Source organism: Gordonia sp. G4 (assembly GCF_057770005.1).
This window is the reverse complement of sequence record NZ_CM173442.1, coordinates 1,955,956-2,070,961: the sequence shown is the minus strand read 5'-3', so window position 1 is coordinate 2,070,961 and position 115,006 is coordinate 1,955,956. Positions and strand designations below refer to the sequence as shown.

General features: G+C 67.2%; 106 protein-coding genes, 2 tRNA genes, 1 other RNA gene and 1 pseudogene (1 of these 110 cut by a window edge). 65 read left to right on the top strand and 45 right to left on the bottom strand.

Features of this window, described 5'->3' with window-relative positions:
- Positions 1 to 71 precede the first annotated feature (71 nt).
- From AC3B5T_RS09135 to AC3B5T_RS09125, 3 genes are read left to right on the top strand one after another with little or no spacing between them, the layout of a single operon-like run.
- Positions 72 to 1,649, top strand: coding sequence for an MFS transporter (locus AC3B5T_RS09135; protein WP_055476727.1), 1,578 nt, complete (start codon positions 72 to 74; stop codon positions 1,647 to 1,649).
- 29 nt (positions 1,650 to 1,678) lie between these two features.
- A complete protein-coding gene (locus AC3B5T_RS09130) occupies positions 1,679 to 2,260 on the top strand; it encodes a nitroreductase family protein (RefSeq protein WP_488358542.1) in 582 nt (193 codons plus the stop codon).
- Between the two features lie 59 nt (positions 2,261 to 2,319).
- The gene (locus tag AC3B5T_RS09125; protein WP_014925111.1) at positions 2,320 to 3,210 is read left to right on the top strand and encodes a glycoside hydrolase family 16 protein; all 891 of its coding nucleotides are present in this window, start codon (positions 2,320 to 2,322) and stop codon (positions 3,208 to 3,210) included.
- Positions 3,211 to 3,385: 175 nt separating this feature from the next.
- Here AC3B5T_RS09125 and AC3B5T_RS09120 read toward each other — a convergent pair whose 3' ends face one another.
- The gene (locus AC3B5T_RS09120) at positions 3,386 to 4,789 is read right to left on the bottom strand and encodes an MFS transporter (protein ID WP_488358758.1); all 1,404 of its coding nucleotides are present in this window, start codon (positions 4,787 to 4,789) and stop codon (positions 3,386 to 3,388) included.
- 360 nt (positions 4,790 to 5,149) lie between these two features.
- On the opposite strand from AC3B5T_RS09120, the gene leuA reads away from it, so the two are divergent.
- From leuA to AC3B5T_RS09090, 6 genes are all read left to right on the top strand, one after another.
- Complete coding sequence (leuA, locus tag AC3B5T_RS09115) at positions 5,150 to 7,000, top strand: 2-isopropylmalate synthase (RefSeq protein WP_488358541.1); 1,851 nt, start codon at positions 5,150 to 5,152, stop codon at positions 6,998 to 7,000.
- Positions 7,001 to 7,103: 103 nt separating this feature from the next.
- Complete coding sequence (locus AC3B5T_RS09110; protein WP_010844095.1) at positions 7,104 to 8,123, top strand: LLM class flavin-dependent oxidoreductase; 1,020 nt, start codon at positions 7,104 to 7,106, stop codon at positions 8,121 to 8,123.
- Between the two features lie 146 nt (positions 8,124 to 8,269).
- On the top strand, positions 8,270 to 8,590 hold the full coding sequence (locus tag AC3B5T_RS09105; RefSeq protein ID WP_010844094.1) for a putative quinol monooxygenase: 321 nt from the start codon (positions 8,270 to 8,272) through the stop codon (positions 8,588 to 8,590).
- Positions 8,591 to 8,759: 169 nt separating this feature from the next.
- Positions 8,760 to 9,953 carry a thiolase family protein gene (locus AC3B5T_RS09100; RefSeq protein ID WP_488358540.1) on the top strand — a complete coding sequence of 398 codons (1,194 nt, stop codon included), beginning with the start codon at positions 8,760 to 8,762 and terminating at the stop codon, positions 9,951 to 9,953.
- Positions 9,946 to 10,614: a TetR/AcrR family transcriptional regulator gene (locus AC3B5T_RS09095; protein ID WP_055476272.1), complete on the top strand. Its 669-nt coding sequence runs from the start codon at positions 9,946 to 9,948 to the stop codon at positions 10,612 to 10,614. The genes AC3B5T_RS09100 and AC3B5T_RS09095 overlap by 8 nt, the downstream gene beginning before the upstream one ends.
- A gap of 47 nt (positions 10,615 to 10,661) precedes the next feature.
- Positions 10,662 to 11,813, top strand: a complete 1,152-nt coding sequence (locus AC3B5T_RS09090; RefSeq protein WP_010844091.1) for an acyl-CoA dehydrogenase family protein — start codon at positions 10,662 to 10,664, stop codon at positions 11,811 to 11,813.
- 82 nt (positions 11,814 to 11,895) lie between these two features.
- Here AC3B5T_RS09090 and AC3B5T_RS09085 read toward each other — a convergent pair whose 3' ends face one another.
- Positions 11,896 to 12,777, bottom strand: a complete 882-nt coding sequence (locus AC3B5T_RS09085) for a LysR family transcriptional regulator (protein ID WP_488358539.1) — start codon at positions 12,775 to 12,777, stop codon at positions 11,896 to 11,898.
- 71 nt (positions 12,778 to 12,848) lie between these two features.
- Between AC3B5T_RS09085 and trxA the strand changes: the two genes are divergently transcribed.
- The gene (gene trxA / locus AC3B5T_RS09080) at positions 12,849 to 13,211 is read left to right on the top strand and encodes a thioredoxin (protein WP_010844089.1); all 363 of its coding nucleotides are present in this window, start codon (positions 12,849 to 12,851) and stop codon (positions 13,209 to 13,211) included.
- Between the two features lie 83 nt (positions 13,212 to 13,294).
- Complete coding sequence (locus AC3B5T_RS09075; protein ID WP_488358538.1) at positions 13,295 to 14,290, top strand: EamA family transporter; 996 nt, start codon at positions 13,295 to 13,297, stop codon at positions 14,288 to 14,290.
- Here the strand turns inward: AC3B5T_RS09075 and AC3B5T_RS09070 are convergent.
- Positions 14,279 to 15,370 carry an alpha/beta hydrolase gene (locus AC3B5T_RS09070; protein WP_014925103.1) on the bottom strand — a complete coding sequence of 364 codons (1,092 nt, stop codon included), beginning with the start codon at positions 15,368 to 15,370 and terminating at the stop codon, positions 14,279 to 14,281. The genes AC3B5T_RS09075 and AC3B5T_RS09070 overlap by 12 nt on opposite strands.
- A gap of 75 nt (positions 15,371 to 15,445) precedes the next feature.
- Here AC3B5T_RS09070 and AC3B5T_RS09065 point away from each other — a divergent pair, with 75 nt between their 5' ends.
- Together AC3B5T_RS09065 and AC3B5T_RS09060 are read left to right on the top strand one after the other, a co-directional pair.
- A complete protein-coding gene (locus AC3B5T_RS09065) occupies positions 15,446 to 16,747 on the top strand; it encodes a MurT ligase domain-containing protein (RefSeq protein ID WP_488358537.1) in 1,302 nt (433 codons plus the stop codon).
- Positions 16,744 to 17,466: a type 1 glutamine amidotransferase gene (locus AC3B5T_RS09060; RefSeq protein ID WP_488358536.1), complete on the top strand. Its 723-nt coding sequence runs from the start codon at positions 16,744 to 16,746 to the stop codon at positions 17,464 to 17,466. The genes AC3B5T_RS09065 and AC3B5T_RS09060 overlap by 4 nt, the downstream gene beginning before the upstream one ends.
- A gap of 262 nt (positions 17,467 to 17,728) precedes the next feature.
- On the opposite strand, the gene AC3B5T_RS09055 is transcribed toward AC3B5T_RS09060, so the two are convergent.
- The 8 genes from AC3B5T_RS09055 to AC3B5T_RS09020 form a co-directional block, all read right to left on the bottom strand.
- Positions 17,729 to 18,451 carry a uracil-DNA glycosylase gene (locus AC3B5T_RS09055; protein WP_488358535.1) on the bottom strand — a complete coding sequence of 241 codons (723 nt, stop codon included), beginning with the start codon at positions 18,449 to 18,451 and terminating at the stop codon, positions 17,729 to 17,731.
- A 13-nt stretch (positions 18,452 to 18,464) separates the two neighbouring features.
- Complete coding sequence (locus tag AC3B5T_RS09050; RefSeq protein ID WP_010844083.1) at positions 18,465 to 19,007, bottom strand: uridine kinase family protein; 543 nt, start codon at positions 19,005 to 19,007, stop codon at positions 18,465 to 18,467.
- Positions 19,008 to 19,021: 14 nt separating this feature from the next.
- Positions 19,022 to 20,653: an alpha/beta fold hydrolase gene (locus tag AC3B5T_RS09045; protein ID WP_488358534.1), complete on the bottom strand. Its 1,632-nt coding sequence runs from the start codon at positions 20,651 to 20,653 to the stop codon at positions 19,022 to 19,024.
- Positions 20,654 to 20,695: 42 nt separating this feature from the next.
- On the bottom strand, positions 20,696 to 21,307 hold the full coding sequence (recR, locus tag AC3B5T_RS09040) for a recombination mediator RecR (protein WP_010844081.1): 612 nt from the start codon (positions 21,305 to 21,307) through the stop codon (positions 20,696 to 20,698).
- Positions 21,308 to 21,373: 66 nt separating this feature from the next.
- Positions 21,374 to 21,790 carry a YbaB/EbfC family nucleoid-associated protein gene (locus AC3B5T_RS09035; RefSeq protein ID WP_197282795.1) on the bottom strand — a complete coding sequence of 139 codons (417 nt, stop codon included), beginning with the start codon at positions 21,788 to 21,790 and terminating at the stop codon, positions 21,374 to 21,376.
- A complete protein-coding gene (locus AC3B5T_RS09030) occupies positions 21,768 to 22,097 on the bottom strand; it encodes a hypothetical protein (RefSeq protein ID WP_010844079.1) in 330 nt (109 codons plus the stop codon). The genes AC3B5T_RS09035 and AC3B5T_RS09030 overlap by 23 nt, the downstream gene beginning before the upstream one ends.
- Positions 22,098 to 22,123: 26 nt before the next feature.
- Positions 22,124 to 23,089 carry a pseudouridine synthase gene (locus tag AC3B5T_RS09025; protein ID WP_488358533.1) on the bottom strand — a complete coding sequence of 322 codons (966 nt, stop codon included), beginning with the start codon at positions 23,087 to 23,089 and terminating at the stop codon, positions 22,124 to 22,126.
- Positions 23,090 to 23,107: 18 nt separating this feature from the next.
- Positions 23,108 to 23,545, bottom strand: coding sequence for an SRPBCC family protein (locus tag AC3B5T_RS09020; protein WP_010844077.1), 438 nt, complete (start codon positions 23,543 to 23,545; stop codon positions 23,108 to 23,110).
- Positions 23,546 to 23,626: 81 nt separating this feature from the next.
- On the opposite strand from AC3B5T_RS09020, the gene AC3B5T_RS09015 reads away from it, so the two are divergent.
- Complete coding sequence (locus AC3B5T_RS09015; RefSeq protein ID WP_488358757.1) at positions 23,627 to 25,009, top strand: FAD-binding oxidoreductase; 1,383 nt, start codon at positions 23,627 to 23,629, stop codon at positions 25,007 to 25,009.
- Positions 25,006 to 26,328: a class I SAM-dependent methyltransferase gene (locus tag AC3B5T_RS09010; RefSeq protein ID WP_014925095.1), complete on the top strand. Its 1,323-nt coding sequence runs from the start codon at positions 25,006 to 25,008 to the stop codon at positions 26,326 to 26,328. The genes AC3B5T_RS09015 and AC3B5T_RS09010 overlap by 4 nt, the downstream gene beginning before the upstream one ends.
- 428 nt (positions 26,329 to 26,756) lie before the next feature.
- Here the strand turns inward: AC3B5T_RS09010 and AC3B5T_RS09005 are convergent, their stop codons facing one another.
- The 6 genes from AC3B5T_RS09005 to AC3B5T_RS08980 form a co-directional block, all read right to left on the bottom strand.
- Positions 26,757 to 27,548 carry a M15 family metallopeptidase gene (locus AC3B5T_RS09005; RefSeq protein WP_488358532.1) on the bottom strand — a complete coding sequence of 264 codons (792 nt, stop codon included), beginning with the start codon at positions 27,546 to 27,548 and terminating at the stop codon, positions 26,757 to 26,759.
- Positions 27,549 to 27,602: 54 nt separating this feature from the next.
- Entirely contained in the window at positions 27,603 to 30,116 is a 2,514-nt protein-coding gene (locus AC3B5T_RS09000; protein WP_488358531.1) for a DNA polymerase III subunit gamma and tau, read from the bottom strand.
- A gap of 43 nt (positions 30,117 to 30,159) precedes the next feature.
- Positions 30,160 to 31,653, bottom strand: coding sequence for a glycosyltransferase 87 family protein (locus tag AC3B5T_RS08995; protein WP_488358530.1), 1,494 nt, complete (start codon positions 31,651 to 31,653; stop codon positions 30,160 to 30,162).
- A gap of 153 nt (positions 31,654 to 31,806) precedes the next feature.
- Complete coding sequence (locus tag AC3B5T_RS08990; RefSeq protein ID WP_488358529.1) at positions 31,807 to 33,081, bottom strand: aspartate aminotransferase type Ic; 1,275 nt, start codon at positions 33,079 to 33,081, stop codon at positions 31,807 to 31,809.
- 70 nt (positions 33,082 to 33,151) lie between these two features.
- Positions 33,152 to 33,246: signal recognition particle sRNA small type (gene ffs, locus AC3B5T_RS08985), an RNA gene on the bottom strand.
- Between the two features lie 130 nt (positions 33,247 to 33,376).
- Positions 33,377 to 33,465: transfer RNA gene (locus tag AC3B5T_RS08980), tRNA-Ser, on the bottom strand.
- Positions 33,466 to 33,543: 78 nt separating this feature from the next.
- On the opposite strand from AC3B5T_RS08980, the gene AC3B5T_RS08975 reads away from it, so the two are divergent.
- Positions 33,544 to 34,389 carry an NmrA/HSCARG family protein gene (locus AC3B5T_RS08975; protein ID WP_488358528.1) on the top strand — a complete coding sequence of 282 codons (846 nt, stop codon included), beginning with the start codon at positions 33,544 to 33,546 and terminating at the stop codon, positions 34,387 to 34,389.
- 18 nt (positions 34,390 to 34,407) lie between these two features.
- Here the strand turns inward: AC3B5T_RS08975 and AC3B5T_RS08970 are convergent, their stop codons facing one another.
- Positions 34,408 to 35,493, bottom strand: coding sequence for a DNA polymerase domain-containing protein (locus AC3B5T_RS08970; protein ID WP_488358527.1), 1,086 nt, complete (start codon positions 35,491 to 35,493; stop codon positions 34,408 to 34,410).
- Between the two features lie 2 nt (positions 35,494 to 35,495).
- Positions 35,496 to 36,548, bottom strand: coding sequence for an ATP-dependent DNA ligase (locus AC3B5T_RS08965; RefSeq protein ID WP_010844762.1), 1,053 nt, complete (start codon positions 36,546 to 36,548; stop codon positions 35,496 to 35,498).
- Between the two features lie 135 nt (positions 36,549 to 36,683).
- Here AC3B5T_RS08965 and gluQRS point away from each other — a divergent pair, with 135 nt between their 5' ends.
- Positions 36,684 to 37,592, top strand: a complete 909-nt coding sequence (gluQRS, locus tag AC3B5T_RS08960) for a tRNA glutamyl-Q(34) synthetase GluQRS (RefSeq protein ID WP_055476286.1) — start codon at positions 36,684 to 36,686, stop codon at positions 37,590 to 37,592.
- Positions 37,593 to 37,738: 146 nt separating this feature from the next.
- On the opposite strand, the gene AC3B5T_RS08955 is transcribed toward gluQRS, so the two are convergent.
- Together AC3B5T_RS08955 and AC3B5T_RS08950 are read right to left on the bottom strand one after the other, a co-directional pair.
- Positions 37,739 to 38,752, bottom strand: a complete 1,014-nt coding sequence (locus AC3B5T_RS08955; RefSeq protein WP_055476287.1) for a hemolysin family protein — start codon at positions 38,750 to 38,752, stop codon at positions 37,739 to 37,741.
- Positions 38,745 to 40,193 carry a hemolysin family protein gene (locus tag AC3B5T_RS08950; RefSeq protein ID WP_010844765.1) on the bottom strand — a complete coding sequence of 483 codons (1,449 nt, stop codon included), beginning with the start codon at positions 40,191 to 40,193 and terminating at the stop codon, positions 38,745 to 38,747. Before AC3B5T_RS08950 ends, AC3B5T_RS08955 begins: the two co-directional genes overlap by 8 nt.
- A 259-nt stretch (positions 40,194 to 40,452) precedes the next feature.
- On the opposite strand from AC3B5T_RS08950, the gene AC3B5T_RS08945 reads away from it, so the two are divergent.
- The 3 genes from AC3B5T_RS08945 to AC3B5T_RS08935 are packed head-to-tail and all read left to right on the top strand — an operon-like array spanning position 40,453 to position 42,631.
- Complete coding sequence (locus AC3B5T_RS08945) at positions 40,453 to 41,118, top strand: class II aldolase/adducin family protein (protein WP_055476288.1); 666 nt, start codon at positions 40,453 to 40,455, stop codon at positions 41,116 to 41,118.
- Positions 41,115 to 42,071, top strand: a complete 957-nt coding sequence (locus tag AC3B5T_RS08940) for a carbohydrate kinase family protein (protein ID WP_055476289.1) — start codon at positions 41,115 to 41,117, stop codon at positions 42,069 to 42,071. The genes AC3B5T_RS08945 and AC3B5T_RS08940 overlap by 4 nt, the downstream gene beginning before the upstream one ends.
- Positions 42,072 to 42,121: 50 nt before the next feature.
- Entirely contained in the window at positions 42,122 to 42,631 is a 510-nt protein-coding gene (locus AC3B5T_RS08935) for an SDR family oxidoreductase (RefSeq protein ID WP_442902716.1), read from the top strand.
- 36 nt (positions 42,632 to 42,667) lie between these two features.
- On the opposite strand, the gene AC3B5T_RS08930 is transcribed toward AC3B5T_RS08935, so the two are convergent.
- Positions 42,668 to 43,603, bottom strand: a complete 936-nt coding sequence (locus tag AC3B5T_RS08930; RefSeq protein WP_488358526.1) for an EamA family transporter — start codon at positions 43,601 to 43,603, stop codon at positions 42,668 to 42,670.
- The gene (locus AC3B5T_RS08925) at positions 43,600 to 44,175 is read right to left on the bottom strand and encodes a CGNR zinc finger domain-containing protein (protein ID WP_055476291.1); all 576 of its coding nucleotides are present in this window, start codon (positions 44,173 to 44,175) and stop codon (positions 43,600 to 43,602) included. Before AC3B5T_RS08925 ends, AC3B5T_RS08930 begins: the two co-directional genes overlap by 4 nt.
- Before the next feature lie 177 nt (positions 44,176 to 44,352).
- On the opposite strand from AC3B5T_RS08925, the gene AC3B5T_RS08920 reads away from it, so the two are divergent.
- From AC3B5T_RS08920 to AC3B5T_RS08910, 3 genes are all read left to right on the top strand, one after another.
- Positions 44,353 to 44,643, top strand: a complete 291-nt coding sequence (locus AC3B5T_RS08920) for an MspA family porin (protein ID WP_488358525.1) — start codon at positions 44,353 to 44,355, stop codon at positions 44,641 to 44,643.
- Positions 44,644 to 44,741: 98 nt separating this feature from the next.
- Positions 44,742 to 44,945 (top strand): hypothetical protein, encoded by a 204-nt coding sequence (locus tag AC3B5T_RS08915; protein ID WP_084817292.1) that lies wholly within the window; start codon positions 44,742 to 44,744, stop codon positions 44,943 to 44,945.
- Positions 44,946 to 45,782: 837 nt separating this feature from the next.
- On the top strand, positions 45,783 to 47,453 hold the full coding sequence (locus tag AC3B5T_RS08910) for an HNH endonuclease signature motif containing protein (RefSeq protein ID WP_055476054.1): 1,671 nt from the start codon (positions 45,783 to 45,785) through the stop codon (positions 47,451 to 47,453).
- Positions 47,454 to 47,492: 39 nt separating this feature from the next.
- Here AC3B5T_RS08910 and tgt read toward each other — a convergent pair whose 3' ends face one another.
- The gene (tgt, locus tag AC3B5T_RS08905) at positions 47,493 to 48,767 is read right to left on the bottom strand and encodes a tRNA guanosine(34) transglycosylase Tgt (protein WP_010844702.1); all 1,275 of its coding nucleotides are present in this window, start codon (positions 48,765 to 48,767) and stop codon (positions 47,493 to 47,495) included.
- 91 nt (positions 48,768 to 48,858) lie between these two features.
- Between tgt and AC3B5T_RS08900 the strand changes: the two genes are divergently transcribed.
- From AC3B5T_RS08900 to gad, 3 genes are all read left to right on the top strand, one after another.
- Positions 48,859 to 49,365 carry a hypothetical protein gene (locus AC3B5T_RS08900; RefSeq protein ID WP_197282786.1) on the top strand — a complete coding sequence of 169 codons (507 nt, stop codon included), beginning with the start codon at positions 48,859 to 48,861 and terminating at the stop codon, positions 49,363 to 49,365.
- 79 nt (positions 49,366 to 49,444) lie between these two features.
- Complete coding sequence (locus AC3B5T_RS08895; protein WP_055476055.1) at positions 49,445 to 50,209, top strand: MerR family transcriptional regulator; 765 nt, start codon at positions 49,445 to 49,447, stop codon at positions 50,207 to 50,209.
- Between the two features lie 45 nt (positions 50,210 to 50,254).
- Positions 50,255 to 51,679: a glutamate decarboxylase gene (gad, locus tag AC3B5T_RS08890; protein WP_055476056.1), complete on the top strand. Its 1,425-nt coding sequence runs from the start codon at positions 50,255 to 50,257 to the stop codon at positions 51,677 to 51,679.
- 1 nt (position 51,680) lies between these two features.
- Here gad and AC3B5T_RS08885 read toward each other — a convergent pair whose 3' ends face one another.
- Positions 51,681 to 52,826, bottom strand: coding sequence for a UDP-N-acetylmuramoyl-tripeptide--D-alanyl-D-alanine ligase (locus tag AC3B5T_RS08885; protein WP_231632724.1), 1,146 nt, complete (start codon positions 52,824 to 52,826; stop codon positions 51,681 to 51,683).
- A 117-nt stretch (positions 52,827 to 52,943) separates the two neighbouring features.
- On the opposite strand from AC3B5T_RS08885, the gene AC3B5T_RS08880 reads away from it, so the two are divergent.
- From AC3B5T_RS08880 to AC3B5T_RS08785, 20 genes are all read left to right on the top strand, one after another.
- Positions 52,944 to 53,699: an alpha/beta fold hydrolase gene (locus tag AC3B5T_RS08880; RefSeq protein ID WP_055476057.1), complete on the top strand. Its 756-nt coding sequence runs from the start codon at positions 52,944 to 52,946 to the stop codon at positions 53,697 to 53,699.
- On the top strand, positions 53,699 to 55,207 hold the full coding sequence (locus AC3B5T_RS08875) for a Mur ligase family protein (protein WP_055476058.1): 1,509 nt from the start codon (positions 53,699 to 53,701) through the stop codon (positions 55,205 to 55,207). Before AC3B5T_RS08880 ends, AC3B5T_RS08875 begins: the two co-directional genes overlap by 1 nt.
- A 42-nt stretch (positions 55,208 to 55,249) precedes the next feature.
- The gene (locus AC3B5T_RS08870) at positions 55,250 to 56,374 is read left to right on the top strand and encodes a D-alanine--D-alanine ligase family protein (protein WP_055476059.1); all 1,125 of its coding nucleotides are present in this window, start codon (positions 55,250 to 55,252) and stop codon (positions 56,372 to 56,374) included.
- 28 nt (positions 56,375 to 56,402) lie between these two features.
- A complete protein-coding gene (locus AC3B5T_RS08865; RefSeq protein ID WP_156354259.1) occupies positions 56,403 to 57,587 on the top strand; it encodes a hypothetical protein in 1,185 nt (394 codons plus the stop codon).
- 5 nt (positions 57,588 to 57,592) lie between these two features.
- Positions 57,593 to 58,297 (top strand): M15 family metallopeptidase, encoded by a 705-nt coding sequence (locus AC3B5T_RS08860; protein ID WP_084817265.1) that lies wholly within the window; start codon positions 57,593 to 57,595, stop codon positions 58,295 to 58,297.
- An 80-nt stretch (positions 58,298 to 58,377) separates the two neighbouring features.
- On the top strand, positions 58,378 to 58,785 hold the full coding sequence (locus tag AC3B5T_RS08855) for a hypothetical protein (RefSeq protein ID WP_055476062.1): 408 nt from the start codon (positions 58,378 to 58,380) through the stop codon (positions 58,783 to 58,785).
- Positions 58,786 to 58,945: 160 nt separating this feature from the next.
- On the top strand, positions 58,946 to 59,350 hold the full coding sequence (locus tag AC3B5T_RS08850) for an NADH-quinone oxidoreductase subunit A (RefSeq protein ID WP_488358524.1): 405 nt from the start codon (positions 58,946 to 58,948) through the stop codon (positions 59,348 to 59,350).
- 40 nt (positions 59,351 to 59,390) lie between these two features.
- Complete coding sequence (locus AC3B5T_RS08845) at positions 59,391 to 59,945, top strand: NuoB/complex I 20 kDa subunit family protein (RefSeq protein ID WP_010844710.1); 555 nt, start codon at positions 59,391 to 59,393, stop codon at positions 59,943 to 59,945.
- Positions 59,942 to 60,649 carry an NADH-quinone oxidoreductase subunit C gene (locus AC3B5T_RS08840; protein ID WP_055476063.1) on the top strand — a complete coding sequence of 236 codons (708 nt, stop codon included), beginning with the start codon at positions 59,942 to 59,944 and terminating at the stop codon, positions 60,647 to 60,649. The genes AC3B5T_RS08845 and AC3B5T_RS08840 overlap by 4 nt, the downstream gene beginning before the upstream one ends.
- Entirely contained in the window at positions 60,649 to 61,962 is a 1,314-nt protein-coding gene (gene nuoD / locus AC3B5T_RS08835; protein WP_055476064.1) for an NADH dehydrogenase (quinone) subunit D, read from the top strand. Before AC3B5T_RS08840 ends, nuoD begins: the two co-directional genes overlap by 1 nt.
- Complete coding sequence (gene nuoF, locus AC3B5T_RS08830) at positions 61,959 to 64,025, top strand: NADH-quinone oxidoreductase subunit NuoF (RefSeq protein ID WP_084817266.1); 2,067 nt, start codon at positions 61,959 to 61,961, stop codon at positions 64,023 to 64,025. Before nuoD ends, nuoF begins: the two co-directional genes overlap by 4 nt.
- Positions 64,022 to 66,448 (top strand): NADH-quinone oxidoreductase subunit G, encoded by a 2,427-nt coding sequence (locus AC3B5T_RS08825; RefSeq protein WP_055476065.1) that lies wholly within the window; start codon positions 64,022 to 64,024, stop codon positions 66,446 to 66,448. The genes nuoF and AC3B5T_RS08825 overlap by 4 nt, the downstream gene beginning before the upstream one ends.
- On the top strand, positions 66,445 to 67,779 hold the full coding sequence (nuoH, locus tag AC3B5T_RS08820; protein ID WP_055476066.1) for an NADH-quinone oxidoreductase subunit NuoH: 1,335 nt from the start codon (positions 66,445 to 66,447) through the stop codon (positions 67,777 to 67,779). The genes AC3B5T_RS08825 and nuoH overlap by 4 nt, the downstream gene beginning before the upstream one ends.
- A complete protein-coding gene (nuoI, locus tag AC3B5T_RS08815; RefSeq protein ID WP_055476067.1) occupies positions 67,772 to 68,335 on the top strand; it encodes an NADH-quinone oxidoreductase subunit NuoI in 564 nt (187 codons plus the stop codon). Before nuoH ends, nuoI begins: the two co-directional genes overlap by 8 nt.
- Positions 68,332 to 69,120: an NADH-quinone oxidoreductase subunit J gene (locus AC3B5T_RS08810; protein WP_055476068.1), complete on the top strand. Its 789-nt coding sequence runs from the start codon at positions 68,332 to 68,334 to the stop codon at positions 69,118 to 69,120. The genes nuoI and AC3B5T_RS08810 overlap by 4 nt, the downstream gene beginning before the upstream one ends.
- A complete protein-coding gene (nuoK, locus tag AC3B5T_RS08805) occupies positions 69,117 to 69,416 on the top strand; it encodes an NADH-quinone oxidoreductase subunit NuoK (protein WP_010844718.1) in 300 nt (99 codons plus the stop codon). The genes AC3B5T_RS08810 and nuoK overlap by 4 nt, the downstream gene beginning before the upstream one ends.
- A 10-nt stretch (positions 69,417 to 69,426) precedes the next feature.
- Positions 69,427 to 71,340 carry an NADH-quinone oxidoreductase subunit L gene (nuoL, locus tag AC3B5T_RS08800; protein ID WP_055476069.1) on the top strand — a complete coding sequence of 638 codons (1,914 nt, stop codon included), beginning with the start codon at positions 69,427 to 69,429 and terminating at the stop codon, positions 71,338 to 71,340.
- On the top strand, positions 71,337 to 72,941 hold the full coding sequence (locus AC3B5T_RS08795; RefSeq protein WP_010844720.1) for an NADH-quinone oxidoreductase subunit M: 1,605 nt from the start codon (positions 71,337 to 71,339) through the stop codon (positions 72,939 to 72,941). Before nuoL ends, AC3B5T_RS08795 begins: the two co-directional genes overlap by 4 nt.
- Positions 72,941 to 74,725, top strand: coding sequence for an NADH-quinone oxidoreductase subunit NuoN (gene nuoN / locus AC3B5T_RS08790; RefSeq protein ID WP_055476070.1), 1,785 nt, complete (start codon positions 72,941 to 72,943; stop codon positions 74,723 to 74,725). Before AC3B5T_RS08795 ends, nuoN begins: the two co-directional genes overlap by 1 nt.
- Before the next feature lie 396 nt (positions 74,726 to 75,121).
- Complete coding sequence (locus AC3B5T_RS08785) at positions 75,122 to 75,457, top strand: hypothetical protein (protein WP_231632725.1); 336 nt, start codon at positions 75,122 to 75,124, stop codon at positions 75,455 to 75,457.
- A gap of 538 nt (positions 75,458 to 75,995) precedes the next feature.
- Here the strand turns inward: AC3B5T_RS08785 and AC3B5T_RS08780 are convergent.
- Positions 75,996 to 76,838, bottom strand: coding sequence for an alpha/beta fold hydrolase (locus AC3B5T_RS08780; RefSeq protein WP_055476073.1), 843 nt, complete (start codon positions 76,836 to 76,838; stop codon positions 75,996 to 75,998).
- Positions 76,839 to 76,893: 55 nt separating this feature from the next.
- Here AC3B5T_RS08780 and AC3B5T_RS08775 point away from each other — a divergent pair, with 55 nt between their 5' ends.
- The 3 genes from AC3B5T_RS08775 (at position 76,894) to AC3B5T_RS08765 (ending at position 80,567) form a co-directional block, all read left to right on the top strand.
- Positions 76,894 to 77,772 carry a LysR family transcriptional regulator gene (locus AC3B5T_RS08775; RefSeq protein WP_014925067.1) on the top strand — a complete coding sequence of 293 codons (879 nt, stop codon included), beginning with the start codon at positions 76,894 to 76,896 and terminating at the stop codon, positions 77,770 to 77,772.
- Entirely contained in the window at positions 77,769 to 78,695 is a 927-nt protein-coding gene (locus AC3B5T_RS08770; RefSeq protein ID WP_055476074.1) for a serine hydrolase, read from the top strand. The genes AC3B5T_RS08775 and AC3B5T_RS08770 overlap by 4 nt, the downstream gene beginning before the upstream one ends.
- Positions 78,696 to 78,794: 99 nt before the next feature.
- A complete protein-coding gene (locus AC3B5T_RS08765; RefSeq protein WP_055476075.1) occupies positions 78,795 to 80,567 on the top strand; it encodes a penicillin-binding transpeptidase domain-containing protein in 1,773 nt (590 codons plus the stop codon).
- A 70-nt stretch (positions 80,568 to 80,637) separates the two neighbouring features.
- Here AC3B5T_RS08765 and AC3B5T_RS08760 read toward each other — a convergent pair.
- Positions 80,638 to 82,236, bottom strand: a pseudogene (locus AC3B5T_RS08760) (alkaline phosphatase D family protein).
- 132 nt (positions 82,237 to 82,368) lie between these two features.
- Between AC3B5T_RS08760 and AC3B5T_RS08755 the strand changes: the two are divergent.
- The 5 genes from AC3B5T_RS08755 to AC3B5T_RS08735 all read left to right on the top strand — a co-directional run bounded on the left by AC3B5T_RS08755 (position 82,369) and on the right by AC3B5T_RS08735 (position 86,328).
- Positions 82,369 to 82,593: an amphi-Trp domain-containing protein gene (locus AC3B5T_RS08755; RefSeq protein WP_010843269.1), complete on the top strand. Its 225-nt coding sequence runs from the start codon at positions 82,369 to 82,371 to the stop codon at positions 82,591 to 82,593.
- Between the two features lie 395 nt (positions 82,594 to 82,988).
- Positions 82,989 to 83,210: a PASTA domain-containing protein gene (locus AC3B5T_RS08750; protein ID WP_055476103.1), complete on the top strand. Its 222-nt coding sequence runs from the start codon at positions 82,989 to 82,991 to the stop codon at positions 83,208 to 83,210.
- 744 nt (positions 83,211 to 83,954) lie between these two features.
- Complete coding sequence (locus tag AC3B5T_RS08745; protein ID WP_055476076.1) at positions 83,955 to 84,473, top strand: OsmC family protein; 519 nt, start codon at positions 83,955 to 83,957, stop codon at positions 84,471 to 84,473.
- 274 nt (positions 84,474 to 84,747) lie between these two features.
- On the top strand, positions 84,748 to 85,239 hold the full coding sequence (locus AC3B5T_RS08740) for a 5' nucleotidase, NT5C type (protein WP_055476077.1): 492 nt from the start codon (positions 84,748 to 84,750) through the stop codon (positions 85,237 to 85,239).
- Positions 85,240 to 85,248: 9 nt separating this feature from the next.
- The gene (locus AC3B5T_RS08735; protein WP_055476078.1) at positions 85,249 to 86,328 is read left to right on the top strand and encodes an HNH endonuclease; all 1,080 of its coding nucleotides are present in this window, start codon (positions 85,249 to 85,251) and stop codon (positions 86,326 to 86,328) included.
- A 49-nt stretch (positions 86,329 to 86,377) separates the two neighbouring features.
- On the opposite strand, the gene AC3B5T_RS08730 is transcribed toward AC3B5T_RS08735, so the two are convergent.
- Both AC3B5T_RS08730 and AC3B5T_RS08725 read right to left on the bottom strand, forming a co-directional pair.
- Positions 86,378 to 88,051 carry an alpha/beta hydrolase gene (locus tag AC3B5T_RS08730; protein ID WP_055476079.1) on the bottom strand — a complete coding sequence of 558 codons (1,674 nt, stop codon included), beginning with the start codon at positions 88,049 to 88,051 and terminating at the stop codon, positions 86,378 to 86,380.
- 5 nt (positions 88,052 to 88,056) lie between these two features.
- On the bottom strand, positions 88,057 to 88,656 hold the full coding sequence (locus AC3B5T_RS08725) for an LppA family lipoprotein (protein WP_084817267.1): 600 nt from the start codon (positions 88,654 to 88,656) through the stop codon (positions 88,057 to 88,059).
- A 588-nt stretch (positions 88,657 to 89,244) separates the two neighbouring features.
- Here AC3B5T_RS08725 and AC3B5T_RS08720 point away from each other — a divergent pair.
- The gene (locus tag AC3B5T_RS08720; protein ID WP_055476081.1) at positions 89,245 to 89,571 is read left to right on the top strand and encodes a WXG100 family type VII secretion target; all 327 of its coding nucleotides are present in this window, start codon (positions 89,245 to 89,247) and stop codon (positions 89,569 to 89,571) included.
- A 37-nt stretch (positions 89,572 to 89,608) separates the two neighbouring features.
- Here AC3B5T_RS08720 and AC3B5T_RS08715 read toward each other — a convergent pair whose 3' ends face one another.
- The gene (locus AC3B5T_RS08715) at positions 89,609 to 90,208 is read right to left on the bottom strand and encodes an LppA family lipoprotein (RefSeq protein WP_084817271.1); all 600 of its coding nucleotides are present in this window, start codon (positions 90,206 to 90,208) and stop codon (positions 89,609 to 89,611) included.
- A 71-nt stretch (positions 90,209 to 90,279) separates the two neighbouring features.
- Positions 90,280 to 90,882: a hypothetical protein gene (locus tag AC3B5T_RS08710; protein ID WP_055476082.1), complete on the bottom strand. Its 603-nt coding sequence runs from the start codon at positions 90,880 to 90,882 to the stop codon at positions 90,280 to 90,282.
- 269 nt (positions 90,883 to 91,151) lie between these two features.
- Here AC3B5T_RS08710 and AC3B5T_RS08705 point away from each other — a divergent pair, with 269 nt between their 5' ends.
- Positions 91,152 to 91,877 (top strand): GNAT family N-acetyltransferase, encoded by a 726-nt coding sequence (locus tag AC3B5T_RS08705; protein WP_055476083.1) that lies wholly within the window; start codon positions 91,152 to 91,154, stop codon positions 91,875 to 91,877.
- Positions 91,878 to 91,896: 19 nt separating this feature from the next.
- On the opposite strand, the gene AC3B5T_RS08700 is transcribed toward AC3B5T_RS08705, so the two are convergent.
- Positions 91,897 to 92,853: a hypothetical protein gene (locus AC3B5T_RS08700; protein WP_055476084.1), complete on the bottom strand. Its 957-nt coding sequence runs from the start codon at positions 92,851 to 92,853 to the stop codon at positions 91,897 to 91,899.
- A gap of 151 nt (positions 92,854 to 93,004) precedes the next feature.
- Between AC3B5T_RS08700 and AC3B5T_RS08695 the strand changes: the two genes are divergently transcribed.
- A complete protein-coding gene (locus AC3B5T_RS08695) occupies positions 93,005 to 94,756 on the top strand; it encodes a DUF3556 domain-containing protein (RefSeq protein ID WP_055476085.1) in 1,752 nt (583 codons plus the stop codon).
- Positions 94,757 to 94,791: 35 nt separating this feature from the next.
- On the opposite strand, the gene AC3B5T_RS08690 is transcribed toward AC3B5T_RS08695, so the two are convergent.
- The gene (locus AC3B5T_RS08690; RefSeq protein WP_055476086.1) at positions 94,792 to 95,751 is read right to left on the bottom strand and encodes a DMT family transporter; all 960 of its coding nucleotides are present in this window, start codon (positions 95,749 to 95,751) and stop codon (positions 94,792 to 94,794) included.
- Between the two features lie 36 nt (positions 95,752 to 95,787).
- On the opposite strand from AC3B5T_RS08690, the gene AC3B5T_RS08685 reads away from it, so the two are divergent.
- The 3 genes from AC3B5T_RS08685 to AC3B5T_RS08675 all read left to right on the top strand — a co-directional run bounded on the left by AC3B5T_RS08685 (position 95,788) and on the right by AC3B5T_RS08675 (position 98,772).
- Positions 95,788 to 96,384, top strand: coding sequence for a TetR/AcrR family transcriptional regulator (locus AC3B5T_RS08685; RefSeq protein ID WP_055476087.1), 597 nt, complete (start codon positions 95,788 to 95,790; stop codon positions 96,382 to 96,384).
- 101 nt (positions 96,385 to 96,485) lie between these two features.
- Positions 96,486 to 96,962, top strand: a complete 477-nt coding sequence (locus tag AC3B5T_RS08680) for a hypothetical protein (protein WP_044507520.1) — start codon at positions 96,486 to 96,488, stop codon at positions 96,960 to 96,962.
- 73 nt (positions 96,963 to 97,035) lie between these two features.
- Positions 97,036 to 98,772: a SulP family inorganic anion transporter gene (locus AC3B5T_RS08675; RefSeq protein ID WP_014925055.1), complete on the top strand. Its 1,737-nt coding sequence runs from the start codon at positions 97,036 to 97,038 to the stop codon at positions 98,770 to 98,772.
- A gap of 22 nt (positions 98,773 to 98,794) precedes the next feature.
- Here AC3B5T_RS08675 and AC3B5T_RS08670 read toward each other — a convergent pair whose 3' ends face one another.
- From AC3B5T_RS08670 to AC3B5T_RS08655, 4 genes are all read right to left on the bottom strand, one after another.
- Positions 98,795 to 100,120, bottom strand: a complete 1,326-nt coding sequence (locus AC3B5T_RS08670) for a PucR family transcriptional regulator (protein ID WP_055476088.1) — start codon at positions 100,118 to 100,120, stop codon at positions 98,795 to 98,797.
- Positions 100,117 to 101,538, bottom strand: coding sequence for a phytoene desaturase family protein (locus tag AC3B5T_RS08665; protein WP_055476089.1), 1,422 nt, complete (start codon positions 101,536 to 101,538; stop codon positions 100,117 to 100,119). The genes AC3B5T_RS08670 and AC3B5T_RS08665 overlap by 4 nt, the downstream gene beginning before the upstream one ends.
- On the bottom strand, positions 101,535 to 103,397 hold the full coding sequence (locus tag AC3B5T_RS08660) for a DUF3556 domain-containing protein (RefSeq protein WP_055476090.1): 1,863 nt from the start codon (positions 103,395 to 103,397) through the stop codon (positions 101,535 to 101,537). The genes AC3B5T_RS08665 and AC3B5T_RS08660 overlap by 4 nt, the downstream gene beginning before the upstream one ends.
- Positions 103,398 to 103,517: 120 nt before the next feature.
- Complete coding sequence (locus AC3B5T_RS08655; RefSeq protein WP_055476091.1) at positions 103,518 to 104,984, bottom strand: class I adenylate-forming enzyme family protein; 1,467 nt, start codon at positions 104,982 to 104,984, stop codon at positions 103,518 to 103,520.
- Positions 104,985 to 105,258: 274 nt separating this feature from the next.
- Between AC3B5T_RS08655 and AC3B5T_RS08650 the strand changes: the two genes are divergently transcribed.
- On the top strand, positions 105,259 to 106,761 hold the full coding sequence (locus tag AC3B5T_RS08650; RefSeq protein WP_055476092.1) for a sigma factor-like helix-turn-helix DNA-binding protein: 1,503 nt from the start codon (positions 105,259 to 105,261) through the stop codon (positions 106,759 to 106,761).
- 16 nt (positions 106,762 to 106,777) lie between these two features.
- Here AC3B5T_RS08650 and AC3B5T_RS08645 read toward each other — a convergent pair whose 3' ends face one another.
- Positions 106,778 to 107,476 carry an AMP-binding protein gene (locus AC3B5T_RS08645; RefSeq protein WP_084817269.1) on the bottom strand — a complete coding sequence of 233 codons (699 nt, stop codon included), beginning with the start codon at positions 107,474 to 107,476 and terminating at the stop codon, positions 106,778 to 106,780.
- A gap of 282 nt (positions 107,477 to 107,758) precedes the next feature.
- On the opposite strand from AC3B5T_RS08645, the gene AC3B5T_RS08640 reads away from it, so the two are divergent.
- Both AC3B5T_RS08640 and AC3B5T_RS08635 read left to right on the top strand, forming a co-directional pair.
- Positions 107,759 to 108,427, top strand: coding sequence for an MspA family porin (locus tag AC3B5T_RS08640; protein ID WP_055476106.1), 669 nt, complete (start codon positions 107,759 to 107,761; stop codon positions 108,425 to 108,427).
- 47 nt (positions 108,428 to 108,474) lie between these two features.
- Positions 108,475 to 109,155, top strand: a complete 681-nt coding sequence (locus AC3B5T_RS08635; RefSeq protein ID WP_231632726.1) for an MspA family porin — start codon at positions 108,475 to 108,477, stop codon at positions 109,153 to 109,155.
- A gap of 65 nt (positions 109,156 to 109,220) precedes the next feature.
- On the opposite strand, the gene AC3B5T_RS08630 is transcribed toward AC3B5T_RS08635, so the two are convergent.
- The 5 genes from AC3B5T_RS08630 to AC3B5T_RS08610 all read right to left on the bottom strand — a co-directional run bounded on the left by AC3B5T_RS08630 (position 109,221) and on the right by AC3B5T_RS08610 (position 111,186).
- Positions 109,221 to 109,308: transfer RNA gene (locus AC3B5T_RS08630), tRNA-Ser, on the bottom strand.
- A gap of 77 nt (positions 109,309 to 109,385) precedes the next feature.
- The gene (locus AC3B5T_RS08625; protein WP_055476094.1) at positions 109,386 to 109,595 is read right to left on the bottom strand and encodes a CsbD family protein; all 210 of its coding nucleotides are present in this window, start codon (positions 109,593 to 109,595) and stop codon (positions 109,386 to 109,388) included.
- 171 nt (positions 109,596 to 109,766) lie between these two features.
- Positions 109,767 to 110,036, bottom strand: a complete 270-nt coding sequence (locus AC3B5T_RS08620; RefSeq protein WP_488358523.1) for a hypothetical protein — start codon at positions 110,034 to 110,036, stop codon at positions 109,767 to 109,769.
- A gap of 123 nt (positions 110,037 to 110,159) precedes the next feature.
- A complete protein-coding gene (locus tag AC3B5T_RS08615) occupies positions 110,160 to 110,624 on the bottom strand; it encodes a nucleoside deaminase (RefSeq protein ID WP_193748601.1) in 465 nt (154 codons plus the stop codon).
- Between the two features lie 19 nt (positions 110,625 to 110,643).
- Positions 110,644 to 111,186 (bottom strand): tRNA adenosine deaminase-associated protein, encoded by a 543-nt coding sequence (locus AC3B5T_RS08610; RefSeq protein ID WP_014925043.1) that lies wholly within the window; start codon positions 111,184 to 111,186, stop codon positions 110,644 to 110,646.
- A 78-nt stretch (positions 111,187 to 111,264) separates the two neighbouring features.
- Here AC3B5T_RS08610 and AC3B5T_RS08605 point away from each other — a divergent pair, with 78 nt between their 5' ends.
- Positions 111,265 to 112,239 (top strand): prephenate dehydrogenase, encoded by a 975-nt coding sequence (locus AC3B5T_RS08605; protein ID WP_488358522.1) that lies wholly within the window; start codon positions 111,265 to 111,267, stop codon positions 112,237 to 112,239.
- A gap of 13 nt (positions 112,240 to 112,252) precedes the next feature.
- Here the strand turns inward: AC3B5T_RS08605 and AC3B5T_RS08600 are convergent, their stop codons facing one another.
- Positions 112,253 to 112,807: a putative glycolipid-binding domain-containing protein gene (locus tag AC3B5T_RS08600; protein WP_010843241.1), complete on the bottom strand. Its 555-nt coding sequence runs from the start codon at positions 112,805 to 112,807 to the stop codon at positions 112,253 to 112,255.
- Positions 112,808 to 112,968: 161 nt separating this feature from the next.
- Positions 112,969 to 113,751, bottom strand: a complete 783-nt coding sequence (locus AC3B5T_RS08595) for a hypothetical protein (protein ID WP_488358521.1) — start codon at positions 113,749 to 113,751, stop codon at positions 112,969 to 112,971.
- Between the two features lie 571 nt (positions 113,752 to 114,322).
- Here AC3B5T_RS08595 and helR point away from each other — a divergent pair.
- Positions 114,323 to 115,006 carry the 5' end (the start) of an RNA polymerase recycling motor ATPase HelR gene (helR, locus tag AC3B5T_RS08590; RefSeq protein WP_488358520.1) on the top strand. It continues 1,464 nt past the right edge of the window, so the window shows 684 of its 2,148 coding nt (coding positions 1–684); its start codon is at positions 114,323 to 114,325; its stop codon lies off the right edge, out of view.

Below are 115,006 nucleotides of genomic sequence, written 5' to 3'. Positions count from 1 at the left end.
CCCATCCCCGTACGCTGATCCGCGTACACCGTACGCGTAGGTAGCAGTCGTCTACCGCGAAGGAGGCAATGATGTCCGCCCAGCTCGACCCGTCGACCCGGCTCCACCCGACCACCCCGGGTGCCGCCGACCGACGAACGTGGCTGGGACTGGCCGTGCTGACCCTCCCGGTGTTCCTGGTCTCGATGGACGTCTCGGTGCTGTACCTCGCGATCCCGTCGATCACCGACGCGCTCGCGCCGTCCGCGGCCCAGCAGTTGTGGATTCTCGACATCTACGGGTTCCTCATCGCCGGACTGCTCATCACTATGGGCAATGTCGGTGACCGGATCGGTCGTCGTCGCATCCTGCTCGCCGGCGCCGGCCTGTTCGGCGTCGCCTCGGTCATCGCCGCCTTCGCACCCACGGCCGGGATCCTGATCGCGGCGCGTGCCCTGATGGGCATCGGCGGGGCGACCCTGCTGCCGTCGAGCCTGTCGCTCATCGCCAACATGTTCTCCGACGCCCGTCAGCGCGGTCGCGCGATCGGCGTGTGGACCTCGGCGTTCGCCGGCGGCAGCGCGGTCGGCCCGGTCATCGGAGGCGTTCTGCTGCACGACTTCTGGTGGGGCGTCGTCTTCCTCATCAACGTGCCGGTGCTCGTCCTGCTGTTCGTCTTCGGGCCGCGCCTGATCCCCGAGTACCGGGCCGCGACCAACGATCCCTTCGACGTCGTCGGCGTCGTGCTCTCGATGGCCGGAATCCTCCCGCTCGTCTACGCGATCAAGACGGTGGCGAGCGACGGTGCCACGACAGCCGTGATCCTCGCCGGGGTGGTGGGCGCCGCGCTGCTCATCACGTTCCTGCTCCACCAGCGGCGAATCGCGTCACCGCTGCTCGATCTCACCTTGTTCCGGAACGCGCAGTTCAGCAGCGCGGTCGCCGTCGCACTCATCGGGATGATGGCACTCGGCGGCATGTCGTACCTGACCGGCGTGTACCTCCAGTCGGTCATGGGCCACGACGTCCTGGCCGCGGCGATCGCCGGCCTCCCGATGGCCGTCGCGGTGGCGGTGTTCTCCATCGGCGCGACCAAGGTCGCCTCGTTCCTGGGCACCCGGCTGGCCTTCGTCGGTTCCGTCGGCCTCGCCGCCGCCGGCAACCTCGGCATGCTGACCCTCGGCACCTCGTCGCCGGTCTGGGTGTACGTGCTGTGCACGACGATCGCGGGCGTCGGCTACGGCATCCAGTTCAGCCTCGTGTCGGTCGTGGTCGTCGGCTCGGTGCCACCGGAACGGTCGGGTGCCGCGTCCGGCATCTCGGAGACGAGCTTCGAGCTCGGTACCGCGATGGGGCTGGCCCTGCTCGGATCGCTGGCCACCCTCGTCTTCCGGGACGGCGACCAGGGCTGGGCGTTCGGCGACACCCTCGGCGAGACGCTGCACCGCTCGACCGACATGGGCCCCGCCGGTGAGGCTCTTGCCGCCGCCGCGAAACAGTCGTTCGTCGACGGTATGCACGCCGCGTCGCTCGCGAGCGGTCTCGCACTCCTCGTCCTGGGCGTCATCCTGCTCATCGTCATGCGCGACGAGCCCGCCGATCCGCAGGCCGAGGTCGCCGACGTCCGGCTCCCCGACTCCGAGCTCTCGACGTCGGCACGCGCCGAGTAGGACCACGCGACACCGCTACCCTCGGGCGGATGCACGAACTGATCTCGGGGCGCTGGAGTGCCCGCGGCTACGACCCGTCCGCGACCGTCTCCGTCGAGGACATCACCACGATCGTCGACGCCGGACGCTGGGCGCCCACCTGGGGCCGGGTACAACCGGTGCGATTCATCGTGGGCCTGCGCGACGACCCGACCTTCGCAGCCCTCTGCGGCGTCCTGACCCGGGGGAACTCGGGGTGGGCGCCGCGCTCGGCGGCGCTCGTCCTGGTCTGCACCACCGATGATCCCGACGACGCGAAGGCCCACACCTACGGGGCGGTCGACTGCGGGCTCGCGGTGGCGCAGATGATCCTGCAGGCCGAGGCCCTCGGATTCAACGCGCACCCGATGGCCGGTTTCGACCCCGTGGCCGCCCGCGACAGCTTCGGCATCCCGGCGGACAAGCGGCCGCTGGTGTTGCTCGGCATCGGCGTACTCGCCGCCGACCCGACGTCGCTTCCCGAGGAGATCCGTGCCCGCGACGAGAAGCCCAGGTCACGGCTGCCGCTCGGCGAGGTGGCCTTCGCCGGCCACTGGGGACGTGCAGCGTTTTCCGAACCCCCGAAGGCTTGACCGGGGAATGTGACGAACGAGGCATATGAGGCAGAAGTTACTTGTGGTACTTCTTCTCCATGACTGTCTCACCTCCACGACGAGGATTCTTCCGTCGGCTGGGATCGCACGTCGCTCCCGTCGCCGCCGTCACGGCGCTGTCGGCCGCGGCAGCACTGTCCCTGCCGGCCACCGCCCACGCCGACGAGCCGTTCAGCCTCGAGTTCAACGGCGCGGCCGGCACGTTGCCGTCGGCACTGCAACACGAGACCGGCGCAGGCGGCTGGGGCAACAACGAGGTGCAGAACTACACCGCCGACCGTCTCAACTCGCGCCTGGACGGCAACGGCAACCTGCTCATCGAGGCTCGACGCGCCGCGACGGGCGGCTGGACATCGGCCCGGCTGACCACGAAGGACAGCTTCGAATTCACCTACGGGACGATCTCCGCGCGCATCTCGCTGCCGCAAGGCCGCGGGCTGCACCCGGCGTTCTGGTTGCTGGGGAGCGACATCGACTCCGTCGGTTATCCGGCGGCCGGTGAAGTCGACATCGCGGAGACGATCAACACCTCCGACTGGGTGCACGTGGGCGTACACGGGCCGACGGCCCTCGGAACCGCCACCGGGTCCCTCGACATCTCGCTGACCGATCTCCTCCCCGGGCTCCCGCTGCCGGGCCCCCTCGCCGGTCGCTGGGAGCGGGGCCACGATCTCACCGGCGTCGACCCCGGCGACTTCCACGAGTACGCGGTGACCAAGACGTCGTCGCAGATCCGCTTCACCATCGACGGCAACGCCGTCTACACGATCAACCGGTCCTCGCTCACCGGCGATGAACGATGGGTCTTCGACAAGCCGATGTACGCACTGCTCAACGTCGCCGTCGGTGGCCTCTGGCCCGGCCCGCCGTCGTCGACGACCCCGAGCCCGGCGACGATGACCGTCGACTGGTTGCGTTACACCCCGTGAGCCGTCGGCGCCGCTGATGTGACGCCGACTCCGGCCGCAGACCCACCGCTCCCTGAGGAGCGCCCGGAGCTTGCGGAGGGCGCGTCACGAAGGGTCCGGCCGCTGCCCCATCACCACTCCGCCCCGAGCCAACCGGCTCGGGGCGGAGTTTTGTGTGGGGTTGTGGGACAGTCGTTTACGACACCAACACCTGCTCGTCGTCGAGAACCGACGCCCGCATCGTCTTGTCCTTGGTCTCGACGATCATGATCGTGCACACCACGCTGAGTGCCGACAGACCGGCGAGCAGGACACCGACCCAGATCGCACCGGGACCGGCGATCAGCGGGGCGGCGATCAGCGGCGGGATCGCCCCGCCGAGGATGCCGGCCAGGTTGTAGCCCATCCCCGCACCGGTGTAGCGGTACCGCGCCTCGAACAGCTCGGGCAGGAGCGCACCGGCGGGTCCGTAGGCGATGCCGAAGATGAGCAGCGTGCCGAGGAGCCCGATGACGAACGCGAGACCGCCGCCGATCTCGAGGATCGGGAACAGCACCAGCGACCACGGGATCGCGACGGCGCACGAGGTGAGGATGACGCGTCGACGACCGACCCGGTCCGACCACACCGCCGACGCCGCGGTCGACAGTCCGAACACCACGGCCGCACCCATGCCCGCGGTCAGCACGAAGGTCCGGGACAGCTCCAGCGACTTCGTGCCGTAGTTCGTGAGGAACGCCGTGCCCATGTAGAACAGCGAGAACAGGCTCGCCAGCGCGCCGCCGGCGATGAGGATCTCGCGCCACTGGTGGCGGAAGGCATCGAGGAACGGCAGGGCGGGGCCGTCGGCCGCGGCGTCGCCGGTCGCCTTGCGCTGCTGAGCCTCCCGGAACACCGGGGTCTCCGCGACCGCGAGTCGGACCCACAGCCCGACCGCGACCAGCGCGAAGGACAGGATGAACGGGATGCGCCAGCCGTAGTCGAGGAAGGCCGAACTGGTCTCGCCGAGGGTCAGGCTCGCGATGAGGAACGTGAGGCTCGACAAGAAAAAGGCGAAGGCGGGGCCGAGTTGCGGGAACATCGCGTAGAGCCCGCGCTTGCCGGCCGGGGCGTACTCGGCGGTGAGGAGTGTCGCGCCCGCCCACTCGCCGCCGACGGCGAAGCCCTGTAGGAACCGCAGGAACACCAGCGCGATCGGCGCGGCGATGCCGATACCGGACTCGGCGAAGCCGAAGACGCCGGTCTCGTACCCGGGCAGGAGCCCGATCGCGACCGTCGCCAGCCCCATGATCAACAGGGTCCAGACCAGGGTGCGCTTGCGGCCGATCCGGTCGCCGAAATGCCCGAAGAGCATCGCGCCGACCGGCCGTGCGAAGAAGGCCACGGCGAAGGTCGCGAAGGAGGCGATCGTCCCGGTGACCTCGTCGGCGGATGGGAAGAACACCGTCGGGAAGACCAGGGCGGCGGCGGTGCCGTAGATGAAGAAGTCGTAGAACTCGATGGTCGTACCGATGGAACTCGCGGCGGCCACTCGTCGAAGGCTCGTACGCTTGCCCTCCGGCGGATCGGTCACCGGGGGCTCGGCGGGGATGGTCGTCACTGGCGTTCGTCCCTTTCTGCTGACGGCCGCGTCGGGGTGGGCGGCACGTATCCCGGACGGCGAGACCTCCGGGTCGCCCCTGTCGACCGCCTGGATGAATTGGGTCACTCCGGCTTCTGACTGAGAGGCATGTCATAGTCTGGGACGTGGCCGGACGAGGCGGCACCCTCCGAAGAGGGGGAGCCGTTTTCCGTCTTCACCTGCAGCTTTGGCCGCTTCGTCGCCGGGGAGTACAGTCAAGCGCATGCAGCGCGCACTCCTCCTCGGTTGCCGCGGCGGGGTCTGAACCGACCGGCCCTCCGTCGCGGGGCCCGATCACGCGCCGGTCACTTTCCTTCCACACACGGAGAATGACCACCGATGGCACCAGCAGACACCTTCACATCCGGCGCGAGCCGAATCGTCGAGCCCGCGGGCCCGATTCCCGCCGGACAGCCCGTATGGAACCCGCAGCGCAGTTCGGCGATGCCGGTTCACCGTTACCGCCAGTTCGCCGACGAGGTCGAGACGATCTCGGTTCCCGACCGCACCTGGCCCGACAAGGTGATCACCACCGCCCCGATGTGGTGCGCGGTCGACCTGCGAGACGGTAACCAGGCACTGATCGACCCGATGAGCCCGGCTCGCAAGCGCCGCATGTTCGACCTCCTGGTCCGGATGGGCTACAAGGAGATCGAGGTCGGCTTCCCGTCGGCCAGTCAGACCGACTACGACTTCGTCCGCGAGATCATCGAGGACGGCGCCATCCCCGACGACGTGACGATCCAGGTGCTGACCCAGTGCCGCGACGAGCTGATCGAGCGCACCTTCGACGCCTGCCGCGGCGCGGCCAACGTCATCGTGCACTTCTACAACTCGACATCGGTCCTGCAGCGTCGGGTCGTGTTCCGCGCGGACAAGGCGGCCATCACCAAGATCGCCACCGACGCCGCGCGCAAGGTCCTCGAGGTACAGCAGAACTACCCCGACACCAACTGGCGCTACGAGTACTCCCCGGAGTCCTACACGGGCACCGAGCTGAGCTTCGCCAAGGAGGTGTGCGACGCGGTCACCGAGATCATCGCTCCCACACCCGAACGGCCGATGATCCTCAACCTGCCGGCCACCGTCGAGATGGCCACCCCCAACGTCTACGCCGACTCGATCGAGTGGATGCACCGCAACCTGGCCCGCCGCGATTCGGTCATCCTGAGCCTGCATCCCCACAACGACCGCGGAACCGCCGTCGCGGCAGCCGAACTCGGCTATCAGGCGGGCGCCGACCGGATCGAGGGATGCCTGTTCGGCAACGGCGAGCGCACCGGCAACGTCTGTCTGGTGACCCTGGGCATGAACATGTTCAGCCGCGGCGTCGACCCCCAGATCAGCTTCTCCGACATCGACGAGATCCGGCGCACGGTCGAGTACTGCAACCAGCTCAACGTGCCCGAGCGTCACCCCTACGGCGGCGACCTGGTCTACACGGCATTCTCGGGCAGCCATCAGGACGCCATCAACAAGGGCCTCGACCAGATGAAGGTCGACGCGGACAACGCCGATGCCGACGTCGACGACATCACTTGGGCCGTACCGTATCTGCCGATCGATCCCAAGGACGTGGGCCGCAGCTACGAAGCGGTCATCCGGGTGAACAGCCAGTCCGGCAAGGGCGGCGTGGCCTACATCATGAAGGCCGACCACGGCATGAACCTGCCGCGTCGCCTGCAGATCGAGTTCAGTCGCGAGATCCAGAAGATCACCGACGGCGAGGGCGGCGAGGTCAATCCGAAGGAGATGTGGGATGTCTTCGCGGAGAACTACCTCCATCCGATCTGGCCGCTGGAGCGGATTCGCCAGAAGGTCGACGCCGCCGAGATCGACGGCGGCGACGACCACATCACCGCGGTGGTGAAGGTCGAGGGCACCGAGCGTGAGATCTCCGGTTCGGGCAACGGTCCGCTGGCGGCGTTCGTCGACGCGTTGAGCAACGTGGGTTACGAGGTCCGGGTCCTCGACTACAGCGAGCACGCACTGACCGCGGGCGGCGACGCCAGCGCCGCGGCGTACGTGGAGACCGAGGTCAACGGCGAGACCGTGTGGGGCGTCGGCGTCGCGTCGTCGATCACCACCGCCAGCCTGCGCGCGGTCGTGTCGGCGGTCAACCGCGCATACCGGGTCACCTCGACACCGGTTGCCGAGGACGAGACCGCCCCCGGCACCTGGGCTCCCTGAGCTCACACTCCCGCCACGCCGTTTCCTTCCCGCTGATCGGATCATCGGCGGGAAGGAAACAGCGCCGCCGGAACAAAACGGACCCGAGTATCATTTACCGATCATGAAGAACATCGGTTTCCTGTCGTTCGGCCACTGGTCGGACGCCCACGGGTCCCAGGTGCGGTCCGGCGCTGACACCCTGCTCCAGTCGATCGACCTGGCGGTCGCCGCCGAAGAGCTCGGCGCCGACGGCGCGTACTTCCGCGTCCACCACTTCGCACGGCAACTCGCCTCGCCGTTCCCGCTCCTGGCAGCAGTGGGAGCCAAGACCAGCCGGATCGAGATCGGCACCGGGGTCATCGACATGCGCTACGAGAACCCGCTGTACATGGCCGAGGACGCCGGGTCCGCCGATCTGATCTCGGAGGGCAGGCTCCAGCTCGGCATCAGCCGAGGATCGCCCGAGCAGGTCATCGACGGCTACAAATACTTCGGGTACGTCCCGCCGGAGGGTTCGACCGACGCCGACATGGCGCGCCAGCACACCGAGGTGTTCCTGCGGGTCATCGAGGGCGGCGGTTTCGCCACCCCGAATCCGCGACCGATGTTCCCCAATCCCCCGGGCCTGCTGCCCATCGAGCCGCAGTCACCCGGTCTCCGGGATCGCATCTGGTGGGGCGCCGGTAGTCGGGCGACCGCCGAGTGGACGGCACAGCAGGGCATGAACCTGATGAGCTCGACGCTCCTGACCGAAGACACCGGGGTGCCCTTCCATCAGTTGCAGGCCGAACAGATCCAGCGGTTCCGCAAGGCCTGGGCCGACGCCGGACATCCGCGGGAGCCGCGAGTGTCGGTGAGCCGCAGCATCTTCGCCATCGTCGACGACCGCGACCGCGCCTACTTCGGACGCGGTGGCTCCGAATCCGATCAGGTCGGCGTCATCGACAACACCGTCGCCCGATTCGGACGGAGCTACGCCGACGAGCCGGACAAGCTCATCGAGCAGCTGCGCGAGGACGAGGCGATCGCCGCGGCCGACACCCTCCTGCTGACCGTGCCGAATCAGCTCGGCGTGGACTACAACGCGCACGTCCTCGAGTCGATCCTGACTCACGTCGCGCCGGCACTCGGCTGGCGCTGAGTCGGCGGCTCTGTATTCGGCCTGACGAAACCGCCACATCGGGCGACTCGCTGACCTAGCGTCACCGGAGTGCCCGATTCCGCCGTCCGCCACCGACGTACGGTCGAAGTGCACACCCCGTTGCCACCCGAAATGGAGTCACCCGAATGTCCGAAGTCATCGTCGTCGCCACCATCTCCCCCAAGCCCGGCGAGGAGCAAGCCGTCCGCGATGCCGTCCTCAAGGCCATCCCCCAGGTGCACGACGAGCCCGGATGCGGGAAGTACGCGCTGCACGAGGCCACCGGCGACTCGACCGATCTGGTGATGATCGAGCGCTGGGAATCCACGGAGGCCCTGGCGACCCACGGCTCCGCACCAGCGCTCACCGAGCTCGGCAAGGCGATCGGCGGCCTGCTGGCCGGACCCCTCGACGTCCGTACGTTCACCGCCGTTCCCGCAGGTCAGGACGACAAAGGCGCGATCTGACACACGATGGCGACGCCCTCACCCGGACCCCGGGTGGGGGCTTCGTGCATTTTCGCCCGTCCGTCCTGTTGATTCCGCAGCCGATCGCGTGCTACACCGGGTATAACGATCGTTAGATAAGTGACGCGAGCCATGCACACGCCGCGTCGCGCACCCGAGAGGAAACCCCATGCCCGAAGCCGTCATCGTCGACGTCGTCCGTCTCGCGTCCGGAAAGGGCAAGCCCGGCGGCGCGCTGTCGGAGACCAAGCCCGTCGAGTTGCTCGCGCATGTGCTGCGCTCACTGGTCGAGCGTAACGACATCGACCCGGCCCTCGTCGACGACGTGATCGGCGGCTGCGTCGGCCAGGCCGGCGAGCAGGCGCTGAACATCTCGCGGACCGCCCTGCTGTCCGCAGGCTTCCCCGAATCGGTGCCCGCCACCACCGTCGACCGCCAGTGCGGATCGAGCCAGCAGGCCGCCCACTTCGCCGCGCAGGGCATCATCGCCGGCGCCTACGACGTGGTCATCGCCGCCGGCGTCGAATCGATGAGCCGCGTCCCGATGGGCTTCACCACCGCCGGACGCAGCCCCTACGGTCCGAGCATCGCCGAGCGTTACCCGGACGGTCTTGTCGGACAGGGCATCTCGGCCGAGCTCGTCGCCGCGAAGTGGAAGTTCGACCGCGAGGCGCTCGACGCCTTCGCCGCCCGGTCCCACCAGCGCGCTGCCGCAGCGGCCGCCGAGGGCTTCTTCGACCGCGAGATCCTGCCCATCGACGTCGCCGACGCCGACGGCAAGACGTTCACCCACAACACCGACGAGACCGTGCGTGCCACCACCACCCCGGAGGGCCTGTCCGGGTTGAAGTCCTCGTTCTACAGCGAGGACTTCGCGAACCGCTTCCCCGAGATCAACTGGCACATCACCCCCGGCAACTCGTCGCCGCTGACCGACGGCGCATCGGGCGCCCTCATCATGAGCGATGTCATGGCGTCGAAGCTCGGACTGACCCCGCGCGCACGGTTCCACTCGTTCTCGGTCGCCGGTGACGACCCGATCTTCATGCTGACCGCACCGATCCCGGCCACGCACAAGATCCTCGCGCGTTCGGGCCTGTCCATCGACGACATCGACGCCTACGAGGTCAACGAGGCCTTCGCCTCCGTGCCGATGGCCTGGGCCCACGAGTTCGGCGCCGATCCGGCCAAGTTGAACCCACGCGGCGGCGCGATCGCTCTCGGCCACGCGCTCGGGTCGTCGGGTACCCGCCTGCTGGGCACCCTCGTCAACCATCTCGAGGCGACCGGCGGTCGTTACGGCCTCCAGACCATGTGCGAGGGCGCGGGCATGGCCAACGCCACCATCATCGAACGTGTCTGAGCCGGCCCGGACGGCTCCCACCAGGAAGCTGACGATCGAGACCGAGGGCCTGGACTGGCGGCGGCGCGAACCGGTGCCGCTGCCGACCACCCTCGTCGCGGCGAAGCACGCCTTCTATGAGCGGGGCTATCACGGCACATCGATCCGTGACATCGCCTCACGGGCCGGGGTGTCGCTGCCGACGCTGTACTACCACCACGACAACAAGCTCGGCATCCTCGTCGAGTTGCTCGAGGCGGCGATGACCTCGGTGCTCGCCTGGGTCGGCGCGGCGATCGAGGAGGGCAGGACTCCGAGCGAGCAGTTGTCCAATGCCATCGAATCGATCGTCCTGCACATGACCAGCGACGTCGAGCTGGCCAGTGTGGCAAGCGAGTTCCGCCATCTCGATTCCGACGACCCCCGACGCGAGACCTACGTCGCGATGCGGACGGAGACCGAGGACCTGCTCGCCGACGTCATCGCACGCGGCGTCGAATCGGGCGAGTTCTCATTCGAGGAGGACGTGAAAGACGTCCTGCGCTACCTCTTCGGCGCGTGCCAGGCGGTCACCACCTGGTATCGACCCTCGGGTGCCCGGACACCTGCCGAGGTCGCGGCGTCGTATGCCCTGATCTCGCTGCGCGTCGTGGGCGCGCACGGGCACACCGACGACGACTGATCATCGACCGACATCGAGTACAGACTCACTCACGAAAGGGAGAAGCCATGAAACGCACCATCTTCGAAGACGAGCACGAGGCCCTGCGGGAGACCGCACGCCAGTTCCTGCAGCGCGAGTGCGCTCCGTACACCGAGGAGTGGACGCGGGCCGGTCAGGTCGATCGCATCGCGTTCAAGAAGGCCGGCGACGCAGGCCTTCTCGGCTTCAACATCCCCGAGGAGTACGGCGGCGGCGGCGCGATGGACGACTTCCGGTTCAACGCCGTGGTGGTCGAGGAGTTCGCGAAGTTCGATGGCGCGGCGCCCGGCCTAAGCCTCCAGAACGACGTCGTCGCACCGTACTTCGTGCACCTCGCCAACGACGAGCAGAAGAAGCGCTGGATGCCCGGGATCGCCACCGGGGAGACGATTCTCGCGGTCGCGATGACCGAGCCGGGTGCCGGCTCCGACCTCGCGGGGATCAAGGCCTCGGCGAAGCTGGAGGGCGATCATTACGTCCTCAACGGCAACAAGACGTTCATCTCGTCGGGCATCAACTCCGACCTCGTCGTCGTGGTGTGCCGGACCAATCCGGATCCCGAGGCCGGCCACAAGGCGTTCTCCCTGCTGGTCGTCGAGCGCGGCATGGAGGGCTTCGAGCGTGGTCGCAAGCTCGACAAGATGGGCCTCAAGGCGCAGGACACCGCCGAGTTGCACTTCAACGACGTGCGCGTACCCGTCGAGAACCTGCTCGGACAGGAGGGCATGGGCTTCTACCACCTCATGCAGAACCTGCCGTCGGAGCGGCTGTCGATCGGCATCGGCGCCATCGCCGGCGCACGCGCGATCTTCGACGAGACGCTGCAGTACACCAAGGACCGCAAGGCCTTCGGTCGTCCCATCGGCACCTTCCAGGCGAATCGCTTCACCCTCGCCGAGATGGCGACCGAACTCGACATCGCCGAGGTGTACATCGATCGCTGCCTGCAGGGCGTCCTCGACGGCGAACTGAACGCCGTCGACGCCTCCAAGAACAAGTGGTGGTGTACCGAGCTCGCCAAGCGGGTCATCGACAGCTGCCTGCAGCTGCACGGCGGCTACGGCTACATGAACGAGTACCGGGTTGCCCGGGCCTACACCGACTCTCGTATCCAGACGATCTTCGGCGGCACCACCGAGATCATGAAGGACATCGTCGGCAAGAGCCTGGGCGTCTGAGTTCTCCGACGACGTTCTCCGACAACCGTCGACAGCCCGGGGCCCACGCTTCGGGCTGTCGGCGTCTGCGGGCCGGCGGCCGTCAGCCCTGGTCCACTCCCACCGCGTGCAGGTGGTCGACGACCTGCTGCACGGCCCCACGCGAACGCGGCCGGGCGAGTGCCTCGTACACCCGGGCGGCGCGAACCCCTTTGAGCACCAACCGTTTCACGTCGGGGTGGCGTACCGCGAAGCGCGGCATCAGCGCGATGCCGTGCCCGTGGGCCACGAGCGCCTCGATCGTGGTGAAGTCCAGCATCCGCTGGGTCACCCGTGGCGCCACTCCGGTCGCCGCCGAGATCGACAGCAGCACATCGTCGACCGGGAACCCGCCTTCGACACTGATCCAGTCGTGGTCGGCGAGTTCGGTGACCGCGACCTGGTCTCGCAAGGCCAGCTCGTTGTCGGCGGCGACGATCACGTCGACCGGTTCGCGCATCAACTCGGTGACCCGGACCCGGGGCTCGTCGATCGCCGGGGTGCGTTCGTCACGGTGCGTGACCACGATGTCGTGATCCGCGAGAGCCGGTGCGGCATCGTGATATCCGACGTCGAGATGCACCGCGTGCACGTCGATGCCCGACGCCGCGGCCCGCTCCAGGACCGACGGCAGCAGCAGGGTCGCACCGGACGGGAACATCGCCAGCCGGACACGCGCCTTGCCGGACCGGTACGACGCCATCTCCTCCTGCGCCCGATCCACCGCCGCGATCACGTCGTCGGCGCGCAGCACGAGTGCACGCCCGGCCTCGGTCAGGCGGATTCGCCTGCCGTCGGGTTCGAACAGCGCGACCCCCGCCTCCTCGGCCAGCACCTTGAGTTGCTGCGACACTGCCGACGGGGTCATGTGCATCGCCTCGGCCACCGCGCCGATCGATTCGCGGTCGGCGAACTCGCGCAGCAGCCGTAGACGCCGGACCTCCATGGGACAACGGTACTCATCCCGACCTCGAGCCTGTCCGGAATGTCTGGGACCCCGCCACCGTTGTGGAGTGCATGGCATCGCAAGAAATCACCCTGGAAACCTTCGAGGACACCATCGCCTCGGACGGCATCGTCCTGCTCGACTTCTGGGCCGGCTGGTGCGGTCCGTGCCGGCAGTTCGCGCCCGTCTTCGAGAAGGCGTCCGAAGCGCATTCCGACATCGTGTTCGGCAAGATCGACACCGAGGCCGAGCAGCAGCTGTCCGGCAGTCTGGGCATCCGGTCCATCCCGACCCTCATGGCGTTCCGCGACGGCATCCTGGTCTTCAACCAGCCCGGCGCACTCCCCGCGGCCCAACTCGAGGAATTGATCGGCGCCGTCGAAGGTCTCGACATGGACGACGTACGCGCGAAGGTCGCCGCCGCGCAGGAGTGACGCGGCGAACATTCAGTAAAACTGAATAATCCGTCCGTCTAAATTCGATTGTTCTTCAATTCTCCACGACCGACGATGGGGCCATGTCCACTCGTGATCGCCTCCTCGCGTTGTTCGTCGTCGTCCTCTGGGGACTGAACTTCATCGCGATCCGTCTCGGACTGGACCACTTCCCGCCGTTCTTCCTCGCCGCGTTGCGTTTCGCGGTGCTCGCGATACCGGTGATGCTCTTCGTCAGGTTCCCGAAGGTGCGTCTCAGGTGGTTCCTGCTGTACGTGGCCGGCTTCGGCAGCATGCAGTTCATTCTGCTGTTCCTGGCGATGGATCTGGGTATGCCCACCGGCCTCGCGTCCCTGGTGCTGCAGACGTCGGCGCCCTTCACCGTCGTGCTCGGCGTGCTGTTCCTCCGGGAACGGATGACCCTCGGTCAGGTCCTCGGACTCGCGATCGCGGTTGCCGGCATGGCGGTGATCGCGCTGGACCGGGTCCGCGGGAGCGACCTCGGTGCGGCCGCGCTGCTCCCGATCGGTCTCACCGTCCTCGGCGGTCTGAGCTGGGCCGCCGGCAACATCGGCGGCAGACTCGCCCGTCCCGACGATTCTCTTCGGATGACGTTGTGGATGGCCGTCGTCGCCACACCGCCGCTGTACGTGGTCAGTCTCATCGTCGAGGGTCCGGCCGCCGGGTTCGCGGCGCTCTCCACACTCGGTACCGACAGCGGCCTCCGGGCCCTCGGTGGTCTGGTCTACCTCGCGATCTTCGGGACCGTCATCGGCGCGGGACTGTGGACCACGCTGCTCGGGCGCAACGACGCCAGCCGGGTGTCGCCGATGTCGCTGCTCGTGCCGGTGGTCGGGATCACCGCGGCCTATTTCGTCCTCGGCGAGGTCCCGACCGTCGGAGAGATCGTCGGCGCGATCATCGTCGTCGCCGGATGCGCCGCCGGGGTGATGGCGCGGCCGCGGGGTCCCCGACATTCGGCGGCCGACGCCCAATCGACGACGGTCTCACCCGATTCCGAGCCGGGCGACGTGTCTGAACTCAGCGGCGGGAAGACCCCGGTGCGTTCAGGCCGGTGACGTCGTCCCCGGCGGCGGCGTCGCGGCCAGCGCATCGCGCACCACCGCGCACAGGCGATCGACAGCGGCGCGGGCCCCTGGACTGATGAGGGTCATGTTGACGAACCCGTGGATCATCGCGCCCTCGCGCCGGACCGTGACCGGAACGCCGGCCTCCTCGAGCCTGCGCGCGTACGCGAGGCCCTCATCGCGCAGCGGGTCGAAGCCGGCGACCATGACATGAGCAGGCGGGAGACCGGAGAGATCGTCGGCGAGCAGCGGCGAGCACCGCGGATCGCTCCGCTGCGCCACGTCGGGCAGGTAGCGGTCGGTGAACCAGGCGATGCCGTCGGCGGTGAGGAAGTACCCGGACGCGAACTCTCGCCGGGAGGGGGTGTCGGCGGACTGGTCGGTCACCGGATAGATGAGCAGCTGGAAGACAGGGGTCACGGAGTCGTCTCGGACCTCCCGGGCGACGACGGTCGCGAGGTTCCCGCCCGCGCTGTCCCCGGCGACGACGATCCGGTGGGGATCGAGACCCCACCGCGGCGCGACCTCGACGGCGAAGCGCCAGGCCGCCAGCGCGTCCTCGACAGCCGCCGGAAACGGCGCCTCCGGGGCGAGGCGGTACTCGACGGACAGGACGTCGAGTCCGGTGCCGTGCGCGAGGCGACGGACGAACGCGTCGTGGCTGATCCGGCTGCCGGTGACGAAGCCGCCGCCGTGGTAGTAGACGAGCAGCCCCTCCGACTCGGTCGAGGAGCGGTACCGGGTGGCCGGGATCGGGCCGGCGGGCCCGTCGATCACGAGGTCCTCCTCCACCGCCATCGGCGGCAACACCTCCGCCATGGAGGCGCCGCTCTCGTCGGTCTGCGCCCGCGACTGCGCCACCTCGCCCTGGAAGGGATTCAGGCCCGGCACGTGGTCGTTCGCCCAGCCGATCGCCGCGAGTTCGGGGGCAACCCGCTCGCCGTCGGAGTTGACCGGTGCCCGACGCCCCAGAACGGCCAGCGCGCCCGCTGGGATTCGCGCGGCGGCGAGCAACACTCCGCGTTGCACTCGAGCGGGCAGGGACAGACGCAGTTGGGTGTCGCGGCTCACAGGCGCAGAGCCTACGCGGCACCGGCGGATGGCACGACCACTCCCGCCGGATCGGCCTGTGACACACTCGTGCGCATGCCCGACCGACTCTCTTCCGCCGGTTCCGCAACCCGCACGAACACCCGCGTTCCCGCCCGCACCGCCGTCGCCCTGGGCGCTGCCGCGGCCGCCCGGTGGGCGTCACGAACCGCGGGACGAGGCAAGGGGTCGATGATCGGCGGTCTGGTGGCCGCGAAGATCGACCCCCAGATCATGGGCCGGCTCGCGGCGGGCAAGCGCACCGCCATCGTCACCGGAACCAACGGCAAGTCCACGACCACCCGGATGACCGCGGCCGCGATGGCCGAACTCGGCGAGGTCGCGACGCAGGCCGACGGCGCCAACATGGACGCCGGGATCATCGCGACCCTCACCCTCAGCCGGACGGCGCCGTTCTGTGCGCTCGAGGTCGACGAACTCCATGTCCCGCACGTCAGCGACGCCGTCGACCCCGAGGTCCTCGTGCTGCTGAACCTCTCTCGGGATCAGCTCGACCGGGTCGGCGAGATCAACATGATCGAACGCCGGCTCCGCGAGGGCATCGCGCGGCACCCCGAGACCACGGTCGTCGCCAACTGCGACGACGTCCTGGTGACCTCCGCCGCCTTCGACGCCCCCGACGTGGTCTGGGTCGCGGCCGGCGCGAGTTGGGTCGGCGACTCCGTCAGCTGTCCGCGGACCGGCGAGCCCATCGTCCGTTCCGCGGACGGGTGGCGTTCGACCGGTGACGACAACTTCCGCCGTCCCGCGCCGGATTGGTGGTTCGACGACGAGAACATCTACGGCCCAGACGGATTCAGCGCTGCATTGGAGCTCGCGGTGCCGGGCAGGGCCAACCGCGGCAACGCGACCCAGGCGGTGGCCGCGGCCGTCGCGATGGGTGCCGACCCGCGCAACGCGGTGGCGGCCGTCGGCACGGTGGGCGAGGTCGCCGGCCGCTACGGCATCCACCAGGTCGGCAATCACTCGGTCCGAACGCTTCTCGCGAAAAACCCGGCCGGATGGCAAGAGGCGATGTCCATGATCGACCAGGACGCCGACGGGCTGGTCATCGCGGTCAACGGTCAGGTTCCCGACGGCGAGGACCTGTCCTGGTTGTGGGACGTGCGATTCGAGGCCTTCGAGACCATGCAGGTCGTCGCCGCCGGTGAGCGTGCCGCCGACCTGTCCGTGCGCCTGCTCTACGCGGGCGCCGAGCACACCACCGTCCCCGACCCCATGGCCGCCATCGCGTCCTGCCCGCCGGGACGCGTGGAGGTCCTGGCCAACTACACGGCGTTCCGCGACCTCGGCACCGCCCTGGAACGCGCAGCACGATCGCGGAAGGCTGAGCAGTGAGCGAATCGACCCTGCGGATCGGCCTCGTCCTGCCCGACGTGATGGGCACCTACGGGGACGGCGGGAACGCCCTCGTCCTGAAACGTCGTGCACTGATGCGCGGCATCGACGCCGAGGTCGTCCACATCACTCTCGACGACCCCGTCCCCGACTCGCTCGACGTCTACACCCTCGGCGGCGCCGAGGATTACGCACAGCGCCTCGCGACCCGGCACCTCACGCGCTATCCCGGCCTGCAGCAGGCGGCGGCCGCCGGACGTCCGGTGCTGGCCATCTGCGCCGCCATCCAGGTGCTCGGCCACTGGTACGAGACGTCGGCGGGTGAACGCGTCGACGGCATCTCCCTGTTCGACCTCACCACGGCGCCCCAGGCGACGCGGAGCATCGGCGAACTGCTCGTCGACCCGTCCCTCCCGGGATTGTCACAACCCCTCACCGGCTTCGAGAACCACCGTGGCGGAACGACTCTCGGCTCCGACGCGGCGCCACTGGGGCGGGTGCGGCACGGCGTGGGCAACGGAGTCGGCGACGGCACCGAGGGTGTCGTGCAGGGAAGCGTTCTCGGCACCTATATGCACGGTCCGGCCCTGGCCCGCAATCCCGAACTCGCCGACCACCTCCTGGCCACCGCGATGGGCGTGGAATCCCTTGCTCCGCTGGATCTTCCCGAGGTCGACCGGCTCCGTCGGGAGCGCCTCGCCGCCGGTCGCCGGCGGTAGTCCCTCCGCTCCCTAATCCGAAAGAACGACCTGCTTCCCGCTCCCTGAGGAGCGCCCGGAGCTTGCGGAGGGCGCGTCACGAAGGGTCTTCGCAACCCGACTCGCCAAGACCCTTCGTGACGCTCGCAAGCTCGCTCCTCAGGGACCGGGGGCTTTCGTAGTCCACGACGGCCGCCAGGCCGCAGATACTGAGGCGCGAGGAGCAACGGCCGCCTCCGCTCCCTGAGGTGCGAGGAGCGCTAGCGACGAGCCTCGAAGGGTCTCACCCACTCTCGATCCCCGCCGAGCCCGCCGCCGCCGTGAGCACGTCCACGACCATGTCCACCGTGAGCCGCCCGGTGAAGGTGTTCTGCTGGCTCACGTGGTAGCACCCGAACACCTCGAGTTCGGCACCGTCGCGGACGAGCGTCGTGGAGACGCCGTGCCCGAACTTCGGCAGTGGCCTGGGCACCGTCCAGCCGAGCTTCGCGAACGTGCGAAGCGTTGACTGCCAACCGAACCCACCGAGTGTGACCACCGCGCGGACCGTCGGTGCGAGGAGTTCCAGTTCGGCGTGCAGCCAGTACGAACAGGTGTCGCGTTCGGCGACCGTCGGTTTGTTCTGGGGCGGCGCACAGTGCACCGGCGCGGTGATCCGCGTGTCGAAGAGCTCCAGGCCGTCACCGATGGCCACCGAATGAGGTTGGCTCGCAAGGCCGGCGAGATACAGCGCGGAGAACAGGACGTCGCCGCTGCGGTCACCGGTGAACATGCGTCCGGTGCGGTTCCCGCCATGCGCCGCGGGCGCGAGCCCGACGATCAGCAGTCGCGCGTCGGGCGGGCCTATGCCGGCCACCGGCCGACCCCAGTACTCCTCGTCGGCGTACGCGCGACGCTTCTCGCGGGCGACGAGTTCGCGCCATTCGACGAGGCGCGGGCATGCGCGACACTCGATCAGCTGCGCGTCGAGCTCCGCCAGATCGCGGAAGCGTCGTCGGGTGGCCATACCTCGACACTAATCAGTCGAGGACCACACACCGTTCCCGCGTGCGATCCACGCCGAACCAGCCGCGCTCGAACTCCTGCCACGCCTCCAGATGTGCCCGCGCGTCCTCCCCGTCGCGGGCGACCGTCCGTTCGAGCCGTTCGCCGGGGGTTCCGCCGTCGAGCCAAAGCGCGTGGGAGAGGCGGTCGGCGATGCGTCGTCGTGCCGAGGACACCCCTTCGATGATGAGCAGCGGCTGCCACTCGATCCACACGCGGGGCCCGGGTGTCGGGATGCCGTCCTGCCAGACACGTGGCCGGTACCGGTAGTCGCGGCGTCGTGTGAAGGGATGCAGCACATCTGCTTCCAGCTCCGGCCACCACGCGACGGGGTCGTCCCACGTCGCGAAGTCGTCGGTGCGGACCAGGGTCACACCGACTCCCCGGGCCCGCAGGTCCGCGACCAGGAGGTCGGCGACCGTCGACTTCCCCGCGCCGGACGGTCCGTCGACGGCGACGATCCCCGTGTCGAGTCGATCGGCCAGTTCGGTGATTCGGGCGCGGGTCTGCGGGTTCACCCCATCAGGATGGGTCACCGACCGGCCACACCAGACGCCAACGCCGGCGGCAACTGTGTCAGCGGGGCCGTGATCGGTGCCTCGGCGACGCGCTGCACGCTGGTCCGGCCGGTGCGGAGGTACTCGACGATCGCGTCGTCGAGAGGTTTGTTGCCCCGGCCGAGCTGCGCGTGATCGCCGCCGCCGACCGTGATGAGGTGACTGCGCATGAGTGACCGCATCGTCAGAGCACCGCGGTAGGGGGTCTGCGGGTCGCCGACGCTCTGGATCTGCAACGGGGTCACCGCCAGTCCGCGATTGCGGATCTCGACCGGACGGGCCAGGGCCGGTGCACCTGCGCAGGCGAGTCCGGACTCGTAGGCGAGACCGGGCGCCTCGAACGGATCCCCGGTGACATAGTTCGCGATGAACGCCTGGAAACCGAGCGACGGCTGCGCGGGCACCCGATTCTCGTTGCACAGGATCGTGGCCTGCATGTCCTGTGAGACCTGCGCGGCTTCGAGTACGGCGGGCGCGGGCTTGGGCAGCGCCAGGCGGGGCTTCGCGGTCATCAACGCGACCGTGGGCCAGGAGTTCCGGTCGGGGGCGAAGGCGCGGGTCAGTGCCAGCAACGGCGAAGTCAGTTGCAGTGACCCGGGAGTGAGCAGGGTGGCGACGAAGTTCTCGAACCTCGCCCGTGCGTCGGCGGTGAGGTCCGTGCCGGCGATGTACAGATCGGCGAACGCCCGCAGCCCCGGGGGCACGTCCCCCACCTGGGCGGGCGGCGCCAGGAGCGAGGGCGGCACGCCCGCCTCGGCGCTGACCCGGTCGCTCCACTTCCGGTACACCGCGAGCGGTGTCTTCCCGAGATGGTAGATCCGGTCATGGCGCGCGATCCACGCCATCATCGCGTGAACTCGGGCCTTGTAGCCGGGTGTCTGAGCGGAGAGGAGGCTGTTCCACACCAGCCCGGGGTCGAAGCCGGAATCGAGGACCATGCGGTCGACCCGCTGCGGGAACAGCGTCGCGTAGGTCGACATCAACAGTGTGCCGTAGGAGATGCCGTAGAGACTGACCTTCGATTCGCCGAGAAGCCCGCGGACGACTTCCATGTCGCGGGCGGTGTTCTCGGTGGTGAGCGTCGCGCCCAGGCCCGGTGTGCGGGCCTCGCAGCGATCGCGGTTCACGTTGCCGAGCGCCGTCATCAGTTCGGGTTCGTCGCCGGTGATCGGTTCGCAGCGCAGCGGGGTGCCCGACACCAGACCGCGCGGCTGCACAGCCACCAGGTCCCATTCGTCGAGCATCGCCGCGGGCGGGGGCACCTGGCTGAACATCGCGATGCCGTCGCCACCCGGCCCTCCCGGGTTGCCCATCACGACACCGCGCCGGCGGGACTGGTCTCGCGCCTGGATACGGCTGACGCCGATCTCGATAGTCTCTCCATCCGGCTTGCGGTGGTCGAGCGGGACCTCGACCGTCGCGCACCGGACCGTCGCGGGGACGCCGTGGACCGCGGGACAGGCCCCCCACTCGAGTGCGGGCGCCGCAGACGCCGCCGGCGTCGACGCGACGTGACCCGCGGTCACCGTCCCGGCCACGACCACCGCCGTCAGGCCCGCTGCCACACCCCGAATCCGACGACGCCACCGACTACGCGAGTTCACCACCTGACAGTAGCCGTCCGGTTTGCCGGGTCCGACGGCCGGACCTCACGCCAGGATGCGACGACCCGACAATGCACGGCCGAGGGTGAGTTCGTCGGCGAACTCGAGGTCGCCGCCCATCGGCAGTCCCGACGCGAGCCGGGTGACCGACAGACCCGGGAAGTCCCTGAGCATGCGCTGGAGGTAGGTCGCGGTCGCTTCGCCCTCGGTGTTCGGATCGGTGGCGACGATCACCTCGGAGACGTCGACCCCGTCCTCCTGGTTGGCCAGCCGGCGCAGCAGTTCGCGGATGCGCAACTGGTCGGGTCCGATTCCCGACAACGGGTCGAGCGCACCCCCGAGCACGTGATACCGCCCGGTGAACTCCTTGGTCCGTTCGATCGCGTGCACGTCCTTCGGCTCCTCGACGACGCAGATCTTGCTGGCGTCGCGACGCGAATCCGAACAGATCCGGCAGAGGCGGTTCGCCGACACGTTCCCGCACTCGGCACAGAACACGACATCGTCGCGGACCCGGCCGAGCGCGGCGATGAGGCGATCGATGTCGGACTTCTCCCCGGCCAGCAGGTGGAAGGCGATCCGCTGCGCGCCCTTCGGACCGAGCCCCGGCTGTTTGGCCAGTTGGTCGATCAGGTCCTGGATCGGTCCCTCATACATGGTGATCTGCGTCCACGGTGTCCGGGGTTTCTACTAGTCGGTCGGCGTCGTGCGAGTGCGCTGTGCTCAGCCGCCGAGTCCGGGGAGGCCACCGCCGAGACCACCGGCGAGCGGGCCCATCTTCTCGCTGGCCAGCTGCTCCCGTTTCTCCGACAGGTCGGCGAGCGCCCCGAGCAGCAGGTCCTGCAGGGTTTCCACGTCGTCGGGATCGACGACCTTCGGATCGATCGTCACCGCGGTCACCTCGCCCGTGCCGTTTCCGGTCACGGTGACGAGTCCGTTGCCCGCGCTGCCGACCACCTCCGTCGCCGCGATCTCGTTCTGCGCGGACAGGAGCTTCTCCTGCATCTGCTGCGCCTGAGCAAGCAGTCCGGCCATCGGGTTCTCCCCGCCCTGACCGCCGCCGAACAACGCGCTGGGATCGAATGGTTGCGTCACCCGGCCCAGGGTAGTCGCCGCGTCAGCGCAGCAACCGATCGACATGCGCGGCGATGTCGTCGACGGTCGACTCGTCGGCGGCCGCGACCTCGAAGGACAGGACATCGTCGCCGAACAGCCGACCCGCTCGCGCCGTCAGCGCGAACTCGAACCGGTCGTCGACGCGGCGCCACTGCGTGATCGCACCGTAGACCGGCGCACTCGCCCCCGTCGTGACGCAGTACTCGTCGGCGCGCGGTCCCCCGACGAGGTCGCGCTGGATCTGGAAACACGCCAGCGACTCGTCGTCGATGAAGACCACGGCCTCGCAACCCAGGTCGGGGTGCCGCTCGTAGGACGCTCGGATGGTCATGCGGCCAGGGTAGATCGCGGGGCTTCCTACCCCGCCGACACCGTCCGCATGCTCTCGAACCTGCGGTGCTCACCGGTCAGCGGGTCGGTGAACTCCAGGACCCGTGCCAGAAGCCGCAACGGCCGCGAGAAATCCCCGTGATCGGGGCGCGCCGCGAGATCCGAACGCACGTCGGGGTACAGCGGGTCGTCGACGATGGGTACTCCGAGCGACGCCATGTGCAGCCGGAGCTGATGCGTGCGGCCGGTGTGCGGCACCAGACGGTAGACGCCGTGGCGGCCTGCAGCATCGACGAGCGTGATGTCACTGATGGCGTTGACGGGCCCGTCGACGACGAGAGCACGCAGGTCGCCCGCGGTCTTCTCGATCCGGTCCCGGACGGTCACGCTCGTGGCGAGCGCCTCGTCGGCCGGTGCGAGCGCGAGGTATTCCTTGCGAGCGGTCCGGGCTGCGAACAGGTGCTGATAGGCCGCCCGCACTTCGGGCCGGAGGGTGAACAGCAGCACTCCGGCCGTGAGCCGGTCCAGCCGGTGGGCCGGCGACACGGTGTCGGAGCCCAGCTCCCGGCGCAACCGGACGAGCGCGGTCTCGGTCACGTGCCGACCCCGGGGCATCGTGGCGAGAAAATGCGGTTTGTCGACGACGACGATGTTCTCGTCGCGGTAGAGCACCGGCAGGTCGAACGGAACCGGCACCTCGTCGTCGAGGTCACGGTAGAGGTACAGCGAGATGTTGGGCCGCGACGGCGAATCGAGATCCGCGGGGCGGCCGTCGGCGTCGACGATCTCACCGGCGGCGGACCGTCGACGCAGGTCCTCGGTGGTCAGTCCGGCCAGACTGGGCGCTGCCAGCAGCGCCTGGCCCACCGTCACCTCCGGCCCCGACCGCAGGACCACGCGCGTTGCGTCGACTCCGTCGCGGATGGGCAAGGGCGACGGCCGCGCCCGGCCACGGCGGCGTCGGGCCAGATCCGGGCGCCCCGCATCGTTCATCGGTCCGGCCGGGACGCGTCAGCTCTCGAGGCGCTTCTTCAGGTTGCCGAGCACCTCGGCCTGAATTCGATTGAGACCCTTCGGCGCAAACGTCTTTTCGAAGAAGCCGCCGATGCCCCCGGCACCCTGCCACGTGGTGGTGGTCGTGACGCGCGAACCGCTTCCCGACGCGGCGACGGTGTACGTGGTCACCATCGTCGAGTTGGCGTCGCGCTCGGTGACGGTGTCCGGGGTGACACTGACGGTTGCCTGCACGTCGCGTTGCCGCTTCGACGTGGCCTGCAGAATCCAGTGCACGACGGTGCCGTCACCGTTGCCGCCGCTGATCACCCGGTAGTCGCGGTACTGCTCCGGGAGAATGGCCGGGCGCACCTCGTTGTAGTCGGCGAGAGCTCCGACCACGGCGTCCGGGGCGGCGGCGATGTCGAGCGACTGCGATGCGGAAACCTGACCCACGATTGGACACTCCTCAGTACGAAACGATTGGCGGGCGAACTGATCAAGTCCTAGGCTAACCGGGTGAGCAACCGGCTGGAGATGGGGGGAGCGGCATTCGACCAGGGGGTGTCCGACCTTCTGGCCAGCTATCGTGCCATTCCACCGCAGGCAACCGTGCGCCTTGCGAAGAAGACGTCCAACCTCTTCCGCAAGCGCGCCGCCAATCCACATCCCGGACTGGACGTCTCCGGACTCGACCGGGTCATCTCGGTGAACCCGGATGCGCGGACCGCCGATGTCGCCGGGATGTGCACCTACGAGAACCTCGTCGCGGCCACCCTGCCGTACGGTCTCGCACCCCTGGTCGTCCCGCAGCTCAAGACGATCACCCTCGGCGGCGCGGTCACCGGGCTCGGCATCGAGAGCACGTCGTTCCGCTCGGGCCTGCCCCACGAGTCGGTACTCGAGATCGACATCCTCACCGGCGACGGCGAGATCCTGACCGCGACGCCGACCAACGAACACGCCGATCTCTTCTTCGGTTTCCCGAATTCCTATGGCACGCTCGGATATTCGGTCCGCCTCCGCATCAAGCTGGAGCCGGTGAAGCCCTACGTGGCGTTGCGTCACATCCGGTTCTCGTCGATCGCCGAGCTGCAATCGACGATGGACGCGATCGTCACCACGAGAAACCACGACGGCGAGCCGGTCGACTATCTCGACGGAGTCGTGTTCTCCGCCAACGAGTCCTACCTCACGCTCGGTCGCCAGACCGACGACGAGGGCCCGGTCAGCGACTACACCGGGATGGACGTCTTCTACCGATCCATCCAACAGAAGACGACCGACCGGCTCACGATCCACGACTATCTCTGGCGCTGGGACACCGACTGGTTCTGGTGCTCACGCGCATTCGGCGCGCAGAATCCCAAGATCCGGCGCTGGTGGCCGAAGCGGTACCTGCGCAGCAGTTTCTACTGGAAGCTGATCGGCCTCGACCAGCGGTTCGACATCGGCGACCGGCTCAACGCCCGCAAGGGTCTGCCTCCGGGCGAGCGGGTCGTACAGGACATCGAGGTGCCCATCGAACGCACCGCCGAGTACGTGGAGTGGTTCCTCACCGACATCCCCATCGAGCCGATCTGGCTGTGCCCACTGCGACTTCGGGAGCCGGCGCTTCCGGGTGCCGATCCGGTACGCCCCTGGCCGCTGTATCCGCTTGCCCCGCAACGCACCTACGTCAACGTCGGCTTCTGGTCGGCCGTGCCGGCCACCCCGGGCGATCCCGGGCACACCAACAAGATCATCGAACGCAAGGTCGCCGAACTCGACGGCCACAAGTCGCTGTACTCAGAGAGTTTCTACACGCCGGAGGAGTTCGACGAACTCTACGGCGGAGAGAGTTATCGGCTCCTCAAGAAGCGGTACGACCCGCGCGGCCGTCTGCTGGACCTCTATGCGAAAGCGGTGAAACGCCAATGACCACGTTCAAGGACAGCACGCCGTCGAGTGTGGACTCACACGCCGGCAGGATGACCCTGGCGGAGATCTTCGAGACACTCCTCGGCGGAAATCTCTCGATCCGGGTCACCGCTTATGACGGCAGCACCGCCGGACCTGCCGACGCACAGTACGGCCTCAACCTGAAGACCCCCCGCGGGACGACCTACCTCGTCACCGCGCCCGGCGACCTCGGGCTCGCGCGCGCCTACATCGCAGGCGATCTCGAACTCATCGGCGCGCACCCGGGCGACCCGTATCCCGCGCTGAAGGCCATCGCCAGCAATCTGCAGTTCCACCGCCCGTCCCCGCTGGCACTCGCGCATATCGCCCGCTCACTCGGCATCGACCACTTCAAGCCGATCGCGCCACCTCCGCAGGAGGCCGTGCCGCGCTGGCGTCGATTCGCGGAGGGACTGCGGCACAGCAAGTCTCGCGATGCCGAGGTCATCCACCACCACTACGACGTCTCGAACACGTTCTACGAGTGGGTCCTCGGGCCGTCGATGACCTACACGTGCGCGGTGTACCCGGAGCGCGAGGCATCGCTGGAGACCGCGCAGGAGAACAAGTACCGCCTCATCTTCGAGAAGCTCCGCCTCAAACCCGGCGACCGTCTCCTCGACATCGGTTGCGGTTGGGGTGGAATGGTCCGTTATGCCGCACGGCGTGGCGTCCACGCGATCGGGGCGACGCTGTCCGCCGAGCAGGCGCAATGGGCACAGAAGGCCATCGCCGACGAGGGGCTCGGTGAGTTCGCCGAGGTCCGCCACAGCGACTACCGCGACGTCACCGAGAGCGGATTCGACGCAGTGTCGTCCATCGGCCTCACCGAACACATCGGCGTCCACAACTACCCGGCGTATTTCGGTTTCATGCGCGACAAGCTCCGCCCCGGCGGCATGCTGCTGAACCACTGCATCACCCGGCCCGACAACGCGAGCCGCACCAAGGCGGGATCGTTCATCGACCGCTATGTATTCCCCGACGGCGAGCTCACCGGCTCGGGCAAGATCATCTCCAAGCTGCAGGACATCGGCGGCATGGAGGTCATCCACGAGGAGAACTTCCGCGAGCACTACGCGATGACGCTGCGCGACTGGAACGTCAACCTGGTCGAGCACTGGGACGAAGCAGTCGCCGAGGTCGGCGAGGGCACCGCACTGCTCTGGGGCCTCTACATGGCCGGTTGCCGAATCGGCTTCGACCGCAACATCATCCAGCTCCACCACGTCCTCGCCACCAAGCTCGACGAGGACGGCAGTCATCAGGTCCCGCTGCGCCCGTGGTGGGACGCCTGACGGCGAGCCCGACCCTGACAACCGCCCTCCCTCTGCTACCTGAAGGAGCGCAAGCGACAGCCCCCCTGCTCCCTGAGGAGCGCCCGGAGCTTGCGGAGGGCGCGTCACGAAGGGTTTGCCCCCGCGACTCCCAGACCTCAACTCGACCGATGGACTTCGATCGAAGTCTGGGAGTCGAGTTGAAGTCTGCCGGTCACGAAGCGGGCCGGTGGCACGCGTTTGCCCGCCCCAGTCCGCAGGAACCACAGACCCGTTGGCCCGCCCACGCTCCCTGAGGTGCGAGGAGCGCAAGCGACAGCCCCCGCTCCCCGAACTGCGACGACCGCAAGCGACGGCCCCACTCCCCGAACTGCGACGACCGCAAGCGACAGCCCCCGCTCCCTGAGGTGCGAGGAGCGCAAGCGACGAGCCTCGAAGGGGCCCGACGCTCAGGCGACCGGCACGTCGATGACCGGGCGGCGCACGTCGGCGCCGGGGCCGTCGAAGTGCCACCACTCCCCCGCGTAGACCGTCAGCCCACCGGCAGCCATCGCGTCGCGCAGGCGGGCTCGCGCGGCCCGCGCCGGCGCCGCCACCCCGTCCGTCGCATACGCGGTGGCCCGCGGGGTGAACGAGTCGAAGTCGGTCCCCATGTCGAGTCGACAATGATCGCCGACGACGCGCTGCGGCGGGCAATTCGGGCGGCGCGCGGCAAGGGTCACGTCGACCGAACGCCCTGCCTCGTGACTGGTCGAATACGGCCCCGGCCGGGCCACCCACGCCGGATCGGGCACCTTCTCGAACATCCTCTCCTGCACCGAGTGCGGTCGATAGCAGTCCCAGAACACCAAGACTTCGCCGCCGGCCCGCAGCATCCGCGCGGCGGTCCGTAGACCCGGGATCATCGATTCGTGGACGAGGCAGCGTGCGTTCGGCGGGTACAGCCGCTCACCGACGAAGTTGTCGGTCGTCGCATACCGCAGGTCGAGAACGGCATCGGGAACCGCGGTCCGCACATCGACGAAGCCGACCGCGCTGACCCGCCGGTCGACGGGCATCCGTACCGACGGGGCGGGCCCGGGCGCGGGTGCATCCACCATCGATCCCGATGTGCCGCCGCCGGGCGACGCACCATCCACCGGTGCCCCGGTCGGGGTCGCCGCAGCGCACGCCATCGACATCGTGAGTGCTGCCGTCACCGACATCAGTGACAATCCGATGCGTACCGCTACTCGTCGCATCTGTGCGTTCTACCACGATGAGCAGTGCACGAGCGTCGTGCGCGGAGCGTCCGCTCACTCGAGCGGCCGGGCCCCCAGCTCCGACTTGAGCAGTTCCAGCGCCACCTGGTCCGGGTCGAGCCGCTGCTCGGGGTTACCGGTACGCGCATCGGCCACCATCTCCGCGCGCTCGTCGGGCGGGATGTCCTCGTCGGCACGTGGCGGCTCGGGCTCCTCCGGTTCGGCAACCGGTTCCGGCGCGGGCGCCGGTGTCGCCGACTGGTCTCGTGCGCGACTCGGACGTGAGTACGACTGCCGCGCCTTGGCCGGCTGCTTCGACGGCGGTGCGGTGGCCGTACCCGTGGGAGCGGCGGCACCCGGCGCCTGATGCACCGTCCGTACGTCGAGTTCGGTACCGAAGACCTCGGTCAGCGCCTCTCGGATGATCGTGACCGCGTGCGGCGCGGACAACCGCCCGACCAGCACCTCCACCGGATGCGAGAGCACCACGGTCGTTCCGTCGACGTCGGCGATGACCGCCGCCGACAGCATCGGCTCCAGGCTCTTGGAACGTTCCCGCACCGCGGCCCGGAATTCCTGATACCGCTTGCGAACGGAGTCGGCGTCGAGTCCCGCGGGCGCCTCGGGTTCGGGTTCGGGCTCCGGTTCCGGCGTGGGTTCGGCCGGGCGGGCGCGGACCGGCGTCACGTCCGGCGGCGGGACCTCGTACTCGTCGACGGGCTCGTCGGGCAGCGGGATGTCGTCGTACGGGGACGTCGACGCGGGTTCGGCGGCCGGTTCCGGCGAGGGCGCCTCCCGAGGGCGCGACGGTGGCTCGGGGGCGGATGGAGTCCGCTCGGCCCGCGAACGGGGCTGCGCGGGCGTCTCCTGGGCCGGGACCTCGACCAGGGTCGGCGCCTCCTCGTCCGACGTCGTGCCGTCGGCCGCCGCCGGATCGACCTCGACCGCCTCGTCAGACGGCGGTTCCGCGATCAGCTCGTCGAACATCGATTCGTCGTCGGCAGGGCCTTCGGCCGATTCACCGACCGCCAGGTCCTCGGTGGGAACCGTGGAGTCGACGACCGCACCGTCGAGGGATGTTCCCTCGTCCGCCACCGGTTCGGATGGTTCAGGTTCCGATGCAACAGGCTCCGCTGTAACCGGCTCCGGGACAACCGCTTCTGCGGCAACCGGTTCCGGGACAACCGGTTCCGGGACCTCGGGCTCCTCGACGACAGGAGCGGCCACCGCAGCCGGCGCGTCCTCCTCCCGACGAGGCGCGGGTTGAGCGGTGTCGGCCTCCACTGCCTCGGCAGCCGCGCGGTCGGAGTCCTCTGCGGCCTTGGCGTCTTCGATCGCCTTGCGTTGCGACGGCCGCACGAACTTCGGCTCCGGTTCCGGCTCAGCCGGTTTCGCGGGTATAGGGATCGACGTCGTACCGATTCCCGACTCGAGCCGTTCGAGCCGCTGCAGCAGCGCCGCGTCGTCGGCGGAGACCGCGGGTAGCAACATCCGCGCGCACATCACCTCGAGCAGCAGTCGTGGCGACGTGGTGCCCCGCATCTCCCCGAGCGCGTTGTGCACGATCTCGGCGAATCTGGTCAACGACGCCGGGCCGAGGGTCTCGATCTGGGTGCGCATCCGGGCGAGCTGGTCACCTGGCGCTTCGACGAGCCCGCGGTCCGCGGCATCCGGAACCGCTTGCAGCAGAATCAGATCGCGGAGCCGCTCGAGCAGGTCGACGGCGAACCGCCGCGGGTCGTGTCCGGCGTCGACCACCTTCTCCACGGTGCCGAACAACGCCGACCCGTCGGCGTCGGCGAGTGCGTCGACGGCGGTGTCGATCAGCGCGACGTCGGTGACGCCGAGCAGGGCCAGAGCACGCTCGTAGGCGACCCCCTGATCGTCGGCCCCGGCCAGCAGTTGATCGAGGATCGACAGCGAGTCGCGCGGGGACCCGCCGCCCGCCCGGATGACGAGCGGGTACACCTCGGGGGCCACCGTCACGCCCTCGCGCTCGCAGATCTTCTCCAGCAGGCCACGCATGACCGGCGGCGCGAGCAGCCGGAACGGGTAGTGGTGGGTTCGCGACCGGATGGTCGGGAGCACCTTCTCGGGTTCGGTGGTCGCGAAGACGAAGATCAGATGCTCGGGCGGCTCCTCGACGATCTTGAGGAGCGCGTTGAAGCCCGCGTTCGTCACCATGTGCGCCTCGTCGACGATGAACACGCGGTAGCGCGACTCGGCGGGTGCATAGAACGCGCGGTCGCGGAGTTCGCGGGTGTCGTCGACACCGCCGTGACTCGCGGCGTCGAGTTCGATGACGTCGAGGTTGCCCGGGCCGCCCGGCGCGAGGGCCACGCACGAGATGCAGGTTCCGCACGGCGTGGAGGTGGGCCCCTCCACACAGTTCAGCGAACGAGCCAGGATTCGCGCCGACGACGTCTTGCCACACCCCCGGGGACCGGAGAAGAGATATGCGTGATTGATGCGTCCGGAATCCAGCGCGCGGCTCAACGGATCGGTGACATGCTCCTGCCCCACGACGTCGGCGAAGGTAGCCGGGCGATAGGTGCGATACAGAGCCACGCGTCGAGACTACCGGCGACCCGTGACACTCGATGAGTGTGCCTCACACTGGCGGAGGGGGCCCCTGATCCGGTGTCTCGTTGACGGGTTCGCCATCGGTTCCGACCAGGTCATCGGCCATGCCGTGGGCGTGGTCGGTTCGATCGGACGCACCCTCGGCCTCGCGTGGTCCGGACCCGTCCGCGTCTGTCTCTGCCTGTCGCCGGTCCTCGCCCCCGGAGCTGCCCGCGTCGCCGGTCGGCAGGCCGCCGTCGGCGATGACAGCGGCCGCCACGCCGGCCGGGATGATCGGGTCGGAGGACGTCGACGACGTCTCGCGGCTGCCGACCATCCGCAGGCCGACGATCGTGGCGACCAGCACCCCGAGATACGCCCAGAGATACGGGCTGACGGTGAACCAGTTGAGCCACGTGATGTGCGTCTTGACGTACAACCCCGTGTAGTAACCGTCGGGGATCAGGGCGGGCACATGCGTCGGCCACGGGAACGCGAGGAGCACCAGCGCCGCCACACCCGCGCCTGCCCACAGCCTCGGCGCGCGCGGGCGCCGGACGTCGAGGACCAGGTGGACCCCGATGACCAGGACCGGGATGAACCAGACCCAGTGATGGCCCCACGACATCGGCGACACCACGCACGCGGTCATGCCGACGATGCTGACGGCCAGGAGTTCGTGGCCATGTCGATGTGCGTACGTCGCCACCGCGAAGCCGACCGCGAGCACCGCCAGCACCACCACGAACCACAGCAGCGTCGGCGGATTGTCGGTGTCGAGATGGTTGGCGAGCATGCCCCGGAGGGACTGGTTGCCGCGCAACTGCGCCGACCCCACCCGGTCGGACTCGAACAGTTTGCCCGTCCAGTACGACCACGAGTCCCCCGGCAACACCACGAACCCGACGAGCACGGTGGTCGCGAAACCGCCGACGACACCGGCAAGAGCACGCCAGTTCCGCTGCACGAGGAAGTACCCGGCGAAGATCAGCGGGGTGAGCTTGATACCGGCCGCGACGCCGGTCCAGAACCCCTTGAGGCGTCCACCGTCCGGACGCGTCAGGTCGGCCAGGATCACGAGCATCAGGAAGACGTTGATCTGGCCGTACCAGATGGTCGTGCGCACCGGCTCGAAGAGCATCGCCACCGCCACCAGCGACGCCGCGATCACCCGCAGCGGCCAGGTCACCGGCCGGCCCAGGCTGCGAAAGCTCAGCATGATCACGAGGTAGAGCGCCACGACGACGCCCGCGGTCCACAGCGGCCGCGCGAGGTCGAAGGACATCCAGGCCAGCGGGGTGAAGAGCAACGCCGAGAACGGCGAGTAGGTGTAGTCCAGGTCGCCGACCATCTTGACGTCGTACAGGCTGACGCCGTTGGTCACCGACCGCGCACCCGCCTGGTACACGGCGAGGTCGATCTGATTGTTCAGCAAACCCCAGAATTGGGCGCCCAAGGGTACGACGACATCCTGGAGTGCCAGTGCGATGACCCCCACGACGGCGAAACCGGTTGCGAGAAGAACCGGCCTGGGCAGATTCACGATTTGAAAGCCTGTCACAAAGTGGCGTGCACGCCAGCGCACTCGCCGGAGAATGAGAGCAATCTAACGCCGCAGTCGGCGCGTTGCCGGTGTGTCGGCGTCGTCCGCGCCACCCGCGGCCGCGATGTCGGCGGCCGCGGCGCGGGCGAGAGGTCAGCTGGACCGGGCGAGCAGGGTCTCCGCGGCGGCCAGCAGGACGCAGGTGGACACCCCGTCCATGGCGGCACGCAGGTCGTCGGTGTTCGGGAACGTCGGCGCGAGGCGGATGTTCTGATCGCGCGGATCGGTCTTGTACGGGAATGCCGAGCCGGCACCGGTGAGCGCGATACCCGCCTCTTTCGCCAGCTCGATGGTGCGTCGTGCAGCGCCGTCGACGACGTCGAGGCTGATGAAGTAACCGCCCTCCGGCTCCGACCAGGACGCGACCTTCGACTCCGAGAGCCGATCTTCGAGGATGTCGAGGACGAGCTGGAACTTCGGGGCCAGGATCTCCCGGTGGCGGGCCATGTGCGCCCGCACGCCATCGGCGTCGCCGAAGAATTTGAGGTGACGCAGCTGATTGACCTTGTCGGGCCCGATGGTCTTCAGCGACAGGTACTTGCTGAACCAGGCCAGGTTCTCCGGCGACGATCCGAAGAAGGAGACGCCCGCGCCGGCGAAGGTGATCTTCGACGTCGAGCCGAGGACGTACACGCGGTTCGGGTGCCCGGCCTCCGCCGCCATGTCGAGGATCGGCAGGGCCGTCGGCGGGGTCTCCACCAGGGTGTGGACGACGTAGGCATTGTCCCAGTAGATCCGGAAGTCCGGCGCCGCGGACATCTCGAGCAATCCCCGTGTGACCTCCTCGGAGAAGGTGACACCGGTCGGGTTGGAGTAGGTCGGCACGGCCCACATGCCCTTGATGCTCGGATCGGCGGCCACGAGTTCGGCGCACACCCGGACGTCGGGACCGTCGGGCAGCATCGGCACCGGGATCATCTCGACGCCGAGGCTCTCGGTGATCGCGAAGTGGCGGTCGTAACCGGGCGAGGGACACAGGAACTTGATCGGCTGACGTCCCCACGGCTCGTCGGAGTCGGCGGTGCCGTGGAGCATCCCGAACACGGTGAGGTCGTGCATGATCTCGAGGCTCGAGTTGCCGAGCGCGATGAGGTTGTCAGGGTCGACGGCGAGGAGTTCGCCGAAGATCCCGCGCAGCTCGGGGAGTCCGTTGAGCCCGCCGTAGTTGCGGGTGTCGGTGCCCGCGCCGTCGCGGTACTCGTCGCCGGGCAGGGACAGCAGTCCGTTGGAGAGGTCGAGCTGCTCGGGGGCCGGCTTGCCGCGGGTGAGGTCGAGCTTGAGGCCCAGAGCACGCAGCGACTCGTACTGCTTGGTCAGATCCGCCTGGGTGTCGCGGAGCTGGTCGGCACTCATCGAGTGGAAGTTCAACGTTGGCCCTCTCGCGGCTCGACGCCGGTGCGGGTGGCCGACGCCGCAGACCTAGAAAAAGTGAATCGGATATAGGGGACCCCGCGCACCCGAGAGAGCCCGTTGACCCTTGCTGCCTTCCGGCCCTGGGGGAGTTCACAGGATGCACGCCGCGCGGGATCCGTCGTCCAGTGTAGCGAGGGGTTCCGGCGGCATGAGCAGGGGTCCTCGAAGCCGTTCCGGAGGCCGGTCGGGTCAGGGAAACGACGAAGGTCCGCGGTGCACCCGGCGTGCGGGCGTCACTGCGGACCTTCGGTGGCGGAGGATAGGGGATTCGAACCCCTGAGGGCTGTTAACCCAACCCGCGTTCCAGGCGAGCGCCATAGGCCACTAGGCGAATCCTCCAACGTCGAGATGATAGCCGCCGAGCGTGCGCACACCCAAACCGTCCGGCGGGCGTAGGCGACCGCTAGGGTCGACGACATGGCGGATTCCTCTCCTGTCGTTGTCGTCGGAGCCACCGGAGGGCAGGGCGGCGCCGTGCTCGACGCGCTGCTCGAGGCCGGTTTCCCGGTCCGGGCGGTGGTCCGCGATGCGGTCTCGTCGAAGGCCGCCCGCCTCGCCGACCGGGGCGTCGAACTCGCGGTCGGCGACATCGTGAGCGGCGCCGGTCTCGCCGAGGCCTTCGCCGGTTCGGCCGGAGTCTTCGCCCTGACCACGCCGTTCGAGTCCGGCGTGGAGGCAGAGATCGCTCAGGGCACGGCGCTGATCCAGGCGGCCACGTCCGCGTCGATCCCGTACCTGGTGTTCTCCTCGGTCGCCTCGGCCGATCGGCACAGTGGGGTTCCCCACTTCGATTCCAAGTTCGAGGTCGAGAAGATGCTCGCGGACACCGACATCCCGCACACCATCGTCGGTCCGGCGTACTTCTTCGACAACCTCCTCGGCGGTGCGGACGCACTGGCGGCGGGCGTCATGCCGATCGCGATGCCCGCGGACAAACCGCTGCAGCAGCTCTCCCGGCGCGACCTCGGCCGGTTGGTCGCCGAGCTGTTCGCTGCCCCCGACGTCTACGTCGGACAGCGCATCGACCTCGCCTCCGATCAGCCGACGCCGGCCGAGATGGCGCGCATCATCGGCGAGGTCCTCGGCACCGCGGTCACAGCGGAGTCCTACGACCCCGAGCGCATCGAGTCCGAGGACATGCGGGCGATGTTCACCTTCCTGGGCGGCCGCGGGTACGAGGTCGACATCCCCACGCTCCACCGCCGCTTCCCAGATGTGGGCTGGCAGAGCTTCGCCACCTGGGCCGCGGAGGCGCTCCGCTGAGCTGACCGCACTCGTCAGTCATCCGTCGCTGCGCCGGTTGCCTTTCTCGTCCCAGTGCTCGGCGACCTTCTTGCTCGGCTGCACGCGCGGCGGCTCTCCCGGCATCTTGGGGTAGCTGGGCGGATAGGGCATGTCGCCCAACCCGTTTGCGTCATCGGCCTGCACCATCTCGAGCAGCTTCTCGATGCCGCGCCGATGGTCGGCGATGTCGGCCCACGGGTCGCCGCGATCCGCCAGGAGCTTCGGGACGGTCGCGATGGTGCAGTCGTCCGGGTCGACGTCGGCGAGTTCGTCCCAGGTGACCGGCGTCGAGACCCGCGCACGGGCGCTGCGTCGCACCGAATACGGTGACGCCATCGTGCGGTCACGGGCATTCTGGTTGAAGTCGATGAAGATCCGTTCTCCCCGTTCCTCTTTCCACCACGACGGGGTGACGGCGTCCGGGTCGCGGCGTTCGAGTTCGCGGGCGATCGCGATGACGCAGCGTCGGGTGGCGATGAAATCCCACAGCGGTTCGATGGGCACGTACACATGCACTCCGCGCCCGCCGGAGGTCTTCACGAAACCGGCGAAGCCCAGTTCGTCGAGCAGGGGCTTCAATCCCTCGAGCGCCACCCGCCGGACGTCCTCGAAGGTCGTGCCGGGCTGCGGGTCGAGGTCGATGCGGAGCTGATCGGGATGGTCGTTGTCGGGGTGCAGGGTCGGCCAGGTGTGGAAGGTGACGGTGCCCAGGTTCGCGCCCCACACGAGATCCGCGGGCACCGTGGGCCGGATCGCATCGCCGGTTCGCTTCGAGGGGAACACGATCGGGGTGGACTGCACGTGCTCGGGCCGCTTCTTCGCGATGTGCTTCTGGTAGATCTCGTCCCCCTCGACGCCGTCGGGGAACCGCTGGAGGAAGGTCGGCCGGTCGCGGGTGGCGCGCATCAGCGGACCCTCGCTTCGGTCGTCGACGCCCAGGGCCACGGTGCGGTAGTACCCGACGAGATCGCGCTTGCGGCCACCGTTTTCCCCGAGTTCGGGGAAATAGATCTTGTCCGGGTTGCTCATCCGGACGGCGATGCCGTCGACGTCGAGTTCTTCGGCGGGAGAACGAGATGCCATGGTCATTCCCCTTCGAGGACGTCGTGGAGGTCGTAGGTCAGCGGGACGTCGAGCTGGTCGTAGCCGCAGCTGCGTGGCTCCCGATCGGGTCGCCATCGAAGGAACTTCACCGTATGCCGGAACCGGTGGTTCTCCATCTGGTCGTAGGCGAACTCCGCGACCAGTTCGGGTCGGATCGGGATCCACTCCCCCGACTTCTCCGACCGCCACCGCGTCGGTTCACCCGGTGATGCATTCTCCGGGTCCAGCCGCATCGGCTCGAACATCTGCTGCAGCTCGATCCGCTTGGCGTCGGAGAAGGCACCCGCCCCGCCGACCATCCGCAATTCGCCGTCGTCGCCGTACAATCCGAGCAGCATCGAGCCGATCCCGGTTCCCGACTTGTGGATTCGATACCCGAAGATCACACAGTCCGCGGTCCGCTTGTGTTTGATCTTCAGCATCTCGCGCTTGTTCTCGACGTACACGCCGTCGAGTCGTTTGGCGACGACACCGTCGAGTCCGGCCCCTTCGAAGGCGGAGAACCAGTCCTCGGCGACCGCCGGGTCCCTCGTCACCCGGCTGACATGCACCCGACGATCCCGCCCGCCCGGACCGACGGCCCGCAGCAGGGCCTCCCGGCGCACCTCGAAGGGCTCGGCCATCACGTTCGTCGACTCCAGCGCCAGCGCGTCGAATCCGATGAAGATCGCCGGGGTCTTCTCCGCGAGCATGGTGACGCGCGATTCCGCCGGATGAATCCGCTGCGCGAGCGAGTCCCAGTCGAGCCGATGGGTGTCGCCGATGAGCGCGGGAACCCCGATCTCGCCGTCGAGGACCACCTTCTCGGGCAGTTCCTCCTTCACCGCCGCGACGATCTCGGGGAAGTACCGTGCGAGGTCCTTCCCGCCACGCGATCCGATCGAGACCTCGTCGCCGTCGCGGAAGATCAACGCGCGAAATCCATCCCACTTCGGTTCATACGACCACGCCACCGAGCCGTCCGGCTGTGGCGGCACGCTGGTCACCGCCTTGGCCAGCATCGGCGCAACAGGCGGCATGACCGGGAGATCCATGAAACTCATCGTTCCTCACTCGTCGACGCGACCGCAACGCCAACGCGCCGCCGCGTACCCGGCGGTCGTCGTCCGGGCCGCACAGGCAGACCGGTCCCGGCGCCGATTCTCATCGCCGGCGGTAACCTCGACGCGATGTCGACGCAGCGAGCGGGCCGGTATGCGCCCTCCCCCTCCGGGGACCTCCACGTCGGCAACCTGCGGACCGCCCTGCTCGCCTGGCTCTTCGCGCGCACCACCGGCCGGCGGTTCCTGATCCGCATGGAGGATCTCGACCGGGCGGCTCCGGGCGCCGACTCCCGGCAGCTCGCCGACCTCGCGGCCCTGGGCATCGACTGGGATCCGCCTGTCGTCCACCAGACCGACCGGATCGGCACGTACCGCTCGGTCATCGACGGCCTGCGCGAGGACGGTCGCACCTTCGAGTGCTTCTGTACCCGCCGCGAGATCCTCGAGGCGCCGTCCGCGCCGCACGCACCACAGGGCGCCTACCCCGGCACGTGCCGCGATCTCACCGCGGCCGAGCGCGACGAACGCCGTGCCGTCCGGCCGCCGGCCATCCGGCTCCGCGCCGACGTCGAGGTGTTCGGCGTCGACGACCTTCTGCACGGCCCTTACTCAGGCACGGTCGACGACTTCGTACTGCAGCGCAACGACGGCACCCCGGCCTACAACCTCGCGGTCGTCGTCGACGACGCCGCGCAGGGAGTCGACCAGGTCGTCCGCGGTGACGACCTCTTGTCGTCGGCGCCCCGGCAGGCCTACCTGGCGACACTGCTCGGGGCGATCCCGCCGACGTACGCGCACGTCCCGATGGTGCTCAACGCCAACGGGATACGACTCAGCAAGCGGGACGGGGCGGTGACGCTGGCCGACCTCGCCGCCGACGGCGTCCCGACGTCGACGGTGCTGTCCCGCATCGCCCATTCGCTCGGCATCGCGGATCGCGACGAGCCCGTGACCCTCCCCCTGCTTACCGATCGTTTCGACCCGGCCGCCCTTCCGCGGGAACCGTGGTTCCTCACCTCCGACGAGTGGACTTAGCGGCCCACTTCCCCGCTCCCTAATCCGAAAGAACGCATGACCCCTGCTCCCTTATCCGAAAGGATCACACACCCATTGGTCCCTGAGGTGCGAGGAGCGCAAGCGACGAGCCACGAAGGGCCAGTGACGCACGCTCGTCAACCCTCCTACGCCGTGGTGGCCAGCAACCGCTGCAGCACGTCGTTGAGGGTGATGAGCCCGACCGCACGGCCGCCATCGGTGACCAGCGCGAGGTGGGCGCGCTGTTCCCGCATGGCGGTGAGCGTCTCGTACACCGGCTGGGCCGACTCGACGCTCAGGACCGGGCGCATGAGGTCAGCAGCGGTGGCGCCCGGCGAGGCACTCAGACTGTCGCGCACGTGCACGACGCCGCGGACGGGCGCACCGGCCGCATCGTCACGCACGAGCAGTCGTAGGTGCCCGGACGTCCGGCCGGCCGTCTGGATCCGATCGGCGTCAGCGGTCGGATCGACGACGGCCAGATGGTCGTTGGGTGTCACGACATCGCCGACGGTCAGCGACTCCAGTTCCAGCGCGCTCGTCAGGTGAGCGTGATACCGCTCGTCGAGCGTGCCCACGGTGGCCGAGTGCTCCACCAGGTGTCGCAGGGCGTCGCTGTCCTGTCCGGTCGCGACCTGATCCACCGGTTCGACACCGACGCGCTTGAGGCACCAGTTGGCGAGGTGGTTGAGCTGCACGATGAGCGGGCGCGTGACCCACATGAAGGCGCGCATCGGCAGGGCGAGCATGATCGCCGACTTCTCGGGGTGCGCGATGGCCCACGACTTCGGCGCCATCTCGCCGACGACGAGGTGCAGGAACGTGACGAGGATGAGGGCCAGGACGAAGCCGATCACGTCGGCCGACCAGTACGGCAGGCCCCAGCCGGCGAACAGCGGCGTGAGCCAGTGGTGCACGGCGGGTTTCGTGATCGAGCCCAGTGCGAGCGTGCACACCGTGATGCCGAGCTGCGACCCGGCGAGCAGTACGGACAGTTCCGACGCGCTGCGGAGCGCCGCACGGGCGCTGCCGCTGGTCGCGGCCGCATCCTCGAGCCGATGCCGACGAGCGGCGATCAGGGCGAATTCGACCGCGACGAAGAAGGCGCTGGACACGATCAGGGCCGCGGTGACGGCCGCGACGACCCACGGGTTATCCATTGTCGCCCTCCTGTCCGTTCTCGGCCGGGTGCTCGGCGCCGGTGGTCTTCCCGTCTGTGACCTTCTCTGTCGGCGCAACGCTCATCGACAACAGTGCGGGCACTCGCTTGTCCACCTCGAGCACCGTGGCCCGGACGGTGCGGGGTTCCGCCTCGTCGTCGTCGAGCAGGGTCGACGGGTCGGGGTCGATCGTGATGGTCACCGTGTCGCCGACCTCGGGGAGCCCGACGAACTCGGCGATCACGAGTCCGGCCATCGTCTCGTAGTCGCCTTCGGGGAGATCCCAGCCGACGGTCCGGGAGACCTCGTCGACGTGTGCGTCACCTCGCACGCGCCAGCCCTCGGGGCTCTCCTCGATCGCGACGGTCGCCTCGGAGTCGTGTTCGTCGTCGATCTCGCCGACGAGTTCTTCGGCGATGTCCTCGGCGGTCACGACGCCGGCGAAGCCGCCGTATTCGTCGATGACCACGGCCATCTCGTCGTGTGCGGCCGCGAGGTTCTCCAACACCTCGGGCAGCGGGAGCGTCGAGGGCACCACGACGGCGGGACGACTGAGGTCGACTGCGGTGGCCTTCGGATCAGCCTGCGGGGGTTGTTTTTTCAGCGCGTAGCTCCACTCGAGGAGGTCCTGCAGGTGGATCACGCCCCGCACCTCGCCGTCACCACCTGCGAGGACGGGGTAACGCGTGTGGCCGGTACTCATCAGCGTCAGCACGTCACCGGCAGGCAGATCCGCGTCGACGTGATCGGTGTTGGGGCGCGGGATCATTGCGTGTTCTGCTGTGCGCGTCGGGAACTCGAGCACACGGTCGAGCAGGACGGACAGATCGTCGGGCAGGTCGCCCGCGTCCCGGGACTCGGCGACGATGTGCTCGAGGTCGCGCACCGACGCCGAATGCTCGACGTCGTGGACGGGTTCGATGCGCAACGCGCGGAGCAACACGTTCGACGACTTGTCGAACAAGGCGATGAGCCAGCCGAACACGGCGAGGTAGATCGTGGTCGATCGCGCGAGCGACCGTGCGACCGGCTCGGGCCGTGCGATGGCGAGGTTCTTGGGGAACAGCTCGCCGAAGACCATCTGCACGACGGTGGAGAAGATGATCGCGATGATCGTGCCGATCGCGACACCCACGCCCACCGGGATGCCCACGCCGCCGAGCAACTCGCCGACGCCGGAACCGATCAGGGGTTCGGCGACGTAGCCGACGAGAAGGCCGGTGACGGTGATGCCCAGCTGCGCGCCGGAGAGCATGAAGGACGTGCGGCGGGTGACGGCGAGCGCGCGTTTCGCGGCGGCGTCGCCTGCTTCGGCACGGGCTTTGAGGCGGGACCGGTCGACCGCCATGTAGCCGAATTCCTGGGCCACGAAGTAACCGGTGAGGGCGGTGATCAGGAAGACCACCAGGATTCCGAGTCCGATTCCGAGGACGGTCAGCATGTGACCGTCCCGGTGTCGGTGCCGGGCGGAACTCCCGGATCATTCAGTTCACAACTGGGGGCCGACGGGTGTCGTCGACGTTTTCGGCGCTTTCCGCGTCTCATCGTCTCTCTCGCTGGTGCTCGGGTGTTCCATACCGGGTGCCGAGCGCTGAGGCATGTGGGTAAATGTCCGGTATGAGGTCCCAACGTACCCAACTCGCCGCTTGTTCCGCGAGACGGCCGGCGATCGTCGGGGTCGGCCGGGGGGTCGACACGCGATGCCGATGAGCGCCTCGTCGCTGCGTGAGCAGGTCGCCGAAGCCGCTCGACGTCTGGCCGCCGAAGGCCTGCTGATCGGCACCGCCGGAAACGTCTCGACCCGCGTAGACGACCACGTCGCGATCACCGGGACCGGGGTCGTCCTCGCGGATTGTTCAGCGGCCGACGTCACAGTCGTGTCCCTCTCCGGCGACGTCGTGGACGGGTCGGTCGCGCCGTCCACGGAGCTCGACCTGCACCTTCGCGTCTACGAGCGGACGAGTGCCCAGGCGATCGCGCACACTCACGCACCCTTCGGCACCGCGGTCGCCTGCGTCAGCGGGCTGACGTCGCTGCCGGTGCTGCACTATCAGCAGCTCGGCCTCGGCGGCGCGATCCCGATCGCGCCGTATGCGACATTCGGCAGCCCGGAACTGGCCGACATCGTCGCCGACGCACTGGTCGACACCCAGGTCGCGCTGATGGCGAATCATGGTTCGGTGGCACGGGGCTCGAGCCTGGCCGACGCCGTGGAGAATGCGCTGCTGCTGGAGTGGCTGGCCACTCTCTTCCACCGGACCTGCAGCATGGGCCGGCCCCGTGAGCTGACCGCCGACGAGCAACAGTCCACCGTCGCCCAGGCGATCCGACTGGACTACGGGACGCCCCAGGAGAAACGCACGTGACACCCACCTCGCCATCGACCGTCCCGCTCACGATCGCGACCGTGGGCGTCCACGTGCTCGACATCCACGTCGTCGGGATCGAGGCCATTCCCCAGGGCTCCGACGGCGCGCTCGTCGAGTCCATCGGCTTCTCCGCAGCCGGTACCGCGGGCGGCACCGCGCTCGTCTTCGCCCGGCTCGGCGCCACGGTCCGAACCCACGGTGCGATCGGCGCCGACTCGATCGGGCGTTCGCTGACCGCCTTGCTCGACGCCGAAGGCGTCGACACACGCGGGCTCGTTCCGAAGGCGGGGGTCCAGACGTCGTCGTCGGTCATTCCCGTGCGGCCCAACGGGGACCGTCCCGCCTGGCACTGCATCGGCGCCAACGCGCAGTTCGTACTCGCCGACCTCGATCCCGGCGCGTTCGACGGGCTCGATCACCTGCACCTCGGCGGCCCCGAGTTCCTCGGCGGTCCGGTGGCCGCCGAGCTCCTGAGCCGAGCCCGCGACCGCGGGATCACGACGTCGGCGGACCTGCTGTCGGGTGGCGACCCCGGGCTTCTCGAATGGATCGGCGACGCGCTTCCCCACATCGACTACCTGATGCCCAACGACGAACAGACCCGTGGGCTGACCGGTTCGAAGGACCTCACGGACGGTGCACGCGGGCTCGTGGACCGTGGCGTCGGATGCGTCGCGCTCACCCGCGGCGCCGACGGCGCACTGGTCGTGACCGGCGACGACACGATCGCACTACCGGCGTACTCGGTGGACGTGGTCGACACCACCGGCTGCGGCGACGCGTTCTCCGCCGGTTTCATCACCGGCCGGCTCCGCGGGCTCGGCCTCGCCGACTCCGCCGAACTCGGTTGCGCGGTCGCCGCGCACGTCACCCAGGGCATCGGGACCGCCGCCAACTCCTACGACCTCGACGCGATCGAGACATTTCGGCGGGCCCACGCCGCCGACTGAACACTCGCCCGACCGACCGCCGGTTTCGCCGACTCCCCCTCGGGTAGGCGATCACCACGGTTGCCGACAGGACGGGAGAGGTGCTCGACCGCTTCGGCTCCATCGACGTATGGGTGAACAACGTCGGTGTCGGAGCGGTCGGATACTTCTGGGACATCCCGATCGAGGACCACGCCCGCCTCGTCGACGTGAACCTCAAGGGGTTGATCTACGGCGCACACGCGGCGCTGCGCGTCTTCCGGTCACAGGGTGGTCGCGGCACGCTGGTGAACGTCGGTTCGGTCGACAGCGCGGTGCCCATCGCGCTCCAGAACACCTATGCGGCAACCAAAGCGGCGGTCCGCAGCCTCGGACACTCGTTGAGCGAAGAGCTACGTATGGCCGGCGACGACGACATCAAGGTGGGCACCATCATGCCGTGGGCGGTGGACACCCCGTGGTGGGTCCGACCCGGACAGCACGGGTGTCTCCGGCGGCATCCGCGAACGGATGGTCGCCGAGGACTCCCGCTGACGCGATTCGACGGTGTGGGCAATTGTCATCGCCTCGGACGTCGGTGACGGTTCTGTGTCAGCACATCGGTGACACTGTGCGTGTCAGGATTTCGGTGACGGCGGTCTTGGTCTTGGTCCAAGGCGTGATGGCGTGGGCCGGGTCAGCCCGACGCCCGCCGCGATGATCAGTCCTATACCGGCGAGGGTTATCGCTGTGAGGTGATCTCCCAGTAGTAGGCCGCCGAGCATCGCACCGATCGCTGGATCGAAGGCGAACAAGGTGGCGACGACGACCGGGCCGGCGAGCCGTAGGCCGATGTAGTCGAGGAGGAAGGCGACTCCGACACCGATGACTCCGATGACGGTCAGCGTCACCCATATGCCGCTCGAACTCGGTGGCGTGTGGGTTATTGCGACGGGGGTGAGCAGTAAGCCGGAAAACCCTACGGCCAGCGCCAGTTCTCCGTAGCCGGCGCGAGACCCGAGGCGGTGCGAGAGCAGTGTGTAGAGCGCCAGCGCGACTGCCGCAAGAGCGCCGGCGAGGACGCCCCAGAATGTTCCCGCGATCGCTTGGTCTGGTCGTGTGACCGCCAGTACCCCGGCCAGGGCGAGGATCGGCCAGACGAGCTGGCGGCGGTCTCGGATTGCCACCGTTGCCAGGACGAATGGCCCGAGGTAGAGCAGGGAGGCCGCCACGCCCAGTGGAAGGCGGTCCACGGCCAAGTAGTAGAGCACGTTCATGCTGGCCATTGCGGTTCCGAGGCCGGCGATGAGTAGCCAGGTTCTCGGGGGGCGGCGTGACAGGGTGGGCCGTAGCAGAACGAGCAGGGCCAGGCCGCCGATGACTTGACGCCACGCGGCGACGCCGGTCGGACCTATCTCGGCGAAGAGCGGCGAGGCCATTGCCGCCGAGCCTTGGATGGCGAAGCAGGAGCCGAATACTGCGATCGCACCGAAGACCCGGGCACGCGTTCGTTGTGCGGCAGGTGGTGGTTCGGAACCGCGAGTGCCGGCGGACGCCACTGACGGGTCACTCACTCGCGACTCGCCGCAACGCGTCGTGCGCGGAACTGCCGCGACTTGTGTTGACCGCCGCACAGACGCATGGAGCACCAGCGCCCCGTGCCGGGTCGCGAAGTGTCCCAGAAGACCCATTGGCAGGAAGGATTGGCGCATGGCTTGAGGCGACCAATCGACCCCGCGCGTTGAGCGACGTACAAGTCGAGTGTCATCTCCGCCAAGAGACTGTGCAGATCGTGCCCATCCAACGCAAAACCGTTCGCGCCGACAAGGAGTCGCGGGCTCGTGCTCCAATCCGGCGTCGCTTCCGGGGTCGAGTCGTGTTCAGGCAGGCTCCACAGCGTGGTGCACCCGACGAGTTGCCGCATTGCCGCGCGGGCCAGACGAACCTCGGGCAGCACGGACTTGTCGGCCCTGACCTCACCGCCGACGTCGGGTAGACCGTGAAGTAGTTGTTGCGCCTGTTCAACGTCGGACAACTGATCGCGGTCGCGGTACAGATCCAGAGAGTTCATGAAGCGGCGGACGCGCTCCAATCCGTCGGGCGCCTCGGCTGAAGGGTCCCAGTCGGCCGCACGCTGAGTAACCATTAAATGAGATTAGCAGGTTACGGCGACCGCCACCTCGGACATGTCGCCGGAGTCGTCGAAGATGACTCGACGATGTGACGAAACCCCCACTTGTTGCGGTTGCAAAGAGTTGCAGCCCTTGACACTTCGCAGTTGCGCAGACAAGCCGCCTGTGGTGAACTCAGCAAGTTCGCTATAGTGAATCACTACTACGAGTCGTTGGATGGGGCGTCTGATGGGGTGGCATCGGTGTGGGTCGCACCGGACACCGGTAGCGGGACTGGCAGCTACGACCGCCATCCCGTTCGGCAACAAAGACTCGCCGGCCCTTCTGCCGGACTGACCGTTGACGGTGTGCACGTCAAGGTCGACGGCTGCCTCGGACCAGTCGCCGTGCGCTCCTACGTCACCGTCGCGATCTCCACCCCACTCAACGACAACACCGTCAACGTCTACGGCAAACCCACTACGTCTAAGGGAGGCGTGTAGCCATGTCCCTCACCGCTTCCGAAACCCGCACCCGAACACCACGACATGCCACCACCCCTCCGCCGGACCAGCCCGCTGACAGGTCAACTCGGCGCTCTGTGGTGATCAGGGGCGTGTTGTTCGTCGCCAATTGCGTGCTGCTGATCACCGCCGCGGCCAACCTCCACCGCCTGGGCGAGTGGGCCGACCGATGGGGACAGATCCCGGTGTACCTCGGCTTCTTCTTCCTCATGTCGATCGCCGGCCGCTGGTTCTGGACCGGCGCCGACGCCATACTCGCGAGAGTCGTCGGCAACCAGTGACCCACACCCCCACCAGCCACACCTCAACATGCCGCGTCCGCACCGCGGCAGCACTTCTCGCCCTGGCAGGCACACTCATCGGCGCGACCATGCCCGCTGCAGCCGGACTCACCGGATCTTCTTCGACGGCACACGCCGACCCGCCATGTGATCAGATGCGCGCCCAATACGGTGCCGGCTGGCCGTGTATCAGCGTGCCCACCTACACAGGGGCCCATGACGGCGGAGACGACATCTAAATGAGAGCCGGAATCGAACTCTCCCAGCAATACGGCACCGACCTGACCCAAGCCGACGTCAACAATAAGATCACCCGAGTGATCGACCGCACATCGAACGAGCACAACTAAACGGCGACAGCACAGGCCAGGCCCGGCACCGATGACTCCCGGCATCCAGCGCACGCCGAGGACCCACTGGCTTCCCCTGTGGATGATGGCCTTCGCAATTGGAATCCCTCTCGGGATCATTAACTTTGAGATCAATGAGGCTGTCCGGGACAAGTGTGCAGACGGTAACTCCAGTGGTTTCGCGTACGGCGCCGACTTCATCCTCCATTCGAGCTTTCGATCGTGATCTCCTGCACCATTCCCGGGATTGCCGCAGTGGCTTATCTCTCGCGGCGCATCAACCTGTGGGTCGCCCTGCTGATCGCAACAAATTGCGGTGTAGGGATGCTGTGGTTCGGAGTAGACAGCATGGAGAGCACGCTATGGCCAACCGGGCTACCCTCAGGATGGCCAACCTGGTTGGCCTAAATCCACGCCCGATGGGCCCCGGGCGAGATTCGGGGTAGAAACCGCTTGACTCGAACGTATATTCGAGTAAAGTGGATTTATGTCATCGGGGGCGGGGGCGGAATCCACCACATCGGTGGATGCATCACGCGATTCCGTCGAACCGCGCCTGCGCGCCGACAATGAGCTTTCTGCCGCCGAACTCGTCGAGGTTCTGAATCACTGTGCGGGACTGGCTGCGTCGGCGGCGCATCGGATGATGACCGTGGCCAGCCTCATTCACGACGAACGTGCGATGGACTACGCCCAGCGGCGCGCCGAGGTGCACAGCGGTGAACTCGACTCCCTCGAAGCGTTCGACGCGTTGTCGGCGCAGGTGGCCGCCGGTGAGGACCCCTACGAACAGTTCGGGCCGGACGGGCTCGAGCAGGCCATCGCCGAAGTCGGCGCCACCCTCGCAGTGACCCCGGCCGAGGCGAAAGACCTCATCATGGCCGGTGACGCCCTGCGCTACCGACTGTCCTTCACCGGACATGCCTTGGCCTGCGGACGAATCGACAAGCGCCGCTTCCTCATCGCACTCAAACGCACCGACCTGATCACCGACGCCGACGAGATGCAAACAGTGGACGCCCACCTCGCCGAGGCGATCTTCGCCCGCGCACCCATGTCCACAGCACGCTTCACCGCCATGGTCGACGCCATCGTCGCCGCGTGGGCACCTGATGCGCTCCGGCGACGCAAAGAGCGGGTGAACGCCGACCGCAACGTGTCGATCACCCCGGATCGGTTCACCCCCGGCCAATCCCGGATCTCGGGTACCTTGCCCGACGCCGACGCCGCCGAATTCAACGCCCGCCTCTCAGCGATGGCCGCAGCGGTGCACCCCGGGGACCCGCGCACCCTGCCCATGCGACGCGCCGACGCCCTCAAAGCACTCGCCCGCGGCGAAGTCGCCCTGACATGCCGCTGCGCCGACTGCGACGCTGCCGCAGCCGAACCCGACACCACTGCGGGACAGGAGCTCGACGAAACCAGGGGCGACACCGACACTCTCGCCGACGCACCAGCCGTCGACGCGATCGTCGCCGAGCCGCACGAGCCGGCCGCTTCGTCGTCCCCGCCGCACGCTCCGCGCGCGACCTTCCACATCGTGGTGAACCTGTCGACGCTGATCGGCCTCGACGACGACCCCGCGTTCCTCGACCGGCACGGCATCATCGACGCCGACACCGCCCGCCGGCTGCTCGCCGAAGCCCGACGCACCTACATCCAGCCCACCCCCGCCGACCCCGACGCGCCACCGGGACCCGCCGCAAACAGTTCAGTGACCCGGTACACCCCGTCGAGAAAGCTCCAGGCTTTGGTGCGGGCGGGCGAGTTGTGCTGCACCTTCCCGGGCTGCAATGCGCCGGTGTGGCAGATCGACCTCGACCACACCGATCCGTTCGACCACACCGACCCACGTCGCGGTGGCCGCACCGAAGCGCGCAACCTCAAACCGCTGTGCCGGTTTCACCACCGGATCAAGACCTTCACCAGCTGGCAGGACCACCAGGACGAGTTCCTGACGGCCTGGTTCACCACACCCACCGGCCACATGTTCGTCGGCAACGCCTACAACGGACGCGACCTGTTCAACCGGCTCGCTCCCGGCCGGCCTCCCGACCACCCGGCACGCGACACACTGAACCAGTTGCGCACCAACGACTTCCGACGCCAACAGCGCGCCGAGAAGCGCTGGAACGACGCCAACCCGCCACCCTTCTAGACACCGCCGGTCACGACAACACCGACGCGGTGGGCGAGGTCATGAATTCCGGGAAGCTCCGTAGTAGCGGCGCAGGAACTCGTCGCGGTACTCGGTGTAGGTGCCGTTCTCGATGGCTTCGCGGGCACGGTCGACGAGGGTGACGATGAAGGACACGTTGTGCAATGTCGCCAGGGTTGCGCCCAACCCCTCCTTGGCCTTGAACAGATGGTGCAGGTAGGCCCGGCTGTATTGCGACGTGTAGTTCTCGATCTCGGGGTCGAGCGGCCGGAAGTCGCTGCGGTACTTGGCATTGGTGACGTTGTATCGACCGTCGAGTGAATAGATCGCACCGTTGCGGGCGACCCGGGTCGGCGACACGCAGTCGAAGGTGTCCACGCCGTTCTCGATGGCGGTGAAGATGTCGTCGGGTTCACTGATCCCGAGCAGGTGTTTCGGCGAGTCCTCGGGGAGCTCGTCGTTCACCCAGCCGACGATCGTACCGAGGTTGTCCTTCTCGAGCGCCCCGCCGATGCCGTAGCCACCGAAACCCTTTCCGCCGACCGCGCGGTCCGCCTCGCTCAACGCGACGAGATCGCGGGCCGCCTTGCGACGAAGGTCCTCGTACTGGGCGCCCTGGATGACACCCCACAGCGACTGCTGGGGACGATGAGCGCGCTCGACACTCAACCGGTTGTGTTCGTCGAGGCACCGGATCGCCCACAGGCGGGTCCGCTCCAGCGAATTGACCTGGTACTCGCGGGTGTTCATCAGCGTGGTCAGCTCGTCGAAGGCGAAGATGATGTCTGCCCCGAGCTGGTGCTGGATCTGCATCGACACCTCCGGCGTGAACCGGTGGGCCGACCCGTCGAGGTGCGACTTGAAGGTCACCCCGTCGTCGTCGACCCGCGAGAGCCGTTCCTTGCCGTTGGCGGTGAGGTCGTCGTCGGGGGTGCCGGTGGCCTCCATCGAGATGACCTTCTTGAACCCCGCACCCAGCGACATGACCTGGAAGCCGCCGCTGTCGGTGTAGGTGGGACCCCGCCAGTTCATGAACGCCCCGAGCCCGCCGGCAGCGTCGATGATCTCGGGACCCGGCTGCAGATACAGGTGGTAGGCATTGGCAAGCACCGCCTGGGCGCCGAGGGCGGAGACAGATTCCGGCAGGACCGTCTTGACCGTCGCCTTGGTACCGACGGGAACGAACGCGGGGGTGCGGATCGGTCCGTGCGGTGTGGTGATCGTCCCCGTGCGCCCGCGGGTGCCGGCCAGGGTGGTGCCGACGACGTAGGTCGGGTCGGCGATATCGGTTCCGGTACTGCTCACGTCCAGCATCTTCGCAGGTCGAGGGGGCCCACCCCAAACCGGCGCGAGACACCGGCGACCCGTTCGGCCGGTGACATCCCATTCGCTACGGTGGTGAACCATGTCGCGCAGAACTCGTCCCACCGGTGCCACCACGAGCCACTCTCGCCGATCGATCAGGGTTGCCGCGGCGACCGTCGGACTCGCCGCGGCGATGTCGACGCTCCTCGCATGCGGCGCGGAACAGGACATGACCACCGCGTCGTCGACAACTCAGGCCGGCGCCGCGGAGTCGGGACCACAGTCCGCAGAACAACCCGCCACCTCGCCTCCGGTGGTCCCCGGTCGCAAACCCGTGTCGTCGACGCCGACCTCCAGCGCGACGCAGTCCGACGACTCCGACACCACCTGCGGCACCATCCCCGGCCCCGACGGCGCGCTGCGCGTGCTGATCCTCGCCGGCGACGTCGCCTGCGACTCGGCGACGAGCATCGCCGCCCAGTACGGCCCGAAGATCGCGAGCGGCCAGCAGCAGTCGGTGGCCGGATGGACCTGCGCACCATCCCAGCTCGAAGGCGTCCTCGCCGCCTGCCAGAAGGGCACCGCGGTCATCGGTTTCGCACCCTGATCCTCGCAATGGGCTTGACCCTCACGTGACGTCAGGCAGCAGGGTTGTCGGTGTGAGCGAGGAAAAGCACACTTCGAAGATGGATGCCCGGGAGCTGACCGTGGGTGTCGTCGCCGGCATGGTCGGCGTCAGCATCCGCACGCTGCACCACTACGACCAGATCGGTCTGGTGGTGCCATCCGGCCGGACCCCGGCCGGATACCGGGTGTACGACGACACCGACGTCGAACGACTCCACCAGGTACTCACCTATCGAGAGCTGGGCTTTTCCCTCGAGCAGATCGCGACCCTGCTCGACGACCCCGATGCGGACCCGCTGAGTCATCTGCAGACCCAGCGTGCGCTCCTCACCGACCGGATCGACCGCTTGCTCCGGATGGTCGCAGCACTGGAGGAGATGATGAACGCCAAGAACGAGGGCATCTCGCTGTCGGCGAGCGAACAGGCCGAGATCTTCGGGGACGACTGGCTCGGGGACGAGTACGCCGCCGAAGCCGAGGAGCGCTGGGGGAACACCGAGGCGTGGACGCAGAGCCAGAAGCGGTCCGCCCAGTACTCCAAGGACGATTGGCAGCGGATCAAGGACGAGACCGACGATCTCGAGCGCCGTCTCGCCGAGGCGATGCGTCGTGGGGTGACACCCGGCACCGCCGAGGCGAATTCACTCGCCGAGGAGCACCGTGCACAGATCGGCCGCTTCTACGACTGCGACCACGACATGCAGGTCTGCCTGGCCGACATGTACGTCGCCGATCCGCGCTTCACCGAACACTACGACGCCCAGGCTCCGGGCCTGGCTGTGTATCTGCGGGAGGTGATCCGCGCAAACGCGGGCCAAGCGTGAAGATCGCCGCCCGCCGGGCGTCGTGGTCGATTAAGTTACCTGTTCATGACCACTGACGAGGGCGTCCACAACCAATCCGGCGGAGCACGCGCGACGACCAACATCGGCGATGCGATGTCGTTGCGGACCGTCTTCACCCGGACGGGCGAGGCCACCGAGCTCCCCAAGTTCTCCCTCAGTGACTCGATGTTGTTGCCGGAGACGGCATATCAGATCGTCCACGACGAGGCGATGCTCGACGGCAATGCGCGACTGAACCTCGCGACCTTCGTCTCGACGTGGATGGACGGCGAAGCGCAGAAGCTGTACGCCGAGACCGTCGACAAGAACATGATCGACAAGGACGAGTATCCGCAGACCGCCGCGATCGAGGACCGCTGCTGGCGCATCCTCGCCGACCTGTGGCACAACCCCGACGTCGAGAATGCCATCGGCACCTCGACGATCGGGTCGTCGGAGGCGTGCATGCTCGGCGGACTCGCCCTCAAGCGGCACTGGCAGACGCGGCGCCGCGCCGAGGGCAAGTCGACCGAGAAGCCCAACATCGTGCTGTCGACGGCGGTGCAGGTCTGCTGGGAGAAGTTCTGCAACTACTTCGAGGTCGAGCCGAAGTGGGTGCCGATCAGTCCCGACCACCTCGTCCTCGACGGTCACGAACTCGAGAAGTACGTGGACGAGAACACCATCGGGGTCGTCGCCATCATGGGGCAGACCTACACTGGCATGTACGAGCCGGTGACCGCGATCGCGGCCAAGCTCGACGAGATCCAGGCCGACACCGGCCTCGACGTCAAGATCCACATCGACGGTGCGTCAGGTGCGATGATCGCCCCCTTCTGCCAGCCCGACCTCGAATGGGACTTCCGCGTCGACCGTGTCGTCTCGATCAACACCTCCGGCCACAAGTATGGTCTCGTGTACCCGGGCGTCGGGTGGATCGTGTGGCGCGACACCGAAGCACTACCGGAGAGCATGGTGTTCCACTGCTCCTACCTCGGCGGTGACATGCCGACGCTGGCGCTCAACTTCTCCCGACCCGGCGCCCAGGTCCTGCTGCAGTACTACATGTTCCTGCGGCTGGGCCGGGACGGCTTCACCCAGGTCCAGCAGGGCTCCCTCGATGTGGCGCAATGGCTTTCCTCGCAGATCGCCCAGATCGACGGGCTCGAGTTGGTCAGCAAGGGCGACACCATCCCGGTCTTCGCATGGAAACTGAAGGCCGGGCACACCGAGAACTGGAATCTCTACGACCTGTCCGACCGGCTGCGCATGAAGGGCTGGCTGGTTCCCGCCTACCCGATGGCCGACGACCTCGCCGACCTGACCGTGCAACGAATCGTCGTGCGCGCCGGGCTCAGTCACGATCTCGCGCGTGCACTCATCGCCGACATCGAGACCGAGGTGAAGTTCCTCGACCGCCTCGAGAGCCCGATGCCGCGCGAGGGCGACGGGTCACACTTCCACCACTGAGCTAGTCCAGCAGTGCCTGCGCCACGCGCTCGAGCGCGGCGACCCGACTGCCCTTGACCAGCACCGCGGCGCCCTCCTCGAGGGTGCCGAGTTCGGCCGCCACGCCGTCGACGTCGGAGACGTGCCGGGCGGAGTCGCCGTAACCGGCCTCGGCGACCGCGATGACCTCGATCCCGAGGTCACGGGCCTCGAGCGCGATCGCGTGATGCTGGGCGGGTGAGTCGGCGCCGAGTTCGGCCATGGTGCCGAGGACTGCCACCCGTCGCGTCGCGGGCAGGGCGGCCAGCGATCGTAGTGCCGCCGACATCGACGTCGGGTTCGCGTTGTAGGCGTCGTTCAGCACCACCACGCCACGCGACGAGGTCGTCAGTTCCATTCGCAGGCCGGACAACTGCGCACCGAGCAGGCCGGTCGCGATGTCCTCGACAGCGACCCCCAGACCGCCGCCGGCAGCCGCGGCGGCCAGCGCGTTGGGGACCTGATGTTCGCCGCGTGCGCCCAACCGGACATCGGTCGATCCCCACGGGGTGTGCAACCGGAACGACGCGCGTAGTTCGTCGTCCATCACGATGTCGGAGGCGTACACATCGGCGTCCGGTGAGAGTCCGTAACGCAGGACGCGAGCCGAGGTGCGGTCCGCCATCGCCGCGACGTACCGGTGGTCGGCGTTGAGCACCGCGATCCCGTCGGCCGGTAGCGACTCGACCAGTTCACCTTTCGCGCGCGCAACGGACTCGATGTCGCCGAACAGCTCCAGGTGGACGCCCTCGACGCGGGTGATCACGCCGACCGTCGGATGCGCGATGGAACACAGCAGGTCGATGTGCCCGATTCCGCGTGCGCCCATCTCGAGGACCACCGCCTCCACATCGTCGGCGGCCGCGGCGAGGGTGATCGGGAGTCCGAGCTCGTTGTTGAACGACTTCTCGCTGGCTGCGGTCCGGTAGGTGGTGCCGAGAACTCCGGCGAGCAGATCCTTGGTCGAGGTCTTGCCGACCGAGCCGGTGATGCCCACCACGCGATCGGGGATCCGGGTGCGGACGGCCCGCCCGAGGTCGGCGAGCGCGAGTGCGGTGTCGGCGACGCGGATGGCGGTTCCGCCGACCGGATCGTGCCGAGCCCTGGCGACGAGCCTGCGCGAGGTCATCGTCGCGAGCAGCGACGCGCGGCGGGGCTGTCACCGGGTGATTGCAGACCGTCAGTGCCCATCACGACGGGCACACCTCGGGTCGTCTCACCAGCCCTCGGTGTTACCCTATGCATCGTGCTCACGACCCTCCTCGATGGCGAACTCCTGGCTGAACGCCACGGTGACCCATCATTCTCTGTGGTTGCATTACACGGTTGGGGCCGAACGAGAGCAGACTGGAACCCGGTACTCAACGGACTCGACGCGATTGCCATCGATCTGCCTGGGCACGGCGCGACACCGGCTCCAATCACCGCGTGGGGCAGCCCGGAGTACGCCGAACACATCCTGGCGGCGCTCGCTCGAGAGCTCGACGACGAGGACCGCAAGCTCGTCCTGCTCGCCCACTCATTCGGTGGTCGTGTCGGCATTCACATGGCCGCCCGCAGGCCCGACCTGTTTTCCCGGCTCGTCTTCACCGGGGTTCCCTTCATTCGACCAACCGGTTCGGGAAAGTCGCCAGCGCCGTTCCGCATCGCAAAACGACTCCATCGCCTCGGACTGCTGCCCGATTCGCTCATGAACGAATACCGCCAGCGATACGGCTCCGCCGACTACCGGGAGGCCCACGGAATCATGCGTGAGATCTTCGTCAAGGTCGTCAACGAGAACTACGATGCTGAGATCGCGGCCGTCGCAGACGCGCGGATCCCAATGGACCTTGTGTGGGGATCGGAAGATACCGCGGCACCTTTGTCGGTCAACGCCGTCGTAGCCGATCAGGTGCCGAGCGCGCAGCTTGAAGTGATCAACGGCTCCGGCCATCTGCTCGATAACCCCATGCGCGGCGCACTCATCACCGCGGTGAAGAAAGGCGTAGCGGACTCCTGATGGCGACGATCATCACCATGGGCCTGTGGGTTCTGGTTGCTGCCGCGCTCGCCACCTGCAGTTACCGGTGGCTTCGGGTGGCCCAGAGGGAGCACTACGCGACAGGTCGCATGTCGGCGATTATGCTGATCTGGTTTCGCGCCCGGCCGCTCAACGTTGCCCTCGGGATCGCTGCGCTGACCCTCCTGATCGCCGGCCTATTCGCGTGGCCCGCGACGATCGCCGGATTGGTCGTCGCTGTCGCATTCCCTTGGAATCTCGCGATACACCCCAAGGAAAACCGTCTTGTCGTCACCGGCCGAGTGAAACGACTTGTTGTGGTTGCGACCGTACTGCTCGTCGTCGCGTGTGCGTTGTGCTTCAAGCCGGTCGTCGCGGCCATCCTCGTGCCGTTCACCTTCCTGATCATCGACCTCGCCCTGCTCATCACCGGTCCGATCGAACGCGCGGCGGCCAACAAGTACGTGGTGCAGGCTAAGCGGAAACTCGACGACATTGGCGCCGAGGTTGTAGCCATCACCGGCTCGTACGGAAAGACATCCACCAAGAACTACGCCGCACAGATTATCTCCACCACGCGGCCTACCGTCGCGAGTCCCGCTAGCTTCAACAATCTTCTCGGGCTCTCATCGACGGTGAACAATCACCTTCATCGCGGTACCGAGGTGTTCGTCGCCGAGATGGGCACCTACGGACCGGGCGAGATTCGGCGTCTGTGCGAAATATTCCGCCCGCGAATCGCGGCGATCATCACTATCGGCGACGCGCACCTCGAGCGGATGAAGAACCGGGATACCATCGTGCGCGCCAAGAGCGAGATCGTCGAGAACGTCGAGACCGCGGTTCTCAACATCGACGTTCCAGAGCTGGCCGATCTCGCGCAGGTCAGCACAGCGCGGGTCATCGGGGTCAGCGTCGAATCTCCCGAAGCCGAAGTCTACGTCGACGAACGTAACGGCCGGTGGATCGTGCATCATCGGTCCGCCGAGATCGCATCGGTAGAGGCGCCCCCGGCGGGACATCCGATCAACCTCGCGGTCGCCGTCGGCCTTGCCCTTGCTGCCGGGGTGCCCGCCGAACGAATTGGCCCGACCCTGACCCACCTACCCAAGGCGCCGCATCGGGCCGAGGCTATCACCGACGCCACCGGGCGAGTCGTGATCGACGACACATATAACGCGAACCCGGTCGGGGCGGCTGCGGCGCTGCGATCAGCGTCCACCCTCGCGGCCGGCAATCAAGTGTGGACGATTTCACCCGGCATGATCGAGTTAGGCCCCGACCAGCGGGTTCGGAATGAAGAGTTCGCGCGAGCGGCCACGGCGACCGACAATGACCACCTTGTCGTGGTCGGATACACCAACCGTGCCGCGCTGCGGGCCGGCGCCGATCCCGGACGCGTCGAGTTCGTAGAGTCTCGGCGTGCCGCCACCTCGTTCGTGACCAAACGTGCACAGCCCGGCGATGTCATTCTCTACGAAAACGACTTGCCCAGTCACTACCCGTAGGGTGAGCAGCGTTCCAGATGACTGAGTAGAAGGACCTCCTTGGTGACCAATCACGTTTCCATTGTCTTCGGCGGGCCCTCGCCCGAACACGAGATCAGCATCCTCACAGGCCTGCAATGTGAGCGGGTTCTCCGCGGCGCAGGTGCTGAGCAGATCAACCCGATCTACGTCGACCAGGGCGGACGGTGGCACCTCGTGCCGGCAAACACTGAGGCTCGCGATTTCACCGCGGGCGCGCCGGCGGGGAGTCGTGAGCTGGCTGTACAACTCTCACCCGAGCCGGGCGTCTGGACCAAAAAGGGGCTACGCTCCCAGCGGGTCGACCTCGGTGTCGTGATGAATGCCACGCACGGCAGTCTCGGCGAAGGGGGCGGGTTCGCGTCGATCTTCGAACTGATGGGGGTGCCTGCGACCGGAGGTTCGGCGTGGGCGGGTGCGTTGTCGATGGACAAGTACGCGTTCGGGACCGCGCTGCGCGCGGCCGGGATTCCGACTTTGCCAAGGGAACTGCTCACCGAGACGTCGACCCACGCCATCGAGGGCCCGCTAATCGTGAAGCCGCGTTTCGGTGGATCGTCGATCGGTATCGAGGTCGCCGACGACATCGAAACAGCCAGGACGCTGCTTCGGAGCAGTATCCATTTGCGCAACGGTGCAGTGGTGGAGCCCTATCGCAGCGACCTGCGTGACTACAACGTCTCCTTCCGCACCTACCCGGCGTTCGAGTTGTCGGAGATCGAGCGGCCACTGCGGCCCGAGGTCGGTTCCACCATCTACTCCTACGAGGAGAAGTACCTAAACGAATCCGGTTTGCAGGGAGCACCCCGGGAAATGCCCGCGGTGATCTCCCAGAAGACCCGCGATGCGATTCACTCGTATGCACGCGAGGTCGCCGATGTCACCGGCATCACCGGGATCGTCCGCGTGGACTTTCTCTCCAACGACGACGAGGTCTTCGTCAACGAGGCAAACACCATCCCCGGCGCGATGGCGCTTTACCTGTGGACCAAAGTGCCAGTCGACCGGCTCTTGCTCGACGCGATTGAGGAGGTGCGCAAGAACCCGCCTCGGTCCTCTGCGACGACCACCCACAACCGGAGTTCGGCGCTGCAAGCCGCAGGCGGGATCGCGGGCAAGCTGGCCGGACTGAACGTTGAACGGCACTAGCGTGGGCAACCGCGGGACGCATCTGCCCATGGGCAGGATTCGCCGGTATTTCCTGCATCTGACAAGGCAGCGCGCCCGTATCGCGTTGCTGGTCGCCGGATCGGCGATTGCCCTCTACGCGGTGCTGACCGTCGCTCAGTGGCCCGCCAACGCCAACGTTCGCGACCCGATCCAGCAGATCCTACTGATCCTGGCCGGCACCGCGGCCAGCGCCGTGTTCCTGCCCGAGCTGAGCTCGGACCTGTGGAACCTCAAGGCCGTCGACATTCGTCGGCTTATTCCGACCGAGAAACGTGCTGCGCTGGCACGGTCACTGATCGAGGCGGAATCCGCTGGCGACCAATCCGAGTGGAATAAGCTGATCTATGAGCAGGCCCTGGTACCCCTGATCGCCGCCAGCCATGAACCCGCTCAGATGATCCGCAACATGAGCTACTCGGTCCAGGCTCATCTCAACGAAGAGTTTGACCAGTTCGCTGAATCGACGACCACGGTGCAGTATCACGCGGTCCAGACGCTCTCCCGCAGCGAGCGGGTCCTACCCCCGATCGGTGAGGACCAGGACTACTGGATCAGCGCGGCTCGCACGGTGTCCGCGCTGCACCAAGAGTTCCGGAACCCGAACTGTATTGCTCGGGAGGTGGTGACTCTCTTCGACAGTGACGGCCACGAGTTGAGTGCTCAGCTCTGGCGGGAGGCCGTGGTGCGGCTGTGCACCGTCGGGGTCAACGTCAACGGCGAAACCCAGCGAATCATGCGGGAGGTGCGCAGCCCCCGCCGTGACGAGCCATCCGGCACCGCAGATTCGACACCCGATTCGCGCGCGGGTTCGGCCACGCTGCCGGTCGTCGAGGCTGGCGAGGACTACAATGAGGACATCTTGCGATGGCGCTTCCGGCCCGCCGAGGAGGACCTGCGCGAACGCGTTCCAGTGCAGATCGCTTTCGACTTCCCCGTGGTACGCGAGGATCGGTTCCTCGTCTACTTCAACTACTACTGCGCCGGGGCCACGTCGGTGTCGATGAAAGTCTTCAACTTGAGTCCCACGGCCGAGCTACGTTGCGACGCCTTCTTCGGACGGGCCAAACGTGCCGAGGCACGCAACGAGGAAGAGTATGTGCAAGGACTGCTGGCCAGTCAGCGATCGATCTCCACCGGTCGAGATTCTCTCCTGTGGCCCGGAAGTGGCGCCCTGTTTAGCTGGCACGGGTAGCGCCGATGGTATCACCGTTCCTGGTGCCACCTGATCCTCGGGCATTGTCTAGCGCCGCGATCTCGGTTCCCCCGATCAATTTCCGTGGCTGGCCGTCGGATCCCGGTGGAATCGAAATCGGTTTCAGCACAGAAGAGCTCACCGAGCCTCCAGCGACCGTCGCGACCATGCCGTACTACCGAATGCTTGCCGTTGGTCACCCGCCGGCACTGACCTTGCTCCGCACCGGCGTCTGCGGACGCCTCTCCGTGGCATCGGCGGCGTTGCCGGGCGCATTCGGACTGGTCATCCTCGATGGCTGGCGGACACGAAAGTTCCAGCGTGAACTGGTCAATTACTATTCGACCGACCACGACCCAGTCGGTGCAGGATTCGTGTCGTCGGCCGACGACCCGGACTTCGCGCCACCGCACGTAACTGGCGGCGCAGTCGATCTCACCATCTCTTATAACGGCATTCCTCTCGCACTCGGCACCGACTTCGACGAGTTCACTCCTGCCGCTGCGACGGACTGGTATGAAACACACGCTGTGAAGGGAGCCGATGCCGTGCTCATCCGCGATCTGCGTCGAATGTTCGGAAACGCGATGCTTAAGGCCGGCTTCGCCCCTTATCAACAGGAGTGGTGGCACTGGTCTTACGGCGACCAGATCTGGGCGAGGTTCTACGGGCTGCAGCACTCGATCTATCCCGCGATCGACGGGCCATGATGGCTTGTAGATCACGGTCTGCCGCGAATCACTCCGCCGAGCTGCCGTAGCCGACCGGTGCATGTCGTAGCATCAACGGCGTGACCCACCCCCTGGCTCCGCGAACGCTGCGTGTGCTGGTCTATTCCGACGATTCCGATACCAGACGGCAGGTCATCGGCGCCCTCGGAACCCGCCCCGATCCCGACCTGCCTGATCTCACCTTCGTCGAGGTCGCCACGGCGCCGATGGTGTTCGCGCAGCTCGACGCCGGTGTCATCGACGCCGTGATCGCCGACGGCGAGGCCACCCCGGCCGGCGGCATGGGCCTGGCCAAGCAGATGAAGGACGAACTCGATCCCAGCCCGCCGGTGCTCGTCCTCCTCGGACGCGCCGACGACCGGTGGCTCGCTGACTGGTCGCGCGCCGACGCCGTGTCCGTGCTGCCGGTCGATCCGATCGCCCTGCCCCGTGCGTTCGTCGAGATGGTCGGAAACGCCGAACTCTAGAAAACAGTGACTCGCGCCACACACTCACCTAGGCTTGTGTTGCAGCTCACATTCGTACTGGCGGACCAGATCGGCAGCCGGCGCGGATAGGACGAACACCCGGGCCGGCCGCACCGAACAGGTGCACTCCGGTCGCCACAAGCGAGGAGGGGTCCGCGCTTTGAACGCCTACGTCCCGATCATGATCCTCGGGGCAATCGGCGCGGCGTTTGCCGTTTTCAGCGTCTTCATCGGCATCGCGATCGGTCCGAAACGGTACAACCGCGCCAAACTCGAGCCCTACGAATGCGGCATCGAGCCGGTCGAACAGAGCCTGCTCTACCCGACGCGACGCACCGCGGGCGGCGCCGTGGCGACCGGTTCGGTCCAGCGCGTGCCGGTCAAGTACTACCTCACCGCGATGCTCTTCATCATCTTCGACATCGAGATCGTGTTCCTCTACCCGTGGGCCGTTGCCTTCGACTCACTCGGGTGGTTCGGACTCATGGCCATGCTCTTGTTCATCGTCAACGTGTCCGTCGCGTACGCCTACGAATGGCGCCGCGGCGGACTGAGTTGGGACTGAGAGCATTTCGCACGATCCGACACCGGCAAGGAGGTCACCCATGGGACTCGAGGAGAAACTCCCCAGCGGATTCCTGCTGAGCACCGTCGAGGATCTGGCGGGCTTCATGCGCAAGGGCTCGCTGTGGCCGGCGACATTCGGGCTCGCCTGCTGCGCCATCGAGATGATGGCCACCACGTCGGGGCGCTATGACCTCGCACGCTTCGGCATGGAGGCGTTCCGGGCATCGCCACGTCAGGCCGACCTCATGATCGTCGCCGGCCGGGTCAGCCAGAAGATGGCACCCGTCCTGCGGCAGATCTACGACCAGATGCCGGAACCCAAATGGGTTCTCGCCATGGGGGTCTGCGCGTCGTCGGGCGGGATGTTCAACAACTACGCGATCGTCCAGGGCGTCGACCACGTGGTCCCCGTCGACATCTATCTGCCGGGCTGCCCGCCGCGTCCGGAGATGCTGCTGCACGCGATTCTGAAACTGCACGAGAAGATCCAGGAGATGCCGCTCGGGGTCAACCGCGAGGAGGCCATCTGGGCGGCCGAACGCGCAGCCCTCCAGGCCACCCCGACGATCGAGCTCAAGGGGTTGCTCCGATGACGACGCCCGCAGGCCACCAGGATCCCGAGAATCCGGCGCCTCCGCCCCCCGATTCCGAACAGATCGGCGTCCGGCACGGCCTGTTCGGCCCGCCCGGAACCGGCGACACGTCGGGATACGGCGGGCTGGTCCGGCCGGTCACGCTGCCGCCCAGCTCGTCCCGTCCGTACGGCGGCTACTTCGACGAGATCTCCGATCGCCTGCGAGACGAACTGGGCGATCGTCACGACGACGCGATCGAGAAGGTCGTGGTCTTTCGCGACGAGATGACCATCCACGTTGTGCGCCGGCATCTCCCGGCCGTTGCATTGGCTCTTCGCAATGCGCCCGCCCTGCGCTTCGAACTCTGCCTGGGGGTCAGCGGGGTCCACTACCCCGGCGATGCGGACCGGGAACTCCACGCCGTCTATCCCCTCGCATCGCTCACGCACGGTCGACGAGTGCGGCTCGAGGTCGCGGCTCCGGACGCCGATCCGCACATCCCGAGCATCTGTGACATCTACCCGACCAACGACTGGCACGAACGCGAGACCTACGACTTCTTCGGCATCGTCTTCGACGGCCATCGATCTCTGACCAGGATCGAGATGCCCGACGACTGGGAAGGGCATCCCCAGCGGAAGGACTACCCGCTCGGCGGAGTCCCCGTGGAATACAAGGGAACCCGCATCGACCCGCCCGACCGGAGGAGGTCGTACAACTGATGACCGACACCCACACACGCACCTACACCGTGTCCGGGCAGGACTGGGACTCGATCGTGTCCGACGTCCGCACCCGCGCCGAACAACAACCCGGTGACGAACGCATCGTCGTCAACATGGGTCCGCAACACCCGTCGACACACGGGGTCCTGCGTCTGATCCTCGAGATCGAGGGCGAGACCGTCACCGAGGCCCGCTGCGGAATCGGGTACCTGCACACCGGGATCGAGAAGAACCTGGAGTACCGCAACTGGACTCAGGGCGTCACGTTCGTCACGCGGATGGACTACCTGTCGCCGTTCTTCAACGAGACCGCCTACTGCCTCGGTGTCGAGAAACTCCTCGGCATCACCGACGACATCCCGGAGCGTGCCACCGTCATCCGGGTGATGCTGATGGAACTCAACCGCATCTCCAGCCACCTCGTCGCATTGGCCACCGGCGGAATGGAACTCGGTGCCGTCACGGCGATGTTCCTCGGATTCCGCGAACGGGAGATGATCCTCGACCTGTTCGAACTCATCACCGGCCTCCGGATGAACCACGCCTACATCCGGCCCGGGGGTGTCGCACAGGACCTCCCGGCGGATGGTGTCGAACGTGTCGCCGAGGTGATCCGCCAGCTCCCCGGCCGCCTGGACGAACTCGGAGATCTGCTGACCGACAACTACATCTGGAAGGCGAGGACCCAGGGCGTCGGTTACCTGGATCTCACCGGCTGCATGGCACTCGGGATCACCGGCCCGGTGTTGCGGTCGGCCGGTTATCCGCACGACCTGCGTCGGGCCGAACCATACTGCGGTTACGAGGACTACGAGTTCGACGTCATCACCGAGGACACGTGCGATTCGTACGGCCGCTACCTGATCCGCGTCCGGGAGATGCGCGAATCGATCCGCATCGTCGAACAGTGCCTGGAACGCCTGCGTCCGGGGCCGGTGATGGTCGCCGACCGCAAACTCGCCTGGCCTGCCGACCTCGCGCTCGGGCCGGATGGACTGGGCAATTCGCCCGAGCACATCGCGCGGATCATGGGGACCTCCATGGAGGCTCTCATCCACCACTTCAAACTGGTCACCGAGGGCATGCGCGTCCCGGCCGGCCAGTGTTACATCGCCGTCGAATCACCGCGGGGCGAACTCGGCGCCCACATGGTCAGCGACGGCGGCACCCGTCCGTACCGCGTCCACTTCCGCGACCCGTCGTTCACGAATCTGCAAGCGGTCGCCGCGATGTGCGAAGGCGGGATGGTCGCCGACGTCATCACGGCGGTGGCCAGCATCGACCCCGTGATGGGAGGCGTGGACCGATGACCGATCCCGTGTTCGTGGACCTGAGCACCGCACCGCCGCCGGAGGGATCGGCGCCGGCGCACGCCACCCCGGTCCCACCCATCGTCTTCGACGGACCGACGGACTACCCGGTCGAGGTCGCCGAGCACCTCGAAACACAGGCCCGGCCGATCGTGGCCCGCTACCCGCAGGCTCGATCGGCGCTGCTGCCGCTGCTGCACCTGGTCCAGTCCCAGGACGGCCGCCTCACGCGCGCCGGCATCGAGTTCTGCGCCGCGCTACTGGATCTGACGCCCGCACAGGTGGCCTCGGTCGCCACCTTCTACTCGATGTACCGGCGCACACCCACCGGCGAGTACCTGGTCGGCGTCTGCACCAACACCCTCTGCGCGACCCTCGGCGGCGACGAGATCCTGCGCTCGGTCTGCGACCACCTCGGCGTCGAACCCGGGGACACCACAGCCGACCACCGCATCACCGTCGAACACGTCGAGTGCAACGCGGCCTGCGATTTCGCGCCGGTGGTGATGGTCAACTGGGAGTTCTTCGACGACCAGACCCCGGAGTCGACCATCGAGCTGATCGAGGACCTCCGTGCCGGCGTCGAGGTGACGCCGGCTCGCGGAACCGGTCCGGTGCGATCGTTCCGAGGAACCGAACGGGACCTTGCCGGGGTGGTCGCGCCGGCCCCCTCCCCGCTGGTTGAGCCGGCCCCGAGCGAAGCGAGGAGCCGAGTCGAAACCACCTCCCAGCCGACGAGTGCAGCACCCGACCCCGAGCCCGAACCTCCGGAGGCCCCGGTCCTGTCCCGCCACTGGAGCGAGCCGGAATCCTGGACCCTCGACAATTACCGACGCCACAACGGCTATCGCGCGTTGTCGACCGCGTTGCGGACTCCGCCCGACGACATCATCGAGATGGTCAAGGCCGCCGGACTCCGGGGCCGCGGCGGCGCCGGCTTCCCGGTGGGCATGAAGTGGTCGTTCATCCCCCAGGGCGACGAGACCATCCCGCACTATCTCGTGGTCAACGCCGACGAGTCCGAGCCCGGCACCTGCAAGGACATGCCGCTGATGCTCGCCTCGCCGCACACCCTCGTCGAGGGCGTGATCATCGCGGCCCATGCCATCCGCGCTCACCACGCGTTCATCTACGTACGCGGCGAGGTCGCCTCGGTTCTCCGGCGATTGCGCACCGCCGTCGACGAGGCCTACGCCGCTGGTTATCTCGGCGCCGACATCCTGGGTTCGGGCTTCGACCTCGAACTGGTCGTCCACGCCGGCGCGGGTGCCTACATCTGCGGCGAGGAAACCGCACTGCTCGATTCGCTCGAGGGCCGACGGGGACAGCCCCGCCTGCGCCCGCCCTTCCCGGCGGTCGCCGGGCTGTATGCGAGTCCGACGGTCGTGAACAACGTGGAGTCGATCGCGAGTGTCCCGTCGATCGTCCGTAACGGCGTCGACTGGTTCCGGTCCATGGGCACCGAGAAGTCGCCCGGGTTCACCCTCTACTCGCTGTCGGGTCATGTGACGCGTCCCGGACAGTACGAAGCGCCGCTGGGGATCTCGCTACGGGAACTGCTCGATCGTGCCGGCGGGGTGCGCGCCGGTCACGAGCTGAAGTTCTGGACGCCGGGCGGGTCGTCGACGCCGATGCTGACGCCGGAGCACCTCGACGTCCCGCTCGACTACGAGGGCGTCGCCGCGGCCGGGTCGATGCTCGGCACCAAGGCCCTGCAGATCTTCGACGAGACGACGTGTGTGGTCGGCGCCGTCCTGCGGTGGACAGAGTTCTACGAACACGAGTCCTGCGGGAAATGCACCCCGTGCCGCGAAGGTACGTACTGGCTGGTGCAACTGCTCCGTCGTCTCGAGCACGAGGGCGGAACCGCCGCGGACCTCGACACCCTCGCCGACGTCACCAACAGCGTCGTCGGCAAGTCGTTCTGCGCTCTCGGGGACGGCGCGGGCAGCCCGATCGTGTCCTCGTTGGAGTACTTCCGCGACGAGTATCTGGCTCACCTCGACCACGGGTGCCCGTTCGATCACTCACGGTCGACCGTCTGGTCGGGAGGCGTCCGATGACACTGGTTCACGGCAGCGGTCCGGCGACCGAGACAGACAACCTGGTGGGCATCACGATCGACGACCGTGTTGTCCGGGTTCCCAAGGGCACCTTGGTCATCCGTGCGGCCGAGCAGATCGGGATCACGATCCCGCGGTTCTGCGACCACCCGCTCCTGGAACCGGTCGGCGCCTGCCGGCAATGCCTCGTCGAGGTCGAGGGACAGCGGAAGCCGCTCGCGTCGTGCACGACCGTGGCCACCGAGGGAATGGTCGTGCGGACACAGCTCAGTTCCGAGATCGCGGCGGGAGCCCAGCGCGGGGTGATGGAGCTCCTCCTGATCAATCACCCCCTGGACTGTCCGGTGTGCGACAAGGGCGGCGAGTGCCCCCTGCAGAACCAGGCGATGTCGGCCGGGCGCGCGGAGTCCCGGTTCGACGGCGTCAAGCGGACCTTCACCAAGCCGGTCCCGCTGTCGTCGGAGGTCCTGCTCGACCGGGAGCGGTGCGTGCTGTGTGCCCGCTGCACCCGATTCTCCACGCAGGTCGCGGGTGATCCGCTCATCGAGCTCGCGGATCGCGGTGCGCTGCAACAGGTCAGCGTCTACGCCGACGAGCCGTTCGACTCCTACTTCTCCGGGAACACCGTCCAGATCTGCCCGGTCGGTGCGCTGACGGGCGCGCAGTACCGGTTCCGCGCGCGTCCTTTCGACCTGGTGTCGACGCCGAGCGTGTGCGAGCACTGCGCCAGTGGCTGCGCCCAGCGCACCGATCACCGCCGCGGCAAGGTCCTGCGACGGCTCGCCGGCGACGACCCCGAGGTCAACTCGGAGTGGAACTGCGACAAGGGACGCTGGGCGTTCGCGTACGCGTCGTCGGCGGAGCGGATCACCGCTCCACTCGTCCGGGACCGGCACGGCGAACTGCGTGAGGTGTCCTGGGCGCACGCGGTGCGCGTCGCGAGCGAGGGGTTGTCCCGATCGCTGGGCAACACCGGTGTTCTCACCGGCGGCCGGCTGACCGTCGAGGACGCCTACGCGTACTCACGATTCGCGCGGACCGTGTTGCGCACGAACGACATCGACTTCCGCGCCCGCAGCCACAGCGCCGAGGAGGCCGCCTTCCTCGCCGCCCGCGTCGCCGGGCGCGGGCTCGAGACCACCTACGAGGACCTGTCGAGCGCGCCCGCGGTGCTGCTCGTCGGGTTCGAACCCGAGGAGGAGTCCCCGATCGTCTTCCTGCGTCTCCGGCGCGCGGTCCGCACCTCGGGTCAGCGCGTCGCGACGCTCGCCCCGTTCGCGAGCCGAGGCGCAACCAAACTCGACGCCACGCTCTTCCCGACCGTGCCGGGTGACGAGGCCGGGGCGCTGCGGTCGGAGGCGGTGCTCGCCCACCTCGAGCCACCCGGTTCGGTCATCGTCGTCGGCGAACGGCTCGCCACCCGGCCCGGTGCGCTGCTCGCGGCCACGCAGCTGGCCGAGCGCACCGGCGGCCGACTGGCGTGGATCCCGCGACGCGCGGGCGAACGGGGCGCACTCGAGGCGGGAGCCCTGCCGGGACTCCTGCCCGGAGGGCGCCCGCTCGACGACGACGCCGCCCGTACGCCGGTGGCCGACATCTGGGGCACCGACCTCGACCCACGGCCCGGCCGAGACACCGCCGGGATGATCGATGCCGCGCGCTACCACGGACTCTCGCTGCTGATCGCCGGTGTGGACATCGACGACCTCCCCGACCCCACCGCGGCGACCGAGGCGCTCGCCGCCGCCCCGTTCGTCGTCGGCCTCGAGCAACGCCACAGCGCTGTCACGCGGTCCGCGGACGTGGTGTTCCCGACCGCCGTCGTCGCCGAGAAAGAGGGCACGTTCGTCGACTGGGAGGGCCGCCCGCGGAGCTTCACCACCGCCCTGAAGGATTCCGGCCATCTGTCCGACCACCGCATCCTCGACGAGATCGCCCGGCAGATGGGTGTCGACCTCCGATGTGGCGATGTGGCGACCATCCACATCGACCTGCGACGGATCGGTGGGTGGTCGGGCCGGCGGCCCGCCGTCGACGCCGTCGACATGCCGCAGCGCACTCCGGCCGCCGGCCAGGCGGTCCTGGCCGGATGGCACATGCTGCTCGACGAGGGACGGATGCAAGACGGGGAGCCGTACCTCGCCGGTACCGCCCGCCCGCCGGTGGCTCGGCTGGCGCGCTCCACCGCCGCCGAAGCCGGTGTCGCGGCGGGTGACCGTCTCCGCGTCAGCACCGCCGACGGCGCCATCACCCTTCCGGTGGAGATCACCGACATGCCTGACCGGGTGGTCTGGCTCCCGCTGTTCTCACCCGGCTCGCACGTCCACGCGGCGCTCCGCGCGCAGGAGGGGGATCTCGTCGCCCTCGCGCCCGCTCCAGCACCGGTCGACATCACAGATGACACCGCAGGGGGTGCCCCGTGACACTCGCCGTCGACTACCCCACCCTCGACGACTTCGGGCTCGATCCGATCTGGCTCGTCGTCGCCAAGGCGGTGGCGGTGTTCGCGTTCCTCGTCGTCAATCCGCTCGTCGCGATACTGCTGGAACGAAAGATCATGGCCCGCATGCAGACCCGGATCGGTCCGAACCGGGTCGGCCCCAGGGGAATCTTGCAGAGCCTTGCCGACGGGGTCAAGCTCGCGCTCAAGGAAGGGATCATCCCCACCGGCGTCGACAAGGTGATCTACCTGCTGGCGCCGATCATCGCGGTCGTTCCGGCGGTGATGGCCTTCGCGGTCATCCCGTTCGGGCCGATGGTGTCGGTGTTCGGTCACCAGACACCGTTGCAGCTCACCGACCTCCCGGTCGGGGTCCTGTATGTCCTGGCCGTGACATCGGTGGGCGTCTACGGGATCGTGCTGGCCGGCTGGTCGTCGGGCTCCACGTATCCACTGCTCGGTGGCCTCCGGTCGACGGCCCAGGTCATCTCCTACGAGATCGCCATGGGACTCACCTTCGCCGCGGTGTTCCTCGACGCCGCGACCATGTCGACATCGGGAATCGTTGCCGCGCAGGAGCACCACTGGTATGTACTGCTGCTCCTGCCCTCGTTCGTCATCTACGCCATCTCGATGGTCGGTGAGACCAACCGGGCACCCTTCGATCTGCCCGAGGCCGAGGGCGAGCTGGTCGGCGGGTTCCACACCGAGTACTCGTCGTTGAAGTTCGCGATGTTCATGCTCGCCGAGTACATCAACATGGTCACCGTCTCCGCGCTCGCCACCACGCTGTTCCTGGGCGGTTGGCAGGCGCCGTGGCCGGTGAGCGCCTTCGACTGGGCCAACTCCGGTTGGTGGCCCGTGCTCTGGTTCACGTTGAAGGTGTGGGTGTTCCTGTTCGTGTTCATCTGGCTGCGAACCAGCCTGCCGCGCTTGCGGTACGACCAGTTCATGAACCTGGGCTGGAAGGTCCTGATCCCCATCTCGCTCACCTGGGTGATGGTCGTCGCGATCATCCGGGCCGCGTTCGCCGGTGAGGACGCCGACCTCACCCGGGCACTCGTGTCCGCGGGAGCCGGGCTCGTGGTCACCGGCCTGATCGCCTACGCGGTCTTGCGGCTGATGAGGATTCCCGACACCCCTGATGCGGCGGATGAGTCCGGAGACCCGGCCGCACCCGACGAGTTCGACCCGATGGCAGGCGGATTCCCCGTTCCGCCGATGCCCGGTCAGGTGCTACGACCGGGGACCACATCCGAGCCGGGCACACCCGTCACCGATCCGACAGCGAACCGGGAGACCACCGATGCCTGACTTCCTGAAACCCGTGAGCGGTTTGCGTGTCACCTTCGGCGGCATGTTCCAGCCGACGATCACCGAGCAGTATCCAGAGGAGAAGCGACCCACCGCCGCGCGATACCACGGCCGCCACCAGTTGAACCGGCATCCCGACGGCCTGGAGAAGTGCATCGGGTGCGAGCTGTGCGCCTGGGCCTGTCCGGCGGATGCGATCTATGTCGAGGGCGCCGACAACACCTCCGAGGAGCGCTACTCACCTGGCGAACGGTACGGCCGCGTCTACCAGATCAACTACTTGCGGTGCATCGGTTGCGGGCTGTGCATCGAGGCGTGCCCCACGCGAGCGCTGACGATGACCAACGACTACGAGCTCGCCGACGACAATCGCGCCGACCTCATCTACGAGAAGGACCGTCTGCTCGCTCCGCTGGAACCCGGCGTCGAGGCGCCGCCGCATGCGATGGCACCGGGCTCCACCGAGGAGAACTACTACCGGGGTGAGGTGAGTGCCGACGGCCGCGTGGACCTGCCGGTTCCGACGGTCCGGGGTCACCGGGAGACGCAGCCATGACCGCCACGGACACCCTGTGGCTCGCCGACGAGGCGGTTCGCACCTCAACCGGTGAGGCGATCCAGTTCTGGGTTCTCGGAACCGTCGCCGTCGCAGGCGCTCTGGGCGTCGTCTTCGCCACCAAAGCCGTCTATTCGGCGATCTCCCTGGCCACCACGATGATCGTGCTCGCGGTCTTCTACGTCGCGCAGGGGGCACTGTTCCTGGGTGTGGTGCAGGTGGTGGTCTACACCGGCGCGGTGATGATGCTGTTCCTGTTCGTCATCATGCTGATCGGCGTCGACTCGTCGGACTCGTTGCGCGAGACGTTGCGCGGTCAGCGGGTGTCCGCCGCGTTGATCGGACTCGGCTTCGGGGTTCTGCTGATCGCCGGGATCGGCAGCGCCACCGTCGGAGTCGTCACCGGAGCCACCGCCCCCGACGCGATGGCCGCGGGGAGCGACGACGCCGTCGAGGCCATCGCCGAGCTGATCTTCGTCCGCTACCTGTGGGCCTTCGAGCTCACCGGCGCGCTCCTCATCGCCGCCACGCTGGGCGCCATGGTGCTGGCGCACCGGGAACGCTTCGGACCGCGGCTCACCCAGAAGGAACTGTCGCAGGCGCGGTTCCGCAGTGGGGTGAACCTGACCCCGCTGCCGACACCTGGCGTCTATGCGCGACACAATGCGGTCGACGTGCCGGCACGCCTGCCCGACGGCTCCCCGTCGGACTTGTCGGTGAACGCCATCCTGGCCGCGCGGACACTTCGCGCCCACACACCCGAGGAGCCGGGGGGTGGCCGGTGAACCCGGAGAACTACCTCTACCTCGCGGCGCTGTTGTTCACCATCGGCGCCGCCGGAGTACTGCTGCGACGCAACGCGATCATCGTCTTCATGTGCATCGAGCTGATGCTCAACGCGGCCAACCTCGCCTTCGTCACCTTCGCTCGGATGAACCAGTCGTTCGACGGCCAGGTGATCGCCTTCTTCACGATGGTCGTCGCCGCGGCGGAAGTGGTGGTCGGACTGGCGATCATCATGACCATCTTCCGATCGCGCCGGTCGGCGTCGGTCGACGACGCGGATCTGCTGAAGCGGTAGAGGAGGATTGGTGAACGCCGAACTCACTGCGTCACTGCTGTGGTCGATCCCCGCACTGCCGCTCGTGGGTGCCGCGATCCTGCTCCTCGGCGGACGCGCGACCGACCGGTGGGGGCACCTGCTCGGTACGGGTCTGGCGATCGCGTCGTTCGCGGTCGCGCTGATCATGTTCACCGGCATGGTGTCCCGTTCCGCCGACGACCGCGCCGTGTCGGACGTCCTCTTCAGTTGGGTACCGGTGGGCGAGCTGCAGGTCGACTTCGGGTTGCGCCTCGACCAGTTGTCGATGTGCTTCGTCCTGCTGATCACCGGCGTCGGTTCACTCATCCATGTCTATTCGATCGGCTACATGCAGCACGATCCCGATCGTCGTCGATTCTTCGCCTACCTCAATCTGTTCCTCGCGGCCATGCTGGTGCTCGTCCTCGCCGACAACTACCTGGGTCTGTATCTCGGCTGGGAAGGCGTCGGGCTCGCGTCCTACCTGCTGATCGGCTTCTGGCAGTACAAGCCGTCGGCGGCCACCGCCGCCAAGAAGGCGTTCGTCGTGAACAGGGTCGGCGACATCGGGCTGGCCGTCGGCCTGATGATCATGTTCGCCACGTTCGGGTCGGTGTCCTTCACCGCCGTCTTCGACGGCGCCTCGCAGGCGGGCGAGACCACGCTCACCGCACTGGGTTTCGTGCTGCTCCTCGCCGCGTGCGGCAAATCGGCGCAGGTACCGCTGCAGTCCTGGCTGGGCGACGCGATGGAGGGTCCGACACCGGTGTCGGCCCTGATCCACGCCGCGACCATGGTGACCGCGGGCGTCTATCTCATCGTCCGCTCGGGCCCGATCTTCGACCTCGCCCCCGCCGCCCAGGTCGGAGTCGTGGTCGTCGGCGCGGTCACCCTGCTGTTCGGTGCGGTCATCGGTTGCGCGGAAGACGACATCAAGAAGGCGCTGGCCGCGTCGACGATGAGCCAGATCGGGTACATGGTCCTGGCCGCCGGGCTCGGGCCGGCCGGTTACGCGTTCGCCATCATGCACCTGCTGACCCACGGCTTCTTCAAGGCGGGGCTGTTCCTGGGCGCAGGTTCGGTGATGCACGGGATGAACGACGAGACCGACATGCGCCGCTACGGTGGCCTGCGCACCCTGATGCCGATCACGTTCGCCACCTTCGGTGTCGGCTATCTCGCCATCATCGGCGTACCGCCGTTCGCCGGCTTCTACTCGAAGGATCACATCATCGAGGCGGCGTTCGGAGCCGGTGGCGCCAAGGGGTTGATCCTCGGTGGCGCCGCACTTCTCGGCGCCGGGATCACCGCGTTCTACATGACCCGGGTCATGCTGCTGACCTTCTTCGGCGACAGGCGCTGGCACGACGGCACCGACGCGCCGGTACCGCATCCGCACGAGTCGCCGCGGGTGATGACCGGTCCGATGATCCTGATCGCGCTCGGCTCCGTCGCATCAGGCGGCCTCCTGGCCATCGGCGGATCGCTGGAGACGTGGCTCGAACCCGTTGTCGGAGAACACACCGCGCACCACCTCATCCCGGTGTGGGCGATGACCGCGATCATCCTCGTCGTGGTCGCCGCCGGCGTTGCCGTCGCCTACCGTCAGTACGCGACCCGTGCGGTGCCGGTGACCGCACCCGAGGACGTGTCCGTGCTGACCGTCGCCGCCCGCCGCGATCTCTACGGCGATGCCGTCAACGAAGAGCTGCTGATGCGGCCGGGCCGGCGCCTCACCTCCGGGTTGGTCGCGGTCGAGTCCGACGGGGTCGACGCACTCACCAGCGGCGTCGGCGATGCGGTGACCGGTGCGTCGGGTCGAATACGGGGCTGGCAGAACGGATATGTCCGGTCCTACGCCCTGTCGATGTTCGCGGGCACCACGGTGATCGTGGCCCTGGTGATGGCGGTGAACGTCCTGTGAGCATCCCCTGGCTGACCGTCCTCTGGGTCGCGCCCGCGGTCGGCGCGGCGCTTGTCCTGGCGGTGCCGGCGCACCGGGCGACCGCCGCGAAGTGGTTCGCTCTCGTGATGTCCGTGGCGGTTCTCGTCCTGGCGATCGGCCTCGCGATCGGTTTCGATCCCGGTGGCGAGCGCTACCAGTTCGTCGAGGATGTCAGCTGGATACCGGCGCTGGGCACGCGGTACGCGCTCGGTCTCGACGGCATCGGACTGGTGTTGGTGCTGCTGACCGCGGCGCTACTGCCGCTGCTGCTCGTCGCCGGCTGGCGCGATGCGGAATCCGTCGGCTCGCTGGACAGCTCGGGCGGTCGCGCGCAGAAGGGCCCGCACATCTATCTGGCACTGTTCCTCGCGACCGAGGCGATGGTGCTGATGAGCTTCGTCGCCCTCGACGTACTGCTGTTCTACATCTTCTTCGAGGCGATGCTCATCCCGATGTACTTCCTGATCGGCGGGTTCGGCACCGGGCCGAACCGATCGGCCGCGGCGGTGAAGTTCCTGCTGTACAACCTCTTCGGCGGCCTCCTCCTGCTGGCCGCGGTGATCGGGCTCTACGTGGTGACCGCGCAGGACGGGGTGGGCGCGGACGGTGGCGGGACCTTCGCGCTGCAGGACATCGCCGCCGCGGTCGCCGGCGGACAGATCGACGATTCGACCGGGCTGGCCAAGCTGCTGTTCCTCGGCTTCCTGTTCGCATTCGCGGTGAAGGCGCCCCTGTGGCCGCTGCACTCGTGGTTGCCCGACGCCGCGGTCGCAGCCACTCCCGCCTCGGCGGTACTGATGATGGCCGTCATGGACAAGGTCGGGACCTTCGCGATGCTGCGGTTCTGCATGCAGCTGTTCCCGGATGCGTCACAGTATTTCGCGCCGCTCGTCTGCGGACTCGCCGTGGTCGGCATCGTCTACGGCGCGATCCTGGCGATCGGCCAGACCGACGTGATGCGGCTGATCGCCTACACATCCATCTCCCACTTCGGCTTCATCATCCTCGGGATCTTCGTGATGACCGACCAGGGCCAGACCGGCTCGGCCCTCTACATGGTCAACCACGGGATCTCCACCGCGGCACTGTTCCTCATCGCCGGGTTCCTGGTGTCGCGCCGTGGGAGCACCCTGATCGCCGACTACGGAGGGGTGCAGAAGGTCGCACCGGTCCTCGCGGGCACCTTCCTGGTCGCCGGGCTCGCCACCCTCTCGCTCCCCGGGCTCGCCCCCTTCATCAGCGAATTCCTGGTTCTCATCGGCACATTCACCCGATACCCGGTGGCCGCGGTGGTCGCCTGCTCGGCGCTCGTCCTCTCGGCGATCTACATCCTCTGGACCTATCAGCGCATGATGGGCGGGCCGCCTAAGACGCCCGACGCCCGCTCGTCGCCGATGCGGGACCTGGCGGGACGCGAGCTGGTGGTCGTCGCACCGCTCCTCGCCCTGCTCATCGGGCTGGGGGTGTACCCGAAACCGATGATCGATCTGATCGATCCCGCGGTGCAGGCAACGCTCACCACCGTCGGCGTCGAATCGCCCGAACCGGCTGTGGCCGAGCCTGATGCGGAGGGCAACTGATGAATCCGAACACCCTCGTCGGAGACTCGATGACGCTCGCTGCCATCGACACCCCCAGCGTCGAGTACGCATCACTGTCACCGATGCTCATCGTGTTCGGCGCCGGGGTCGTCGGGGTGTTGGTCGAGGCGTTCGCGCCGGGCCGCCTGCGCTATCCCATGCAACTGTCTCTCTCGCTCGGCGGACTGGTCGTCGCATTCGCTGCGCTGATCACGCTGGCGGTCGCGCAGACACACGATGGCGCGAACGGTGAGTTCGCGATGTCCGGCGCGGTCGTCGTCGACCGGCCGGCACTGTATCTGCAAGGACTGCTGCTGATCATCGCGATCGTTGCGGTCGGGTTCATGGCCGAACGTCGGCTCGAGCGCGTCGTGGCGCCCGTGACGATGCGCAGACTCGCCGGGGTCGGCGGGGCCGAGTCGGCGGCCGGCGCAGGCACCGCCGGCGTCGGTCCGAACGGTGGTGGGGTCGACGCGGACATGTTCACCCCCTCGGGAGCCTCGGTGCCCAACACCGACGCCGAGTTCGAGGCCACCCGCGCCGGTGCGGTGACCACCGAGGTGTTCCCGCTGGCCCTGCTCGCGGTGGGCGGGATGATGTTGTTCCCGGCGTGCGGTGATCTCCTCACGATGTTCATCGCGCTGGAGGTGTTCTCGCTCCCGCTGTATCTGCTGTGCGGACTCGCGCGGCGGCGGCGCCTCATCTCGCAGGAGGCCTCGCTCAAGTACTTCCTGCTGGGTGCGTTCTCGTCGGCGTTCTTCCTGTTCGGCTCGGCGTTCGTGTACGGCGCCACGGGTTCGCTCAACCTCTCGACGATCGGTGCGTCGATCTCGGCGGCCGCCGACGGTGGCGGAGACACCACGCTGGCACTCATCGGACTGGCCCTCCTCGCCGTCGGCCTGCTCTTCAAAGTGGGTGCGGTGCCGTTCCATTCGTGGATACCGGATGTCTATCAGGGCGCCCCGACGCCGGTCACGGCGTTCATGGCCGCAGCAACCAAGGTCGCCGCCTTCGGCGCGCTGCTACGTGTGTTCTACGTCGGCTTCCCCGCACTCCGCGAGCAGTGGGAACCCGCACTGTGGGCGGTGGCGATCGCCTCGATGGTGATCGCCTCGGTGATGGCGGTGACCCAAACGGACGTGAAGCGCATGCTGGCGTACTCGTCGATCGCGCACGCCGGGTTCATCCTGCTCGGCCTGATCGCCTTCGACGACGCCGGACTCGGCGCCACGCTGTTCTACCTCGCCGCCTACGCCTTCACCACTCTCGGCGCGTTCGCCACGGTCGCCGTGATCCGCGAGCCCGACACAGACACCCGGACCTCCGCTCGCAATGCCGTCATCCACGGCGCGACACCGACACCGCGCAACCCCCACCTGTCCGGCCGCGAGGCCACCGACCTCACCCAGTGGTCGGGGCTGGGCCGCCGATATCCGCTTGTGGGTGCCATGTTCGCGGTCTATCTGCTCTCGTTCGCGGGCATCCCACTGACCAGTGGCTTCATCGCCAAGTTCGACGTCTTCGCCGCAGCAGCCGGTTCCGGCGGCGGCGTACTCGTGGTCATCGGCGTCATCAGCAGCGCGATCGCCGCATACGTTTACATCCGCATCATCGTCGCCATGTTCTTCGACGACGTACCCGCCACCGGCGCCCCGCACGTGGTGAAACCCAGTGTGCTGACGACGTCCGGCATCGCCCTGTGCACTCTCGCCACGGTGGCCCTCGGCGTCTTCCCCCAACCGCTGCTCGATCTCGCCGATTCGGCGTCGGTGTTCTTGCGCTGATCTGGCGACAAGCGTCCGTCGGGGGATCGCTCTGATAGCAGCGTGAAGTGGCGGGGGTCCTTCGGCGGGGGTGGGAGGGCGCCGAGTACGGTGCGTTGGCAGGCGCAGCGTGTTCCTATTGGTCGGCATCGGGGTAGTCGCCACCGGACCAATCGGAAGAACGTTCGGAAGCAGATTGGCGGCTTGTTTCGATTGGGCGAGAATTGGACTCTTCACGACAGACTCGAGCGGATGGCTGTAGTGCGATCCCGCGTCACCGATCCTCGAACACTCCCAGGCGACGTGCGAATAGAGGTAGACGCTGACGACTACCGAGCCGACCCCTCGGGCACCCGATCCGGGTTCATAGGCCTGTACGTAGCACAGCAAGCTCCCGAAGAAGATTTCACGGACAACGTGGCCGTAATCCTGACACGCTTTGTGGTGGACGCGACGGTGGCAGTCAACGACCTGTTCGATCACGCATTCGCCGAGGCTCGCGAGCTTCCAGATTGGACCGAGCAACGCGCGGACCGGTATCCGACCAGCACGCGCACCGAGGGAACAACGCTACAAGCAGGCAGTCATCGTAGAGAAAACGGCAGCTGGCTCTACACGGTCACCAAACTCGAGGCATACCAACGGGGCAATGTGGCCTACCTCCTGCAGTGCACAGGTACCACCATTTCGACCAACCTCGCGACGCGGTCAACCCTGATCGATACGGTCAGTTCCGCGCGCTTCGACGATTGACCTCAGGAGCAAGAGTGGTAACACGCGCGTCCTGCGTCCCAGACCTCGACCGGGCACTCGCCACGCGAATCGACTTCGTCGCTGACCCGTCCGACAGCTCGTGGTACGTCGGGACGGTTGACGGCATCTCCATTTACGTGCGAATGGGCAACTTTCCGGACGAAGAGGCCTACTCGCTTTACCTAGGACATGGTCGGTGGATGGACTTCAGCCGAGTTCCCGACTACTGGACGATAACTACGCCGGCCGACGGGTGGCCATCGACGGCTCGCGAACGTCTACCCAAGGGCGAGTTTCATACTTGACAATGGCTCCCAACAGATTGCGTGAGCGACAGTTCGCGTTTCCGCTCACTGTTCCTGTCCCGGCTCACCGAACATCACCCGGCGGGATCGGATCTGGCGGCAACCGGCGGTCACTATGGAATTGTCAAAGGCGTGCACGGTCCCGGCTCTCGGGCCGCGATCGGGGTTGGGGCAGTTGTGTCCGGTATGCGGCGAAAACTGCCCCCGACGTCAGCCGGCCGCGGCCCGACAGCTCAGTCGGTGCTGACACTCGCGACGTGCCGAATGATGTTCTGCGTCAGCACATCCGGCTCGGACTCCGGTAGCCAGTGCCCACCGGCTATCTCGCGGACGTCCAGCCCGCGAACGACATCGGCAGTCTTGCACATCACGTCCACACTGAAGAACGGATCGTCCCGACCGTAGATGTACGTCGTGGGCACAGGCTGTTGTGATGCAGGTGGCCGGGGATGCTTCGGCGGCCGCAGTCGCTCGAACAGCATCCGTCGATACCAGTTGACCGCGCCTCGCGCGACGCCGTCCGACCTCATGCGTTGCTGATAGTGATTCGCACGTTCCGCGGAGAGGCCGGACCGTTCCAGAAACCGGGCCAGGTGCCGCGTCAGCACATGTTCCGGTACCGCAGGCAGCACCAACGCGAGCATGTACCAGCTCCGCACCGCCTGTCCTGTTCGTAGCATTCCCCATGCCAGGGCCTGCGGGTGCGGGGTCGACACGATCGTGGCGGTACGCAGTCGGTGCGGGTGAGTTCTGCGCATCGTCCACGTCAGAGCACCGCCCCAGTCGTGTCCGACGACATGAGCACAGTCCACGCCCGCGGCGTCGAGCAACGCGATGACGTCGGCAACGAGCCGCGGCGACCCGTACCGCGACACCGACCGCGGGCACGCCTCGGGCGAGTAGCCACGCAGGTTCGGGATGAGAACCCGAAAACCACATGCGGCCAGCGACTGCCCCACTTCGTTCCACGCCGTACGGTCCTGCGGGAATCCGTGTAGAAGTACTATCGCCGGGTCGTCGGCAGCTCCGAGATCGGTCACTTCGAAGGTGAGCCCGTCGGCTGAGAACGTGTCCACGTGGCATTTCCTCCTCGGATGATCCAGTCGTACCAACCATGCCATCCTGGAACCCGTGGATCTGATCAGGCACTTGCGGTTCTTCGTCGCCGTGGCCGAGGAGGGTCACTTCGGTGAGGCCGCTGCCCGTCTGGAGATGACGCAGCCGCCCGTGTCGCAGGGTCTGCGTCGCCTGGAGAAACAGCTGGGGCTCCAGCTCATCCGACGCACCACGCGCGGCGCCGAACTCACCGACGCCGGTCGCGAACTCCTCCCCCGCGCTCGCCTGCTCGTCGACGACGCTTCACGATTCATCGGCGAGGCCCGCCGGTTACACGAGCACACCGAGGTATTACGTTGGGGCGCTGCGTCACTGATCGGACCGACGATCACGGCCACCCTCGCACATCGCATCGCCGGCGTGGCGTCCGGGCAGGACGCCGTCAGCGCATCGACAGTGAATCTCGTCGAACAGGTGTCGGCCGGCTCACTCGACTTCGCCGTCGTCGAAGCCCCCTGTGTCACCGGATCCTTGACCAGCGGGCCGGTTGTCGTCGTCAAACGCTCGGTGGTGGTGCCTGCGACGCACCCGGCGGCATCCGCCGACCGGCCCCGCCTACGTCAACTGGCGGGTCTGCACTTCTGCCACACGCCACGGTCGTTCAACCCGCCCGCACACGACCAGCTGATCGACCGGTTCCGCGAGTCAGGACTCGACCCGCGGTTGTATCCGGTGACCTCAGCCGACCAGGTGCTGGCCGCGGTCGCTGCCGGGAACGCCTTCGCGCTGACGGTCGATCGCGACGTCCTCGCCGCGGTCGACGCCGTCCGCTGTCTTTCCATCGGCCGGGACGCCACGGCGCTACGCCTACGCGTCGTGTATCGCGAACCCGGTCTCAGCGAGGTGGCAGGAATCGTCACCGCCGCCCTCTACCGAATGGGCAAGGCCTCGTGAGCGCATCGACGTCCCTACCCGCGCCGGTCCGCGCCGAACTCGATCGCGTCATCCGCGAAACCTTCACCGATGCAGGGTGTTCGGGCTGCGTGCATGCACGGACGATCGGGCCGACACCGGTCGAGTTCAGCCACGATGCCGATGCGCCGGTCGTGCTGGCATCGGTGTACAAACTGGCGGTGTTGATCTCGTTGTGCCGCCTGGCAGATCGCGGTGACATCGACCTCGCCGCATCGATCACCGTCGAGCCCACGCGGTGGGCTCCGGGACCGACCGGGCTCGCGCTCTTCACCGACCCCGTGACCATGACCTGGCGCGACCTGGCCACGTCGATGATGACCGTCTCCGACAATGTCGCCGCCGACGTCATCCTCACCCACATCGGGTTGCCGCGGATCCACGCAGACCTGAACCAACTCGGCCTGGCGCACACCCGCATCGTCGGCGGCGTCGCCGAACTGCACGAGCGCCTGCAGCGGGAGACGGGCACGAGCACCGTCGCCGAGGCTTTCGCAGCACTGGCTGATCCCGACATCGACCCGTCGGTCAGCGCCTACGACGCCGCGTACTCCAGCTCCGCGACGCCCCGAGACTGTACGACGCTGCTCGACGCGATCTGGACCGACCGCGCAGCGTCCGCCGCGTCGTGCGAGTTCATTCGGCAGACGATGAGAAAGCAGGTCTTCACCTCGCGACTGGCATCGGGCTTTCCGTTCCGCCGGGTCAGCGTCGCGGGCAAGACAGGCACACTCGTCGCCGTCCGCAACGAAGTCGGCGTCATCGAGTTCCCGGGCGAACTGCCGGTCGCCGTTGCGGTGTTCACGATGAGCGCGAGGTCCGAGATGGCGTTGCCCGAGGTCGATCGCGCCATCGGGGAAGTCGCCCGCGCGGTGGTCACGGAACTACGTACGCCGAACGACTGACCACAAACCACCGTTTCAGCAGCGACCATAGCGAACCGCTATCGACCCATTGCGTGCCGAAACTTGGCATCGCGGAGCTTGGATGGGTTGGCTCGGGGCATGCGTCGATGGTGGGCACTCCTGAGTGCATGTGCGGTGATCGTGGGTACGGTGTCGGGCTGCTTCCTGTCGTCGGAGTCGCCGGAGGACGCGCTGCGGTCCTTCGCCGCCGCCCTCCAGGAGGGCGATCCCTCCGGCGCCGCTGTACTCACCGACGATCCGGTCGCGGCGAACGCGGCGATCGCAGCGATGTTCGACGGCATGGGTCAGACGCCGAAACTCTCGGTCACCGGCAGCCTCGTCGACGACAAGGAGGTCAGTGGCACCCTCGATCACCGGTGGCAGATCCGCGACCGCAGCGTCGCGTATCAGACCTCCGTCGTTCTCGCCGAGACAGATTCTGGATGGCGGGTCCGGTGGCAACCGTCCGTGCTCCATCGGCAGCTCCGTGCCGGAGAGTCGTTGTCGTACAGCGACGACCGCGCGTATCGAACCCCGGTTCTCGACGCCCGTGGTCGACCGCTCATGACGTGGCAGCCTGTCACACTGGTGAATCTGGAACGCGCGCAGCTCGGTTCGGCAGATGCGCTCGCACGTGTACTCCGGCCCATCGAACCGGGCATGACCGCTGCGGGGATCCGCGCGTCCTTCGACGGCAACACTGCTCCGCAACAGACCGTCATCCGACTTCGCAGCTCCGATCTCGTCCGGGTCGAGCGCGACGTCAAAACCATTCCCGGCGTCACGCTCAGTGAGCAGGGCGCACTGCTCAGCGCGACGAAAGCTCTTCACTCACCGGCGATGTCGGGACTCGAGGACATCTGGCGTACGACCATCGACGCCACGGCCGGCTGGTCCGTCCAGATCGTCGACGCCGAGGGCACACCCACCCACCTCGTGGACTCGGCGCAGCCTGGTGCGACGCCCCCGGTGCGTACCACCCTCGATCGGGACATCCAGACCCGCGCGCAGCTCGCCGTCGACGGTGAACGACGCCCGGCCATGATCGTCGCCCTCGAACCGTCGACCGGCGGAATTCTCGCCGTCGCGCAGAACGACGCAGCGGACAGGTCGGGATCGGTGTCGCTGTCCGGCCTGTACCCGCCCGGGTCGACATTCAAGACCATCACGACCGCCGCCGCTCTGGATGCCGATGCGGTTCAGATCGGTTCGCAGGTGCGCTGTCCGGGACGCGCCACCATCGAAGGCCGGACCATCCCGAACGAGGACGACTTCGACCTCGGGACCGTGCCACTGCCCACCGCGTTCGCGCGGTCGTGCAACACGACGATGGGCGCCCTCGCGAACAAGCTCTCCGACGATGCAATGACCACGATGGCGCGGCGATTCGGCGTCGGCGCGGACTTCACGGTCCCCGGCCTGACAACCGTGACCGGTTCGGTGCCCAGGGCCGACTCCCCCGCGTTGCGGGTCGAGAACGGTATCGGTCAGGGCACCGTGACCGTGAGCCCCTTCGGCCTCGCCCTCGCCGAGGCGAGCCTCGCTCGCGGCGAGACCGCGGTTCCCACCCTGGTTCAAGGGCAACGAACGACGGGAGACGTCGAACCCCAACAGATCTCCGATCGTGTTGTCCGAGCGCTCCGAAGTATGATGCGGGACACGGTCACTCGTGGCACGGCGACCGCACTCCGTGACATCCCCGGGCTCGGTGGCAAGACCGGCACCGCGGAATACGGTGACAACAAGAACCCGCATGGCTGGTTCGCCGGGATCGTCGGGGACCTGGCGTTCGCAACACTCGTCGTGGGCGGCGGGTCGTCGGGTCCTGCGGTCGAGGTCACGGGTGAGTTCCTGCGCCCCTTGCGAAATTAGAGGTGTCCTCGACAGTGCGTGATTCGTAACGGTTTCCGGCACTGATCCCGCACTCCGCGGGGCCCCGGTCTCAGCGCTCCGGTTCCAGCGCCTTGCGGTACAGCGTCCTGCCCGACGCGTCGACCAGATCCACGCTCAGCACCTTGGTCCTACCGTCGATCGTCACCTCTCCGAAGTGCTGGAATCCCTCGGCCGGTGACACATTCGACTCGGTCGGCGCGTGCACGAACTCGTACTCGGCGCCGAACGTGCCATCCAGCGGACTCTCGGGGAACGCCCCGGCATGCAGCGGTCCGGCGACGAATTCCCAGAAGGGCGAGAAGTCCTTGAACGACCCGCGATCCGGCTCGTACGAGATCGCTGCGGTGTAGTGGACGTCGGCGGTCAGGAACACGACGTTCGGCACGTTCTTCGTCTCCGAGAGGATTCGCGCGAACGCGATCTCCCGACCCAGCGGGTCACCGTCGTCGCCCTGGGCGACGGCCTCCATGGCCTTGGGGCCGTTCGCCGGTGTCGTGTTCTTGTCCCCGACAACAATACTCAGCGGCAGGTCGTTGGCGACGACCTTCCATGTCGCGCGCGAACCCCTCAGTCCGTCGATGAGCCACTGCGTCTGCTCGGCGCCGAGGAGACCGTTGACGTTGCCTCTCGACCAGGCTTCCGGATTAGGGTCCTTGTAACTGCGCATGTCGAGAAGGAAGACATCGAGCAGCGGGCCGTAGGAGATGGTGCGATACAACCGATCCGACGCGCCGACCTCGACGGGTTGCCACTCCTGCCATGCCTGGCGTCCGTTGCGCGCAAGTACGTCGACGCTCATCTCGGTGTAACCCTCGCGGCCTTGTCCGGACAGGCTCTCGCCGGGGAACCAGTTGTTGACGACCTCATGGTCGTCCCACTGCACGAGCTGCGGGACGGATCCGACGAAGCGTCGGAAATGCTGGTCGGTGAGGTTGTAGGCATAGTTGCCGCGGAACTGATCCACGGTCTGTGCCACCTGTTCCTTCGCCGGGCTGGTGATGTTCCGGTAGAGCGTGCCGTCGTTCTGCTCTTGCGTCGGCTCGACGGGGTTGTCGGCGTAGATGGCGTCGCCGGAGTGGATGAAGAACTGCGGTTCGCGGTCGGCCATGGTGGAGAAGATCGTCAGGCCGCCCATGTCGGGATTGATACCTCAGCCCTGGCCGACCACATCGCCGGACCACTGGAACCTGATGTCGCCTTCGCGCACCGGCGCGGTCGTGAAGGTGCCACTCACCGGTTCGGAGCGCGCTCCGTTCTCACCCTCGAGGGTCACGCGATAGTGCACGACCTGTCCCGGTTCGAGGCCGGCGAGACGTAGCCGGCCGGTCCCGTCGGTTGCTGGAGTCAACATCGGACCTCGCAGCGTGCGTGCACCGCTGAAGGATTCGGTCGAAGCAGTCTCGACGATCATCGTCGCCGGCCGATCCGACCGCGCCCACACCAACGCTCCACCACTGGTCACTTCCCCGGTGGCCACGCCGTGGGTGAGAACGGGCCGGTTCCTGACCAGGCTCGGCGCCGCCGCGCTCGGGTTCGACGATCCGCAGGCCGCGAGTGCCGATCCGACCGGGACGAGGAGCGCGCCCGCAGCGGCGGTCCGGAGGATCGCGCGACGTGACGGAGTCCCGACTCGTTGAGATTGGGTCATGGTCGTCAGGGTCGCGAAACACTTCCAATGCACCGTGAAGCGCGGGTGACGAGAAGGTGTCCGCACAGCGATCCGGCGTTTCCGGCACGCCTGCCGCTTGACCGGACATACCCGGTCGGCTCAGATGGACTGATGAGCGACGAACTGTTCGAGCACAAGACCAAGACCGAGCTGTCCCGTGAAGAGGCCGCGAAGAAGATCCACGAACTCGCGGACGCGATCGCCCGTCACAACGAAGTGTCCTTCGTGGAGAACAACAAGACCGTGCGCGTCGACATCCCGGCCACGGTGCAACTGAAGATCGAGATCGAACGCGGTGAGGACGAGTCCGAACTCGAGATCGAGATCACCTGGTAGACAGACGACAACGGCACGCGATGCGTGCCGGAGTTGTGCGACGTCGGACGATCAAGCCACCGGTGAACCTGGTCCTCCGAACAAACCAAATCGCGCTGACCGTCTGTGCAGTCATCCCTTGTCGTCCTACAGTTCGGGTTCGCAGTTTCGTGAGTTTGCCGAATCGAGGACCCATGCGCGCTCGACACTTTCCTCTGACGGTTGCCCTCGTCGCGATTTTCGCGGTCAGCGCCGCATGCAGCACAGCGGAACCGGAGGCGGAGTTGCCGACATCGACTCGGTCGGCCACCGAGGAGGCACCGACGACAACGACTGAGGTGACGGACCCATCGCCACCTGCGCCCGCTTCTCAGCGCACTACCGGAACCCCGCCGCCCGTCGATGAGGTGTCGATCATGCCGAACGTCGTCTGCATGAATCTTCAAGATGCACAGAACGCGATCCAGGCCGCTGGAGTCTTTTTCTCCCGCAGCGAGGACGCCAGTGGCCGTGGTAGGTCGCAGATGATCGATAGCAACTGGATCGTCGTCGGGCAAACGCCAGCCGCTGGAGCAACATTCACCGAGGGTGAGGCCGTGCTGTCCGCGGTCAAGATCGGTGAATCAAACCAGTGCTGAACCATGTCGCCTGGGGGCTTCGCGTCGTAGCGGCGGCCGGACTGGCACTCCTGGTGGTGTCCGGGTGTTCCGCCGATCGACCAGCGGTAACCGAATCCAGTGCACCTAGCCCAGTCACATCCGCGACTGTGTCGAGTGTCCGCGTTGCCCAATCACCCGCCACCTCATCGAGTTCGACATCCGTCGCCTCACCAACTGTCCCTCCCCAGGTAGTACCCGTTGTCGTGGAAGGCGCCGAGTGCGGTCCACGAGGGGCGACGGCTCAGTTCTCGGACGGCGCCATGGCCTACTGCTCACGACTCGCCGGCACCGACGGTGCCGCGTGGTCTCGCTCGCCCGGCGTTGCTCCGAATCCTGGCGTGCCGACGACCCCTGTCGGACCGTCCCTTGGGGATCGGTGTATCGGCGCAGATATCGGACGCACCGCGACAGACGCCGCTGGGAACTCGATCGTTTGTGACAACTACCAGTGGCAACTCGACACCGGCCAGGAACCCAGTCATCCGTGGGCGGACGAGCAGCGGAAGTGGACAGAGTGTCTCGAAACCAACAGTGTCGAGCGATGTCGCGAGATCCACGGGAATTGAACGAATCCCAATCGGACGTTGGACGGCCCATCCGTCCGCGCAGGATGCTCCTCCCGGTAGCAACATCCAAGTGTTCCGCTCACACTGACGCAGAACGTCGTCGTACTGGGCGGTGGCAGATAGCTTCGTCGGCAAACCGCACTGTCGAAGGAGCACCATGACCGAGACCGCCACCCGCCTCAATGACGTGGACATCGCCGCTGTCGGCGAACTGGTCGAGGCGATCCAGGGCGACGCCACCAAGGCGCAGACGACGTGGGCCGCGCACGTCCAGTGGAACGGCTCGTTCGCATCCGAGGCGCGGATTCGCAACTTTTCGCCGGTCGCGTCCGACGAGCCCGCCGCGCTCGGCGGCAGCGACACGGCACCCAACCCGGTCGAGCAACTGCTCGGCGCCCTGGGCAACTGCCTCGCCGTCGGCTATGCAGCGAATGCCACGGTGGCGGGCATCGAACTCAAGGACCTGCGGATTGATGTGAAGGGCGACGTCGACCTCCACGTCTTCCTCGGACTGGCGGAAGGACATGCCGGCTTCCAATCCATCACCGCGAAGGTGACAATCGACTCCGACGCCCCGCGCGAGAAGCTCGACGAGCTGCACGCCAAGGTCCAAGCCAGCTCACCTGTCGGACACACTCTCGGCAACGCGGTGCCGGTGGAGATCGTGTTGAACTGAGTTTCGGAGTTCTCGGACTCGGCGACCGTCTGGTCGAGATCCGAAAGAGGTTGGGCGAGTGTACGTCAACGTGCGCTCGCCCAGTCTTGTTTGTGCGGACGGGGTGCAGCCCGCGGCCGGGCAATCGCCAACAGTCAGGCTGTCGGACCCTCGACTTATCCTGTGGCTGTCGAGTGATCGAAGTTTCTTCCCGAACGCGAGTCCGACGCGAAACGTTGTGTGAAGGAACGAACTACTGCCACAAGTAATCCAACAGAGAAGGAACCGCACATTCATGACAGATGCTCCCGCGGGTGCCGCAAGGAAAATCCTTTACATCGACATGGACAACACGCTCGTCGACTTTCAATCCGGCATCGACAGACTCAGCACGGTCGAGCGCCGGAAGTTCGAAGGCAGCCTCGACGATGTCTCCGGCATCTTCTCTCTCATGGACCCGATGCCCGGCGCCGTCGAGGCGTTCCATGATCTGTCGAGACTTTTCGACACCTACATCCTGTCGACGGCGCCCTGGGACAATCCCCTCGCCTGGACCGAGAAACTGCTGTGGGTGAAGATGCACCTCGGACGAGACGAGAATTCGCCCGCTCACAAGCGCCTGATCCTCTCGCACCACAAGAACCTCAACCGGGGCGAGTTCATCATCGACGACCGGACCGCACGTGGCGTGGATCAATTCCAGGGAACTCATATCCACTTCGGGCAGCCAGACTTCGAGAACTGGGAAAAGGTTGTCGCGCACCTCCGACCGTTCGCGGAGTCGTAGACTTCGCTCGTGCCCGCCCCCGCCGATCCCCTGGCTCTCGGTCAGAAGCTCGTTGCGATCCTCGAGAGCGGAAGGCGCACAGCCACGTACAAGCTCGCTGTCCTGGTGGCGCTGCTCGACCTCGCCGTCGAATCGGTTCCCGAGAATCCCGAGGCGCCGGTGGACATCGATCTCGACGAACTCACAAGCCGCGTGATCGAACTGTATTGGCGTCAGATGCGGCCCCTCGACGGCAACCAATTGCGGCAGTCCAGCGACGGTCGAGGCGTCATCCTCGACGCCGTCGCCGGCCTGAGGTCCCAGACGACCGGGCCACGCGAGCTCGGTGTCGGACTCATCGCGTCGCGCGATTCAGGAGCGTACATGGCGGCCCACTCCAGGGTGAAGCGCACTCTCATCCGGTACCCGCTGAAACTGTTGCAGAACCTGACATTCGGCGACGAGAACGAACGCTTCCTCTACGACGACTCCTGGATGGGGACCGACTCGCGCACAGCGGTTGCCAGTCACGGCAATCGGCTCACACTGTTCCCTGGTGTCTGCCTCACCCTCGCCCGCCTCGCACCGCTGTTGAAACCAGCCTTCCAACTCGCCTGGGTCGACGATGTCCGACGCATGAACAAGGCCGTCCTCGACGACGGTCCGGACCTCGCCGGTCACCTTTTCGGCGCCGACCGAGTGTCCCTACAACGAGCGGGTGACGCGTTGGCGGACAAGTTCGGTCCGTCGTGCTTCTACTGCGGGACAACGACAACGCGTGTTCGGCACATCGATCACGTCTTGCCGTGGTCGCGCGTCGGCATCGACGGCCTGACCAATCTCGTGACCGCCTGTCAGAGTTGCAACATCAACAAATCCGACCGCCTGCCGGCTCCTGTCCATGTGGAGAGAGCGCTCGACCGTGGACGCAAGGTACTCGACGAGATCGCCGCCGAGATCAACTGGCCGAGCCACTACGACCGCGTCGTCGCCGCAGGTCACGGGCTCTACGCGACACAACCAGTCAACACCCCGGTCTGGCTGAGCCGCAACAACATCACGACACTCTCACGCACTGACATCGACTGGCGTCGACCGGAGACGAGCTGAATCCACTGTCACGCCGATGAACCCGATTGCCGGCGCCCCGGGGCCGCGCTCAGTCCGGGGACAAACCGGCCAGAATTCGAGCCATCAGGTAGCCGGACACCCGCAACTCACCGTTCTGCCCGTTCCGGGGATAGTCAGAGTGGATGTACGCACCCTCGCGTTCGACGCCGTCGGCGGTGGTCCTGCTGTTCACATCAAGGTGCTCGAGTTTTGTCTCTATCGGCGCCGGGCCGTTCGGCCCGCCGCCGACATGCTCGATGAAGTCGCTCGTGCCCATCATCACGTATCCGTGACCGTCGTTCAGCCCGAGTTCGGGTTCGTCGTTGGCCTCGAAACCAGGAGATCCGTAGAAGACGGCCTCATCAACTGGGTGGCCACCGGGGTCCTGTAGTGCAAGTCCCTGTGTCAGCGACCCGTAGGAATGACCCAGCGCGACGATATGCGGATCATCTTTGGTCGATGTGGCGTCGATCGCCCGGTAGAAGTTCGCGAGGTCAATCGCACCATCGCTGGCACGGTCCTGTTGTGCAACCTCGAGATAGGGGATCCCAGAAAAGCGGCTGCTGTCGTTGTCTGGCGGCTCGAAATCGAGCCACGAAATTGTCGAGACCTTTTCGTTGCCGCGACCTGCGTCTCCCAGCCCCTCAAGCGTCTGTCGACGGAGTGCTGCAGACTCGTCAAGCATGGAACCGAAACTGTTCCGAATGTTGGTATCCAGGCCGGGCGTCGTTACCGACACGTGGTCGGCATCATCCGGATTGCCCAATGCTATTGCAGCCTTACCCTGTTCGCCGGAGAACATGTCCAGCACCAAGAGCATTCGCCCGTCTGGGTTGCTCACGGAATCCCATTCGCCCTGGCCGATCAGTTCTTGCAACTTCCTGACGTCGTCGATCTTCTTCTCGACCTGCTCGAGCTCCGCATCTTCATTGCTAAACAGACCCCACAACTTGATCTGTTCCTTCAGTTGATCTCGACGATCCTCGAGTTGCTTCAGCACCGAGCCCAGTCGGGCGACATTCGCCTCGTGCCGGACTGGGGAGGGGATGCCATCAACATTTCCCAGCAGTTCGGGGCGATCGCGTAACAGATCGTGCTGCTGTTCGGGAGACAGCGCGTCCCAGTACGCCTTCACCTCGTATGGAGTCTTGTCCTTGGGCGGTTCGAGGGCGGTCAGTCCGCCCTGTTCAGCGCCGGCCTTCATGGCTTCGTCTACTGAGGCGGCTCCGTGCGTCGAGATCGTGCCGTTCCGGATCGCATCGAACACCCTGGCGGCGTCACCATCGATGTCGGCCGCCTGCGTGATCAGTGCTTTTGCCGCTGTCTCCAAGGACTTGCGCAGATCCTCGCGGGCCTCGTCATCGTCCTGCTCTGACGTCGGCGCCGCGGTGACGGACCCGTCGTTGTGGATGGTCATCCGAGCACCCGAGGCTTGAGCGCGAAGGCCGGCCAGCCGACCTTTCAGGTGATTGACCGCTGAGGATGTCTCGACCGCGAGGTGCCGCGCTGCGCCAAGGACGGCGGCCTCGTCTCGGAGGTCGTCGGCGGTGAGGGTGTAGAGCTGGCGAGCGGAGTCTGCTCCCTCGCTGTACCACCCTGGCAATCGACTCGCTGTTCGGAGAGCGTCGTCGACCTCAGAAACCGTGGTCACCCTCTTCCCGAGCGAGTCGGCCATCGTGTCCAGCGCCCCGGTGTTCCAGGCATCGATGGTGGCCAGATCCATCGGCTTCAGCCTTCACCTGCGGGTGTCACGTTCGTCTGCAATCTGGGTGGGGTCGGCACCGCCGGACCTTTCGGGAGCCGGCACGACGTTCGGATCGACAGCACCGCTGCCTTGAACGACGAAAGATTTATCGTGGCGTTCTCCGAGTTGGAGAAGCGGATCTCTCGGTCACCTGGCACGCTATTTATTGCCGACTCATAAACAATCCCGCGGTCGCTGGCAGCCTTCCGGACAATCGCGACAGCTTGCAGCCACGCCTCCTCGCCGATTGGCACGTCGGACACCCACATAGCGAGGTCCACGCTCATCCCGTCGGTATCCAGCCACTCCCCGGAACACGAGCGACGGTCGTCCGGGTAGTGATCGCCAGGCTCCGTCGTCGACTCGAACCGCACCCCCGGCGCGATCGCCTCGATTTGCTCGACCAGCGACGCCCGCACCCCGCGGTACTCCTCAAGAGTCGCCTCCAAACTCGGCAACTCACGAAGCTGACCATTCAACTCAGCAAGCCGTTCAGCCGACACCTCCTCGGTCGGACCGAACGTCGCCTGATTGACCGCCGAACACCCCGAGACGAGCACACCGACCACCAACAGCGCACTCAAACATCGCCTACGCATCAACAGGCCCCCTGACCCTGTCCGACGAGGCTCACCTCCGCCTCCGACACCGTTCAACGCAGCAGACTCGGAGAGAGTTCACCGCACTGCAGAGAATGTACATGCTGGCGACGGGGGGTCGGATGTCTACTAACCGGGTTGAGGTCGATCCAGAAGCTCTGTGGTCGGCAGTTCACACAGTCTCGACCACCGGCGACGTTGCCCTCACGCAACTGGAGAGCAGCGTTACCGCGATGGCTGGGTGCCGCGCCGGCTGGGCAACAAGTGCATCCCAAGGTTTCGCTTAACCCGCTGATATTTCCGCGCGCCATACGTCGATAGAGCCGGATCCTTCGCGGTTAGCCCTGGCCGGCGACAGGGGAACGAGGCTGTGAAGCAGGCGGTGTCGGAACCGCCGGGCCATCAGGCAGTCGGCAGGCGTACGGACGCACTCACCAAACGCCCACGCATCATCGAGCCCCCTGACCCTGTAGGCGGGGACTACCCGCTGCCCGCCGACCTCATCACACGCAGCACCTCGGGTAGAGTTCACCGCACTGCCGAGAAGGTACATGCTGGCGACGGGGGTGTCGGATGTCTACTAACCGGGTCGAGGTCGATCCAGAAGCTCTGTGGTCGGCGGCTCGTACAATCTCGGCCACCGGCGATGTGGCCAACACACAACTGCAGAGCAGCGACACCGCGATGGCTGGGTGCCGCGCCGGTTGGGCGACGCGTGCGTCTCACGGTTTCGACGAGTTCATGGACCGTTCCGAACGCTTCACCAGGGACTTGTCACTCAAGCTGGCGGACATCGAGCAGGCCACTCGGGCGGCCGCCGCCCACTACGAACGCAGCGACAGCAAGTCCGGCCGGCGGATCGCCGAGTCGACCGGTTCCCCACGACTGCTGGATCTCTGACCCGCGAGCCATTCGTCCTATATCGAGACCATCGCCGTCAGCCCTCGCCCGGGACAGGAGGACGAGGCTGAGAGGCTGGTGGGGTCGGCACCGCCGGACCTATGGGGAGCCGGCACGGCGTGCGGATCGACAACACCGCCGCCTTGTTCGACATGAGCTTCAGTGAGGCGTTCTCTGAGTTGGCGAACCGAATCTCCCGGTTACCCGGCGTGTTCTTGAACGACGACTCGTACTTAATCCCACGATCCCTGGCCGCGATACGTACCAAAGCAACCGCCTGAGGCCAGACTTCCTCACCGATAGGCACATCCGAGACTCGCGCATCCAGCTGGACGGTCACACCGTCAGTGTCCAACCACTCGCCGGAACACGGCCTACGGTGGTCTGGGTAATGGTCTTGCGGGTCCATGGTCGACTCAAACCGCACCCCCGGTGCGACCGCCTCGATCTGCTCAACCAGCGAGGCCCGCACCGCGCGGTAGTCATCAAGCGTCGCTTCCAGGCTTGGCAGCTCACGAAACTGCCCGTTCAACTCCGCAAGCCGTTCGGCCGACACCTCCTCTGTCGGGCCGAACGTCGCCTGGTTGACCGTCGAACACCCCGATACGAGCACACCGACCATCACCAGCGCACTCACCAAACGTCCACGCATCAGCGATCCCCTGACCCTGTACGACACCTCACCGACATGAACTTCGACACGAATGGTCAACCACGCGCATCCGAGAGACAAAGCAACCGGTAATGCGCCTCGTGCTCCCCGTCCACCGCTCCCTCGGCCCCGTAGTAGAACATCAGCGTCGAATCAGCGGCTCCCGCGTTGATGCAATCCTGTTTGGCGTCGGGATGGTTCTGCGGCAACGGGTGGTCGACTCGCGCGTCCACCTTCCTCGCGCCGGGTTCGGTGCACGTCACCCGCTGTGGCCGCTGCGGTGGCAACTCAGACGAGATGCACTCGCCCCGTTGCACATTGTTGATGGATTTCGAGGGATCGATGTCTTTCGGTCCCACGCACAGGGCTACGCGCTCCGGCGACGTCAGGGTCACCGTGCGCTCGACCCCGTCCACCTCGACACATCGAGCGAACTCCGTCAGCTCGACCACCGCGTAGACCTTGTTCACCGCACGCGGCGACGAGCACGGGACGCGGTCGAACACTGTCCCCGTCGCGTTCCACACCACACAGTCACCCACAGCGAACGTTCGTTCCCTGTCCGCCCCGCTCTGCCCGTCGCGGAATGCCGTCATGAGTCCGACGGCAAGAACGACCACGCCGAGGACGATTCCACCACCGATCAGCAGTGCGACCATGCATCCGCTCCCCTGCTTCCTCGGCGGCGGAGTACGGTTCACCGGGGCGCCGAAACCGGGATGCGGGCCGGGATATTGGGTAGGCCAGGGAGTTCCGGGATTTGGTCGGTGAGAGTATCCCGGTGGATAAGGCGAATTCACACGGCGGACAGTAGCAGCGCGCGCCGAGCACGTTCCCGAATCCATCCACAGACTTCAGCACCCACGTGCAACCCCGCATCCGATGTGCCACCTCGGATGTCCCCACGTTGCAGGCGTATCGTCGCCGTGTGACCGACCGCATCACCGACGAACAAGCCCCCGAACACGGGGCTGCAGGTCACCCGCTGCTCGACAACCCGGCCCTCGCGGCCCTCACCGGACCGCACGCCCGCTTCGCCCAGCGGCACGGCGGGGCCCTGCGGTATCACCCAGACGTCTGCCCCATGGCGGCACTCCCCGACTCTCCCACCGAGCAGGACTGGTCAGATGCCGCCGAACTCGTCGGCCCGAGCGGTTCTCTGTTCCTGCCGGTGGTCACGAATCGCCCACCCGCCGACTGGGATACGACAATGGACCTGCCCGGCGTCCAGATGATCGACGTCGGCGCCGACGCGAGACCAGACGACGAAGCCGTCATACTCACGGCCGCGGACGTGCCGGAGATGACCGACCTGGTCCAACGCACCCGCCCTGGACCTTTCCGCCCGCGCACCATCGAGATGGGCACCTACCTCGGCATCCGACGCAACGACCGGCTCATCGCGATGGGCGGCGAACGGTTGAGCCTTCCGGGTTACACCGAGATCAGCGCCGTCTGCACCGCCCCGGAATTTCGCGGTCTCGGGCTCGCCTCACGACTCGTACTCGATCTGGCACACCGCATTCGGAATCGCGGCGACACCCCGATCCTCCACGCCGACGCCCGAAACGTCGGCGCGATCCGGTTGTACCAGCAACTGGGGTTCGTCGTTCGCCGAGAGGTTCTGTTCCAGGTCTTCACTGCACCACAGTGACCGCACCGACCGATCTCGATCAGTTCCGCTTCAACGACTTCGCCAGCGGGGCGATCTCATCGAGGTAGATGGAAGCCAGCACGTCCGATTCGTCGGCCATGTGCCGCACCCGATCGGCCTCCGCTCGATCCCATTCGGTGGCGACGACGTGCTCGAAATCGTCGATCCCACCGACACGGTCGAGCCACTCCTGCTTCTCCTGACGCTGCTGGATCTGCGCGACGATGTGCCAGTAGCCGGCGAACGCCTCCAGACGCCGTACGAGTTCGTCCAGTCGGCCTGACAGCAGGAGCGACTTCTCGGCAAAGGTGGAAACCACTTCCGGGTCCGAAGCCAGGTGCCCCGACGGGGCCTCGCCGAGTATCGCGAACTGGTCTCGGAGGCCGACGGCAGCGTTCGCGATCGCGGTGACCTCGCCGGTCAGGTCGACGCGCACGGAGTGGCGATCGAAGAAGTCCAGCCGCCACGCGGGGATGTCACTGATGCGCTCGGCAACCGCAGCCGTCATCCACGCGATCTGTCCTACCGGGTCAGATGACAGGCGTCCGAGTTCGTCCGCCCCATGTCCGCCTCGGCCATCGGCATCGTCGGGTCCGTCGTCGCCGCGTCCCACCGATCGACCACACCAGATGTCCAGCGCCAGGACGACGAACCCGCCGGCATCCCTCGCCCCTTCGTCAGCGCCAGGGTCAGCACTGTCCAGTCGATCCCGAATCGCCCGGCACGCCCCCTGGCGCCGGGCCTGCGCCGATCGAAGGGTGGCGTCGAGGTCGCCCAACGGGTCGACCGGGGACTTCTCGGGCCCCCGCGCCGGGAGTGGGTTGTCGGAGGTCACCCGTGCGGCCGACCTCCGGTTGCGGATGTCGTCACGCATACCGCTGAACATCGCCGAGAACGCGCCGATCGCCATGCCCAGCAAGACCACGAGAGCAGCCGCGAGCACCACCACGAAGACGGCGACCACGACGTAGGTCATGGATCCAGTGAACCACGACCCTCGGGCTCGGTGGTCGGATTGACAGCGAGGTCCGAGCCCTGTTCAGCGCGCGACCGAGAGCCGCGACCACGAACGAAGATCATCGCGAAGCGACACCAAGCAAGCACTTGGTTTGCTAGGTTCTCCGTCGATGGGATTCCTGAAACAGACCACCCCGGAGATCGACTTCCCGACGTGGAGTCGCGGAACGCGCGCGGAGAAGATCAAGCCGATGGCCCGGCACTGGGCCGAAGTCGGGTTCGGGACGCCGGTGGCACTGCATCTGTTCTATGTGGGCAAGATCCTCGCCTACGTCCTCGTCGGCTGGGTCATCGTGATCAGCACCCCCGGCATCGACGGCTTCTTCGACGTCACCACCTGGTACGACGAGCCGATCGTCTTCCAGAAGGTCGTGTTGTACACGATGCTGTTCGAGGTCGTGGGCCTCGGATGCGGATTCGGTCCGCTGAACAACCGATTCTTCCCGCCGTTGGGATCGATCCTGTACTGGTTGCGGCCGAAGACCATCCGGCAGCCGCCGTGGCCGCGAATCCCGCTGACAGCCGGCGACTGCCGCGGTCCCGGTGATGTCGTTCTCTATGGCGCGCTCCTCGTCGTACTCGTCATCGCGTTGTTCAGCCCGGGGTCCGGCGCGATCCCCGAACTGGGCACGACGGTCGGCGTCCTTCCCAGCTGGCAGATCTGGGCCGTCGTGGGTCTGCTCGCGGCAGTCGGGTTACGCGACAAGACCGTCTTCCTCGCGGCGCGCGGCGAGGTGTACGGCGCGTTCGCGGTGGCGTTCCTGTTCAGCGGTGTCGACATGATCATCGCCGCCAAGTTGGTGTTCCTCTGCATCTGGCTCGGGGCCGCGACGTCGAAGCTGAACAAACACTTCCCGTTCGTCATCGCGACGATGATGTCCAACAATCCGATCTGGCGGTCCCCGAAGATCAAGCGCAAGTTCTTCGAGCACTTTCCCGACGACCTGCGTCCGGGGCGCCGCTCGCGATGGATCGCCCACTTCTCCACGGCCGTCGAGGGACTCGTCCCGCTCGTCCTGTTCTTCTCGCACGGCGGGTGGGTGACCGCCGTCGCGGCATCGATCATGCTGATCTTCCACTTCGGCATCCTGTCGTCGATCCCGATGGGCGTGCCTCTGGAGTGGAACGTCTTCATGATGTTCGGCATCGTGGCGATCTTCATCGGTCATCCCGGCATCGGACTCACCGATCTCCAGTCACCCTGGCCGATAGTGCTCTTCGCAGCCTCCACAGGTACCGTCATCGTCGGAAATCTGCTGCCGCGCAAGGTCTCGTTCCTACCGGGTATGCGGTACTACGCCGGCAACTGGGACACGGGCCTGTGGTGCATCAAGCCGTCGGCGTCGGCCAAGATCGAGAAGGGCATCGTCGCCATCGCGTCCATGCCGGCCGCGCAACTCGAACGCTTCTACGGCAGCCCCGAAGCGGCCCAGATCCCGCTGTACATGGGATATGCGTTCCGCTCGTTCAACAGTCACGGCCGCGCATTGTTCACGCTGGCGCACCGCGCGATGCAACCGATGCGCGAAGAGCAGTATGTGTTGACCGACGGCGAACGCATCTGCAGCACCGCGATGGGGTGGAACTTCGGCGACGGGCACCTCTCGAACGAACAACTCATCGAATCCTTGCAACGGCGTTGCCATTTCGAGCCAGGCGAGGTTCGGATCGTACTGCTCGACGCGCAACCGATCCACCGCCAGACCCAGGAGTATCGACTCGTCGATCCGGCGGTCGGTGAATTCGAACGGGGATACGTGCGTGTGGCCGACCTCGTCACCCGGCAACCGTGGGACGACCAGGTTCCGGTCACGGTCACCTGGCGCGCCGACGAAGGCCAGGCGGACGAACACGCCGGGTGAGAGCGGCAGAGGCCTTCCTCACCGCCCCTCACGCCTCAGGGAGCAGCGGTTGCCGTACGCGCTTCCGCCTCGCGCCGATCGCGGGCTTTTGATGACGGCGGACGATTCACCACCCAGGTGGCGCTGCAGGCCATCGCCAGACCGAGACCCGTTGCCCATCCAAAGGGTTCGCCGTACATCGCCGTCCCCCACAATGCCGTGACGGGCGGCATGAGGAACATCAGCGTGTTGACCGAGGTGACGCCGGATCGTCGTAGGAGCACCCAGTACAACCCGTAGCCACCGAGTGTGGACAGAACAGTCAGCCAGGCGATCGCCAACCAGAAGGTGCCATCCGCGGGCGGTACCGCCACTCCCGCGAGAAGTCCTGCCGCGGTGAAGATCACCGCGGACGCCCCGCAGTGGATCGCCAGGACGACCGTGGGTGAGGGCGAGTCGTCGACGCGTCGTTCGAGAAAGGTGGCCGCGACGAGTGCAGCCATTCCGAGCAGGGGTATGAGGTAGGCCCACCAGGGCGCAGCTGCCGAGGATGCCGCGTCCGACCAGGTCACGAGAACGACACCCGCCGCACCGACGAGCAGACCCCACCACTGGCGTCGATGGGTGACCGCACCGAGCAGCGGACCCGCCAGTGCGGCGACGACGAGCGGTTGGACGCCGTCGATCAGTGCGGTCGTCCCGGTACTGACACCCAGCGCGATCGCCCAGTACACCGTGACCGTGTAACCCGCTTGGGAAAGACCCCCGACCACGAGCTGAGAACCGAACCACCTCAGTGACATCGGCGCCAGACCCCGCCGACGCCACAGGAAGTACACGGCGCCGCCGAGCACGGCCGCCACCACCAGGAATCGCCACATGAGGATGGTGAGCACCGACGCCTCGGCGGCTCCCAGCTTCGCCCCGATGAAGCCCGACGACCAACAGACGACGAACGCCGCCGACATCGCGAAGGTCACCCACCGCGCCGGTATACCGATCTGTGAAGTCTGCATGGATGCGACTTTACCGATCGGTGTAGTGTTTGTCATGTGACCGCTGAGACCGCACCCCCGACCGTGGACTGGACACCCAAGGCCCGACTCATCCTCGAGGCGGCCTCCGAGCTGTTCTACGAGCGCGGAATACATGCGGTCGGCGTGGACTCCATCGCGGAGGCCGCGGGAGTCACGAAACGCACGCTCTACGACCGCTTCGGTTCCAAGGAGCAGGTGGTCGTCGAGTATCTACGCGCCCGCAACGCCGCCTGGCAGGAGTTCCTCCGGTCCCGACTCGACGCAGCCGACCCGACGCCGAGCGCCCGACTCGCGGCGGTCTTCGACGCGACGCGGGACTGGTCGGCCGCCCGAGGCCACAAGGGGTGCGCGATGATCAACGCGCACGCCGAGATCAGCGATCCCGACCACCCGGCGTATCCGATCATCGTGGGGCAGAAGCACGATCTGCGTGACCTTCTCACCTCGATCGCCACCGATGCCGGGAGCCCCGATGCGAGCGCACTGGCACGACGGTTGTTCATCCTGCACGAGGGCGCGCTGGTGACCGCCGGGATGGGAGTCGAACCCGATGCCCTCGACGCCGCTCGGGACGTCGCGCTCGAGATGATCGGCGGGCCGCAGGCGAATTGACGAACTCTTAGCGGCGAGATGTGTTCCGCAACAACGCCGTGCGGAGTAGATCTGATCCGGTGACCTTGTTCGACCTACTGCCCTCACTGAAAGGCGTCACCGTGACCAGAACGTTCGAAACCGCAACGTGGGGAACCGAGCTGCGCTCCTGCGGCGCGGACGTCGTCGCCGGCGACCTCTCGCTCCGCGCGGAATCGCTGCATCGCAAGATCGCGTTCTACCTCGATGCCGATGGTGAACCGGTCTGCCAGTCCTTGTGCCCTACCTCGGTGTGGTTCCCCACGCTGGTCACCCGGATCACCTCTGCGGTCGTCGCACGCGGTCGCGTCGTCGTCCACGTCGACGCCACTCTCCCGCTCCACTCCGCGCTGCTCGACGTCGCGTTCCCCGGGTCGCACCTCGCGGGCGCCACCATGGCCGACATCACCGTGGTCGATCTCTCCCGGCATCGTCGCACCATGCACGCCGAGGTCCCCGCCCACCTCACGGTCACCGGCACCATCGCGCTGGCGCTGTCGCCCGTGATCCCGCCGCGGACACCGACCCAGCGGAACGTCTCTCGGTCCGTCACCGCCTGACCCGTTCGAACCGGGCACGATATCGACTCGGCAAAGAGAAGCCGAAACCGCCGCAAAGGCCCATAATCGCTTGATGCAACCGGAAACGGTGTCACGGTTCCTGCCCGGGCTGGGAGTACTCCGCGGCTACGAGAGGTCGTGGTTGAAGGGCGACATCGTCGCCGGCATCGTGCTGACCGCCTTGCTGATCCCTGCGGGCATGGGATACGCGGAGGTCGCCGGCCTTCCACCGGTGACCGGCCTCTACGCGACGGTGATCCCGCTGCTCGTCTACGCCGTCGTCGGACCGTCGCGCATCCTCGTCCTCGGCCCCGACTCGTCGCTGGCCCCGATCATCGCGGCGTCGATCATCCCGCTCGCGGCCTTCGACGCGGAGCGGATCGCGCTCGCCGGAGTCCTCGCCATCGAGGTCGGCGTGGTCCTACTGATCGGCGGACTGCTCCGGCTCGGTTTCGTCACCGATCTCCTGTCCAAGCCGATCCGGATCGGCTATCTCAACGGGATCGCGCTGGTCGTCGTGCTCAGCCAGTTGCCGAAACTGTTGGGCTTCGGCGTCGACGGCGATTCGGTCATCCAAGAGGCGATCAACATCGTCAAGGGCGTCGCGTCCGGTGACGCCGAATTGCTTCCGTCGGTCATCGGCATCGCCTGTCTCATCCTGATCTTCGGGCTCAGGTATTGGCGCAAGGCCATCCCGGGTGTACTCGTCGCGGTCGTTGCCTCGATCGTCGCGGTGGCGGTGTTCGGCTGGTCCGACGACCTCCCGGTCGTCGGCGCCATGCCTCGCGGCTTCCCGTCGCCGTCTCTGGAAGGCGTGACACTAGACGACGTCATCAGCCTCATCGGCCCGGCAGTCGGTATCGCGCTGATCGCCTTCGCGGACACCAGCGTGCTGTCGCGGACCTTCGCGGCTCGCGCCGGCGACCAGGTCGACGGCAGCCAGGAGATGGCGGCCATCGGCACCGCGAACATCGCCACCGGGTTCCTGAGCGGATTCGCGATCTCGGCGTCGTCATCCCGGACCCCGGTGGCCGAACAGGCCGGGGCCAAAACGCAACTCGCCTCGGTCGTCGGGGCGCTCCTGATCGTGGTGTTCATCTTCATCGCACCGGGGGTCACCGCCTACCTCCCGTCGGCCGCGCTGGCCGCCGTGGTGATCGCCGCAGCGATCTCTCTCATCGACATCTCCGGCGTGGTCGCGCTGTTCCGCGCCAACTGGGTCGAGGGCGCGCTGTCGATCGCCGCGTTCCTGGGTGTCGCGCTGATCGGTGTCCTGCAGGGCATTCTGGTCGCGATCGGCCTGTCGTTCATCGCGTTCGTGAACCTCGCGTGGCGTCCGTACCGGACGGAACTCGGCCGGGTTCCGGGAGTGCGCGGCTACCACGACGTGACCCGCCATCCCGAGGCCGAACGCATCGACGGCGTGCTGATCATCCGGTTCGACGCACCACTGTTCTTCGCCAACGGCGGCATGTTCGACGACTACGTCCGCGGCAAGGTCCGCGAGGCGAGAAAGGCCGGGCGAGAACTGCACACCGTGATCATCGCGGCCGAACCCATCGTCGACATCGACGCCACCGCGGTCGACGAACTCGTCGAGCTCGACGACTATCTCCGCACCCACGACATCACACTCGTCTTCGCGGAGATGAAAGACCCGGTGCGAGACATACTCCGACGCTATGACCTCCGTGTCGACGGCGAACCCCGGTTCGACGACTCGCACTTCGCGCCCACGACCGGTGCGAAGATCGACGAGATCACCGGGCAACCCCGGCGGGACATCGAGCGATCGGACGACCAGGCCTGACGCCACGACCGGCCACCGACACTCAGCGCGCGAACATCACCGGGCCGAGGAACTCGCAGACCGTCAGCGCCAGAGCGAGATCCAGGCGGTCACGGTCTCCCGGGACCTCGGCGAGTGCCTTGCCGATGCGGTACTTCACCGTGTTGCGATGAAGGTTGAGTCGTTCGGCGGTGTGGAGATGGCTCTCCTTGGTGGCGAGGTACACCGAGAGCGTCTCCCGCAACATGGAGGCGTTGGCGGTGTCCTCGGCGAGCCCACCGAGGACCTCGTGGACCCAGGCACGCGTCGACTCGAGATCCTGCGCCAGAAGAGACACCACGGCCACGCCCCGGTCACCGAATCCGATCACCCGGTCCGCCGCACCACCCGGCATGGACGCCACGGAGTAGGCGGCGCGCGCCTGCTCGTGCGTTCGCCGAAAGCCCCGTGCCCCGGATGCGGGCATCCCCACCGCGACGCGGACACCCGCCGGAACGGTTGAGCGAACCGTGATCACCGACGAGTCGTCGGTGACGTCCCTACCGGTCAGCGGAATCCACGCCCACACGGTCGAACGGTCGATGGCGGTGACGATCGGCGTGACGCCCCCGCCGAGTCGGGCGCCGAGTTCGCGGGCCGCATGGGTGAGCCCGATGAGTTCGCGCGGTTCGTCCTCGGACGACCAGAGGATCAGCGCAAGATGACGCCGGTCGAGCTGGTACCCGGTCTCGGACTCGAATGCGCGCTCGTCGGGTTCGGCACTGTCGAGGAACGAGAGGATGGCCGCTGACTGGACGTTCCCTTCGACCCCCAGCCATCGCCGACGCTCGTCCTCGTACGCCTCGAACACGTACAGGGAGATCCAGTCGATGTAACCGAACAACACGTCGGAGATGTGCCGTGTCAGCGCCATCGATTCCCCGGCATCGAGGTCGAGATCTTCGACCAGTCGATAACATTGGCGCATCACGCTGTTCTGCCCCAGATGGTAGGCCCGGACGAGCGAGTTCGAGGGCACGTCCCGTTGTGCCAGTCGCAGTGCGTATTCCACCGCGGCTGTGGTCGGTTGCAGGTGCTCGATCGGGATGTCGTTCGCGAGGACGTGGATGATCGTGGAGACGTTGCCGTGCACACTCGCCTCGAGCAGTTCCACGAGCTTGGGGTCTGTGTCGAGCTGATCGATCTCGCGGGCCATCATGGCACTCAATTCGGAGACGATGTCGGACACGTTGTCCTGCAGTGCCTTCGCGATCACAGCTGCTTGCTCGAGCAGTTCGGACCCGGCGGACGCGGGAACCCCTGCAAGCCGGTCGCGCGCGGCGTCCCCCGCCGGAGTCCGCAGCGCCCGCGACGGTCGCGAGGCGGTCATCGTGACGACCGCGCGTACCGCAGCGCCGACTCCGCGGCGTGGTAGCCGCACAACCCGTGGATACCGGCACCCGGCGGACTGGCCTGTGAGCAGATGTACACGCCCGGAACGCCGATCGCGTACGGATCGAGCGCTGCCCGGGGCCGCAGGACCATCTGCAGGCCGTCGTTCGCTCCGCCGATGATGTCCCCACCCGCGAAGTTGGCGTTGGATGCGTGAAGCTGTTCGGTACCCGCGCTCGCCGTCGCCACGATCCGGTCGCGGAACCCGGGCGCGAACCTCTCGATCTGGGCGACGACCTGTTCGGTGGCATCACCGTCGAAGCCACGAGGGACGTGCGCGTAGGCATAGATCGGATTGAGCCCGCCCGCGCTGCGACCGGGGTCGGCGATGTATTGCTGGCCGAGCAGGACGAACGGCCGCGGAACCATCACCCCTGCCGCTCGCTGTCGCTCCGCGTGCGCGATCTCGTCGAAACTTCCGCCGAGGTGCACTGTCCCGGCGCGCAGGCACTCCGGATTCGACCACGGGATGTCACCGTCGATCGCGAAGTCGACCTTGTATGCCGACGACCCGATTCGATAACGCCGGTACGAGCGGCGAATTCGGGTCGGCATCTCGTCGCCGAAGATCGAGAGAACCTGGGCCGGGGACAAGTCCAGCAGCGTGATGTCCGCCGGCGGCAGGTCGGCACGCGAGCTCACCCGGACCCCGGTCTCGATCTTGCCGCCCGAATCCCGCAGCGCCCCGACGATCGCCGCGGTGATCGCTCCCGATCCGCCTTCGGCCACCGGCCAGCCGTAGCGGTGTCCGCTCGCCGCGATCATCAGCCCGAGGGAAGCGGTGAGGGGCCGGTCCAAGCGGGAGAACAGGTGTGCCGCGATCCCGCCGTAGAGCGCACGGGCCCGCTCGGTGCGGAACCAGCGGGCGAGCGCGGTGGCCGGCAGGATGGCCCGGGGCCCGAACGACGCGAGCCGGATCGGGTGACCGGGTACGCGGACGATCGGGCGGAGCAGATCGTCGCCGAGGTCATCGAAATGCTCGGCGAGATCACCGAACATCGCCTTCCAGCGCGGTCCGTCGGCGCCCAATCCCGCCGCCGTGGCGTCGATCGACCGGAACAGCAGGCCGGCGTCGCCGGAATCGAGAGGATGTGCACAGTCGGCTTCGGGCCACTTCCACGCCAGCCCGTATCGTTCGAGACCCACCTCGGCCCAGAACGGCGAGCCCACGCCCAGCGGATGAAAAGCCGAACAGTGGTCGTGGATGACGCCCGGCACCGTCAGTTCCCCCGACCGTGCCCCACCGCCGACGGTGTCGGCCGCCTCCAGGACCTGCACGTCGACACCGTTGCGCGCCAGGTGCAGAGCGGCGGCGAGCCCGTTGGGCCCGCCGCCGACCACGACAGCTGTGGTCACTGCGGCGCCTGATCGGTCAGCCGGACCGGCGTCGCGCTGCGATCATCGGAGCGCATCTGCGGTTCATGCACCACCTCAGGATCGGTGACGGCGCGGTGAGCGTCAACGTCGAGGGTCCAGTCGACCTGGAACGGAATGGGGCCGTTCGGCAGCCACGGTTGCTCGTTCACCGCATCGGTCACCCGGTAGGTCCCGGTCTCGATCACGCCCAGCGCCGCGTCGATCACCTTGAATCGCTGTGTTCCCCGGTGGATCGGTTGGGACTCGATCCAGGCCACCGTGAACTCGCCCGGCGCGAAGTCACACCGCCTCTGCAGAGCCGCGATGAGCCGTTCGTCGTGGAGGTGACCGTCACCGAAGTTGAAGGCCACCAGGGAGTTACACGAGAACTCCGCCTCGCGCAGTGTGTAGGTGTCGATGTCCGAGCCGAGGTGACGGATCATCAGCGAATACAGCGCTCGGCCCTGACTGTGCAGAGAACGCCACGCCAGCAGCTGGTGCATCACGACGTCGGCCACGTCTGCCGGATACGACCCGAGCAGCTGGGTGCGGGTGTTCTTCGCGGGACGCACGATGTGCTGGTCGAGCTTCTCTTCGGCACCGGGTGCGAACGCCCAGGTGGCCGATGCCCAGTTACCCGCGTACTGCCGCATCGACGGAAGGAACGAGACCAGGTCTGGACGCAGGTTGCCGAGTACGGGGAAGAAGCAGAGCGCAACACCGATCAGCACCATCGCCCACGGCATCGATGTGTCGGATAGCGCGTAACCGTCCCAGGCCGGGAAGCCGAGGAACAGGAACACCGAGGCATACGCGAAGAGCAGGTTCCATTCGAGCGGAACGGCCAGGGGAAAGGTCGACAGGATGAACAAGTGGAAGCACACCATGAGGACGACCGCGGCCACGGTGAGCGTCTTGCTGGTCGAGAACAGGAGGACCAGCGGCGTGACGACCTCGACGATGGTGCCCAGGACGTGCCCGACGCCCCCGGCCAGCTTCGACGGCCGCATGTCCTCGGGGAAGTTGCGATAGTGCGCCCGCTTGATCTTCGTGCTCGGCACCCACGGGGTGTTCGACAGCATCGGTGGGATCACCATCGAGAAGTGATGTCCCAGCTTGGAGACACCGGCGCCGACCCACACCGACACGATGAGCAGTTTGAGCGCCAGGATCATGTCGAGGAACGGCAGGAAGCCGAAGAAGATCATCGCCGGGAGATACTGCTCGGAGCGCGCGGCGATGAAGATGACCTTGTCGCGCAGGCCGATCACCACGAGCAGCGCGATGAGCGGGTACATCAGGACGGGGTTCACCAGGCCCTGGTTGTCACTCATCGCTGAGTCCAGTGAACTCGATGCGACTCCCGGAAGCGCGATCGCCACAGCGAGATTCGCGAGGATCAGGGCGTAGACCGCGATGTCGAACGCGGTGCGGGAGTCCCCCTTGGTGAAGGGCACCTTCCCCGGCCACGGTGGGAGCCGGATGGTCTGGGGACGAAGCCAGTACAGAAACCCACCGGTCATGGGTTTGAAATGACCGGCCAGTGGTCCCCACGACCCCCCGATACCCAGGACCTCCACCAGAACGGTCCACAAGACCAACTTCTGATAGACGACCGGCTGGTTCCACCACTCGGCCACGTGCAGCGGATCGAGTCCGGATGTCAGGGTCGCGAGCGCGATCCCGACGCCGCCGTAGAAGACGAAGACCTTCATCAGATAGATCAGATGCACCATCTTCGGCGTGCCGAAGCCATGATCGGCCCAGTGTGCCCCGAGGACGCGGATCCGGTCGAAGAACGGCCGCTGGAGGAATGTCTCCGGTTTTACCTGGGGGAAGTCTGGTTGGGTGAATCCCATTGCTGTGCACTCCTTGTCGTTTGTCTGTTGTCGGGTGGTGCGCCATCGCCGGTGTCGGCGCGCGGTTCACCGCCCTCGGCGCCGCGGACGGGCGCGGGGGTCGGGCGGGTGAGTGAGGGATCAGACGGTCTGCGGACTTCGGAGACCCGACCGCAGCGCGGGCTTGTCGATCTTCCCGACAGGATTGCGCGGGAGTTCGTCGACGATGTGGATGATGCTCGGTCGCTTGATCTTTGCCAGCCGGTCGGCGAGGTGATCACCCAGGACCTCCGCGTCCACTCCGCGGTGTGGGTATGCGACGACGAACGCGACGGGCAGCTCGCCGTAGAGTTCGTCCGGCGCCCCCACGACCGCGCACTCGAGTACGTCGGGATGGGTGGCGAGGGCGTTCTCGATCTCCTTGGGGTAGATGTTCTCCCCGCCCCGGATGATCATGTCCTTGATCCGGTCCACCAGCGTGAGGTAGCCGTCCCCGTCGAGGCGGCCCACGTCACCGGTGTGCAACCGGCCGTCGACGATGGTCGCCGCGGTCTCCTCAGACCGGTTCAGGTAGCCGCGCATGACATTCGGTCCACTGATGACGACTTCACCGATTTCGCCGACGGGCACCTCCGCGCCCTGTTCGTCGACGATGACGATCTGCTGACCCGGAAGCGCAGGGCCCACGGTCCCGAGTTTGCGGACCCCGTCGACCGGATTGCAGGCCGACGCACAGGTGCCCTCCGTCAGGCCGTAGCCCTCGACGACTGGTATTCCGAAGGCGCCCTCGACCCGGTCGAGCAGTTCCCTGGAGATCGGGGCGGCCCCACACACCGCGAACCGGAGGGGACCGGTGGCCTCGGCGGTGAGCCCGTCCTGCGATACGAGAAGCGCGTAAATCGTTGGTACGGCCGAGAAATACGTCGGGGTGAGTCGTGCGACGTCATCGAAGAACCGGGACGGCGAGAATCGTCCGGTGATGCTCAGCTGTCCGCCCGCGAGCATCGGGGCCAGAAAGCTGACGCAGATGGCGTTCACATGGAACAGCGGCAACACCAGGAGCGCATGGTCGGCCTCGGTGAGACCGAAGTGCGTCACCATCGTCGACGCCATGTAGTGCAGGTTGCCGTGCGACAACCGGACGCCCTTGGGCCTGCCGGTGGAACCGGAGGTGTAGACCAGCAGTGCGTCATCATCAGCTGCCGGCGGATCCGACCCCCGCCAGCCCGGACTCGGCGCGGTCGCCAGCTCATCGGCCACGAGATGGACACGGCCGGGCCCACTTCCTCCGGCGCTGGTGCCGATCACGACTCGTGTCCCGGAGTCCGCCAGCTGATACTCGGCCTCCTCGGAGGTGAAGGCCGGGTTGACCGGTGTGGCGACCGCGCCGATCCGCCATGCCGCCATCAACGTCACGAGGAGTTCGACCCTGTTGGGCAGGAAGGTCGCCACCACGTCCCCCCGTCGAACGCCAAGGCTGGTGAGCTGTTCGGCGAGACCCTCGACACGCCGGGCGAAGCCGGCGTAGTCCAGCGCGAGAACGTCATCGCGAACACACGGGGCGTCGTCGCGGTGGGTCAGATCCCATGCGAAGTACGTGCTGGTCACCGGGGTGCCTCCAAGATCCTCGTCGTCGATGTGATCCAGAACACTATGAAAATGCGAGCGGAACGGAAACGGTCGCTGAGGCCAGACTTCGTCCCGACCTTTGTGCTCGGGGGACAATCCGGACCGAGGGCACCGTCGTCCGTTCGAGCGGTCCATCCGCCATGTCCCGGTAGCCTGTGATGTGCTCAGCGCGGGCCCCGCGAGCGCTCCCCCGAACTCGAGCCGGGCCATCGTTCCACCGACGTCACCCAGACCCGTTGAGGAAGCCTCACCGATGACCGCGCACGCCGACGGACCCTCGTCGTCGAGACGTTCCCCGGGCGACCTGCGCGCGCTCGCCGCGGTAGCCGAGTTCGACGCCGCACTCACCGACCAGGAGCGGCGGGTACTCACCGAGCGCATCTACGCCGGCAGACCTCGTACGCAGGCCGAGGTCGCCGACCTCCTCGGACTGTCGCGCGAGCGCGTCACCAAGATCGACCGGTCCATCCGACACCGCCTGGCCTCGCTGATCGACGCGGATCGTGCTCTCGCCCAGCTGTCGGCGACGATCAACCTGCGGGCCGCTCCACTCGCGGACGCCGTCCAGCTCACCGCGGACTCGACTCTCGCGGGATCGCCGGTGGGCGACGCCGAAGCCCCCTGCTGGCGGGTGGTGGCCGCGGCGTCGGGTTTGCGTACCAGCGAGGACTGGATCATCCGGGGCACCTTGCGCTCGGTCGCCGAGTTCACGAAGTCGGCCGTCTCGGAGGCGGCGCTTCCCGGTGGGGTGGCTCCGATCACCACGATCGCCGATCATCTGGGTTTGTCCGACGATTCGGCCGCGCGATGGCTGCGGCGGGTGGGGTACGAACTGATCGACGGTCATGCGATCGCCACGCGGTCGACCACGGGCGAGATCGTCGCCGCGGTGCTCTCGATACGCGGCGCGGCAATGACCTTCGCCGAGATCGTCGATGCGACTTCCGCGATTCCGCGCGCCCACAACAGTATTCGCAACGCACTGGCGTCGGATTCGCGTATCGTCAAGACCGACCGCACCCGCTACGGTCTCGCCGAGTGGGGCCTTCCGCGATACGAGCCGGTGCACCTGCAGATCGGTGCGATCCTGGCGGACGGTGACGGGGCCGCACCCATCGACGAGGTCATCGCGACGATCCGCGGCCGACACGACGTCAGCGAGGCCACCATCCGCGCATACGCCGGCGCCGGTGAGTTCCAGATACGTGGCGGCGTCGTCACCCGGCGCGAGCGGGCGCGCCGCCCCCGGCGAACCCCGGGACGGACGCGCGGTCTGTATCGCGAGGACGACCTCGTGCACTGGGCCACGACGATCACGCCCGCACAATGTCGCGGAACGGGATTCAACATCCCCAGCGCCGTCGCCGGCCTCCTCGGCATCGCACCTGGTTCCCCGGTCACCCTCGAGACCTCGCTGGGTACGCAGACTTTCACGTGGGCGTCGGTCCAGGCGCGGTCCGGTTCGATCCGACGGTTCATCGACGCACTCGAACTCGCACCGGGTACACCGGTGTTCTTCGACTTCGGGCCGCGCACGTTCGCCCTGCGACGGGCCGAGCTCTCCACCGCGTCGCCGACCGCCGCCATCCTGACTCGAATAGGCCGTCGCCCGGCACGGCTCACCAGACCTCGCCTCATCCGAGTGCTCGCGGAATCGCTCTGGCTCCCACCGGATTCAACAACCGACGACGTTGTCGACCTCCTCGTCCGACGCCGTGAGGCCGACCTCGCCGACCGGGTCGCCGCGATGCGCTGAGGCTTCGGACGCCCGGTCACCGAGCGGCCGGGGCTCCCCAGTCGGGCACCCCGAACGGGGCATCGACCGCAACGCACGCGCCGGCCGACGCACAGGCGAGGATGCGGACCATGGTCTCGCGGGTGCCGAGATCCCCTTCGAGTCCGACACGTGCACCACGATGCAACCCGTCGTGCTCGGCCACCCATTCCGCCTCGGCGACGAGTTGGCGTGCAGTGTCGAGAGACCCCGCGTCGAGGTCGGCGAGCAGGCCACCCTCCCCACGCACCGGATCGGGTCCGCCGAGAGCGGCGAGTACGAAGTCGTTGGCAACCCGGTACATCGCGCGGGAGCGACTCTGGTGCACAACGGCTTCGACGAGATCCTCGACCTCGACGCACTGGTCGATGTGGGCGAACACGAAGCCGATGTCGTCCGATCCGGCCGGTGCGCGGCGTGGGTCGAGGACGATCGGCACGGTCACGGCGTCGACCTCGAGAAGTGAATGCCAGGCGAGGATGAACTCCCAGCCCGTGTGGATCGCGAGACCAACCCGACTCCCCGGGGTGACCCCGCAGGAGGCCAGCTGCTCGGCCATCCACTCCACGGACTCGTAGAACCGTTCGAAATCTATGACGGCATCGCCGGTGTGCACCGCGGGCAGCGCACCGTGGGAGTCGTGGGCTGCACTCAGCAGCGAACACGATACCGGTGTCCGAATCACACGTCCCCGCATGTACAGCGAGTTCGACTGTTAAGCAACCGAACTCGAGACCTTCGCGTGCGAGACCACCAGCGCGCGCCGGCAAGATCCTCACGCCTTGCAAAGGTTAGGCTACCTTTACCAGTCGGGAGGGTGTCAACCCCCTACATAGTTTTTCACTCATCTCGTATTTAGGGTACGTTCACCAACGATCGCCACCCTGCCGCAGCTGACGGGCCCATCCCCCTGCGATGAGTTCTCGACGCATGCGACATCCCGTCCTCGGGCGGGTAGATGAAACGAGGAGAGCACGAGATGACACAACGAACCTTGCGGGCCGTCGGACTGTCCGCACTAATCGGCGGATCGGTGACCGCCGCGCTGCTCGCCGGCGCCGCGTCGGCGGGTGCGGACGCATTCGTCCGCCTTCCGGACGGCACCGCGACCGGTGACGGCATCCGGATCGTACGGTCCGAGGAGAGCGCACGGGTGTCTGCCTCGATGGCCGCCAACGGCGTGTCCAGGACCACCTGGGTCAGCGGTCAGATCACGCTGTATGCACCGAATCTCAAGCCCGCCAAGGCAGGACCGAGCGTCGGCGCCGCCGGCGAGACGACGCTTCCCGGGAGCAACGGCACCGCGACGAACGGCGCCGCCGCCACCCTATCCACCGGTTACATCATCGGATGCCAGGTGAACATCAAGGGCCTCCAAGGCGGTCTGTCCGGATCGCTGACCCCGACCGCACCGTCCCTGTCGGGGACCCTGACCGTCCCGCTGGCTGCAGGCGACGTGACGTTCGTGGTGTTGAACACCAAGAACATCGAGAAGGCCGGCACCTACCACCTCGGCTACGACGACGCGCAGATCGATGTGCAGAACTGCGGCGGATACGCCCAGGCGCGTGCGTTCACCACGATCGAGACGACCGGCGAGGTGCACCAGAAGGTGAACCTCTACGGCAAGCCGTTCTCCATCGGCTGACCGCGAAACCGTTGACCATGACCATGACTCGCCGAATCGGAGCTCCCATGACCGCCCCCCAGCGCCACACCGCGCGCACCCGTATCCTCGCGGCCACAACCACACTCGCCTGCGCGGCACTGGTACCCGCGTTGACCGCGGCACCCGCACAGGCCGACACCGTCGTCCAACTCCCCGGTCAATCCGTCACGAAGACGTTGAAAGACGGTACGACAGTGACCATCACGCGCAGCAACGAATCCGCGCGAATCACCCCGTCGATGGGCAGCACGCCCCTGCACCGCAATGCATGGGTGTCCGGCAAGTACGTGGTGTCGACGTCCGACAAGGCGGCGAAGATCGGCGTCGGGGCAGGCTACATCGTCGGCTGCCAGCTCACGCTCGGCGGTAACTCGAACAGCCGAGCCGGCGCTTCCGCGCCCAACTACGACCTCCAGAGCGCGACCGCGACTGCCGAGACCGGCGCCGGCGTGACCATCGGCCCCGGCCAGGCGGCCAACTACGTGATCAACGACCGCGAGTACAAGGACGCGTTCGGCGCGGCCGGCCACTCGTCGTCGATCAGCTTCGCCGGCGGCAAGGGAACTCTCGCCTACACCAACGAGACCATGATGGTGAACGGCTGCGCCGGCTACGCACAGGCCCGGTCGTACGCCAAGGTGAGCGTCACGACCGACAACGTGTCGCAGTCGATCGCCGTATACGGGAAACCGTTCAGCCTCGGCTGATTCGACGGCGCAGACCCGGACAGCGAAATGGCCCCCCACCCGTGAGGATGGGGGGCCATTTCCGGCGGTGGCGGAGGGATTTGAACCCTCGGTACGGGGTTACCGCACACAGCATTTCGAGTGCTGCACCTTCGGCCGCTCGGACACGCCACCGCCGAAGACTGTACCGCAGACCTGCGGTCAGACTTAAATCGGCTGGTCAGGCGTACAGGCGCCGAGCGGCGGGTGTACTAGTGGCCGGTCAGCTTGTCCTTGACGTCGTCGATCTTGCCCTTGACGGCATCGGCGGCGTCCGTGATCTTCTGCTTGCCCTGGGCCTGCGCCTGGTCGCCCTTGCCCTCGTTCTTGAGGTCCTGATCGTCGGTGAGGCTGCCCGCGGCTTCCTTGCCGCGACCCTTGAGCTCTTCGGCCTTGTTCTTGGCGTCGTCCGTGGTTCCCATGAAGCCTCCTGGGTTGAGGTTCGGCGCGGCCGGGTGCCGTCCGATGTGGAAGAACTCGGCGACGACCGTCGCGCCGGCTGCTCGACACTGGCGCCGCCTGAGGAGCGGACTCCTGCCTCCCACCGTGCCACAGGTGCACACTGAGCTGCAGGAACGCAGGTCAGCGGCCTGTCAGCGGCTGGTGAACTTCTCCGACACCTCGTTGAGCTTGTCCTTGGCGGTGCTGAACACCTCCTGGACCTTCTCGTTCTCCGCGAAGTCGTTGAGCTTGTCCTTCGCGGTGGCCAGGACATCCTGGACCTGCTTGCTCTCGACGAGCTCGTCGATCTTGTCGCGGGCGGTTCCCAGCGCCTCCTGCACCTTGCCGCTCTCGGCGAACTCGTTGATCTTGGCCTTGGCGGTGTCGAAGGCCGCGGTCACCTTGTCGGACGGATCGGTCATGACTACTCCTCGCGGGTCGGGGTGCTGCATTCCAATCTGCCAGGACCGCGCAGCGACGACCACCGGTCCGCACCCTGAGATCTCACCGATCTTGTCCTTGCGCGACCCCGAGACCGCGCGCGATCACGGGTGTCGGCGGGTGGCGAAGAAGTCGACCATGAGCGCGCGGCACTCGTCTTCGAGGACGCCGCCCTTCACCTGGGGGCGATGCGACAGCCGTGGATCGCGCACGACGTCCCACAACGAGCCGACTGCACCCGTCTTGGGCTCCCACGCTCCGAACACGACGGCGTCGACCCGGGACAGCGTGATCGCGCCCGCACACATGGTGCAGGGTTCGACGGTCACCGCGATCGTGCACCCCGGGAGCCGCCAGCCGTCACCGAACGCCCGCGCCGCCGCACGCAGCGCGAGGACCTCGGCGTGTGCCGTCGGATCGCCATCGGCCTCCCGGCGGTTCGCCGCGCGGGCCAATTCGACGCCCTCCGGGTCGAACACGACCGCACCGATGGGTACGTCGTCGGTCCCCGACAGCGTCGCCGCGTCGAGTGCGGCACGAACCATGGATTCCCAGGGGGGCGCACTCATCGCGCGGATGCCGACAGGCTCAGTGGCCGAGCGAATCGAGGACCTTGCCCAGCTCGTCGGCGAAGCCGAGCCGTGCGGCGATCATGCCGAGTTGCTCGTCGGCGTAGAGATCGGTGTCGCCGACGATGACGCTCATGACCGCGTCGGGCAGTCCCAGGTCGGCGAGCAACCCGAGGTCCCCTTCTTCCCACGGATCGATCTGGTCGAGTTCGTCCGGATCGATGTCGGGCACCTCGACGTTCAGGGCGTCCAGCGCGTCGACCGCGATGTCGTAGTCGACGGAGGCGGTCGCGTCGGAGATCAGGAGACGCGCTCCCGTCGGGGACGGCCGCACGATGATGAAGAACTCGTCGTCGACATCGAGGAGCCCGAACACCGCGCCCGCGGAACGCAGCTCACGCAATTGGGTTTCGGCGTCCTCGAGGTCGGAGAGCGCAGACGGCTTCATCGCGGTGACCTTCCAGCCACTCTCGTCGCGTACGACCGCCACGGCAAAACCGTCGATGTCGTCGTCCACGTCCTGCGCGTTCGACCCCGACTTCCCAAATCCGGCACCGGCCATGCAGGAAACCGTAGCCCCTATCACCGGTACTCCCAAGTCCCGGTTCACCGTGCGTGACCGGTATGGGAACGTGTCAGGGTGACTGCCGCGCCGTCGTCCCCCGCTCTCACCCTCCCCCGACCGGTATGCGTGCTGGGCCTGGGCCTCATCGGCGGCTCGCTCGTGCGGGCCCTGCACGACGCCGGACACGAGGCGTTCGGCTACAACCGGTCGACGGCGACCGTCGATGCCGCCACGCGCGACGGATACGACGCGTCCTCGGATCTCGTTGCGACACTTGGCCGCGCGGCGTCGTCGGACGCACTGGTCGTGCTGGCGACACCCGTGACGACGATCGAGCCGCTGGTGAGCGCCATCGCCGAGCACGCCCCCGACGCCCTTGTCACCGACGTCATCAGCGTCAAGCAGGAAGTCGCGCGCGTCCTCGCCCACCTGCATCCCGGTGGGCGGTATGTGGGCGGTCATCCGATGGCGGGGACCAGCTCGTCGGGCTGGGCAGCAACCGACGCGGCCCTCTTCGACGGAGCCATGTGGGCCGTCACCACAACAGACGACACCCCGTCCGACGACTGGCTCACGGTGGCCGCGCTCGCCGTGGCCGTCGGCTCACGGGTGGTGCCGGTCGCCCCCGATGCGCATGATCGGGCGGTCGCCGCGATCTCCCATCTACCGCACCTGACCGCCGCGGCAACGGCCGCCGTCGGGGCCGGTGAGAGCGACCTCGCGCTGCGCCTGGCGGCCGGTAGCTTCCGCGACGGCACCCGGGTCGCCGGCACGGCACCCGCCCTGCAGCGAGCGATGATCGAGGCCAACGGCATCGCCGTGCTCAACGTCCTCAGCGAGACCATCGACCGCCTCATCGCCGTGCGCGACGAACTGCGCGACCACGGAACCGTCGAAGTGCTCGTCGACGACGGACACCGCGCCCGGGCTGCGTACGAGCAGCTGCACTCCGGGACCGCGGAGGTCATCTCCGGGGTGACCGTCGGCGACGACGGCTGGCAGCAGGAACTCCGCCGTCAGGCCCACCAGGGCCGGGTGTGGGTGGGCTGAACCCGGGCAGGGCTCAGACGCGCCGCGCGAGACCCGGATAGTCGACGACGAAGTTGTTCTCGTCGACCGTGATCGTCGTCGTCGCGAGCGGCGACACCACGCGGAAGCCGTCTTTGCCCGGGGTGTACGACATCGTCGCCGGCTTCACGTCGCCGCTGGGCAGATACATGTAGGCGACCGGGACCTCGACCGTTGTGGGCGTCGACGCCGACAGGCCGCGGCGTCGGATCGGCAGAGAGTTGAACATGGGCGACAACGCGAGGTCCACGTCTTCGGCGCCGTCGAAATCAGAACGGGTGGTCTCGCCGTCGGGGCGTCGGATCAGCCACGTGCCCTCGTCGTCGCGGGTGATGCCGAACTGCGTCTCCCCGTCCGCGCGCACCAGGTGCACGGTCAGCCGCTTGACCACACCGGCGTCGGTGGTCTGCAGCTCATAGGACGCGGAGAACGCCTCGTGGTCGGCGGTCGCCGCGGCGATGATCCGTCCGTATGCCTTGAGGCGCGCGCCGGACACGACCAGGCGGACCTGTTCGAGTCGATCGGTGTCTTCGCCTCGCCACGTGAGCATCGTCTTGAACTCGTCGTTGGGGGCGGAAGACTGACCACTGTCTGGGGCTGTCTGCGGGGAACTCACGTGACCAAGGTAGCGAGCCACGGCCCCGATCACACATCGGACGAGCAGGTCACCCCACCGACACGCGGGATTCGCGATGACGGGAACGTGACGGCTCAGGCGATGCAGGACGCGGTGCGACGCGTGGACGACGGCGTCACCGTGTCCTCCACCACCACCTCGCCGTCGACGGTGATCGAGCAGGTCACCGCACTACCCGTCCCCGCGATCACCAGCAGACGCAGCGGATTGATCCCACCGGTGAACTGGACGGTCCACGGATTCGTCGGGGCGAACTCGGAGCGCAACCCGGCATCGTCGACGTACAGGATGGTGGCCTGCCCGTCGATGGTCGCCTCGTAGGTCACCGGTTTGTTCTGCGGGTCGATCCGCTCACCGGGTTGCCCCGGGAGCTGTTGTCCCGGCTCGGGCGGGGTGAGGCTGGGCGGTTCGAAGGTACGCGGGATCGGCATCGTGTCGGTGGTGAGCGGCGAATCCGCGAGGGGTTCTTCGGCCCCCTGACGGAGTCCGAGGAATCCGACGAAGGCCACCACGAGCAGCACCACCATCCCCGAGGTCAGGACCAGAGTCGCGGTGGGTACTCCGAGAACGCGGGAACCCGCCCGGCCGTCCGCGTCGTCGGCCTCCCGCTCGGCGGTCGCAATCCGCTCGCCCTCGGCACGCTCGGCGCGCTCGGCCCTGGTCAGCTCGGTGTTCGTCGGCTGGCCGGGACGGAACAGCGGGGTGCCGTCGGAGGCGTACCCGAGCGGCGGATAGAGCTGCGGTGCGACGGGCTGTCCGTACAGATCACGTGGGGACCCGCCGGTCTGACCGCCGGCATCGTCGCGGTGCCGCGGATCGCGGGCGCCGGGGTCACGGCCCCCGTACGGCTGTCCCATCGTCGGCCTCCGGTCGAGATCGTGAGCGTCGTCGTCGACGACGCGTCGAGGCACCGGCTGCAACCGGGCGGACCGGCGCGACGCCGCGTGTCATTCCATCTCCGACCTTACGACGCGGGTTCGGATGCTCATCTCGGCGATCGGAAAGCCGCAGGCCACGGCGACGCCACGCTGACAAAGGACCAGTTGGTCGAATGAGTCCCGGAACGGGAGAGATGACCGGGAATGGAGAACCGTGGCCGCGCTGCCGCCCCACCCCCAGATCTTCGGGGGCGGCAGCCCCCTGACAGGCCCCACCGATAGGAGTTCACCGTAGTGAACTGACAGTACTTTCACATACAGCACACCAGGCTGCAACAGGTGATGGGCTGATCGGGTCAAGTGGGACTGGAGTCCGTTTCACCCGGGCGGGCGGCGATCTCTTTTCCCCTTTCACCATAAGCCCTGGACAGGGGCTTGCCGCAAGGCCCCCCTCGCGGTGCAGAATCGCTCTCTCACCTGCCGAGACAACCCCGCCGCCTGCCGATTCGGAGTCCTATCTGTGCCCTCAGTACCCGAAGCCCCTGCCGACGTGAGTTCGACGACCACCGTTGTGTTCGCCCTCCCCGACCAACTGTCCCCGAAGAACGATCCCGCCCTCATCGCCGACGACACCCGACATCTCACCTCGATCACCACGAGTCTGCGGCGCACTCTGACGGACGCCGAGGAACGCCTGCAGGGACTGCTGCGCGAAGCCGGCGGCAAGGGGCGGCGGGCCGTCGACCGCGACATGGAGATCCATCAGCTCGGCTCTCGCATACGACCCCTACGGCGCTTCGGCCTCGACCTGTGCCTGGGACGGCTGGTCCGCGACGACGGGGACATCCTGTACGTCGGGCGGCTCGGACTGACGGACTCTGCCGGCGAGACCCTGCTCGTCGACTGGCGCACCCCGCTGGCCGCGCCGTTCTTCGCCGCCACCCGTCGAGACCCGATGGGACTGGTGAGCCGACGCCGCTACCGCTGGACGCACGGCCGGATCACCGACTACTGGGACGAGGTCTTCGTCGACGACCCCGCGGTGCTCGCCTCGCACGCCGCGCTCGACGAGCAGTCGGCCTTCCTCGCCGACCTCGGCGCCAGTCGTTCCCCGCGGATGCGAGATGTCCTCGGCACCATCGCCACCGATCAGGACGCGATCATCCGAGCCGGCTCGCACGGCGCCCTCGTCGTCGACGGTGGTCCCGGGACCGGCAAGACCGTCGTCGCGCTG

Coding starts and splice junctions, on each gene's coding strand:
- AC3B5T_RS09135 (WP_055476727.1), top strand. CDS start 72: ATGTCCGCCCAGCTCGACCCGTCGACCCGGCTCCACCCGACCACCCCG.
- AC3B5T_RS09130 (WP_488358542.1), top strand. CDS start 1,679: ATGCACGAACTGATCTCGGGGCGCTGGAGTGCCCGCGGCTACGACCCG.
- AC3B5T_RS09125 (WP_014925111.1), top strand. CDS start 2,320: ATGACTGTCTCACCTCCACGACGAGGATTCTTCCGTCGGCTGGGATCG.
- leuA (WP_488358541.1), top strand. CDS start 5,150: ATGGCACCAGCAGACACCTTCACATCCGGCGCGAGCCGAATCGTCGAG.
- AC3B5T_RS09110 (WP_010844095.1), top strand. CDS start 7,104: ATGAAGAACATCGGTTTCCTGTCGTTCGGCCACTGGTCGGACGCCCAC.
- AC3B5T_RS09105 (WP_010844094.1), top strand. CDS start 8,270: ATGTCCGAAGTCATCGTCGTCGCCACCATCTCCCCCAAGCCCGGCGAG.
- AC3B5T_RS09100 (WP_488358540.1), top strand. CDS start 8,760: ATGCCCGAAGCCGTCATCGTCGACGTCGTCCGTCTCGCGTCCGGAAAG.
- AC3B5T_RS09090 (WP_010844091.1), top strand. CDS start 10,662: ATGAAACGCACCATCTTCGAAGACGAGCACGAGGCCCTGCGGGAGACC.
- AC3B5T_RS09085 (WP_488358539.1), bottom strand. CDS start 12,777: ATGGAGGTCCGGCGTCTACGGCTGCTGCGCGAGTTCGCCGACCGCGAA.
- trxA (WP_010844089.1), top strand. CDS start 12,849: ATGGCATCGCAAGAAATCACCCTGGAAACCTTCGAGGACACCATCGCC.
- AC3B5T_RS09075 (WP_488358538.1), top strand. CDS start 13,295: ATGTCCACTCGTGATCGCCTCCTCGCGTTGTTCGTCGTCGTCCTCTGG.
- AC3B5T_RS09065 (WP_488358537.1), top strand. CDS start 15,446: ATGCCCGACCGACTCTCTTCCGCCGGTTCCGCAACCCGCACGAACACC.
- AC3B5T_RS09055 (WP_488358535.1), bottom strand. CDS start 18,451: ATGGCCACCCGACGACGCTTCCGCGATCTGGCGGAGCTCGACGCGCAG.
- recR (WP_010844081.1), bottom strand. CDS start 21,307: ATGTATGAGGGACCGATCCAGGACCTGATCGACCAACTGGCCAAACAG.
- AC3B5T_RS09035 (WP_197282795.1), bottom strand. CDS start 21,790: ATGTCGATCGGTTGCTGCGCTGACGCGGCGACTACCCTGGGCCGGGTG.
- AC3B5T_RS09030 (WP_010844079.1), bottom strand. CDS start 22,097: ATGACCATCCGAGCGTCCTACGAGCGGCACCCCGACCTGGGTTGCGAG.
- AC3B5T_RS09025 (WP_488358533.1), bottom strand. CDS start 23,089: ATGAACGATGCGGGGCGCCCGGATCTGGCCCGACGCCGCCGTGGCCGG.
- AC3B5T_RS09015 (WP_488358757.1), top strand. CDS start 23,627: ATGGGGGGAGCGGCATTCGACCAGGGGGTGTCCGACCTTCTGGCCAGC.
- AC3B5T_RS09010 (WP_014925095.1), top strand. CDS start 25,006: ATGACCACGTTCAAGGACAGCACGCCGTCGAGTGTGGACTCACACGCC.
- AC3B5T_RS09005 (WP_488358532.1), bottom strand. CDS start 27,548: ATGCGACGAGTAGCGGTACGCATCGGATTGTCACTGATGTCGGTGACG.
- AC3B5T_RS08975 (WP_488358528.1), top strand. CDS start 33,544: ATGGCGGATTCCTCTCCTGTCGTTGTCGTCGGAGCCACCGGAGGGCAG.
- AC3B5T_RS08970 (WP_488358527.1), bottom strand. CDS start 35,493: ATGGCATCTCGTTCTCCCGCCGAAGAACTCGACGTCGACGGCATCGCC.
- AC3B5T_RS08965 (WP_010844762.1), bottom strand. CDS start 36,548: ATGGATCTCCCGGTCATGCCGCCTGTTGCGCCGATGCTGGCCAAGGCG.
- gluQRS (WP_055476286.1), top strand. CDS start 36,684: ATGTCGACGCAGCGAGCGGGCCGGTATGCGCCCTCCCCCTCCGGGGAC.
- AC3B5T_RS08955 (WP_055476287.1), bottom strand. CDS start 38,752: ATGGATAACCCGTGGGTCGTCGCGGCCGTCACCGCGGCCCTGATCGTG.
- AC3B5T_RS08950 (WP_010844765.1), bottom strand. CDS start 40,193: ATGCTGACCGTCCTCGGAATCGGACTCGGAATCCTGGTGGTCTTCCTG.
- AC3B5T_RS08945 (WP_055476288.1), top strand. CDS start 40,453: ATGCCGATGAGCGCCTCGTCGCTGCGTGAGCAGGTCGCCGAAGCCGCT.
- AC3B5T_RS08925 (WP_055476291.1), bottom strand. CDS start 44,175: ATGGTTACTCAGCGTGCGGCCGACTGGGACCCTTCAGCCGAGGCGCCC.
- AC3B5T_RS08910 (WP_055476054.1), top strand. CDS start 45,783: ATGTCATCGGGGGCGGGGGCGGAATCCACCACATCGGTGGATGCATCA.
- tgt (WP_010844702.1), bottom strand. CDS start 48,767: ATGCTGGACGTGAGCAGTACCGGAACCGATATCGCCGACCCGACCTAC.
- AC3B5T_RS08900 (WP_197282786.1), top strand. CDS start 48,859: ATGTCGCGCAGAACTCGTCCCACCGGTGCCACCACGAGCCACTCTCGC.
- AC3B5T_RS08895 (WP_055476055.1), top strand. CDS start 49,445: ATGGATGCCCGGGAGCTGACCGTGGGTGTCGTCGCCGGCATGGTCGGC.
- gad (WP_055476056.1), top strand. CDS start 50,255: ATGACCACTGACGAGGGCGTCCACAACCAATCCGGCGGAGCACGCGCG.
- AC3B5T_RS08885 (WP_231632724.1), bottom strand. CDS start 52,826: ATGACCTCGCGCAGGCTCGTCGCCAGGGCTCGGCACGATCCGGTCGGC.
- AC3B5T_RS08875 (WP_055476058.1), top strand. CDS start 53,699: ATGGCGACGATCATCACCATGGGCCTGTGGGTTCTGGTTGCTGCCGCG.
- AC3B5T_RS08865 (WP_156354259.1), top strand. CDS start 56,403: ATGGGCAGGATTCGCCGGTATTTCCTGCATCTGACAAGGCAGCGCGCC.
- AC3B5T_RS08860 (WP_084817265.1), top strand. CDS start 57,593: ATGGTATCACCGTTCCTGGTGCCACCTGATCCTCGGGCATTGTCTAGC.
- AC3B5T_RS08845 (WP_010844710.1), top strand. CDS start 59,391: ATGGGACTCGAGGAGAAACTCCCCAGCGGATTCCTGCTGAGCACCGTC.
- AC3B5T_RS08840 (WP_055476063.1), top strand. CDS start 59,942: ATGACGACGCCCGCAGGCCACCAGGATCCCGAGAATCCGGCGCCTCCG.
- nuoD (WP_055476064.1), top strand. CDS start 60,649: ATGACCGACACCCACACACGCACCTACACCGTGTCCGGGCAGGACTGG.
- nuoF (WP_084817266.1), top strand. CDS start 61,959: ATGACCGATCCCGTGTTCGTGGACCTGAGCACCGCACCGCCGCCGGAG.
- AC3B5T_RS08825 (WP_055476065.1), top strand. CDS start 64,022: ATGACACTGGTTCACGGCAGCGGTCCGGCGACCGAGACAGACAACCTG.
- nuoI (WP_055476067.1), top strand. CDS start 67,772: ATGCCTGACTTCCTGAAACCCGTGAGCGGTTTGCGTGTCACCTTCGGC.
- AC3B5T_RS08810 (WP_055476068.1), top strand. CDS start 68,332: ATGACCGCCACGGACACCCTGTGGCTCGCCGACGAGGCGGTTCGCACC.
- nuoN (WP_055476070.1), top strand. CDS start 72,941: ATGAATCCGAACACCCTCGTCGGAGACTCGATGACGCTCGCTGCCATC.
- AC3B5T_RS08765 (WP_055476075.1), top strand. CDS start 78,795: ATGCGTCGATGGTGGGCACTCCTGAGTGCATGTGCGGTGATCGTGGGT.
- AC3B5T_RS08755 (WP_010843269.1), top strand. CDS start 82,369: ATGAGCGACGAACTGTTCGAGCACAAGACCAAGACCGAGCTGTCCCGT.
- AC3B5T_RS08750 (WP_055476103.1), top strand. CDS start 82,989: ATGCCGAACGTCGTCTGCATGAATCTTCAAGATGCACAGAACGCGATC.
- AC3B5T_RS08745 (WP_055476076.1), top strand. CDS start 83,955: ATGACCGAGACCGCCACCCGCCTCAATGACGTGGACATCGCCGCTGTC.
- AC3B5T_RS08740 (WP_055476077.1), top strand. CDS start 84,748: ATGACAGATGCTCCCGCGGGTGCCGCAAGGAAAATCCTTTACATCGAC.
- AC3B5T_RS08730 (WP_055476079.1), bottom strand. CDS start 88,051: ATGGATCTGGCCACCATCGATGCCTGGAACACCGGGGCGCTGGACACG.
- AC3B5T_RS08720 (WP_055476081.1), top strand. CDS start 89,245: ATGTCTACTAACCGGGTCGAGGTCGATCCAGAAGCTCTGTGGTCGGCG.
- AC3B5T_RS08710 (WP_055476082.1), bottom strand. CDS start 90,882: ATGGTCGCACTGCTGATCGGTGGTGGAATCGTCCTCGGCGTGGTCGTT.
- AC3B5T_RS08700 (WP_055476084.1), bottom strand. CDS start 92,853: ATGACCTACGTCGTGGTCGCCGTCTTCGTGGTGGTGCTCGCGGCTGCT.
- AC3B5T_RS08695 (WP_055476085.1), top strand. CDS start 93,005: ATGGGATTCCTGAAACAGACCACCCCGGAGATCGACTTCCCGACGTGG.
- AC3B5T_RS08690 (WP_055476086.1), bottom strand. CDS start 95,751: ATGCAGACTTCACAGATCGGTATACCGGCGCGGTGGGTGACCTTCGCG.
- AC3B5T_RS08675 (WP_014925055.1), top strand. CDS start 97,036: ATGCAACCGGAAACGGTGTCACGGTTCCTGCCCGGGCTGGGAGTACTC.
- AC3B5T_RS08670 (WP_055476088.1), bottom strand. CDS start 100,120: ATGACCGCCTCGCGACCGTCGCGGGCGCTGCGGACTCCGGCGGGGGAC.
- AC3B5T_RS08660 (WP_055476090.1), bottom strand. CDS start 103,397: ATGGGATTCACCCAACCAGACTTCCCCCAGGTAAAACCGGAGACATTC.
- AC3B5T_RS08650 (WP_055476092.1), top strand. CDS start 105,259: ATGACCGCGCACGCCGACGGACCCTCGTCGTCGAGACGTTCCCCGGGC.
- AC3B5T_RS08645 (WP_084817269.1), bottom strand. CDS start 107,476: ATGCGGGGACGTGTGATTCGGACACCGGTATCGTGTTCGCTGCTGAGT.
- AC3B5T_RS08640 (WP_055476106.1), top strand. CDS start 107,759: ATGACACAACGAACCTTGCGGGCCGTCGGACTGTCCGCACTAATCGGC.
- AC3B5T_RS08635 (WP_231632726.1), top strand. CDS start 108,475: ATGACCGCCCCCCAGCGCCACACCGCGCGCACCCGTATCCTCGCGGCC.
- AC3B5T_RS08625 (WP_055476094.1), bottom strand. CDS start 109,595: ATGGGAACCACGGACGACGCCAAGAACAAGGCCGAAGAGCTCAAGGGT.
- AC3B5T_RS08620 (WP_488358523.1), bottom strand. CDS start 110,036: ATGACCGATCCGTCCGACAAGGTGACCGCGGCCTTCGACACCGCCAAG.
- AC3B5T_RS08615 (WP_193748601.1), bottom strand. CDS start 110,624: ATGAGTGCGCCCCCCTGGGAATCCATGGTTCGTGCCGCACTCGACGCG.
- AC3B5T_RS08610 (WP_014925043.1), bottom strand. CDS start 111,186: ATGGCCGGTGCCGGATTTGGGAAGTCGGGGTCGAACGCGCAGGACGTG.
- AC3B5T_RS08600 (WP_010843241.1), bottom strand. CDS start 112,807: ATGCTCACGTGGCGAGGCGAAGACACCGATCGACTCGAACAGGTCCGC.
- AC3B5T_RS08595 (WP_488358521.1), bottom strand. CDS start 113,751: ATGGGACAGCCGTACGGGGGCCGTGACCCCGGCGCCCGCGATCCGCGG.